At 71.8% G+C, this 111,808-nt stretch carries 105 protein-coding genes, 1 rRNA gene, 1 pseudogene and 2 riboswitches (1 of these 109 cut by a window edge); of the genes and pseudogenes, 46 read left to right on the top strand and 61 right to left on the bottom strand.

Annotation, left to right across the window (positions count from 1 at the left end; translation table 11 throughout):
- The 3 genes from pdxR to ACZ58V_RS18385 all read left to right on the top strand — a co-directional run.
- A protein-coding gene (pdxR, locus tag ACZ58V_RS18395; protein ID WP_471290826.1) for a MocR-like pyridoxine biosynthesis transcription factor PdxR crosses the window boundary here: on the top strand, positions 1-409 show its final stretch. Its footprint begins 1,031 nt before the window's first position; the window shows 409 of its 1,440 coding nt (coding positions 1,032-1,440); the start codon falls outside the window, past its left edge; its stop codon occupies positions 407-409.
- A 138-nt stretch (positions 410-547) separates the two neighbouring features.
- Positions 548-2,122 (top strand): alkaline phosphatase D family protein, encoded by a 1,575-nt coding sequence (locus ACZ58V_RS18390; protein WP_471290824.1) that lies wholly within the window; start codon positions 548-550, stop codon positions 2,120-2,122.
- A 107-nt stretch (positions 2,123-2,229) separates the two neighbouring features.
- A complete protein-coding gene (locus ACZ58V_RS18385; RefSeq protein ID WP_468188489.1) occupies positions 2,230-3,474 on the top strand; it encodes a GNAT family N-acetyltransferase in 1,245 nt (414 codons plus the stop codon).
- Here ACZ58V_RS18385 and ACZ58V_RS18380 read toward each other — a convergent pair.
- A complete protein-coding gene (locus ACZ58V_RS18380; protein WP_471290821.1) occupies positions 3,463-4,695 on the bottom strand; it encodes a trans-sulfuration enzyme family protein in 1,233 nt (410 codons plus the stop codon). The two genes, ACZ58V_RS18385 and ACZ58V_RS18380, sit on opposite strands and share 12 nt — an antisense overlap.
- 72 nt (positions 4,696-4,767) lie before the next feature.
- On the opposite strand from ACZ58V_RS18380, the gene ACZ58V_RS18375 reads away from it, so the two are divergent.
- Positions 4,768-5,259 (top strand): Lrp/AsnC family transcriptional regulator, encoded by a 492-nt coding sequence (locus tag ACZ58V_RS18375; protein ID WP_468188485.1) that lies wholly within the window; start codon positions 4,768-4,770, stop codon positions 5,257-5,259.
- A 31-nt stretch (positions 5,260-5,290) separates the two neighbouring features.
- The gene (locus ACZ58V_RS18370) at positions 5,291-6,982 is read left to right on the top strand and encodes a DUF885 domain-containing protein (RefSeq protein WP_471290819.1); all 1,692 of its coding nucleotides are present in this window, start codon (positions 5,291-5,293) and stop codon (positions 6,980-6,982) included.
- 6 nt (positions 6,983-6,988) lie between these two features.
- Here ACZ58V_RS18370 and ACZ58V_RS18365 read toward each other — a convergent pair whose 3' ends face one another.
- The 5 genes from ACZ58V_RS18365 to asnB all read right to left on the bottom strand — a co-directional run bounded on the left by ACZ58V_RS18365 (position 6,989) and on the right by asnB (position 14,734).
- Positions 6,989-7,822, bottom strand: a complete 834-nt coding sequence (locus ACZ58V_RS18365) for an SDR family oxidoreductase (RefSeq protein ID WP_471290817.1) — start codon at positions 7,820-7,822, stop codon at positions 6,989-6,991.
- Between the two features lie 139 nt (positions 7,823-7,961).
- A complete protein-coding gene (locus ACZ58V_RS18360) occupies positions 7,962-8,480 on the bottom strand; it encodes an immunity 21 family protein (RefSeq protein WP_468188479.1) in 519 nt (172 codons plus the stop codon).
- Between the two features lie 55 nt (positions 8,481-8,535).
- A complete protein-coding gene (locus tag ACZ58V_RS18355) occupies positions 8,536-11,541 on the bottom strand; it encodes an AAA family ATPase (RefSeq protein ID WP_471290815.1) in 3,006 nt (1,001 codons plus the stop codon).
- A complete protein-coding gene (locus ACZ58V_RS18350) occupies positions 11,538-12,701 on the bottom strand; it encodes an exonuclease SbcCD subunit D (protein ID WP_468188475.1) in 1,164 nt (387 codons plus the stop codon). The genes ACZ58V_RS18355 and ACZ58V_RS18350 overlap by 4 nt, the downstream gene beginning before the upstream one ends.
- Before the next feature lie 182 nt (positions 12,702-12,883).
- Positions 12,884-14,734 carry an asparagine synthase (glutamine-hydrolyzing) gene (gene asnB, locus ACZ58V_RS18345; protein ID WP_471290814.1) on the bottom strand — a complete coding sequence of 617 codons (1,851 nt, stop codon included), beginning with the start codon at positions 14,732-14,734 and terminating at the stop codon, positions 12,884-12,886.
- A 658-nt stretch (positions 14,735-15,392) separates the two neighbouring features.
- On the opposite strand from asnB, the gene ACZ58V_RS18340 reads away from it, so the two are divergent.
- From ACZ58V_RS18340 to ACZ58V_RS18295, 10 genes are all read left to right on the top strand, one after another.
- Complete coding sequence (locus ACZ58V_RS18340) at positions 15,393-16,523, top strand: phenylacetate--CoA ligase family protein (RefSeq protein ID WP_471290812.1); 1,131 nt, start codon at positions 15,393-15,395, stop codon at positions 16,521-16,523.
- On the top strand, positions 16,520-18,292 hold the full coding sequence (locus tag ACZ58V_RS18335) for a prenyltransferase/squalene oxidase repeat-containing protein (RefSeq protein WP_471290810.1): 1,773 nt from the start codon (positions 16,520-16,522) through the stop codon (positions 18,290-18,292). The genes ACZ58V_RS18340 and ACZ58V_RS18335 overlap by 4 nt, the downstream gene beginning before the upstream one ends.
- Positions 18,293-18,312: 20 nt before the next feature.
- Entirely contained in the window at positions 18,313-18,747 is a 435-nt protein-coding gene (locus ACZ58V_RS18330; RefSeq protein WP_468188466.1) for a hypothetical protein, read from the top strand.
- Between the two features lie 43 nt (positions 18,748-18,790).
- Complete coding sequence (locus ACZ58V_RS18325) at positions 18,791-19,090, top strand: acyl carrier protein (RefSeq protein ID WP_468188464.1); 300 nt, start codon at positions 18,791-18,793, stop codon at positions 19,088-19,090.
- Positions 19,091-19,092: 2 nt separating this feature from the next.
- On the top strand, positions 19,093-20,112 hold the full coding sequence (locus ACZ58V_RS18320) for an acyl-CoA synthetase family protein (protein WP_468188462.1): 1,020 nt from the start codon (positions 19,093-19,095) through the stop codon (positions 20,110-20,112).
- Positions 20,105-21,499, top strand: a complete 1,395-nt coding sequence (locus ACZ58V_RS18315) for an amidase family protein (RefSeq protein WP_471290807.1) — start codon at positions 20,105-20,107, stop codon at positions 21,497-21,499. Before ACZ58V_RS18320 ends, ACZ58V_RS18315 begins: the two co-directional genes overlap by 8 nt.
- Before the next feature lie 48 nt (positions 21,500-21,547).
- Entirely contained in the window at positions 21,548-23,131 is a 1,584-nt protein-coding gene (locus ACZ58V_RS18310; RefSeq protein WP_471290805.1) for an aromatic amino acid lyase, read from the top strand.
- Positions 23,132-23,155: 24 nt separating this feature from the next.
- Complete coding sequence (locus ACZ58V_RS18305) at positions 23,156-24,343, top strand: 3-deoxy-7-phosphoheptulonate synthase (protein ID WP_471290803.1); 1,188 nt, start codon at positions 23,156-23,158, stop codon at positions 24,341-24,343.
- 94 nt (positions 24,344-24,437) lie between these two features.
- The gene (locus ACZ58V_RS18300; RefSeq protein WP_189724484.1) at positions 24,438-25,430 is read left to right on the top strand and encodes an aldo/keto reductase family protein; all 993 of its coding nucleotides are present in this window, start codon (positions 24,438-24,440) and stop codon (positions 25,428-25,430) included.
- 70 nt (positions 25,431-25,500) lie between these two features.
- Positions 25,501-26,325, top strand: coding sequence for an SDR family NAD(P)-dependent oxidoreductase (locus tag ACZ58V_RS18295; RefSeq protein WP_471290801.1), 825 nt, complete (start codon positions 25,501-25,503; stop codon positions 26,323-26,325).
- Between the two features lie 50 nt (positions 26,326-26,375).
- Here ACZ58V_RS18295 and ACZ58V_RS18290 read toward each other — a convergent pair whose 3' ends face one another.
- Positions 26,376-26,951 (bottom strand): MarR family winged helix-turn-helix transcriptional regulator, encoded by a 576-nt coding sequence (locus ACZ58V_RS18290; protein ID WP_468188451.1) that lies wholly within the window; start codon positions 26,949-26,951, stop codon positions 26,376-26,378.
- Between the two features lie 92 nt (positions 26,952-27,043).
- Here ACZ58V_RS18290 and ACZ58V_RS18285 point away from each other — a divergent pair, with 92 nt between their 5' ends.
- Positions 27,044-28,642 (top strand): MFS transporter, encoded by a 1,599-nt coding sequence (locus ACZ58V_RS18285; RefSeq protein WP_468188449.1) that lies wholly within the window; start codon positions 27,044-27,046, stop codon positions 28,640-28,642.
- A gap of 110 nt (positions 28,643-28,752) precedes the next feature.
- Here ACZ58V_RS18285 and ACZ58V_RS18280 read toward each other — a convergent pair whose 3' ends face one another.
- The 6 genes from ACZ58V_RS18280 to ACZ58V_RS18255 all read right to left on the bottom strand — a co-directional run bounded on the left by ACZ58V_RS18280 (position 28,753) and on the right by ACZ58V_RS18255 (position 33,619).
- Entirely contained in the window at positions 28,753-29,379 is a 627-nt protein-coding gene (locus ACZ58V_RS18280) for a YigZ family protein (RefSeq protein WP_471290798.1), read from the bottom strand.
- 48 nt (positions 29,380-29,427) lie between these two features.
- Positions 29,428-29,973, bottom strand: a complete 546-nt coding sequence (locus ACZ58V_RS18275; protein WP_468188445.1) for a SixA phosphatase family protein — start codon at positions 29,971-29,973, stop codon at positions 29,428-29,430.
- A complete protein-coding gene (locus ACZ58V_RS18270) occupies positions 29,970-30,728 on the bottom strand; it encodes a hypothetical protein (protein ID WP_471290796.1) in 759 nt (252 codons plus the stop codon). The genes ACZ58V_RS18275 and ACZ58V_RS18270 overlap by 4 nt, the downstream gene beginning before the upstream one ends.
- Positions 30,729-30,840: 112 nt before the next feature.
- Positions 30,841-31,653 carry an ABC transporter ATP-binding protein gene (locus ACZ58V_RS18265; RefSeq protein ID WP_471290794.1) on the bottom strand — a complete coding sequence of 271 codons (813 nt, stop codon included), beginning with the start codon at positions 31,651-31,653 and terminating at the stop codon, positions 30,841-30,843.
- Positions 31,650-32,663, bottom strand: a complete 1,014-nt coding sequence (locus ACZ58V_RS18260; RefSeq protein ID WP_468188439.1) for a FecCD family ABC transporter permease — start codon at positions 32,661-32,663, stop codon at positions 31,650-31,652. The genes ACZ58V_RS18265 and ACZ58V_RS18260 overlap by 4 nt, the downstream gene beginning before the upstream one ends.
- Complete coding sequence (locus ACZ58V_RS18255; protein WP_471291705.1) at positions 32,660-33,619, bottom strand: ABC transporter substrate-binding protein; 960 nt, start codon at positions 33,617-33,619, stop codon at positions 32,660-32,662. Before ACZ58V_RS18255 ends, ACZ58V_RS18260 begins: the two co-directional genes overlap by 4 nt.
- Before the next feature lie 127 nt (positions 33,620-33,746).
- Positions 33,747-33,935: riboswitch (cobalamin riboswitch) on the bottom strand.
- Positions 33,936-34,016: 81 nt separating this feature from the next.
- Between ACZ58V_RS18255 and ACZ58V_RS18250 the strand changes: the two genes are divergently transcribed.
- Positions 34,017-34,424: a CoA-binding protein gene (locus tag ACZ58V_RS18250; protein WP_468188437.1), complete on the top strand. Its 408-nt coding sequence runs from the start codon at positions 34,017-34,019 to the stop codon at positions 34,422-34,424.
- A 36-nt stretch (positions 34,425-34,460) separates the two neighbouring features.
- The gene (locus ACZ58V_RS18245) at positions 34,461-35,684 is read left to right on the top strand and encodes a 4-hydroxybenzoate 3-monooxygenase (RefSeq protein ID WP_471290792.1); all 1,224 of its coding nucleotides are present in this window, start codon (positions 34,461-34,463) and stop codon (positions 35,682-35,684) included.
- 1 nt (position 35,685) lies between these two features.
- Here the strand turns inward: ACZ58V_RS18245 and ACZ58V_RS18240 are convergent, their stop codons facing one another.
- A complete protein-coding gene (locus ACZ58V_RS18240) occupies positions 35,686-36,045 on the bottom strand; it encodes an ArsR/SmtB family transcription factor (protein ID WP_468188433.1) in 360 nt (119 codons plus the stop codon).
- A gap of 62 nt (positions 36,046-36,107) precedes the next feature.
- On the opposite strand from ACZ58V_RS18240, the gene ACZ58V_RS18235 reads away from it, so the two are divergent.
- Positions 36,108-37,136 (top strand): cation diffusion facilitator family transporter, encoded by a 1,029-nt coding sequence (locus tag ACZ58V_RS18235; protein WP_468188431.1) that lies wholly within the window; start codon positions 36,108-36,110, stop codon positions 37,134-37,136.
- A gap of 1 nt (position 37,137) precedes the next feature.
- Here the strand turns inward: ACZ58V_RS18235 and ACZ58V_RS18230 are convergent, their stop codons facing one another.
- On the bottom strand, positions 37,138-37,695 hold the full coding sequence (locus tag ACZ58V_RS18230) for a YbaK/EbsC family protein (protein WP_471290790.1): 558 nt from the start codon (positions 37,693-37,695) through the stop codon (positions 37,138-37,140).
- A 42-nt stretch (positions 37,696-37,737) separates the two neighbouring features.
- A complete protein-coding gene (locus ACZ58V_RS18225) occupies positions 37,738-38,310 on the bottom strand; it encodes an XRE family transcriptional regulator (RefSeq protein WP_468188427.1) in 573 nt (190 codons plus the stop codon).
- Between the two features lie 97 nt (positions 38,311-38,407).
- Here ACZ58V_RS18225 and ACZ58V_RS18220 point away from each other — a divergent pair, with 97 nt between their 5' ends.
- Positions 38,408-39,265 (top strand): DMT family transporter, encoded by an 858-nt coding sequence (locus tag ACZ58V_RS18220; RefSeq protein WP_359894924.1) that lies wholly within the window; start codon positions 38,408-38,410, stop codon positions 39,263-39,265.
- A gap of 2 nt (positions 39,266-39,267) precedes the next feature.
- On the opposite strand, the gene ACZ58V_RS18215 is transcribed toward ACZ58V_RS18220, so the two are convergent.
- Positions 39,268-40,065, bottom strand: coding sequence for an acyltransferase (locus ACZ58V_RS18215; RefSeq protein WP_471290788.1), 798 nt, complete (start codon positions 40,063-40,065; stop codon positions 39,268-39,270).
- A gap of 112 nt (positions 40,066-40,177) precedes the next feature.
- Between ACZ58V_RS18215 and ACZ58V_RS18210 the strand changes: the two genes are divergently transcribed.
- The gene (locus tag ACZ58V_RS18210) at positions 40,178-40,705 is read left to right on the top strand and encodes a gamma carbonic anhydrase family protein (RefSeq protein ID WP_471291703.1); all 528 of its coding nucleotides are present in this window, start codon (positions 40,178-40,180) and stop codon (positions 40,703-40,705) included.
- 16 nt (positions 40,706-40,721) lie between these two features.
- Here ACZ58V_RS18210 and ACZ58V_RS18205 read toward each other — a convergent pair whose 3' ends face one another.
- From ACZ58V_RS18205 to ACZ58V_RS18190, 4 genes are all read right to left on the bottom strand, one after another.
- On the bottom strand, positions 40,722-41,348 hold the full coding sequence (locus tag ACZ58V_RS18205) for a DedA family protein (RefSeq protein ID WP_468188423.1): 627 nt from the start codon (positions 41,346-41,348) through the stop codon (positions 40,722-40,724).
- Positions 41,349-41,440: 92 nt separating this feature from the next.
- Positions 41,441-43,828 carry a phosphoketolase family protein gene (locus ACZ58V_RS18200; protein ID WP_471290786.1) on the bottom strand — a complete coding sequence of 796 codons (2,388 nt, stop codon included), beginning with the start codon at positions 43,826-43,828 and terminating at the stop codon, positions 41,441-41,443.
- A gap of 113 nt (positions 43,829-43,941) precedes the next feature.
- The gene (locus ACZ58V_RS18195) at positions 43,942-46,431 is read right to left on the bottom strand and encodes a beta-glucosidase (RefSeq protein WP_471290784.1); all 2,490 of its coding nucleotides are present in this window, start codon (positions 46,429-46,431) and stop codon (positions 43,942-43,944) included.
- Positions 46,432-46,557: 126 nt separating this feature from the next.
- Positions 46,558-48,396 (bottom strand): RICIN domain-containing protein, encoded by a 1,839-nt coding sequence (locus ACZ58V_RS18190; protein WP_471290782.1) that lies wholly within the window; start codon positions 48,394-48,396, stop codon positions 46,558-46,560.
- Positions 48,397-48,745: 349 nt separating this feature from the next.
- Here ACZ58V_RS18190 and galU point away from each other — a divergent pair, with 349 nt between their 5' ends.
- Positions 48,746-49,720, top strand: a complete 975-nt coding sequence (gene galU, locus ACZ58V_RS18185; RefSeq protein ID WP_471290780.1) for a UTP--glucose-1-phosphate uridylyltransferase GalU — start codon at positions 48,746-48,748, stop codon at positions 49,718-49,720.
- 66 nt (positions 49,721-49,786) lie between these two features.
- On the opposite strand, the gene ACZ58V_RS18180 is transcribed toward galU, so the two are convergent.
- Positions 49,787-50,239: a DUF4442 domain-containing protein gene (locus tag ACZ58V_RS18180; protein ID WP_189724504.1), complete on the bottom strand. Its 453-nt coding sequence runs from the start codon at positions 50,237-50,239 to the stop codon at positions 49,787-49,789.
- Positions 50,240-50,412: 173 nt separating this feature from the next.
- On the opposite strand from ACZ58V_RS18180, the gene ACZ58V_RS18175 reads away from it, so the two are divergent.
- Both ACZ58V_RS18175 and ACZ58V_RS18170 read left to right on the top strand, forming a co-directional pair.
- Positions 50,413-51,429 carry a DUF8017 domain-containing protein gene (locus ACZ58V_RS18175; protein WP_471290779.1) on the top strand — a complete coding sequence of 339 codons (1,017 nt, stop codon included), beginning with the start codon at positions 50,413-50,415 and terminating at the stop codon, positions 51,427-51,429.
- Positions 51,430-51,489: 60 nt separating this feature from the next.
- Positions 51,490-52,776: an MFS transporter gene (locus ACZ58V_RS18170; protein WP_468188410.1), complete on the top strand. Its 1,287-nt coding sequence runs from the start codon at positions 51,490-51,492 to the stop codon at positions 52,774-52,776.
- On the opposite strand, the gene ACZ58V_RS18165 is transcribed toward ACZ58V_RS18170, so the two are convergent.
- Both ACZ58V_RS18165 and tuf read right to left on the bottom strand, forming a co-directional pair.
- On the bottom strand, positions 52,738-53,583 hold the full coding sequence (locus ACZ58V_RS18165) for a spermidine synthase (RefSeq protein WP_468188408.1): 846 nt from the start codon (positions 53,581-53,583) through the stop codon (positions 52,738-52,740). The two genes, ACZ58V_RS18170 and ACZ58V_RS18165, sit on opposite strands and share 39 nt — an antisense overlap.
- A gap of 87 nt (positions 53,584-53,670) precedes the next feature.
- On the bottom strand, positions 53,671-54,840 hold the full coding sequence (gene tuf, locus ACZ58V_RS18160) for an elongation factor Tu (RefSeq protein WP_468188406.1): 1,170 nt from the start codon (positions 54,838-54,840) through the stop codon (positions 53,671-53,673).
- 334 nt (positions 54,841-55,174) lie between these two features.
- Here tuf and ACZ58V_RS18155 point away from each other — a divergent pair, with 334 nt between their 5' ends.
- Entirely contained in the window at positions 55,175-55,966 is a 792-nt protein-coding gene (locus tag ACZ58V_RS18155; RefSeq protein ID WP_468188404.1) for a TVP38/TMEM64 family protein, read from the top strand.
- 39 nt (positions 55,967-56,005) lie between these two features.
- On the opposite strand, the gene ACZ58V_RS18150 is transcribed toward ACZ58V_RS18155, so the two are convergent.
- Positions 56,006-57,175 carry a thiolase family protein gene (locus tag ACZ58V_RS18150; protein ID WP_471290776.1) on the bottom strand — a complete coding sequence of 390 codons (1,170 nt, stop codon included), beginning with the start codon at positions 57,173-57,175 and terminating at the stop codon, positions 56,006-56,008.
- Between the two features lie 114 nt (positions 57,176-57,289).
- On the opposite strand from ACZ58V_RS18150, the gene ACZ58V_RS18145 reads away from it, so the two are divergent.
- The 5 genes from ACZ58V_RS18145 to lnt all read left to right on the top strand — a co-directional run bounded on the left by ACZ58V_RS18145 (position 57,290) and on the right by lnt (position 61,260).
- On the top strand, positions 57,290-57,760 hold the full coding sequence (locus tag ACZ58V_RS18145) for a winged helix-turn-helix transcriptional regulator (protein WP_432958295.1): 471 nt from the start codon (positions 57,290-57,292) through the stop codon (positions 57,758-57,760).
- Between the two features lie 150 nt (positions 57,761-57,910).
- The gene (locus ACZ58V_RS18140) at positions 57,911-58,786 is read left to right on the top strand and encodes an undecaprenyl-diphosphate phosphatase (RefSeq protein ID WP_468188398.1); all 876 of its coding nucleotides are present in this window, start codon (positions 57,911-57,913) and stop codon (positions 58,784-58,786) included.
- A 97-nt stretch (positions 58,787-58,883) separates the two neighbouring features.
- A complete protein-coding gene (locus ACZ58V_RS18135; RefSeq protein WP_184599516.1) occupies positions 58,884-59,063 on the top strand; it encodes a hypothetical protein in 180 nt (59 codons plus the stop codon).
- Between the two features lie 82 nt (positions 59,064-59,145).
- On the top strand, positions 59,146-59,616 hold the full coding sequence (locus ACZ58V_RS18130; RefSeq protein ID WP_468188395.1) for a nuclear transport factor 2 family protein: 471 nt from the start codon (positions 59,146-59,148) through the stop codon (positions 59,614-59,616).
- Positions 59,617-59,685: 69 nt separating this feature from the next.
- A complete protein-coding gene (lnt, locus tag ACZ58V_RS18125) occupies positions 59,686-61,260 on the top strand; it encodes an apolipoprotein N-acyltransferase (protein ID WP_471290773.1) in 1,575 nt (524 codons plus the stop codon).
- Here the strand turns inward: lnt and ACZ58V_RS18120 are convergent.
- Complete coding sequence (locus ACZ58V_RS18120) at positions 61,184-62,089, bottom strand: Gfo/Idh/MocA family protein (RefSeq protein WP_468188391.1); 906 nt, start codon at positions 62,087-62,089, stop codon at positions 61,184-61,186. The genes lnt and ACZ58V_RS18120 overlap by 77 nt on opposite strands.
- On the bottom strand, positions 62,086-63,321 hold the full coding sequence (locus tag ACZ58V_RS18115; protein ID WP_468188389.1) for an FAD-dependent monooxygenase: 1,236 nt from the start codon (positions 63,319-63,321) through the stop codon (positions 62,086-62,088). Before ACZ58V_RS18115 ends, ACZ58V_RS18120 begins: the two co-directional genes overlap by 4 nt.
- 86 nt (positions 63,322-63,407) lie before the next feature.
- On the opposite strand from ACZ58V_RS18115, the gene ACZ58V_RS18110 reads away from it, so the two are divergent.
- The 3 genes from ACZ58V_RS18110 (at position 63,408) to ACZ58V_RS18100 (ending at position 65,169) form a co-directional block, all read left to right on the top strand.
- Positions 63,408-63,998, top strand: coding sequence for a TetR/AcrR family transcriptional regulator (locus ACZ58V_RS18110; protein ID WP_471290770.1), 591 nt, complete (start codon positions 63,408-63,410; stop codon positions 63,996-63,998).
- Between the two features lie 42 nt (positions 63,999-64,040).
- Positions 64,041-64,553 carry a DinB family protein gene (locus tag ACZ58V_RS18105; RefSeq protein WP_468188385.1) on the top strand — a complete coding sequence of 171 codons (513 nt, stop codon included), beginning with the start codon at positions 64,041-64,043 and terminating at the stop codon, positions 64,551-64,553.
- A 112-nt stretch (positions 64,554-64,665) separates the two neighbouring features.
- On the top strand, positions 64,666-65,169 hold the full coding sequence (locus ACZ58V_RS18100) for a hypothetical protein (RefSeq protein ID WP_468188383.1): 504 nt from the start codon (positions 64,666-64,668) through the stop codon (positions 65,167-65,169).
- A gap of 26 nt (positions 65,170-65,195) precedes the next feature.
- Here the strand turns inward: ACZ58V_RS18100 and ACZ58V_RS18095 are convergent, their stop codons facing one another.
- From ACZ58V_RS18095 to ACZ58V_RS18065, 7 genes are all read right to left on the bottom strand, one after another.
- Entirely contained in the window at positions 65,196-65,708 is a 513-nt protein-coding gene (locus ACZ58V_RS18095; protein ID WP_471290768.1) for a hypothetical protein, read from the bottom strand.
- Between the two features lie 127 nt (positions 65,709-65,835).
- On the bottom strand, positions 65,836-66,519 hold the full coding sequence (locus tag ACZ58V_RS18090) for a uracil-DNA glycosylase (protein ID WP_471290766.1): 684 nt from the start codon (positions 66,517-66,519) through the stop codon (positions 65,836-65,838).
- A gap of 95 nt (positions 66,520-66,614) precedes the next feature.
- Entirely contained in the window at positions 66,615-68,201 is a 1,587-nt protein-coding gene (locus ACZ58V_RS18085; protein WP_471290764.1) for an ABC transporter substrate-binding protein, read from the bottom strand.
- 190 nt (positions 68,202-68,391) lie between these two features.
- Entirely contained in the window at positions 68,392-69,150 is a 759-nt protein-coding gene (locus ACZ58V_RS18080) for an SDR family oxidoreductase (protein ID WP_189724523.1), read from the bottom strand.
- A gap of 12 nt (positions 69,151-69,162) precedes the next feature.
- The gene (gene fabG, locus ACZ58V_RS18075; RefSeq protein WP_189724524.1) at positions 69,163-69,924 is read right to left on the bottom strand and encodes a 3-oxoacyl-ACP reductase FabG; all 762 of its coding nucleotides are present in this window, start codon (positions 69,922-69,924) and stop codon (positions 69,163-69,165) included.
- Positions 69,925-70,026: 102 nt separating this feature from the next.
- Positions 70,027-70,440, bottom strand: a complete 414-nt coding sequence (locus ACZ58V_RS18070) for a DUF3037 domain-containing protein (RefSeq protein ID WP_468188375.1) — start codon at positions 70,438-70,440, stop codon at positions 70,027-70,029.
- Complete coding sequence (locus ACZ58V_RS18065; protein ID WP_471290761.1) at positions 70,437-71,192, bottom strand: HipA family kinase; 756 nt, start codon at positions 71,190-71,192, stop codon at positions 70,437-70,439. Before ACZ58V_RS18065 ends, ACZ58V_RS18070 begins: the two co-directional genes overlap by 4 nt.
- A gap of 196 nt (positions 71,193-71,388) precedes the next feature.
- Between ACZ58V_RS18065 and ACZ58V_RS18060 the strand changes: the two genes are divergently transcribed.
- Positions 71,389-71,856, top strand: a complete 468-nt coding sequence (locus ACZ58V_RS18060) for a Rieske (2Fe-2S) protein (RefSeq protein WP_468188371.1) — start codon at positions 71,389-71,391, stop codon at positions 71,854-71,856.
- Here the strand turns inward: ACZ58V_RS18060 and ACZ58V_RS18055 are convergent.
- Positions 71,843-72,493, bottom strand: coding sequence for a cysteine hydrolase family protein (locus ACZ58V_RS18055; protein WP_471290759.1), 651 nt, complete (start codon positions 72,491-72,493; stop codon positions 71,843-71,845). The two genes, ACZ58V_RS18060 and ACZ58V_RS18055, sit on opposite strands and share 14 nt — an antisense overlap.
- 137 nt (positions 72,494-72,630) lie before the next feature.
- On the opposite strand from ACZ58V_RS18055, the gene ACZ58V_RS18050 reads away from it, so the two are divergent.
- Complete coding sequence (locus ACZ58V_RS18050) at positions 72,631-73,101, top strand: pyridoxamine 5'-phosphate oxidase family protein (protein WP_215122756.1); 471 nt, start codon at positions 72,631-72,633, stop codon at positions 73,099-73,101.
- Positions 73,102-73,135: 34 nt separating this feature from the next.
- On the opposite strand, the gene ACZ58V_RS18045 is transcribed toward ACZ58V_RS18050, so the two are convergent.
- On the bottom strand, positions 73,136-74,038 hold the full coding sequence (locus ACZ58V_RS18045) for a LysR family transcriptional regulator (RefSeq protein WP_471290757.1): 903 nt from the start codon (positions 74,036-74,038) through the stop codon (positions 73,136-73,138).
- Positions 74,039-74,113: 75 nt separating this feature from the next.
- Between ACZ58V_RS18045 and ACZ58V_RS18040 the strand changes: the two genes are divergently transcribed.
- Positions 74,114-75,073 (top strand): DMT family transporter, encoded by a 960-nt coding sequence (locus ACZ58V_RS18040; RefSeq protein WP_468188365.1) that lies wholly within the window; start codon positions 74,114-74,116, stop codon positions 75,071-75,073.
- On the opposite strand, the gene ACZ58V_RS18035 is transcribed toward ACZ58V_RS18040, so the two are convergent.
- Entirely contained in the window at positions 75,064-76,425 is a 1,362-nt protein-coding gene (locus ACZ58V_RS18035; protein ID WP_468188363.1) for an aminotransferase class I/II-fold pyridoxal phosphate-dependent enzyme, read from the bottom strand. The genes ACZ58V_RS18040 and ACZ58V_RS18035 overlap by 10 nt on opposite strands.
- Positions 76,426-76,461: 36 nt before the next feature.
- Here ACZ58V_RS18035 and ACZ58V_RS18030 point away from each other — a divergent pair, with 36 nt between their 5' ends.
- Positions 76,462-77,148: a pyridoxamine 5'-phosphate oxidase family protein gene (locus tag ACZ58V_RS18030; RefSeq protein WP_471290755.1), complete on the top strand. Its 687-nt coding sequence runs from the start codon at positions 76,462-76,464 to the stop codon at positions 77,146-77,148.
- A 116-nt stretch (positions 77,149-77,264) separates the two neighbouring features.
- Here ACZ58V_RS18030 and ACZ58V_RS18025 read toward each other — a convergent pair whose 3' ends face one another.
- Positions 77,265-78,269, bottom strand: a complete 1,005-nt coding sequence (locus ACZ58V_RS18025; protein WP_471290753.1) for an EamA family transporter — start codon at positions 78,267-78,269, stop codon at positions 77,265-77,267.
- Positions 78,270-78,373: 104 nt separating this feature from the next.
- Positions 78,374-78,931, bottom strand: coding sequence for a Clp protease N-terminal domain-containing protein (locus ACZ58V_RS18020; RefSeq protein ID WP_471290751.1), 558 nt, complete (start codon positions 78,929-78,931; stop codon positions 78,374-78,376).
- Between the two features lie 217 nt (positions 78,932-79,148).
- On the opposite strand from ACZ58V_RS18020, the gene ACZ58V_RS18015 reads away from it, so the two are divergent.
- Complete coding sequence (locus ACZ58V_RS18015; RefSeq protein ID WP_468188355.1) at positions 79,149-79,577, top strand: type II toxin-antitoxin system Rv0910 family toxin; 429 nt, start codon at positions 79,149-79,151, stop codon at positions 79,575-79,577.
- A 68-nt stretch (positions 79,578-79,645) separates the two neighbouring features.
- Here ACZ58V_RS18015 and ACZ58V_RS18010 read toward each other — a convergent pair whose 3' ends face one another.
- Positions 79,646-80,281, bottom strand: coding sequence for a PadR family transcriptional regulator (locus ACZ58V_RS18010; RefSeq protein WP_471290749.1), 636 nt, complete (start codon positions 80,279-80,281; stop codon positions 79,646-79,648).
- A gap of 156 nt (positions 80,282-80,437) precedes the next feature.
- Between ACZ58V_RS18010 and ACZ58V_RS18005 the strand changes: the two are divergent.
- A pseudogene (locus ACZ58V_RS18005) lies at positions 80,438-80,596 on the top strand (aminoglycoside phosphotransferase); the annotation flags it as partial.
- Positions 80,597-80,818: 222 nt separating this feature from the next.
- Here the strand turns inward: ACZ58V_RS18005 and ACZ58V_RS18000 are convergent.
- Both ACZ58V_RS18000 and ACZ58V_RS17995 read right to left on the bottom strand, forming a co-directional pair.
- Positions 80,819-81,823: a HEAT repeat domain-containing protein gene (locus ACZ58V_RS18000; RefSeq protein ID WP_471290747.1), complete on the bottom strand. Its 1,005-nt coding sequence runs from the start codon at positions 81,821-81,823 to the stop codon at positions 80,819-80,821.
- 7 nt (positions 81,824-81,830) lie between these two features.
- Positions 81,831-82,499 (bottom strand): HEAT repeat domain-containing protein, encoded by a 669-nt coding sequence (locus tag ACZ58V_RS17995; RefSeq protein WP_471290745.1) that lies wholly within the window; start codon positions 82,497-82,499, stop codon positions 81,831-81,833.
- Between the two features lie 169 nt (positions 82,500-82,668).
- On the opposite strand from ACZ58V_RS17995, the gene ACZ58V_RS17990 reads away from it, so the two are divergent.
- A complete protein-coding gene (locus tag ACZ58V_RS17990; protein ID WP_471290743.1) occupies positions 82,669-83,487 on the top strand; it encodes a PhzF family phenazine biosynthesis protein in 819 nt (272 codons plus the stop codon).
- Positions 83,488-83,549: 62 nt separating this feature from the next.
- Here the strand turns inward: ACZ58V_RS17990 and ACZ58V_RS17985 are convergent, their stop codons facing one another.
- Together ACZ58V_RS17985 and ACZ58V_RS17980 are read right to left on the bottom strand one after the other, a co-directional pair.
- Complete coding sequence (locus ACZ58V_RS17985; protein ID WP_468189538.1) at positions 83,550-84,353, bottom strand: CPBP family intramembrane glutamic endopeptidase; 804 nt, start codon at positions 84,351-84,353, stop codon at positions 83,550-83,552.
- Between the two features lie 110 nt (positions 84,354-84,463).
- Positions 84,464-85,981 (bottom strand): glutamate-cysteine ligase family protein, encoded by a 1,518-nt coding sequence (locus ACZ58V_RS17980; protein ID WP_468188344.1) that lies wholly within the window; start codon positions 85,979-85,981, stop codon positions 84,464-84,466.
- Positions 85,982-86,543: 562 nt separating this feature from the next.
- Here ACZ58V_RS17980 and ACZ58V_RS17975 point away from each other — a divergent pair.
- From ACZ58V_RS17975 to ACZ58V_RS17965, 3 genes are all read left to right on the top strand, one after another.
- On the top strand, positions 86,544-87,128 hold the full coding sequence (locus ACZ58V_RS17975) for a hypothetical protein (protein WP_468188342.1): 585 nt from the start codon (positions 86,544-86,546) through the stop codon (positions 87,126-87,128).
- 387 nt (positions 87,129-87,515) lie between these two features.
- On the top strand, positions 87,516-87,722 hold the full coding sequence (locus tag ACZ58V_RS17970) for a DUF5999 family protein (RefSeq protein ID WP_193482070.1): 207 nt from the start codon (positions 87,516-87,518) through the stop codon (positions 87,720-87,722).
- A 211-nt stretch (positions 87,723-87,933) separates the two neighbouring features.
- The gene (locus ACZ58V_RS17965) at positions 87,934-88,965 is read left to right on the top strand and encodes a LacI family DNA-binding transcriptional regulator (protein WP_468188340.1); all 1,032 of its coding nucleotides are present in this window, start codon (positions 87,934-87,936) and stop codon (positions 88,963-88,965) included.
- Positions 88,966-89,563: 598 nt separating this feature from the next.
- On the opposite strand, the gene ACZ58V_RS17960 is transcribed toward ACZ58V_RS17965, so the two are convergent.
- From ACZ58V_RS17960 to ACZ58V_RS17945, 4 genes are read right to left on the bottom strand one after another with little or no spacing between them, the layout of a single operon-like run.
- A complete protein-coding gene (locus ACZ58V_RS17960; protein WP_468188338.1) occupies positions 89,564-90,628 on the bottom strand; it encodes an endo-1,4-beta-xylanase in 1,065 nt (354 codons plus the stop codon).
- 55 nt (positions 90,629-90,683) lie between these two features.
- The gene (locus ACZ58V_RS17955) at positions 90,684-91,517 is read right to left on the bottom strand and encodes a carbohydrate ABC transporter permease (protein WP_468188336.1); all 834 of its coding nucleotides are present in this window, start codon (positions 91,515-91,517) and stop codon (positions 90,684-90,686) included.
- On the bottom strand, positions 91,514-92,512 hold the full coding sequence (locus ACZ58V_RS17950; protein ID WP_468188334.1) for a carbohydrate ABC transporter permease: 999 nt from the start codon (positions 92,510-92,512) through the stop codon (positions 91,514-91,516). Before ACZ58V_RS17950 ends, ACZ58V_RS17955 begins: the two co-directional genes overlap by 4 nt.
- A 6-nt stretch (positions 92,513-92,518) precedes the next feature.
- Positions 92,519-93,811 carry an extracellular solute-binding protein gene (locus ACZ58V_RS17945; RefSeq protein WP_468189536.1) on the bottom strand — a complete coding sequence of 431 codons (1,293 nt, stop codon included), beginning with the start codon at positions 93,809-93,811 and terminating at the stop codon, positions 92,519-92,521.
- Positions 93,812-94,254: 443 nt separating this feature from the next.
- On the opposite strand from ACZ58V_RS17945, the gene ACZ58V_RS17940 reads away from it, so the two are divergent.
- On the top strand, positions 94,255-96,234 hold the full coding sequence (locus ACZ58V_RS17940; RefSeq protein ID WP_468188332.1) for an APC family permease: 1,980 nt from the start codon (positions 94,255-94,257) through the stop codon (positions 96,232-96,234).
- Positions 96,235-96,240: 6 nt separating this feature from the next.
- On the opposite strand, the gene ACZ58V_RS17935 is transcribed toward ACZ58V_RS17940, so the two are convergent.
- Positions 96,241-96,855 (bottom strand): DUF1707 SHOCT-like domain-containing protein, encoded by a 615-nt coding sequence (locus tag ACZ58V_RS17935; protein ID WP_471290738.1) that lies wholly within the window; start codon positions 96,853-96,855, stop codon positions 96,241-96,243.
- 203 nt (positions 96,856-97,058) lie between these two features.
- Here ACZ58V_RS17935 and ACZ58V_RS17930 point away from each other — a divergent pair, with 203 nt between their 5' ends.
- Positions 97,059-97,478, top strand: coding sequence for a TOBE domain-containing protein (locus ACZ58V_RS17930; protein ID WP_471290736.1), 420 nt, complete (start codon positions 97,059-97,061; stop codon positions 97,476-97,478).
- A 65-nt stretch (positions 97,479-97,543) separates the two neighbouring features.
- Here ACZ58V_RS17930 and gcvP read toward each other — a convergent pair whose 3' ends face one another.
- Positions 97,544-100,432 carry an aminomethyl-transferring glycine dehydrogenase gene (gene gcvP, locus ACZ58V_RS17925; protein ID WP_471290734.1) on the bottom strand — a complete coding sequence of 963 codons (2,889 nt, stop codon included), beginning with the start codon at positions 100,430-100,432 and terminating at the stop codon, positions 97,544-97,546.
- Positions 100,433-100,608: 176 nt separating this feature from the next.
- Positions 100,609-100,704: riboswitch (glycine riboswitch) on the bottom strand.
- A gap of 113 nt (positions 100,705-100,817) precedes the next feature.
- On the opposite strand from gcvP, the gene ACZ58V_RS17920 reads away from it, so the two are divergent.
- Positions 100,818-101,192 (top strand): PRC-barrel domain-containing protein, encoded by a 375-nt coding sequence (locus ACZ58V_RS17920; protein WP_468188324.1) that lies wholly within the window; start codon positions 100,818-100,820, stop codon positions 101,190-101,192.
- A gap of 15 nt (positions 101,193-101,207) precedes the next feature.
- Here the strand turns inward: ACZ58V_RS17920 and ACZ58V_RS17915 are convergent, their stop codons facing one another.
- The 11 genes from ACZ58V_RS17915 to rrf form a co-directional block, all read right to left on the bottom strand.
- The gene (locus ACZ58V_RS17915) at positions 101,208-102,611 is read right to left on the bottom strand and encodes a DNA polymerase IV (RefSeq protein WP_471290732.1); all 1,404 of its coding nucleotides are present in this window, start codon (positions 102,609-102,611) and stop codon (positions 101,208-101,210) included.
- Positions 102,612-102,745: 134 nt separating this feature from the next.
- Positions 102,746-103,429 carry a MerR family transcriptional regulator gene (locus tag ACZ58V_RS17910; protein WP_471290730.1) on the bottom strand — a complete coding sequence of 228 codons (684 nt, stop codon included), beginning with the start codon at positions 103,427-103,429 and terminating at the stop codon, positions 102,746-102,748.
- Positions 103,430-103,739: 310 nt separating this feature from the next.
- On the bottom strand, positions 103,740-104,213 hold the full coding sequence (locus ACZ58V_RS17905) for a bifunctional nuclease family protein (RefSeq protein WP_003988851.1): 474 nt from the start codon (positions 104,211-104,213) through the stop codon (positions 103,740-103,742).
- Between the two features lie 85 nt (positions 104,214-104,298).
- On the bottom strand, positions 104,299-105,039 hold the full coding sequence (ftsR, locus tag ACZ58V_RS17900) for a transcriptional regulator FtsR (protein ID WP_468188318.1): 741 nt from the start codon (positions 105,037-105,039) through the stop codon (positions 104,299-104,301).
- A 53-nt stretch (positions 105,040-105,092) separates the two neighbouring features.
- The gene (locus ACZ58V_RS17895; protein ID WP_328415869.1) at positions 105,093-106,040 is read right to left on the bottom strand and encodes an FHA domain-containing protein; all 948 of its coding nucleotides are present in this window, start codon (positions 106,038-106,040) and stop codon (positions 105,093-105,095) included.
- A gap of 61 nt (positions 106,041-106,101) precedes the next feature.
- A complete protein-coding gene (locus ACZ58V_RS17890; protein ID WP_468188315.1) occupies positions 106,102-107,040 on the bottom strand; it encodes a DUF881 domain-containing protein in 939 nt (312 codons plus the stop codon).
- A gap of 5 nt (positions 107,041-107,045) precedes the next feature.
- Positions 107,046-107,378, bottom strand: coding sequence for a small basic family protein (locus tag ACZ58V_RS17885; RefSeq protein WP_003988855.1), 333 nt, complete (start codon positions 107,376-107,378; stop codon positions 107,046-107,048).
- Entirely contained in the window at positions 107,375-108,286 is a 912-nt protein-coding gene (locus tag ACZ58V_RS17880) for a DUF881 domain-containing protein (RefSeq protein ID WP_471290727.1), read from the bottom strand. Before ACZ58V_RS17880 ends, ACZ58V_RS17885 begins: the two co-directional genes overlap by 4 nt.
- A 98-nt stretch (positions 108,287-108,384) precedes the next feature.
- On the bottom strand, positions 108,385-110,880 hold the full coding sequence (locus ACZ58V_RS17875) for a mannose-1-phosphate guanyltransferase (protein WP_359894862.1): 2,496 nt from the start codon (positions 110,878-110,880) through the stop codon (positions 108,385-108,387).
- A gap of 115 nt (positions 110,881-110,995) precedes the next feature.
- Positions 110,996-111,604, bottom strand: coding sequence for a CDP-alcohol phosphatidyltransferase family protein (locus tag ACZ58V_RS17870; RefSeq protein ID WP_184599460.1), 609 nt, complete (start codon positions 111,602-111,604; stop codon positions 110,996-110,998).
- A 109-nt stretch (positions 111,605-111,713) separates the two neighbouring features.
- Positions 111,714-111,808, bottom strand: a 5S ribosomal RNA gene (rrf, locus tag ACZ58V_RS17865); the annotation flags it as partial.

The following is a 111,808-nucleotide window of genomic DNA, read 5'->3' as shown; positions in this document are numbered from 1 at the left end:
GCGCACCATGGACCTCGGACACCCGGCCCTCGACCAGGCCCTGTTCGCCCGGTTCCTGGAACGCGGCGACTACGACCGCCAGCTGCGCCGCTGCCAGCGCGCCTACCGCGAGCGGCGTGACGCGCTGGTCGCCGCCCTGGACGAGCACGTCCCCGGCTCGGAGGTGTCGGGGATCGCCGCGGGCCTGCATGTGATCGCCACGCTGCCGGAGCGGTACGGCCCCGAGGAGCGGTTCCTCGCGCGCGTGGCGGAGGCCGGGGTGGCGGTGCGCCCGCTGTCGTCCTGCACCCACCCGGGGACCGAGAGCGCCAAGACGAAGAAGGTGCGGCTCGTCCTCGGCTACGCCCATGTGCCGCCCGCCCGGATCGCCGAGGGCGTACGCCTGATGGCGCGGGCGGCCACCGGGTGACTCCGCCGGGCTCGCTCCTGCGTGCCGGTTCCCCCGCCCCTGCGGTCAGTTGTTCACTTGGGGTTCGTGTGTGCGCTGCGGCGTGCCAGTAGTTGTGGCTCTGCACACTGGCCGGATCCCGTCCCTGGAGGCGTATCCATGTCACACCGTCCGTTCCCCGGGCGCCGTAGCGTCCTGCGAGGCTCCCTCGCCGCGTCGGCGGCCCTGTCCCTGCCCACCGCTCTCGGAGCGGCTCCGGCCTTCGCCCGGTCCGGGCGTCCGAAGGCGGGGTGGGGTGTACAGGCGGGAGACGTGACCTGCGACTCCGGGCTGGTGTGGGTGCGGTCCGACCGGCCCGCCCGGATGATCGTCGAGACGTCGGCGACCGAGTCGTTCCGCAACCCGCGCAGATGGCACGGCCCGCTGCTGGGCCCGGGCACCGACTTCACCGGCACGACCCCGCTGCGTGGACTGCCGTCCGGCGAGCAGATCCACTACCGGGTGCTGCTCGCCGACCCGGACGACCCGCACCGCACCGGCGAGCCGGTCACCGGCACCTTCCGCACCGCGTCCGCCAAGCGCCGCGACGGGGTGCGGTTCGTCTGGTCCGGTGACCTGGCCGGACAGGGCTGGGGCATCAACCCGGACCTCGGCGGCTACCGGATCTACGAGGCGATGGGCGCCCTGGACCCGGACTTCTTCCTCTGCAGCGGCGACAACATCTACGCCGACGGCCCGCTCACCGAGACCGTGGCCCTGCCCGACGGGCGGACCTGGCGGAACATCACCACGGAGGAGAAGGCCAAGGTCGCCGAGACCCTGGCGGAGTTCCGCGGCAACTTCCGCTACAACCTCCTGGACGAGAACCTGCGCGCCTTCAACGCCCGGGTCCCGTCCATCATCCAGTGGGACGACCACGAGGTCACCAACAACTGGTACCCGGGCGAGATCCTCGGCGACACCCGGTACACCGAGAAGAACGTGGACGTGCTGGCCTCCCGTGCCCGCCAGGCGTTCTCGGAGTACTTCCCCATCTCGACGCTGCGCCGCCCGGGCGGCCGGGTCCACCGCGTGCAGCGTCACGGCCCGCTGCTGGACGTCTTCGTCCTGGACATGCGCACCTACCGCAACGCCAACTCGACGGACGACCAGCCCACCGACGCTCAGGGCATCCTCGGCCGCGAGCAGCTGGAGTGGCTCAAGCGCGAACTGTCCCGCTCCCGGGCGGTGTGGAAGGTGATCGCCTCCGACATGCCGATCGGCCTGGTCGTCCCGGACACCGGCGACGGCAAGCCGAACATCGAGGCCGTCGCGCAGGGCGACCCCGGCAAGCCGCTGGGCCGCGAGCTGCAGATCGCCGAGCTGCTGCGGTTCATCAAGCACCGGCGGATCACGGGCACGGTGTGGCTGACGGCCGACGTGCACTACACCTCGGCGCAGCACTACCTGCCGTCGAAGGCCGCCTTCACCGACTTCGAGCCGTTCTGGGAGTTCGTGTCGGGCCCGCTCAACGCCGGTGCCTTCCCGGCGAACACGCTCGACGGCACCTTCGGCCCGGACCGCGTGTTCGTCAAGGCGCCGACGACCGCCAACGTCTCGCCCGCCGGTGGCTACCAGTTCTTCGGCGAGGTCGACATCGACGGCGGCAGCGGCGAGCTGACGGTCCGTCTGCGCGAGCAGGACGGCACCGTGCTGTTCACGCAGGTTCTCCAGCCGGGCCGGGTCGGCCAGTAAGTTTGAAGCGTCGACGAAAGGGGCAAACTGCGCCCTTTACCCGCCAGTCACATGACGTTCGCGATCACGCAACACCGTTCCCTCACAGTGGGTGCATGACGCGAAAAATGACGGAAGCGACGCAGCCGAACACCAACTGCCGCCCCGCCGCCACGCTGCGGCGCCTCACCGCGGCGCTGCGCACCTGGCGGCCACGACGCCACGAACACGCGCCGCCGACGGACCATACCGAGTCCCCGGCACCGGAGCCGGTGCCGGGGGCGAGCACGCTGTGGAGGATGCGGACCACGGTGCGGGACGAGCCGGGGTCGCTGGCGGCGCTGTGCACGGCCCTCGCCGGGCACCGCGTCGACATCCTGAGCCTGCAGACGCATCCGCTGGCCGACGGCACGGTGGACGAGTTCCTGCTGCGGGCCCCGGGTGAACTGCCGGCGTCCGGGATCGCCACGGCCGTCCGGACGGCCGGCGGCACCCACACCTGGATCGAGCGGGCCGACGCCCACGACCTGGTGGACGCGCCGACCAGAGTCCTGGGACTCGCCGCCCGCACCGCCCTGGACGCCGCGGAACTGCCACTGGCCCTGCGCCAGTTGCTGGGCCGCTGCACGATCCGCTCCCAGCCCGCGCCGGCCGGCGGCGGCCCCGTGCCCGGCGGCGTGCCGGTGGAGGGCGCCCTCGACGACACCGTGCTGCGCCTGCGCGCCCCGGAAGGCGGAGTGATCACCGTGGAGCGGCCGTACCTGCCGTTCACGCCGACCGAGTTCGCCCGGGCCAGGGCTCTGGTGGAACTGGACGCCCGGCTCGGCCCGCGCCTCCCGCACGGCCGGGACGTGCTCACCCTCGCCGAGGGCGCCGACATCACCGTGCGCCGGGCCGACACCCGTGATCTGGAGCCGGCCCGGGCCATGCACGAGCGGTGCTCGGACCGCACGCTGAGGCTTCGCTACCACGGTCCGCTCGGCGATGCCGACCGGTATCTCAACCACCTGCTCAGTCCCCGCTTCGGCCGTACGCTCGCCGTGCAGACCGCCTCCGGGCGGGTGGTCGGGCTCGGGCATCTGCTGTGGGACGGGGACGAGACGGAGGTCGCGCTGATCGTCGAGGACGCGTGGCAGCGGCGGGGTGTGGGTGCCGAGTTGCTGCGCAGGCTGGTGGCGATGGCGGTGGACGCCGGGTGCGCGAGTGTGTATGCCGTGACACAGGCGTCCAACACGGGCATGGTCGCGGCGATGCGGGGGCTGGGGCTGCCTCTCGACTATCAGGTCGAGGAGGGGACGCTGGTGATCACGGCGCGGCTGGGTGAGCCCGTCGCGTCGCGTGCGGGTGAATTGGGGAGTGCCTCAGCGTCGTAGGGATTCTCGTCGGTTGGCGAGTGCGGGTGCGCTGTGGCTTGTCGCGCCCACGCGGCGGAGCCGCGTATCAGCACAGCCCCGCGCCCCTGGGAGGGACCTGTCCAAATCCCCCCAGAGGTCCTCCACGTCCTCCAAGCCCACCGACATCCTCAACAGCCGGTCGCTCACCCCGGCGTCGCGTCGGTCGTCCGCGTCCACGATGCGGTGGCTGATGGACGCCGGGTGCTGGATGAGGGTGTCGACGCTGCCGAGGCTGACGGCGGGGGTGATGAGGCGGACGCCGGCGATGACCTCGTGCGGGTCGCCGTGTATCTCGAAGGAGACCATCGCGCCGCCGATGCGCGGGTAGTACACGCGGGCCACCCGCGGGTCGGCGGCCAGGCGGCGGGCGAGTTCGGCGGCGGTGGCGGAGGCGGCCCGGACCCGTACGGGGAGGGTGGACAGCCCGCGCAGCAGCAGGTAGCCGGCCAGCGGGTGCAGCACTCCGCCCGTGGCGAACCGTACCTGGCGCAGTCCGCCCGCGAACTCCTCGTCGCAGGCGATCACGCCGGCCAGCACGTCCCCGTGTCCGCCGAGGTACTTGGTGGCGCTGTGCAGCACCAGCCGCGCGCCCTGCTCGGCGGGGCGCTGGAGGACCGGGGTGGCGAAGGTGTTGTCCACGAGCAGTGGCACCGAACCGCAGGCGTGTGCGACGGCCCGCAGGTCGACCTCGGCGAGCGTGGGGTTGGCCGGGGACTCCACCAGGACCAGCCCGGTGTCCGGGCGCAGCGCGTCGGCGATTCCGGCCGGGTCGGTCCAGGTCACCTCCGACCCCAGCAGCCCGGCGGTCAGCAGATGGTCGCTGCATCCGTAGAGGGGACGTACGGCCACCACGTGGCGCAGCCCCATCGAGGCGCGTACGAGGAGGACGGCGCTCAGCGCGGCCATGCCGCTCGCGAACGCGACCGCGGCCTCGGTGCCCTCCAGGCGGGCCAGCGCGGTCTCGAAGCGGGCGACGGTCGGATTGCCCAGCCGTCCGTAGACGGGCGGGCCGTCCGGCTCCGTGCCGGTGGCGGCGAACGCGTCGATCCGGGCCGCCTCGCCGCGGCTGTCGTACGACGGGTAGGTGGTGGACAGGTCGATCGGCGGGGCGTGCAGCCCCTGCCGGGCGAGGTCGTCCCGCCCGGCGTGCACGGCCTCGGTGGCGAGTGCCCTCGGTGCGGTACCCGTGTTCATGTCCATGCCTATTTCCATGGAGGGAAGAGTGAACACTGACCGGTTCTGCGCGGAAGAATGCCGTGTTACGTTCGGCCGATGGCCGAATCTGTCGTACTGGACCCGGTGGATCTCCAGCTTCTGCGGCTGTTGCAGAACGACGCCCGGGCGACGTACCGGGATCTCGCCGCGCAGGTCGGCGTGGCGCCGTCGACCTGTCTGGACCGGGTGACCCGGCTGCGCCGCTCGGGCGTGATCCTCGGACACCGGCTGGAGCTCGATCCGGCCAAGCTCGGGCGAGGCCTTGAGGCGCTGCTGTCGGTGCAGGTCAGGCCGCACCGGCGGGAGCTGGTGGGGCCGTTTGTGGAGCGGATCCGGGCGCTGCCGGAGTCGCGGACCGTGTTCCATCTGACCGGCCCGGACGACTACCTCGTCCATGTCGCGGTCGCCGACATGGCCGACCTGCAGCGGCTCGTGCTGGACGAGTTCACCTCGCGGCGGGAGGTGGCGCGCGTGGAGACCCGGCTGATCTTCCAGCAGTGGGAGTGCGGACCGCTGCTGCCGCCTTCGCCCTCGGCTCAATCGGGATGACGTGCGCTTCTCGTCGTACGAGGATGGCCGCATGTCTGAGATCAAGAGCCCGCTGCCCCGTGAGGTCGCCGACGCCTACGTCGACGAGCTCGTCGCCCTCGACCCGATCACCGGCACGTTCCTCGGCGTGAAGGAGAGTTCGAGCAGGCTGCCCGACACCTCGCCCGCGGGCCAGGAGGCTTCCGCGGAGCTGGCGCGCCGGACGCTGGCCCGGCTGGAGGAGGCCGAGCGACTGCCCGGCGCCGACAGCGAGATCGAACGCCGCTGCGGCAGGCTGCTGCGCGAGCGGCTCAAGGCCGAACTCGCCGTGCACGACGCCGAGGAGAGCCTGCGGTCCGTCAGCAACCTGAGCTCCATCGCCCATGCGGTGCGGCAGGTGTTCACCGTGACGCCGGCGCAGACGGAGGAGGACTGGACGGCGATCGCGGAGCGGCTGCGCGCGGTCCCGGCCGCGCTGGAGGGGTACCGGGAGTCCCTGGCGCTCGGCCTGGAGCGGAAGCTGTACGGCGGGCCCCGCGCCACGGCCACGTTCGTGGAGCAGCTCGGCGAGTGGGCCGACGCGGACGGCGCGGGCCACGGCTGGTTCGAGCAGTTCGCGTCGGCGGGCCCCGAGTCCCTGCGGTCCGAGCTGGACACCGCCGCCCGTTCGGCCACCGAGGCCGTCCTGGCGCTGCGCGACTGGATGCGGGACGTGTACGCGCCGGCGATCGAGGGCGCGCCGGACGTGGTGGGCCGGGAGCGGTACGCGCGCTGGGTGCGCTACTTCAACGGCACGGACCTCGACCTGGACGAGGCGTACGCCTACGGCTGGTCCGAGTACCACCGCCTCCTCGGCGAGATGAGGACCGAGGCCGAGAAGATCCTGCCGGGCGCGGCCACGCCGTGGGTGGCGCTGGCGCACCTGGACGAGAACGGCACGCACATCGAGGGCGTCGACGAGGTCCGCGACTGGCTGCAGTCCCTGATGGACGAGGCGATGGACGCGCTCGACGGCACCCACTTCGACCTGGCCGAGCGGGTGCGCCGGGTGGAGTCGCGCATCGCCCCTCCGGGCAGCGCCGCGGCCCCGTACTACACGCCGCCGTCTGACGACTTCTCGCGGCCGGGCTGCACCTGGCTGCCGACCATGGGCGAGACGCGCTTCCCCCTCTACGACCTGGTGTCGACCTGGTACCACGAGGGCGTCCCCGGCCACCACCTCCAGCTGGCCCAGTGGAAGCACGTGGCGCAGGACCTCTCCCGCTACCAGGCGAGCGTCGGCATGGTGAGCGCCAACGCCGAGGGCTGGGCGCTGTACGCGGAGCGGCTGATGGACGAACTGGGCTTCCTTACGGACCCGGAGCGCCGGCTGGGCTATCTGGACGCGCAGATGATGCGGGCCGTGCGCGTCATCATCGACATCGGCATGCACCTGGAGCTGACCATCCCGGACGACTCCCCCTTCCACCCCGGGGAGCGCTGGACGCCCGAGCTGGCGCAGGAGTTCTTCGGCTCGCACAGCAGCCGCCCCGCGGACTTCGTGGAGAGCGAGCTGACGCGCTATCTGTCCATGCCGGGTCAGGCCATCGGTTACAAGCTCGGCGAGCGGGCCTGGCTGCTGGGCCGCGAGAACGCCCGCGCCCGGCACGGCGACGCCTTCGACCCGAAGGCGTGGCACATGGCGGCCCTCTCCCAGGGCTCGCTGGGCCTGGACGACCTGGTGGACGAGCTGTCGCAGCTCTAGGCGTCGCTAGCGGCGGAAGCCGCCCTCGGAGTCGATGACCTGCCCGGTGACCCACTCCGCCTCGTCCGTGGCGAGCCACGCGATGAGGCGGGCCGGGTCGTCGGGCATGCCCCACCGTCCGGCGGGGAAGCACGCTTCGACTGTCTCGTACGCCTCACCGGTCAGGTAATCGGTGTCGACGGGACCGGGGTTGACGGTGTTGACCGTGATCGCGTGCTCGGCGAGTGTCGTCGCCAGGGAGCGAGTGATCGAGGCGAGGGCGCCCTTCTGGAGGGCGTAGGCGATCTCGCCGGGCATACCGCTCGCGATGTCCTGGCCTGACGTCATCATCACGACGCGGCCTCCGGGGCCCGATGGCCGCAGCCGGGCGTGTGCCTGGACGAGCAGCAGGACCGAGCGGGTGTCGACCGCCCAGTGCCGGTCGAGCATCGTCGTGTCGATCTCGTCCAGAGAGCCGTCGAATCCGCTCTGCGCGTGGTTGGCGACGAGGATGTCCAGCCGCCCGCCGAGCGCCTCGGCGGCCCTGGCGACCAGTTCGCCGGGCACGGCCGGGTCGGCCAGATCACCGGGCCCGGCGACGACCCGCGCTTCGGGGTCACCGAGTGCATCGCGCACGGACGCCACCACGTCCTCGGTCCGGTCGGCGCCCCAGGGCATGGCGGCGTCGTGCGGCACATGATGGTGCAGATAGACACTCGCCCCGTAGGCGGCGAGCCGCCGGCCCACGGCATGCCCGATGCCACTCCGCCGACTGGCCCCGGTGACAAGGGCCGTACGGCCACGCAGCGGCAGCGGGTCACGGCGCAGTTCTTCGGTACCGGGGTGAGGAAGTCGAGGCATACGGATCATCGTGGCCGGGCTTCTCGATCGACGCACACGATTTTCGCCCCTGTTTCAGGGGCGCGGGGCTGTGCTGATATGCGGCTCCGGCGCGTGGGCGCGACCAGCCACGAACAACCCGCACACGCCAACGCCCTGGCTACCTCGGCGCCACCAACCGAAGCTGCACCAGACCCAGCCACGTCTCGGGCCCCGGCTGCACCCGAGCCGCCCGAACCGCATAACGCCCCGGCTCCAGAACAACCCGCACACGGTCGCTCCCCGACGGCTCGCCCCCAGGCCAGGCCGCGTCAAACAGAAGGACGGCCCCGGGCACGTCCCAGCTGACCTCCGGCTCCCACTGCGCCGACGCCACAGCCCCCGGCACACTCGCCAGCAACTCGCCCTCGGAGTTGCCCGCACACCACCGCACGAACACGCCCTGGTCGGGCAGATACGCGGTCGAGGCGGGCTCGTCGCCCAGCACCAGCGCCGTGCAGTCGCCGACCGGCAGCAGCCCGACGTGTCCGTCCACCTCACAGGCCCGGTCGTAGTCGGAAGCCGTCTCCTCGCCGTCGGCACCCGCCCAGAACGGCAGAACCGTCTCGGGCACCGCTATCAGCGGTCCGCCGCCCGACTCCACCCACTCCACCGTGCCCGGCTCCGCGTATCGCACCATGAGGCAAGAACCTACAAGGTCAACGCGTCACACCGTGCCGGGGGTTAGGGCCTTCTCACAAACCCCCCTGAATGCCGCGCTGCCGCAGCACCGAACCGGACCGGCCCTTCACGACCTCCAGCTGTGCGTGGATCCGCCGTCGCAGATCGGCCACATGGCTGACGATGCCGACGCTGCGGTCGCGTTCGCGCAGGGAGTCGAGAACGTCGAGGACCTCGTCGAGGGTCTGGTCGTCGAGGCTGCCGAAGCCCTCGTCGATGAAGAGGGTGTCCAGCCGCACGCCGCCCGCCTCGTCCGTGACGACGTCCGCGAGGCCGAGGGCGAGGGCGAGCGAGGCGAAGAACGTCTCGCCGCCCGACAGCGTCGCCGTGTCCCGCTCGCGGCCGGTCCAGGCGTCGACGACATGCAGTCCGAGTCCGCTGCGCCCGCGCCCGGTGCGGTCGTCGGAGTGGACGAGGGTGTAGCGGCCGGAGGACATGCGCCGCAGCCGTACGGTCGCGGCGGCGGCGACCTGTTCCAGCCGGGCCGCGAGGACGTACGACTCCAGGCGCATCCGGCGTTCGTTGTCGGCCGAGGTGCCGGCGGTGAGGCCTGCCATGCGGGCGACCCGGTCGTACTCCTCGCGCAGCGGCGCCAGTCGGTGCACGGAGGCGGTGGCCCGGGCGGACAGCCGGTCGAGTTCGGCGCAGCGCCGGGCGGCGGCGTCCTGTGCGGAGGCGGCGTCACGGGTCCGCCGGTCCGCGGCGGAGGCGGCCCGCTCCGCGCTCTCCAGGTCGGCGGGCCGCTGCCGGGCGGCGGCCGCGGTGTCGGCCTCGGCGAGGACGGCCCGTGCGGCGGTCTCCTCGGTCTGCCAGGCGTCCAGCCGCCGTTGCAGCTCGCGGTGGACGGCGTCGTCGAGGAGGGCGTCGGCCGCGGCCTGCGGGGTCTCGAAGCCGGCGCGGAAGGCGGCGTCGGCGAGCCGGGCGTCGGCGTCCTTGAGCCGCTGGGCGGTGTCCTCGGCGGCGCGGGCGGTGTCGGCGGCGTCCGTGAGCAGCGCGGTCCGCCGCTCCAGCTGCGCGGCCCGCGCGGCGACGCTGTCCAGGGTGCCCCTCGCCCGGTCCAGCTCCTCCTCCAGGTCGGCCCGTTCCCGGTCCAGCCGCTCCCGGTGTCCGACCCGGGCGGCGGTCCGCACGGCGGCCTCCTGCCGGGCGGCGACGCGCCGTTCCTGTTCGTGCCCGGCCTGCCGCAGCCGTTCCCTGGCGGAGTGCAGCTCGGCGGCGCCACGGCGGGCCTGCTCGTACTGCTCCTCCAACTCCTCGACCTCGTCGGAGAGTCGCCCGGTGGGTGTGTCCCCGGCCTCGGCGGTGGCCGCCGCCAGCGCCTCCCGTACGTCGCCCAGCCGCCGTTCGTCCGCGGTGCGCTGTTCGTCGGCGCGCTGGTAGGCGGCCAGGGCGTCTTCCTCGGCCTCGCGGTCGACGTGCCCGGCGACCTTGCTGGCGGGGGCGGGGTGTTCGGTGGCACCGCAGACGGCGCAGGGCTCGCCGTCGGTGAGGTGCGCGGCCAGTTCGGCGGCGATGCCGGTCAGGCGCTGTTCCTTGAGGTCGAGCCAGTGCTGCTTGGCCCGCAGCATCCGCTCCTGTGCGTCCCGGGCCCGGATGGCGGCCTCGTCGGTGTCCTGGGTGAGCCGGTCGCGCCGCCGGGCCGCCGCCAGCCGCTGCCGCGCGGGCTCCCGCCGTACGGCGAGCTGTTCGGCGAGGGAGGCGGCCTGCTGCGCGGAGTCCACCCGGGCCTGGAGACCGGCGTGGGTCTCCTCCCAGCCGTCGAGCCAGTCCTCCGCCTCCCGCAGGACGTCGGCGTCGGCACGCTCCTGGCGGTCCAGGCCGGAGCGTTCGTCGAGGAGCTCGACCAGCCGGCGCTCGGCGCGGCGGGCCGAGTCCAGCCCGCCGAGTTCCTCGGCGGCCCGGCGTGCGGCCGTCGCGAGTCCGGCCGCGCCCGCGTCGGCGAAGCTCTCGGGCAGCAGGGCTCGCGCGCGTGCCTCGGCTGCGGCCGCCCGCCGGTGTTCGCCGTCGGCGGACTCCCGCAGGTCCAGGGCGGGCGCGACCCTCTCGGCCTTGCGGGCCCGCTCCATGCGCGCCTGCGCCTCCCGGTAGGCCTCGGCGCCCTCCTCCAGGCGCGCCATCCGTTCCCGCGCCTCGGCGAACCGCCGCTGGAGCCGGGCGAGTTCGCGTACGTCGTCGAGGACGTGGCCGGCGGCGGCCCGCGCGGACTCGGCGGCGGTGAGCGTGCGGTCGGCGACGGTGAGCTGTTCCCGTGCGGTACTGCGGGCGACGGCGGCGGCGCCCAGCACGGCCTCGGCCAGCCCGGGTTCGCCGGGATCCAGGTCCGGCAGCTCCATGGCGTCGCCCGCGGCCTGCTGCATGCGGTGGGCGTCGGCCAGCAGCGCGGCGTCGCCCTCCCGCACCTGGGCCTCGGTGGCACGGCGGCGCTCGGCGAGGCGCTTCTCGACGTCGGCGAAGCGCCGGGTGTCGAACAGGCGGCCGAGCAGCTTGCCCCGGGCCTCGGCGTCGGCGCGCAGGAACCGGGCGAAGTCGCCCTGGGGCAACAGCACGACCTGGCAGAACTGCTCCCGGCTCATGCCGAGCAGCTGGGTGACCTCCTCGCCGATCTCCTGGTGGGAGCGGCTGAGATCCTTCCAGGCCGCGGCCTTCGCGTCGTACTCGCGGAGCCAGGTCTGGGCCTTGTCGAGTGTCGTGCCGGTCCCGCGCTTCTTGGGGCGCTCCCAGGGCGGCTGGCGGATGACCTCCAACCGGCGTCCGGCGACGGTGAGTTCGAGGGCGACCTCGGTGCGGGTCGCGGGTGCGGCGTGGTCGCTGCGCAGGGTCGCGCCCTGTCCGCCGCCCTGCCGGGCGCCCGGCACCGAGCCGTACAGGGCGTAGCACACGGCGTCGAGGACGGACGTCTTGCCCGCGCCGGTCGGTCCGTGCAGCAGGAACAGCCCGGCCGTCGACAGCTCGTCGAAGTCGACCGTCTGGGTGCCTCCGAAGGGGCCGAAGGCGGTGACCGTCAGCCGGTGCAGCCTCACCGGGCCACCTCCCGTACGGTCTCGTCGGCCCGGACCGCGTCGAACGCGTCCCGCAGCACGCCCTGTTCGTGGATGTCGGGTCCGGCGCCGCGCACGTGGCCGACGAAATCCTCCGCGATCTGCTGGTCGCTGCGGCCGGCGAGGCGCCGGGCGTACGACACGTCGGGGTCGTCCTCGGTGCGGTCGGGGTCGAAGACGAGGCTGAGCGTGTGCGGGAAGCGCTCGGTGAGCCGGGCCATCGGGTCGGCCGGGCGGACCGGGTCGGTGAGCGTCGCCTCGACCCACGACTCCTCGTGCCGTGCCTGCTCCGGGTCGGCGAGCAGGTCCTCCAGCGTGCCCCGGATCCGGGCGAGGGGGCGCGGCACGGGGCAGTCGACGCGCTCGGCGCCGACCGACCCGTCGGCGTCCAGGTCGACCAGCCACATGCTCTTGCGGTGCCGAGCCTCGGAGAAGGAGTAGGGCAGCGGGGAACCGGAGTAGCGGACGCGCTCGGTGAGGGTCTGGCAGCCGTGCAGATGCCCGAGTGCCACGTAGTCGACGCCGTCGAAGACACCGGCGGGTACCGCGGCGACACCACCGACGGTGATGTCCCGTTCGCTGTCGCTGGGTTCGCCGCCGGTGACGAAGGCGTGCGCGAGGACGACGGAGCGGGTGCCGGGCGCACGGGTGGCGAGGTCGGCGCGGACCCGGTCCATGGCGGCGGCCAGCACGGCCTCGTGCCCGGCCTTCTCCACGCCGAACTCGTCCTTCACCAGGGCCGGTTCGAGGTACGGCAGCCCGTAGAAGGCGACCTCCCCGTGGGCGTCGGCCAGCAGCACCGGGGTACCGGCCGCCGACGGCTCGGTCCGCAGATGGACACCGGCCCGCCCGATCAGGCCCGCGCCGACCCCCAGACGGCGGGCCGAGTCGTGGTTCCCGGAGATCATCACGGTCGGCACGCCGAGGTCGGCGAGCCGGTGCAGGGCGTCGTCGAACAGCTCGACCGCGGCGAGCGGCGGAACCGCCCGGTCGTAGACGTCCCCGGACACGACCACCGCGTCCACGGACCGCTCCCGCACGGTCGCGACGAGCCGGCCGATGAAATCGGCCTGGGCCCCGAGCATGTTCACCCGGTGGAACGACCGGCCGAGGTGCCAGTCGGATGTGTGCAGCAGTCTCACGACACCGCTCCGACCCGCATGCCTCTCCCCGATACCGCTCCACGACCAGCGCGAGCCGGGACGGCTCACTGTCAGACCCACCACGCTAACGCGTGTGGGCACCTGGTCCACCACGAACCTCGGTCTGCCCCTGCCTTCGGCGGCGATTCAGCGGACATATCCGCATCGGTGCCGTAGTGCTGTCATTCCGGTGCGATGTCGTACTCGCGCATCCACCGGTCGAGGTACAGAGCGGTCTCCAGCCCGTTGCGGTGCAGCTGTGTGTCGAAGTGGCCCTGGGGGAGGTCGAGCATGCGGCCGAGCTCGCCGGCGTCGACGATGTCGAAGGCGGGCGAGGAGCGGTCGGCGAGGAGCGCCTGGGTCCGGGCCCGCAGGTCCTTCTCGTAGAGCCGGTCGGCGGTGGTCGGGTAGGGGCTCTTCCTTCGCTCCAGGACGGACCTGGGCACGATGTCCCGGGTGGCCCGCTTGAGGAGGCCCTTGGGGTCGCCGTCGGGTGTCTTGAGGTCCCAGGGCGTGTTGTGCACGTACTCGACGAGCCGGTGGTCGCAGAAGGGCACGCGGACCTCCAGGCCGGCGGCCATGCTGAGCCGGTCCTTGCGGTCGAGCAGCGCGGGCAGCCAGCGGGTGAGGTGCAGATGGCTGATCTCACGCATGCGGCGCTCCGACGGGGAGTCGCCGGGCAGGTGCTCGACCTCCCCGAGGGCCTCCTGGTAGCGGTCCGCGCGGTACTGCTCGAAGCGGGTGGCCGCCCGGAAGGCCGGGGAGAGCAGCTCGGGTGTGATCAGCTGCATACGGCTGAGCCAGGGGAACGCCGCCGCCTCGATGACGGCCGGGTCGTGGAACCACGCGTAGCCGCCGAAGACCTCGTCGGCCGACTCGCCGGACAGGGCGACGGTGGAGTGCTCGCGTATCCCCCGGAACAGCAGGTGCAGCGAGGTGTCGACGTCGCCGAAGGTGTATGGCAGGTCATGGGCGCGCAGGACCGCGTCGCGGTGGGCGTCCCGGGTGAGCTCGTCGGCGGACAGCTCGATGAGCCGGTGGTCGGTGCCGATGTGCCGTGCGGCTTCGAGGGCATAGGGGGAGTCGCGCTCCGGCCGGAAGTCGCTGGCCTTGAAGTCGGCTTCGCTGCCGGTGAAGTCCACCGCGAAGGAGCGCACGGGCGGTTCGCCGGCGCGGGCCTGCACCCGGGCGGCCAGCGCGGTGAGCACCGTGGAGTCCAGTCCGCCGGAGAGCAGGGTGCACAGCGGCACGTCGGTGACCATCTGGCGGGACACGGTGTCCTCCAGCAGGTCCCGCACGGTGTCCGCCGCGGTGCCGAGGTCGTCCTCGTGCGGCTGCCGCCCCAGACTCCAGTACCGCTCGGTCCGCAGCCCGTCGCGGTCGTGGACGGTGACACAGCCCGGCGGCACTTCCTCGATGTCCCGGTAGGGGGTGACGCCCGGCGACTTCATCAGGCCGAGGAGGTCGGCGAGTCCCTGGCTGTCGAGCCGGGCGCGGAAGCGCGGGTGGGCGAGGATCGCCTTCGGTTCGGAGCCGAACAGCACACCGGTCCCGAGCCGTGCGACGTAGAGGGGCTTGATGCCGAGACGGTCGCGCACCAGGAGAAGACGCTCCTCGCGCTCGTCCCACAGCGCGAAGGCGAACATGCCGTTGAGGCGCCTGACGAAGTCCTGGCCCCACTGGAGGTAGGCGCGCAGGACGACTTCGGTGTCCGAGTGGGTGCGGAAGGTGTGGCCGAACCCACGGAGTTCCTCACGGAGTTCGCGGAAGTTGTACACCTCGCCGCTGTAACTGAGCACCACGGCCGGCGCGTCCCCGGCGGGCCGGTCCGGCCCGGGCGCCGCCATGGGCTGCCTGCCGCCTTCCAGATCGATGATCGCCAGCCGGCGATGTCCGAGGACCGCGTGCGTGCCGACGTGGATTCCGGCGGCGTCCGGCCCTCGGCAGGCCATGGTCCGCACCATCCGCTCGACGCCGTCCACCTCCCGTGTGAGGTCGAGTCCTACGTCGGACCAGCCTGCGATTCCGCACATGAGAAAGCTCCAACCGGATTCGGATGAGGGTTGCGGACTGCCGGGAAAACGGCCTGCGATATACGCTCCAACAGGGCACGAAACCCGCTGTTGGGGCTCGATTAACCGCAGCTTCAAAATGACGCCGGTTTCCCCTCGACGCTCGTCGAGACTAGGCCGGAAAACCAACTCGGGCAACGTACTCAGGAGTAGGCGCTTTACAGCGCCACCGAGGCCGTCGATTTTCGGTCGCACAGGGCGAGTTGAGCCCCCCGGACGCGGTTGCACGGCTCACCTTTAGTGCTATACGTTCGCTGTGGGTCGGGCTCCTGGCCCCTGCGCCACACCCTGAGCTGTGGCTTCCCGACCTTCGCAGGGCGGCCCGTCGAGACCGACGTCACGGGCGCGTACAGCCCTTCCTTCTTCCCGGCTGTGCGCAGGCGACAAGCGATAATTGAGCGAGGTTCGTGTGATCCTGCACACCGAAAAACGCCAGACAATACTTCGTGAGGCACAGGCCGAGATAAGGGAGAATCAAGGCCGCATCCCGTCCGAGTACTTCTACTCAGGAAAGCTCTCCGCGGCTTGGGAACGCGCGCGCGGAACAAGGGCTTACGGCGCAGGTGAGGGCCGCGGCGATATCGGGGAGTTCTCCCTCGACCGTTTCCGGGACCTGCCCGTGACGCCGCGTGAGTCACTCAAGGCACGGCCCCTGGACTTCGCGGCCGTATCGCCGACCGAGGCCTCGAAGTACTACGAGACCACGGGCACCACGGGGCAGCCCACGCCCACCCCGCGCCGGGCCGAGGACACCATCTGGAACACCGTCTCGGTGGCCGAGGCGTGGCGCCCGCTGCTCGGCTCCGACGAGCGCGCGGTGATCCTGCTGCCGTCCGACATCGTGCCGGTGGCGGACCTGGTGGCCGGGGTCTGCGAGTACCTCGACCACGCGCACATCCGGGCCTATCCGTTCGCCACGGGCATCTCCGACTGGGACCGGCTGGAGTCGATGTGGCGGACCTACCGCCCCACCACGGTGTTCGTCGCCCCGGGCGTGGCCCTCCAGTTCACCCGGCTGCTGGCCCAGCGCGGGCAGCTGGACGAACTCAACTCCTCGGTCGAGCGGCTGATGCTGCTCGGCGAGGTCAACACCGCTCCCTTCCGCGCCCGGCTGGGCCGGTGGTGGAACGCCGATGTCTACGACGCCAGTTACGGCAGCACGGAGACCGGCACGCTGGCCGCCGCCTGCTCGCACGGCCGCCAGCACCTGCTGCCGGCCGCCACCTACTTCGAGCTCGCCACGCCCGAGGGCGTCGTCCCGCTGCACGACCGGGGCGGGCACGAGCGGGGACGGCTCGTCGTCACCCCGCTCAACGCGCACGCCAGGCCGCTGCTGCGGCTCGACACCGGCGACGAGGTGTCCGTCGAGGCGGACTGCCCGTGCGGCAGCGCGGCGCCCGGGATCACCGTCCACGGACGCTCGAGCGACGGCCTGCGCGTGCGCGGCACGCCCCTGTCGGTACGTGCCGTCGAGGAGGTCGTCTACGGCGTCACCGACGCCACCGGCTACCTGCTGGAGGTGGACAGCGAGGGCACCTACGCCCGGCTGCTCCTGGAGCGCGGCATCGGCACGGGACGGGACGGCGAGCCCGAGGAGTGCCGGCGCGTCCAGGCCAGGTCCGAGGAGCTGCTGGGGCTGCGCTGGGACGGGGTGGTGTTCGTCAACTCCCTGCCCGCCAACACCAAGAGCGGCGCCTCGCAGAAGAGCTGGAAGCGGTCCAACATCCGGGAAGTGGAGGTCGCGCGATGACCGCCACCGTGACGACGACCGCCCCCCGCGCGCCGCGGGGCCGGGGTGTGTCCGGCGGCGAACCCGACCTGTGGTGCACCTATGCCGCCGTGCGGACGCTGGCCTGGCTGGACCGCGGCGACACCGTCACCGACCCGGACGGCACCGCCGCCTACCTGACCGGCCGGCGCAACGCCGACGGCGGTTACGCCTGGAGCCGGGGCATGCTCTCCGACGCCTGGGCCACCTTCTACTGCACCCAGGCGCTGCGCGACATGGGCCGCCCGGTGCCCGGCACCGAGGGCACCGCCCGCTGGCTGGAGCGCACCTGGTCCGGCGACGCCTACGCGATGCTCCCGGGACAGGCCCCGGACGTGTGGGCCACCCACTTCTCCGCCCGCACGGCCGTCGAACTGTGCGGCGGCCCGGTGCCCGACCGCGCCCGGCTGCTGGACTGGCTGAGCCGGCTCCAGTGCGCCGGGGGCGGACTGAGCTGGTCCCCCGAGGACGCCCGGCGCGGCAAGGCCGATGTACGGGCCTGCTACTACGGGGTGATGGCCTGGCGGGCCGCCACGGACAACGGCACCTCGGGAGAACCGCCGTGGGACGTGGATGCGCTCGCCGACTGGCTGCGCGACCGCCAGGGCGAGGAGGGCGGCTTCCGGTTCGCGCCCGCCGCCGAGGTGCCCTGCCTGTGGGCCACGTACCGGGCCGTGGGCGCGCTCGCGGCGCTCGGCCGGACGCCTCGTGATCCCGACGGCTGCCAGGAGTGGGTCATGGGCCGACGCGGGCCCTCCGGCGCCTTCGTCCGCTGGAACGGGTACGACGTCGAGGACGTGTGGGCCTCCTTCTGTGCCGTGGGCACGCTCAAGGCGCTCGGCGCGCCCCTCGCCCCCGTCGCCGACGCCGTCACCGCCCGCATCGCCGAACTGGGCTGCCCCGGGGGCGGCTACACCTACCGGGAACCCGGGGTCGCGGCGGACGCCCTGTCCACGGCCGCCGCCGTGCTCTCGGCCGGCCCCGCGGCCCCGCGCCCGGACGAGGTGCGCTGGCTGGAGGGCTGCCAACTGCCCAACGAGGGCGGCGTGATGTACATGCCGGGCCGGGGCAGCGAGGTGCGCTGCACCCTGTGGGCCCTCGCGGCCGGAGCGTTCGCCGAGGACCGGGCGGGGCGGCACCGGATCGCCGACTGGCTGGCCGAACTCCAGAACGCCGACGGCGGGTTCGGCTACTGGGAAGGGCGCGGGTCCGACCTGGTGTCCACGGCCGCCGCGGTGGAGACGGCGGCCCTGCTCGGCGGACCGGACGGGCTCGGCCTCGACCTCGCCGGCGTCCTCGCCTTCGTCGACTCCTGCCGCACCGCCGAGGGTGAGCCGTTCGCGCACGGCAACGTGCCGGGCGCCGAACCGGGCCTGCGCCCGGCCCTTCAGGCCCAGCGCGTCCGGCTGCTCCTCGGCCCCGGCCTCGCCCCGCCCGACGAGGCCCGCGAGGCCGTCGGCGTCCTGCTCGCCCGCCATCGCGTGCGCGGCGGCGGCTACGCGGGCGAGGGCAACCGGGTCCCCGACCTGCTGTCCACCTACGAGGCGGTGCTGGCGGCCGACCGGGCCGGGCTCGCTCTCGACACCGGGCACGTCTGCGCGTTCACCGACCGGGTGCGCGGCGCCGACGGCACCGCCTGGAGCCCGCTGGCCCCCGGCGGCGGAGGGCCGCTCGCCGACTGTCTCGGCACCCTGCTGGCCCGACGCCTGGCCGCGGACCCCGGCGCGCTGCCGGCCCTAGCCCTGTCCTGAACCGCCGAACGGGAGACCTCGTGCCCACGATCACCATCCGTACCCCCGAACTCCCCGTACCCCGCCGTCGCGCCGTCGCGCTGCGCCTCACCCGCTGGCTCACCGCCCAGGGCGTCCAGGCCGGCCATGTCGTCGTGCGCTTCGAACCCACCGAGGAGAGCACCGTCTTCTCCGGCGGGATGCCGGTCGAGGCCCTGCCGCTCCACGGGGACGCCGACGGCTCCGGCCCGCGCCACGCGTCGGTGACGTGCTGTGTGGGCCCTGACCGCGACGACGCCTTCCGCGACGGGCTCGCCCGGTGCGTCACCGAGGCGCTCGGCGCCGACGCCCGAACCCCCTTCTGCTACCTGGAGTTCCGGCCGACCTCGCCCTCCGACGTCTACCTCGGCGCCGGCGAGGGGCTGCGCCGGGCCGACGGCACCGCCGTGGGGCCCGCGCCGGCCGCCGCCGTCTGACCGCACCTCACCACCCCATGTACCACGAGCAAGGAGTACGACCATGACCACGACCCTCCCCTCCCCCGAAGCGATCCACGACCGGACCCGTACCGTCCTGGCCACCCGCATCGGCGACGCCTTCACCGACGTGCCCTCCGACGCCGAACTCCAGACGGCGCTCGGTGAGCGCTACGACAGCCTCACCGCCATGGAGTGCATCTCCGCCATCGAGAGCGAGTTCGGGATCGAGGTGGACTTCGTCGCCGACGACGTCCGCTTCTGGTTCTCCAGCGTGGAGCGGATGGTGCGCTTCACCCACGAGCGCCTGGAGGACACGGCGGCCCTCGGGCTCGGGAGCTGACCGTGCCGGACATCGCCTTCGCCACCTCCGGCAGCACCGGCCCGCCGGTGACCTGGCTGCGCACCGAGGCCCAGTTACACGCCGAGGCGGCACTGGTGCACGACGTGGTGCTGGATTCCGCCCCGTTCGGCCGCATCGTGTCGTACGCGCCTCCCGGCCACCTCTACGGCCGGCTGTACGGGCGGGAGCTGCCCCGGCTCGAGGACGTCCCGGTGACCGGGCTGTGGGACGAGCCGCTCACCGTGCCGCCGCTCGACGACGGCGTTCCCACCCTGCTGGTCTGCCTGCCCTCCACCTGGCAGCTGCTCGCCCGGCACACGGCGGCCCTGGCCCGGCACGGCCGGGTGACGGCCCTGCACAGCACCGGCCCGGCCACGCCTGCGGCCCACCAGGTCGCCGAACGCCTCGCGGACACCGGCTTCCGGGCGTACGAACTGCTCGGCTCCACCGAGACCGGGGCCGTCGCCCACCGCCCGGTCGCCGGGGAGCACACGGGAGGCCTGCCCTGGCGTCTGCTACCCGACGTGGAGGTGCTGCCCGGCGGCGTCGCGGACGGCGACGGAACGGTCCGGCGCCTGAGGGTCACCAGTCCTCGGCTGGCCCGCCGCACCGGCACCGAAGCGCCCCCGGACGACTGGGAGTTGCCCGATCTCGTCGCGCCGGTGACTCCGCGCACCTTCCACCATGTCGGGCGAGCGTCCCGGCTGGTCAAGGTGAACGGAGTGCGCTGCGACCTGGCCCGCGTGGAGGACCTGGCCCGCGCCGCCTGCCCCGGCCTCGACCTCGTCTGCGCGCCGGTCAGCGACCCGGTCCGGGGAGAGCACTACGAGGTGTTCTACGCCGGGCCCGAACCGGTCGACCCGGCGGACCTGCGCCGACGGCTGGGCCGGCTCCCCTCGGGGCTGCCCGCGCCGCGCGCCGTGCACCGCGTACCCCGTATCCCCCGCAGCGCCACCGGCAAGGTCCTCACCGCCGAGCTCACCGCCACCGCACACCCCGCCCAGGAGGCCGAGCATGTCTGAAGCCCCCACACCGCAGGACGCGATCACCGACTACGCGCACAAGGCGCGCTGGAACACCGCGCCGGAGGCGCCACGGCCGGGCGCACCGATGGCGCTGCCGTTGCCGGAGAGGGTGGCGGCCCGCTCCCGGGGCGCGCTGACCGCCGAGGAGTGGCGCACCGCGGAGGCCGACTGGTCGGACCAGGCGGATGCCCGCTACCGGGCGACCGTCCAGCGCGCCCCGCTCGGCACGGACGCCGCGCCGGTGCGCGTGGGGGTGAAGGACACCGTGGACGTCGCCGGTTTCCCCACCCGACTGGGCCTGCGGGGCCACCGTCACCACGCCCGCGCCTCGAACCCGGCGATCGCCGCCCTGCCGCCCGAACTCGCGGCCGTGACCGCCAAGGTCGTCACCACCGAGCTCAACATCGGGGTGGGGTCGGAGTGCGTCAACCCGTACATTCCGCGGATCGACCCGGGCGGCTCCAGCACCGGTACGGCCGTGTCGGTGGCCGCCGGCATCTGCGACCTCGGCCTCGGCACGGACGTGCTGGGCTCGGTGCGCTGGCCCGCCGGCCAGTGCGGCACGGTGGGACTGCGGATGACGCAACGCCCCTCCCTGCTGGAGGGGGTCTTCCCGCTCTCCCCGCCGATGGACGCCCTCGGCTGGGTCACCCGCGGCGCGGCGGACCTCGCGTACCTGTGGCCGCTCCTCGGACTCGACCGGCTCGGGGCGCAGCGCCCGGCCGGTGAGGGCCCGTACCGGATCGGTGTCGTCGCGAACGCCGAAGGGCCCGAGGGCACCTGCGGGCCCGTCATGCGCGGGGCGCTGGAGACGGCCTGCGGGCATCTGGAGGCCGTCGGCCAGAAGGTCGGCCCGGTGCGGGTCGACGACCTGTGGGCGCTGCGCGGACCCGCCTGGGAGCTGTGCGCGCGGCAGGCCTGGGACGCCTACCAGGTGTGGCGGCCCTGGGTGTCCGCCGACCTGCACGAGACCACCCGGGGTGCGCTGGAGGTGGGTGCCAAGGTCACGGACGAGCGCTACGCCTGGATCCTGGAGCGCCTGGCGCACACCCGCGCCACGGTCGAGGCCGACTTCGACGCCGCGGGCGTCGACGCCTGGCTGCTGCCCCTGGACCCGGCCGCCCCGCCGGACCTGGCCGCCGCCGACGCCCAGGTGTCGACCATCCCGTCCCCCGAGGACCCCGACTACGACCTGCGGGTGGCCTACACACCGCTCGCCAGCTTCGCCGGGCTGCCCGCGCTCACCCTGCCGGTCGCCCGGGACGAGCGCGGCGCGCCGCTGTGCGTACAGCTCATCGCCCGCCGGGACCACGAGCCGCTGCTGATCCGGCTGGCCGGGCTGCTGGAGGAGGCGGTCGGCCCGCTCGGCTTCCGGCCGAGCTGAGACGGCGGGCCCGCACATCCGCCCGCACCAGGACGACGGAAGGCAGTCATGCCCCTCCCCCGCCCATCCGACGACAGCCGATCGCCCGACACCCGGGTGCGTGACCTGCTGGACCGCAGCACCGCCCCACTGGAACCGACATCCGCCGAACAGACCCGTATGGCGGCGGCCCGCCGCACCCTGGCCGGCCTCGACGGCTCCCGGCACGTCTACGGCGTCACCCACGGCTTTGGACCGCTGGTGGACCATCCCGCCGACCCGGACCCGGCGCGTCAGGGGACCGGCCTCATCTCCCACCTGGCCACCGGGCAGGGGGATCCGCTGCCGCCCGAGGTGACCCGCACCATGGTCTGGCTACGGCTGCGCGGCATGGCCCTGGGGCACTCTGCCGTCGCGCCGGAGACATGGCGGCGCCTCGCCGACCTGGTGAACGCGGGCTTCGTCCCCGTGGTGCCGAGCGAGGGCAGCCTGAGTGCGAGCGGCGACCTGGTGCCCCTGGCCCACGCCGCACTGGCGTTCGCCGCGGACGGCGCGGGTCAGGCATGGTGCCAGGGCCCCGCGGACGAGTGGCGGCGTGAGGACGCGTCCGCCGTACTGGCCGCCCTGGACCTGCCGCCCGTCGAATGGGAGGCCCGGTCGGCACTCGCCTTCGTCAACGGCAGCAGCGCCTGCCTGGCCCGCGCCCTGCACACCCACCGGGAACTCGGCGCGCTCGCCCGGGCCGCCGCGGTGGTCACCGGCCGCACGGCCGCCCTGCTCGGCGCCTCGGGCGAACCCTATGAGGACGCTCTCCAGCGGGTGCGCAACCAGCCCGGGCAGCGCACGGCCGCCGCGTGGATCCGGGCCGAACGCACCGCCTCCGGCGCCGGGACCGGCACGGCACCCGGCCCGGACCGGCCGCTCCAGGAGCGCTATTCGCTGCGGTGCGCCCCGCAGGTCCTGGGGGCCGTCCTGGACCAACTGGACCTCCAGGGCTCGGTCCTGACCGACGAGGCCGAGGGGTGCAGCGACAACCCCGTGCTCGTCGACGGCACCCTGCTGCACGGCGGCAACTTCCACGCCGCGCCCGTCGCGTTCGTCTCCGAGACGCACGCCGGCGGTGTCCACCAGGTGGCCCATCTGCTGGAGCGGCAGCTCGCCCTGGTGCTGGACCCGGCCGCCAACGGCGGTCTGCCGCCGCTGCTGACGCCACGGCCCGGCGCCGGGAGCGGCTTCGCCGGAGTGCAGATCGCCGCGAGTTCCCATCTGAGCCGGCTGCGTCAATTGGGCCATCCGGCTTCCATGACGGCCGTACCGACCAATCTGCACAACCAGGACCAGGTGCCGCTCGCCCTCAACAGCGCCAACGCCGTCGCTCAGATGACCGAGAGGGCCTGGTGGATCCTCGGCTCGCTGCTCCTCGCGGTCAACCAGCTCGCCCACCTGACGGGGCAACAGGACCGGGAGGAGGGACGGCTGTGGCGGGAGCTGCGGGAGGAGTTCCCGCCCCTGGACCGGGACCGTCCGCTCGCCGAGGAGATCACCCGGGCGGCCGGGCGGGCCCGGGCCCGATTCCTGCCGCTCGCCGTCACCGACCCCGACCCGGGCCCCGACGCCACCCACGCGGACGCCCCTCGCGCCGCGGCGGTGTGACGCCCACATCCACGGAGGAGAACCATGACCGCCACGCGCCTGTTGTTGCCGGCCCGTGCCCTGCAGCAGCCCGAATGGGCCTCGCTCGACGAACTCAAGGACGTCCTGCTCTCCCTGGAGGCCAAGCCACCCTTGGTGGACGCCACCGCCTGCGCCGACCTCACCGCCGAACTCGGGCGGGCCGCCCACGGCGAGGCCTTCGTGCTGCAGGCCGGAGAGTGCGCCGAGCGGTTCGCCGACGCCAACCCCGAGACAGTCCTCGCCAAGACGGACGAACTGCACCGGCTGGCCGACGAGTTCACCGACGCCAGCGGTCTTCCCGCCGTCCGGATGGGGAGGATCGCCGGGCAGTACGCCAAGCCGCGCTCCAGCCCGACCGAGACCCTGCCCGACGGCACCGTGCTGCCCGTCTACCGCGGGGACGCCGTCAACGCCCCCGAGCCCACCCCGGCGGCGCGCACCGCGCTGCCGTCCCGGCTGCTGCTGGCCCACCGCAACGCCGGTACGACCCTGAGCACGCTGCTCGAACGGGACATGGGCCTGGCCGGGCGGACGGCGTCCCAGCGCACGTACGCGGGACACGAGGCGCTGCTCCTGGAGTACGAGCAGGCCCTGGTGCGCCCCGACGCGGACGGGAGCCGCTACGGCTCCTCCGGCCACTTCCTGTGGATCGGCGACCGGACCCGTCAGCCCGACCACCAGCACGTGCAGTTCGCGGCGTCGGTCAGCAACCCGGTCGGCGTCAAGATCGGCCCCAAGGCCTCGCTCGAGGACGTCCGCACGCTGGTGCGCATGCTCGGCGATCCGCGCCGACCCGGCAGGCTCTCCCTGATCGTGCGCATGGGCCGGGACCACATCGGCCCGAAGCTGACCGCCCTGCTGGGGGCGCTCGGTGACGAGGCCGCCGGCGTGGCCTGGATCTGCGACCCGATGCACGGCAACACCCGGGTCAACGGCGCCGGACAGAAGAGCCGTGTGGTCGGCGACGTCGTCGCGGAGATCGAGGGCTTCGTGTCGGCCCTGCACGCGCACGGCCTGCGTCCGGCCGGTCTGATGCTGGAGACGGCCCACGGCCCTGTCACCGAATGCGTCGACACGGCCGCGGAGCTGGCCTCGACCACGCCCCTGCCCCGCTACGAGTCGGCCTGCGACCCGCGGCTGAGCCCGCACCAGGCCGGCGAGGTGATGGCCCGTACGGCGGAACTGCTGTGAGGCGGCGCGCCACCGCGCCCGCACGCGCGCCGCCGGGGCGCTCGGCGGCATCCGAATCCGAGAGAAGAACCAGACCCAAGAAGGGGAACAGCAGATGGAGTTCCGCCGGCTCGGCCAGAGCGGCCTCGTGATCAGCGAGATCGCCTACGGCAACTGGATCACCCACGGTGCCCAGATCGACGAGGAGGCGGCGCACGCCTGCGTGCGCGCCGCGCTCGACGCGGGCATCACCACGTTCGACACGGCCGACGTGTATTCCGAGACCCGCGCCGAGACCGTGCTCGGCAAGGCGCTCGCCGGTCAGCGGCGCGAGGGCCTCGTGCTCGCCACCAAGGTGTGCCACCCGGTGGGGCCCGGCCCCAACGACCGCGGTCTGTCCCGCAAGCACGTCGTCGAGGGCTGCGAGGGCTCGCTGCGGCGGCTCGGCACCGACTACGTCGACCTCTACTACGCGCACCGCTACGACCCGGCGGTTCCGCTCGAGGAGACCATGCTGGCCTTCGCGGACCTGGTCCGCTCCGGCAAGGTCCTCTACATCGGCGTGAGCGAGTGGACCGCCGAGCAGATCAGCCGCGCCGCCGGCCTCGCCAGGGAGCTGCGCGTCCCGCTGGTGGCCAGCCAGCCGCAGTACTCCATGCTGTGGCGGGTCATCGAGTCGCAGGTCGTGCCCGCCTGCGAGCGGGAGGGACTCGGCCAGGTCGTCTGGTCGCCGCTGGCCCAGGGCATCCTGAGCGGCAAGTACCTGCCCGGCGCCGCGGCACCGGCGGGGTCCCGGGCGAGCGCCGAGGCCGGCAAGGGCTTCGTCGACATGCTGGTCGGCCACTGGATGAACGACGAGGGGGCGCTGCGGGCCGTGCAGGAGCTGGGGCCGGTCGCCTCGGACCTCGGACTGACGATGAGCCAGCTCGCGGTCGCCTGGGTCCTCCAGAACCCCTCCGTCTCCGCGGCCATCATCGGCGCGAGCCGTCCCGAGCAGGTCAAGGAGAACGCCGCGGCCTCCGGCGTGCGCCTGGAACCGGCTGTGCTGGACCGTATCGACGAGATCCTCTCGGCGTACATCGTGCGGGACCCGGCGAGGACGGGCTGACCTGCCGCGGGGCCGGTCGCGGGAACGAGCGGGACACACGGACGGGGGCCGACAGCGTGGGGAGAGGAGCATGAACGGCGTGGACGACACGGACGTCGCGGGCGGCGCACGGGAGGTGGACCGTCCCGGATCCTCCGGAAGAGCGGTGATCGTGACCGGCGGCAGCCGGGGGCTCGGGCGGGAGACCACGCTCCGGCTCGCCGCGCAGGGATGCGATCTCGCCGTGTGCGGCCGCGACGCCGCCTCGCTGGAGGCGGTGGCCGAGGAGGTGCGCGCCCGGCACGGTCGCACCCTCCACACGGAGTGTCTTGACGTGCTCGACGAGTCCGCCCTCGCGGCGTTCGTACGGGAGTCGGCCGCCCGGCTCGGCCGGGTGGACGGCCTCGTGACCGTCGCGGGCGGGGCGCGCGGCGCGGATCTGCGCGACACGGAGGCGTCCGACTGGGACCTGACGTGCCGGCTCAACGTCACCCATCCGGCGATCGCCCTGCGCGAGGCGGCCGACCATCTGGCCGGGACCGGGGGCAGTGCCGTGCTGGTCTCCTCCGTCTCCGGCTGGAAGCCCGCCCCGCCCGCCCAGTACGCGGCGGCGAAGGCCGCGCAGATCCACATGGCCTCCTCCCTCGCCCGTGAGCTGGGGCCGCGAGGGGTCCGGGTCAACTGCGTGTCGCCCGGCTCGATGCTGATCGAGGGCAAGGGCTGGGCCAGGCTCCGGGACGAGGACCCGCGGGCCTACCGCGCGTTCGAGAAGGAGTTCCCCGGTGGCGGGCTGGTCGATCCGCGGGATGTCGCCGAGGTGATCGCCTTCCTGCTCTCGGACCGGGCCCGGGGCGTCAACGGCGCGAACATCCCGGTGGACGGCGGCCAGAACGCGCCGAGCGCCTACGGCTACTGAGCCGGTCCCGGCCGGGAACAGGGCGATGTTCCCGGCCGGGACGCCCTGGCTCAGCCGTCCAGGCCCTCGTGCCCCACATGGGAAACACCCTGCACATTCAGCTGGTCCTGCACATCGTCGAGCAGTTCCCGCAGCAACTCGGAGAGCGCCTCGCGCCGCTCCGGGCCCAGGCGTTCCAGGAGCTGTGCCTCGCGGGCGAGCACCCGGTCCACGGTGCGCTCCACCAACTCGTGTCCCGCCGGGGTCAGTTCGACCAGGACGGCGCGGCTTCGGCCGGGGGCGGGTCGGCGGGTGACCAGGTCGTCGCGCTCGGCGCGCGCGACCCGCTGTGAGATGGCACCCGCGGTGACCAGGGAGTGCACGGCAAGATCCCGGGTGCTCATGGTGTAGGGCTTCCCGCTGCGGCGCAGCACACTGAGCAGGTCGAGGGTGGCCGGGTCGACCCCCGCCTCGGCGAGCACCCGCCGGCGGTCGTCGCCGAAGTGCTTGGCGAGCTGCCAGATCCTCGTGACCACGCCGATGGAACCCACCGGAGTCTGGGGCCGCTCACGGCTCCAGGCAGCCGCGATGGCGTCCGCCGGGTCTTCTCCCGCCGGCCGGCGATCGCTTTCCTCTGATGCCCTCATGAGCTCACCCTCCACACTGACCTGCTACATTTAGATCTGAATTTAGCACTAAACATGCGCGCTCCGGCGCACCGTCGAAACCGAGTGGTGATATGCGCACAGAGACACGGAAAGCGAGTCCGAAGGCCGGGGCAGAGGCCGGGGCCGCCACCGCGACCGGCCCTCCCCGAGCCACCGGGCGGGACTGGGCGGGACTCACCGTGGTCCTGCTCGCGATGTTCATGAGCCAGATCGACATGTTCATCGTGAACGTCGCGGCTCCGGGGATCCAGGCGGACCTGAACGCCGGGTTCGGCCAGCTCCAGTTCGTCATCGACGGTTACGTGATCGCCTACGCAGCGGGCATGGTAACCGGCGGCCGGCTCGGCGACCGGATCGGCCGCAAGCGCACCTTCCAGTACGGGGTGGCCACCTTCACCCTGACCTCCCTGCTGTGCGCGCTCGCGCCCAGCCCGGGCACGCTGATCGCGGCCCGGGTCCTCCAGGGCCTGTCGGCCGCCGTGATGACACCGCAGGTGCTCTCCCTCATCCGGGCCGTCTTCGTGCACGAGCGCGACCGGGCCCGAGCGGTCGGCGCCTACGGTGCCTCCATCGGCGCGGGCGTCATCGCCGGTCTCGTCGGCGGCGGCCTGCTGCTCGACCTCGACGTGGCCGGTCTGGGCTGGCGCATGATCTTCCTGATCAACGTGCCGATCGGGGCGGCGATCCTGTGCGCGGCCGTGCCCGCCGTCACCGAGAGCCGCAGCGCCGATCTGCCGCGCCTCGACATCATCGGCGCCGTGTTCACCGCCGTGCTGCTGCCGCTCGTGCTCATCCCGCTGATCCTCGGCGGTGAGCACGGCTGGCCCTGGTGGACGTACGGCTGCTTCGCTCTCAGCGCGGCCGGCGCGGTGGCCTTCCTGCGCTGGGAGCGCCGGACGGAGGACCGGGGCAACGACCCGCTGCTGCCGAGCCGGCTGCTGCGGGCCAAGGGCTTCCCGCTGAGCATGGGCACCGTACTGCTGTTCTTCTCCGGCAACGCCGGGCTGTTCCTGGTCCTCACGTACCACCTCCAGTCGGGCCTCCGGCTGACGCCGCTGGCCGCGAGCATGGTCTTCGTGCCGCTCGGCCTCGGCTTCATCGTCGCCTCGGCGGCCTGCCGCAGGCTCGCCGCCCGGTTCGGCATCGGGGTGTCGGTGGCGGGCGGCCTCGTCATGGCGGTCTCGCTCGCGGCCGTGCCCGCCGTCACCGGCCTGGACGGCACCAGCCAGGCGATCGGGCTCGCCGCGGTGATGGGGGTCTCCGGATTCGGGCAGGGCCTGGTCGTCGCGCCCCTGGTGGACACCGTCCTCTCCCGGGTCCACCCGGACGACGCCGGCGCCGGATCGGGTGTGCTGAACACCGTCACCCAGGCGGGCATGGCCTTCGGTGTAGCGGTCATCGGGGCCCTGTACCGCGGCTTCCTGGGGACCAATCCACAAGCGCCGGGTCCGGACACCGGCCTGGCCGACTTCGCGGAGGCATTCGACCTCACCGCGTACGTCCTCGCGGCACTCGCCGTCGGCACCGCGCTGCTCGCCGTACGGATGGGCCGCGTCCCCGCCGGCGCTCAAGCCGCGGCGGGTGACCGTGCCGAAGAAGGCGTCCAGGGCTCGGCCGGCCGATCCGCCGTACGCCCCGACGGGGACACCGGCACCGACACGGACCGCTGACCTCCGTCCGCGGCAGGCGGCCGGCGTCCACCCGTCCCGCTCTTTCGGCCGGACCGGCCGAAAGAGCGGGACGGGTGCTGGTGCGCGACGGCCCCGGTAGTGACCGCGCGTCAGGCGTCGCCGTACGCCTCCCCACCCGGTTCGAACACGGCCGTCCCGGCGGTCGTGTCGGCGAGCCAGGCCCGGAAGGCGTCCACATCGGCGTCCGGGAGGGCGAGTTCGATCGTGACCGCCTCGCCGTAGCGCACGTCCCGTACCTCGCGGCCGGTCGTGCGCAGGTCGTTCTCCAGCTTGCCCGCCCGTTGGTGGTCGACGGTGACGGTGGCCAGGCGGAACCTGCGGCGGGTGCGCGAGCCGAGGGTGTCCAGGGCCTCGCCGACCGCTCCTCCGTACGCCCGGATGAGACCGCCGGCGCCGAGCTTGACCCCGCCGAAGTAGCGGGTGACGACGGCGACGACGTACCGCATGTCGCGGCGCAGCAGCATCTGGAGCATGGGGACGCCCGCGGTGCCGCCGGGTTCGCCGTCGTCGCTCGCCTTCTGGACCGAGGCGTCGGCGCCGATGACGTAGGCCCAGCAGTTGTGGTTGGCCGCGGCGTGCTCCTTGCGGACCGCGGCGATGAACTCCTGGGCCTCCTGCTCGGTGGCCGCCGGGGCGAGGGCGCACAGGAAGCGGGAGCGGTTGACCTCGGTCTCGTGCACGCCGGCGCGGGCGACCGTGCGGTATTCGTCCTGCATCCGGCCAGCCTATGCGGGCGCCCGGGAGCGGCCCGGGCCGGTCCGCCGCTACTTCTCCTTCCGGCCCCGGGGCACGATCACGGAGGTGAGCAGCGCGGTGCCGGGGGTGAGGGACCGCCAGGTCGTGCCGCGCCAGGACAGGACGGCGATCGCCGAGGTGGGGAACTTCGTGCGGACCCGCTCCAGGGTGTCGTCGAGCCCGTCGGCGGCGAGCGCCACGACCAGTTCCTCCAGGCCGGGGTTGTGCCCGATCAGCAGCAGCGTCTCGACCTCGGCGGGCACCTCCTGAGCGACGGCCAGCAGGCCGGAGGGACCGGCGGCGTACAGCCTCCGGTCGTGGCGGACCGGCGGGGGCGTGCCCCACTGGCCTGCGGCCAGATCCCAGGTGCGGCGCGCGCGTACGGCCGTGGAGCACAGCGCGAGGTCCGGCAGGCAGTCGGCCTCGGCCAGCGCGCGTCCGGCCGCGGGGGCGTCCCGGCGGCCGCGCGGGGCGAGGGGGCGTTCGTGGTCGGCGACGTCCACGGGCCAGGCGGACTTTGCGTGCCGCAGGACGACCAGACGGCGCAGTGGGCCGGCTCCGGCGCGCTCGATCATGACGGGGATCCCAGGTCGCGGGTGAGGTCGAGGCCGAGGAGCCGGTCGGCGTACGCGTACGTCTCGAAGCGCGCGCCGTCGGGCAGCTCCGGCTCGGTCTCGACATCGTGCAGGATGTCCAGTACCCGGGGCAGGTCCAGGTCATCCTCCCAGGCGTCGCGCAACCGCCGGCGCACCTCGTCGGGGACGGGCCGCGAGGGCAGCCGGGCCCAACGGGCGACCGCGCCGCGCCACCGCGCGAGGGTGACCCGGGCCTCGTCGAGCGCGGCCGCCTCCAGCCGGGCGGGGGCGCTGTGGTGCCGGGCGAGCAGGGAGAGGCGCAGGACACCGGGGTCGGTGCCGGTGTCGGTGCCGTCCGGCGTGCCCGGGTTCTCGGGATGCGCGGGGGCACCATCGATACGCGCGGGGGCGACATCGATCCGCACTCCGTCGGTCGCCGACCCGCCCTCGACGGCCACATGGATGACCTGGGCCTCCCCCAGCCCGGCACTCACGTCGGGGCTGTCCTCGAAGGGCCGGATGCCGAGCGCCGCGGCGCTCGCGCGCAGCTCCGCCTGTTGTCGCCCCCCGGTCAGCAGTGCCCACACCGGTGTGCCGCCGAGCTCCAGGGTCCGCACGAGCAGGTCGGCGACGAGCAGTACCCGCAGGCTCGTCGTGTCGAAGCCGGGCGCGTGCACCTCGACACGGGTCAGGCCCCGGCGGGCCGGGGCGGCGTCTACCGGCTCGCCGCTACGGGCGTCGATGATGCGCAGCACGAGGCGAGCGTAGGCGGGTGGGCGGGCACACGCAGGCAGGTTCGGCGTTTTCAGGCCACCGTGGCGGGAAGCACCCCACCAATGGCGTGCCCGGCACCAGGGCCGGCAGGCCTCAGGCCAGCGTGCCCAGGAAGCGCACGTGGGGCCGCTGTTCGGGTCCTTCGCGGCTGACCGCGGCCCGCACCCCGTACACCTCCGCGATGAGCTCTTCGGTGAGGACGTCACCGGGAGCACCGCCCGCCACGACCGTCCCCCCGCGCAGGACGACGACCCGGTCGCAGTACATCGCCGCGAGGTTGAGGTCGTGCAGCGCGACGACGGTGGTGACCGGCAGGCCCGTGACCAGGGCGAGCAGGTCCAGCTGGTGGTGGATGTCGAGGTGGTTGGTGGGCTCGTCCAGGAGGAGTTCCCGGGGTTCCTGCGCGAGTGCGCGGGCGATCTGCACCCGCTGGCGTTCGCCGCCCGAGAGGGTGTGCCAGGGCTGGCCGGCACGGGCGGCCAGGCCGGTGCGCTCCAGGGCGGCGCGAATCGCCCGCTCGTCGTCCGCCGGGGCGGGTACCCAGGCGCGTCGGTGCGGGACACGACCCAGCCGTACGACGTCCAGAACCGTCAACTCGACCTGCGTGTCGGCCTGTTGCTCGACCATGGCGAGGCGGCGGGCGACGGTACGGCGGGGCAGGTCGCCCAGCGGGGTGCCGTCGAGGGTGACGACTCCGGCGGTCGGCGTGAGCAGCCCGGCCAGCAGCCGCAGCAGCGTGGACTTGCCGGAGCCGTTGGGGCCGAGGACGCCGACGGTGGAGCCGGGTTCGGGCGCGAGGACGACGCCGTCGAGGATGAGGCGCCCGTCGGTACGGCGGCTGACCCGGTCGGCCCGGAGCCCGGCCCGCACCGGCGTTTCCGTCTCACTGGCCTGTGTCCCGGTCACCGCACCCTCCGTGTCCGGTAGAGCACCGCCACGAACGCCGGCACCCCGATCAGCGATGTCACGACCCCCACCGGCACCTCCTGCGGATCCAGGACCGTACGGGCCAGGGTGTCGACCCAGACCAGGAACACCGCACCGGCGAGGGCGGTGATCGGCAGCAGCCGGGCGTGCCCGGGGCCGGCAAGCGCCCGGGCGGCGTGCGGCAGGACCAGCCCGACGAAGCCGATCGCCCCGGCGGAGCTGACCAGCGCGGCCGTGAGCAGGGCGGTCACGCACAGCAGTACCAGGCGGGTGCGGGCCACGGACACCCCGAGCGCGGCCGCCGCGTCCTGCCCGAAGGCGAAGGCATCGAGGGTACGGGCGTACGACAGGCACACCACCAGCGCCACGGCCAGGACGGCGAAGCACAGCCACACGTCGGTCCAGCCGGCCCCGCCGAGCGAGCCCAGGAGCCAGAACAGCACGCCCCGGGTCGTCTCGGCGTCGGCGGCGGTCAGCACGACGAAGGAGGTGAGCGCGGAGAAGAGCTGCATGGCGGCGACGCCCGCGAGGACGACCCGGTCGGTGGTGTCGCCGAGGGTGTGACTGAGCAGCAGGACCAGCGCGAAGGAGACCAGGGCGCCGAGGAACGCGCCCGCGGACACCGAGACGGCACCGCCGCCCACGCCCAGCACGACGATGACGACCGCGCCGGTGGAGGCGCCCGAGGACACCCCGAGCACGAACGGATCGGCGAGCGGATTGCGCAGCAGCGACTGCATCACCGCCCCGCACACGGCGAGTCCCGCCCCGCACACGGCCGCGAGCAGGGTGCGCGGCAGCCGCAGCTGCCAGACGATCCCGTCCCGGATCGGCGTCAGGTCGGAGCTGCCGAGCCCCAGGTGGGACGCGACGACGGACCACACGTCCCCGACCCTGATATCGGCCGGTCCGATGGTGATCGCCAGGGCCACGGAGACCACCAGCAGCAAGGCGCCCCCGAAGGCGAGCGCCGGTCCGCGTACGGTCACTTCACGAGCCCGAACTCACGCAGTCCGGCCGCGACCTTCTCCACGCCCTCGACGGTGCGGATGGTCGGGTTCATGGCCTGCCCGCTGAGCAGCACGTACCGCTTGTGCTTGACGGCGTCCATGTTCTTGGTGACCGGGTTGGACTCCAGGAAGGCGATCTTCCGCTTCGCCGACTCGGCGGTCTCCGAGTCGCGGGTCAGATCGCCGATGACGAGGACGTCGGGGTTGCGGTCGGCGACGGTCTCCCAGTTGACCTGCGGCCATTCCTCGTGGGTGTCGTCGAAGACGTTCTTCGCGCCGAGGGCGCGGGTCATGATGCCGGGCGCTCCGCAGCAGCCGGCCAGGTAGGGCGACTCGGAGTTGGCGAACCAGTACAGAAGGGAGACGTCGGAGGCGTCGACGCCCCGCGTGGCCTTCTTCATCCGCTGCTGGAGGGAGGCCACGAGCTTGTCGCCGCGATCCTTCACTCCGAACACGGTCGCGAGGTCCCGCACCTCGCCGTAGACGGCGTCGATGCCCAGCGCCTTGTCGCGCTTGCCGTCGCCGCCGCCCGAGTTGTCCTTGCCGGCGCAGTCGGACGGGGAGACGTACGTGGGCACGCCGAGCTTCTCGAACTGGTCGCGGGTGGCGACCCCGCCCTTGCCGAGGGTGGAGACGAAGGACGCGGCGACGAAATCGGGGTCGGAGTCCAGGACCCGTTCGAAGGAGGGGTTGTTCTCGGCGATGCGCGGCACCTTCGCGTTGGCCTTCTCCAGCCCCTTCATCACGGGGTCGGTCCAGGTGGCCGTGCCGGCTATTCGGTCGGCGAGACCGAGGGAGAGCAGGATCTCGGTGGTGCCCTGGTTGAGGGAGACGGCGTGCCGGGGCGCCTTGTCGACCCGGACCTTCCGGCCGCAGTTGTCGAGGGTGGCGGACGCCTTGACCGTGGGGGTCTTCGAGCCTCCGCAGCCGGTCATGATCAGGGAGCAGGCCGCGAGCAGGACGGCGGCACGGGCGGGTCGGGCGAGGGGCAAGGAAACCAGTCCTCAGACGTCGAGGGCCCGATCGCGGAGCCCGGTCGTACGGTGCTCCCCCACCGCCGGCCGGCCGCGGGGGCCGCCAGCAGGTCTTCGGACTCGGGTTCACCCGGTGCGGGGCGCCTTCCCGTACGGCATCCAGCCGTACAGTGGCCGCGGCCCCGCCCGTCCCCCTCACCGCTGCGCGTCAGTTCCGGATTCGCACCGGATTCCCTGACCCACGTACATGGGTTCGACTGGCCTCGGCAAGCTATCACGGTGGGCGTCGGGGAATCACCGCGCACTCTGCGTCGTTGCCCGGACAGCAGCTCTTCCGCGACTCCCGAGGAGGCCGCCGGTGTACGGCGACGACGCAACGCTCCGCAGGATCCTCACCGAGCTCGGCGACACCTGGGCCGTGGTGGGCCTGTCGTCGAACCGGCAGCGCGCGGCGTACGGCGTCGCCGCCGTGCTCCAGCGGTACGGCAAGCGCGTCGTGCCCGTGCACCCCAAGGCGGAGACCGTGCACGGCGAGCAGGGGTACGCGAGCCTGGCGGACATCCCCTTCGACGTGGACGTCGTGGACGTGTTCGTGAACAGCGACCTCGCCGGAGCGGTCGCGGACGAGGCGGTCGCCAAGGGCGCGGGGGCGGTGTGGTTCCAGCTCGGCGTCGTCGACGAGGCGGCGTACGACCGCACCCGGGCCGCGGGCCTGGAGATGGTGATGGACCGCTGCCCGGCGATCGAGATCCCGCGGGTGGGGTGACGGTCACAGCCGACGCGCCCGCTCCATAATGAGCGCATGACCCCCGCCTCCCCGCCCGCGGACTCAGGTTCCCCCCGACGTTTCCCGGTCGTCGTCGTGGGCGCGGGTCCCGCCGGGCTGACGATCGGCAACATCCTGCGGGCCGCCTCCGTGGACTGCCTGGTGCTGGAGACCGAGACCCGGGAGTTCGTCGAACAGCGGCCCAGGGCCGGGATCATCGAGGAGTGGGCCGTACGGGGCCTGGAGAAGCGGGGCCTCGCCCGGAACCTGCTGGACCGCGCCGAGCTGCACAGCGCGTGCGAGTTCCGCTTCGACGGGGAGCGGTACCGGTTCCACTACGGCGAGATGACGGGCAGTCATCACTTCGTCTACCCGCAGCCGCTGCTGGTGACGGACCTGGTGCGCGAGTACGCCGACGTGCGCGGCGGGGAGATCAGCTTCGGGGTCCGGGACGTCGAGGTGCACGACATCGACACCGACCGGCCGTCCGTGTCGTACACCTGCCCGCAGACGAGTGAACAGCGGGTCGTGCACTGCGACTTCGTGGCCGGCTGCGACGGGGCGCGCGGAGTGACGCGGGCCTCGCTGCCGCCGGAGCGGGTCCGGGTCGCGCGGCACGACTACGGCGTCGGCTGGCTGGCGCTGCTCGCCGAGGCCCCGCCGTCGGCCGACTGCGTGCTGTTCGGCTGTCACGAGAACGGCTTCGCGGGCCAGATGCCCCGCAGCCCGGAGGTGACCCGCTACTACCTCCAGTGCCCGCCGGGCGACGACCCGGAGAACTGGCCGCACGAACGGGTCTGGGCGGAGCTCCAACAGCGCCTCGGGGCGGCCGGTGTGCCGCCGCTCGTCGAGGGGCGGCTGATCGAGAAGCGCGTGCTGGACATGCACGACTACGTGGTCGAGCCGATGGTGCACGGCCGGCTCCACCTCGCGGGCGACGCGGCGCATCTGGTCGCCCCCATCGCGGCCAAGGGCATGAACCTCGCCCTGCACGACGCCTTCCTGCTCGGCGACGCCCTGGTGGCCCGCCTGACCACGGGTGACGACAGCGGTCTGGCCGGCTATGCGGAGGCGTGCCTGCGGCGCGTGTGGGACTACCAGGAGTTCTCGCAGTGGCTGTCCGAGGTGTACCACGGCACGGCGGCGGGCGACCCGTTCCGCGCGGGCACCACGCTCGCCCGGCTGCGCCGTCTGTTCACCTCGCCCGCGGCGGCCGCGGCCTTCGCCGAGCAGTACCTGGGGACGGCCGCGCGGTACTGACTCAGTCGTGCGGGGGGCGGTCGCTGAGACGGTGGTCGGCCACGTTCAGCGCCTCGTCCACGAGCCGGCGCAGATGGCCGTCGCGGAGTGAGTAGATCACGCGGCGGCCCTCTTTGCGTGTGTCCACCAGGCCCGCGAGACGCAGCCGCGCCAGGTGCTGACTGACGGCGGGCCGGGCCGCCCCGCACGCCTCCGTCAAGGTCGTGACATCGGCCTCTCCCCCGGTCAGTGCGTGCAGCAGGGCGAGCCTGGTCCGGTCCCCCAGGAGCGCGAGGAGTTCGGCGGCGAGCGCGAACTGTTCCTCGCCGGGGCTGCGCGGGTGCGCATCGTGCGCAGGTGACAGGTGCATGCGTGCGCTCATACGCACATAATGGCCCTGTGGGCGTGTGCACGTCCACTCCCGCACACCGGAAGGGGACCCACGTGAGCGACCGGCACGAGCACTCCCACCCTCACCACCACCGGCACGGCCTGCGCCACCGGCTGTCCCATCTCCTCACCCCCCACTCCCACGAGACGGCCGACAAGGTCGACTCCGCCCTGGAGTCCTCGGCCCGCGGGATGCGGGCGCTCTGGGTCTCCCTCGCGGTGCTCGGTGTGACGGCCCTGGCCCAGGCGTTCGTGGTGGCCGTCTCCGGCTCGGTGGCACTGCTCGGGGACACCGTGCACAACACCGCCGACGCGCTGACCGCCGTGCCGCTCGGGATCGCCTTCGTGCTGGGCCGGCGCGCGGCCACCCGCCGCTTCACCTACGGCTACGGGCGGGCCGAGGACCTGGCGGGCCTCGTGATCGTGCTGACGATCGCCGCGTCCGCGGCCTTCGCGGGGTGGACCGCGATCGACCGCCTCCTCGACCCGCGCCCGGTCCAGCACGTCCCGGCGGTCGCCGTGGCGGCCCTCGTCGGATTCGCGGGCAACGAGTGGGTGGCCCGCTACCGCATCCGGGTCGGCCGCGCGATCGGCTCGGCCGCGCTGGTCGCCGACGGACTGCACGCCCGCACCGACGGCTTCACCTCCCTGGCCGTGCTGCTGGGCGCCGGCGGCTCGGCCCTGGGCTGGCAACTGGCCGACCCGATCGTGGGGTTGGCGATCACGGCGGCGATCGCGCTGGTGCTGCGGGACGCGGCGCGGGAGGTGTTCCGGCGGGTGATGGACGCGGTCGACCCGGCCCTGGTGGACCAGGCCGAACGGGCCCTGACCGAGGTCCCCGGAGTGCGCGGGGTGGGCGAACTGCGGCTGCGCTGGATCGGGCACCGGCTGCGCGCCGAGGTCGCGGTCGTGGTGGACGGCACCGTGACGGTACGCGAGGCGCACCGGATCGCCGTCGACGCCGAACACGCGCTGCTGCACGCCGTGCCCCGCCTCACCGCCGCCCTGGTCCACGCCGACCCGGAACCGGCCCCCGGCGAGGCCGACCCGCATCTGGCCCTGGCCCACCACACGGTGGCGTAGGTCAGGAGACTCCCAGCCCCTCCAGCACCACGGCTCCCGGCAGTTCCGCGAACGCCTTGCCCGGGACCAGAAGCTTGCCGCGCCGCCGGCCGCTGCCGACCAGCACGTACGGCAGGTCGACGACGGCCGCGTCCACCAGCACGGGCCAGCCGTCCGGCAGTCCGAGCGGGGTGATGCCGCCGTACTCCATGCCGGTCTCGCCGGTCGCCGTGTCCATGCTGGCGAACGAGGCCTTGCGGGCGCCGAGCCGGCGGCGCACGACGCCGTTCACGTCGACCCGGGTCGTGGACAGCACGACGCACGCGGCGAGCGTGGTCTCGCCGGCGCGCTTGCCCGTCACCACCACGCAGTTCGCGGACCGCTCCAGCAGGTCCCGTCCGTAGTGCTCCACGAAGACGGCGGTGTCGGCCCGCTCCGGGTCGGTGTCGACGTAGAGGATCTGGTCGGCGGGGACGCTGCCCGGCCAGTGGCGTACGGCGTCGGCGACCGGGCCGGTGAGTTCGTCGAGGCAGGCGGGGGCGGGACGGGCGTCGTCGAAGTGTCCGATGGGTGCGCGCATGACCGCACGCTAACAACAGCGGACCGCCTCCGACCTGGCGTCTCAGGACACGGGCGGCACCGAGACGGCCATCGTCATCTGCATCGGCACCTCGCCGGTGTTGCCGTACGTGTGCGGGACGTTGGCCTCGAAGTGGACGCTCGCGCCCGCGGGGACGCGATGCTCGACACCGTCGACGGTGAGCGTCAGCTCCCCCGCCGTGATGTGCAGCAGTTCGGTCGTGCCGGCGGGGTGCGGGTCCGAGGGGCTGCTCTCGCCGGGCATGAGCCGCCAGTCCCACATCTCCAGCGGGCCGGGCGCCTCGGTGCCCGCGAGCAGCCGGTTGTAGCTGCCGGCCTCGGTGTGCCACAGCCGCACGGTCTGCTCGGCGGGGACGATGTGGACGTTCGGGCCCTTCTCGTAGTCGAGCAGGGTGGTGATGGAGATGCCGAGCGCGTCGCCGATCTTGACGACGGTGCCGAGGCTGGGGTTGGTGCGGGCCTGCTCGATCTGGATGAGCATGCCGCGACTGACGCCTGCCCGGGCGGCGAGCACGTCCAGGGTGAAGCCGCGCACCGCGCGCCAGTGCTTGACGCTGCGCGCCAGGGACTGGGTCAGCAGCTCGAGGTCCGACACGTTCCGTCCAATATTGTGTATGACACAGTGCAGCAGAGTGCACTATGGTGTGGTTGACCTGATCGTTCAATGAACTGTACTGCGAGGCCTCCATCCCATGACAGCGCTCTTCGCCCTGGCCACCAGCCTGCTGTGGGGGCTGGCCGACTTCGGCGGCGGACTGCTGACCCGGCGCACGCCCGCGCTGACGGTGGTCGTGGTCTCGCAGTCGATCGCCGTGGTCGTGCTCGGTGCGGTCGTGGTGGCGACCGGCGGCTGGAGCGAGGCGGGGCCGCAGCTGTGGTTCGCCGTGGCGGCCGGACTCGTCGGGCCGGTGGCGATGCTCGCCTTCTACAAGGCGCTCGCACTGGGCCCGATGGGCGTGGTCTCACCGCTGGGTTCGATCGGCGTGGCCGTGCCGGTCGGCGTCGGCCTGGTGCTGGGCGAGCGCCCCGGCCTGCTGCAGCTCGTCGGCATCCTGGTCGCCGTCGCCGGTGTCTGTCTCGCCGGCGGCCCCCAGTTCCGCGGCGCCCCCGTACAGCGGCAGGCCATCGCCCTGACCCTCCTCGCGGCGTTCGGCTTCGGCGCGGTGATGGCCCTGATCGCCGAGGCGTCGACCACGCTCACCGGGCTCTTCCTCGCGCTGTTCGTGCAGCGGGTGACGAACGTGACCGCCGGAGGACTCGCACTGCTGGTGTCCGTGCGGCGCGGATCGCCGGCCCTCCCGGCGGACGGCTTCCCCTGGCGCTCCCTGCCCGCGCTCGCCTTCGTCGGCCTCGCGGACGTCGCCGCGAACGGCACCTACTCGATCGCCGCACAGCACGGCCCGGTCACCGTCGCCGCCGTGCTGGCCTCCCTCTACCCGGTGGTGACCGCCGTGGCCGCGCGGGGTCTCCTGCGCGAACGCCTGCGGGCGGTCCAGGCCGCGGGCGCGGGCCTGGCTCTGGTGGGGACGGTCCTCCTGGCATCGGGCTGAGGTCAGGACCCCGGCTCCAGCTCGGCGAGACCGGCCGCCGCCTCCTCGTCCAGCTCGGCCAGCCGGGCCGCCGTCTCCTCGTCCAGGCCCGACAGCGCGCGCAACTGCTCGGGCGTGACGCCCTCCGGTATCGGCACCGGCGGCGGGGTGCGCAGCGGCGGCTGCCAGCCGTCGGCGGGGGTCCAGCGCCGTACGACACGGGCCGGCGCGCCCGCCACCACGGCGTGGTCGGGCACCGCGCCCCGGACGACCGCGCCCGCGGCCACCACCACGTTCCGCCCGATCCGGGCGCCCGGCAGGATCACCGCGCCCGTGCCGATCCAGCAGCCGGGCCCGATCTCCACCGGCTCCATCCGCGGCCACTGCTTGCCGATGGGCTCGTGCGGATCGTCGTAGGAGTGGTTCGTGGACGTGACGTAGACGTACGGACCGAAGTAGCAGTCGCTGCCGATGGTGACCGTCGTGTCCGCGATGACATGGCTGCCGCGGCCCAGGACGACACCGTCGCCGAGGCGCAGGATCGGGTCGGGGCCGAGATCGAGGTCGGGCATCAGGCCCGCCGTGAGGGTGACCTGCTCGCCGATGATGCAGTGGGCGCCGAGATGGATCCAGGGTTCGCCGAAGACCGTGCCGAGCGGGAAGGCGAGCCTGGTACCGGTTCCCATCGCGCCGAAGCGGTAGCGCCCGGGGTGCTCGGCCGTGACGGAGCCCGTGCGCTGCACCCAGGCCCAGCCCGCGTGGACGGCGCGCTGCACTAGACCCCGCCGCCAGGATGAGAACGTGTTCTTGCGCTTCGGCACGAGGTCACCGTACTCAGCGGTAGCTCACCCCGTGGCGTCGAAGGCCTGTGATCTTCGCCCCACCGGGTGTCGTACGGTTTGCGCGTTGTCTACGACGTTTCTGGAGGCGGACATGGCGCAGCGGGCGATGATCACGGGGATCGGCGGCAGGGAGCCGCGGGTCGATCCGGAGGCGTTCGTGGCGCCGACGGCTTCGGTGATCGGGGGCGTGACGCTGGGTGCGGGGGCGAGTGTCTGGTACGGGGCCGTGCTGCGGGGTGACGTCGAGTCGATCTCCGTCGGCGGCAGCAGCAACGTCCAGGACAACTGCACGCTCCACGCCGACCCGGGGTTTCCCGTGACGGTGGGTGAGCGGGTGTCCATCGGGCACAACGCCGTGGTGCACGGGGCGACCGTCGAGGACGACTGTCTGATCGGCATGGGGGCGACCGTGCTGAACGGGGCCGTGATCGGGGCCGGGTCTCTTGTCGCCGCGCAGGCCCTGGTGCCGCAGGGGATGGTCGTCCCGCCCGGGTCACTGGTGGCGGGGGTTCCCGCGAAGATCCGGCGGGAGCTGACCGAGGAAGAGCGTCAGGGGGTCACCCTCAACGGCACGATGTATGCCGAGTTGGCGAAGGCGCACCGCGAGGTGCACGCGTAGGCGAAGGAAGGGCTTGCTACTCCGCAGCGGCCGCTACGGGCTGGGCCTTCTTCGCCTTGCGCTTGATCACCAGCATGGACGTCAGGCCCACCAGGACCGCCGCCACCAGGCCCAGCCACGAGAAGCGCTTCAGCCAGGACTCGGCGACGATGCCGACGTAGTAGATGACCGCCGTCGTGCCGCCGGCCCAGACGATGCCGCCGAGGACGTTGGCGATGAGGAACTTCCAGTACGGCATCCGGAGCACACCGGCCAGAGGGCCCGCGAAGATGCGCAGGAGGGCGACGAAGCGGCCGAAGAAGACCGCCCACACGCCCCACTTCTCGAAGGAGCGCTCGGCGGTGGCGATATGGCCCTCGCTGAAGTGCTTGGGGAACTTCGCGCCCAGCCAGGCCAGCAGGGGTCGCCCGCCCTTGCGGCCGATGGCGTAGCCGATGGAGTCGCCGATGATCGCGCCGGCCGTGGCGCAGGCTCCGAGGACGACGGGGTCGATGTCGCCGTGCTGGGAGGCGAGCAGCGCGGAGGAGACCAGGATGATCTCGCCCGGGAGCGGGATGCCCAGGCTTTCCAGGCCGATGACCACTCCCACCAGTGCGTAGACGGCGACTGCGGGTACGGTTTCGAGCCACTCCTGGACGTGCAACGCGGGTTCCTTTCCCTGAGCTTCCCTGCGGGCTCCCTGAGCTTCCCTGCGGGCACGGGAAGCCTACCGGGTTGCAGGACGTGCTCCGCGGCTCAGGCGTTCCACGTCCACTCGGCGACTTCGGGCAGGTCGGTGCCGTGCTCGCGGATCCAGGCGTGGTGGCGGGTGCGGGCGTCGGCCATCCGCTGGCGTACGGCCGTGGCGCGCACCGCGAGGCCCGGAACACGGTCGATGACGTCCATCACCAGGCGGTAGCGGTCGAGGTCGTTGCGGACGACCATGTCGAAGGGCGTGGTCGTGGTGCCGGACTCCTTGTAGCCGCGTACGTGCAGGTGCTGGTGCCCGGCCCGGCGGTAGGCGAGACGGTGGATCAGCCACGGATAGCCGTGGTAGGCGAAGATCACCGGCTTGTCGGTGGTGAAGAGACCGTCGTACTCGAAGTCGTTCATGCCGTGCGGGTGTTCCTCCTGGGGCAGCAGCCGGGCCAGGTCCACGACGTTGACGACGCGGACCGCCAGGTCGGGCAGGTGCCGGCGGAGCAGGTGCGCGGCGGCCAGGACCTCCTGGGTGGGGACGTCACCCGCGCACGCCAGCACCACGTCGGGTTCCCGGAGGCCGTCCTCGGTGCCCGCCCACTTCCAGATACCGGCGCCGCGGGCGCAGTGGGCCCGGGCCTCGTCCATCGACAGCCAGTCGAAGCAGGGCTGCTTGCCCGCCACGACGACGTTGACGTAGTCGCGGCTGCGCAGGGCGTGGTCCGCCACCGACAGCAGGGTGTTGGCGTCCGGCGGGAGGTAGACCCGGACGACCTCGGGGCTCTTGTTGAGGACGTGGTCGACGAAGCCGGGGTCCTGGTGGGAGAAGCCGTTGTGGTCCTGCCGCCACACGTGCGAGGTCAGCAGGTAGTTGAGGGAGGCGATGGGGGCGCGCCACGGCAGTCGGCGGGAGGTGCGCAGCCACTTGATGTGCTGGTTGACCATCGAGTCGACGATGTGCACGAACGCCTCGTAGCAGGAGAACAGCCCGTGCCGGCCGGTGAGGAGATAGCCCTCCAGCCAGCCCTGGCAGAGGTGTTCGGAGAGGATTTCCATCACCCGGCCGTGCCGGTCCAGGTGCTCGTCGACGGGCAGCGTCCCGGCCTGCCAGGCTTTGCCGCTGGCCTCGAAGACGGCCTGGAGCCGGTTGGAGGCGGTCTCGTCCGGGCCGACCAGGCGGAAGTCGCGGCGGTCGGCGGTGTCCCGCATGACCCGGGCGAGGAGGTCGCCCAGGACCCGGGTGGGCTCGTGCGTGGTCGTGCCCGGTTTGTCGACCGGGACGGCGAAGTCGTCCAGGGGCGGGACCGGCAGGTCGCGAAGCAGCAGTCCGCCGTTTGCGTGCGGGGTGGCGCCGAGCCGCCTGGTGCCCTCGGGGACGCAGTCGAGGACGTCCGCGACCGGGCGGCCCTGGGCGTCGAACAGTTCCTCGGGCCGGTACGAGCGCAGCCAGGCCTCCAGCTGCCGCAGGTGTTCCGGGTTGTCGCGGACGCCGGACAGCGGCACCTGGTGGGAGCGCCAGGTCCCTTCGACCGGCTCGCCGTCCACCACCGCCGGTCCGGTCCAGCCCTTCGGGGTGCGCAGCACGATCACCGGCCAGTGCGGGCGTTCGGTCACGCCCTCCTCGCGGGCGGCGTGCTGTGCCTCGGCGATGCGGTCGAGGGCGGTGTCCATGGCGTGGGCCATCGCGCGGTGGACGGCGGCCGGGTCGTCGCCGCTGACATGGATGGGCTCGTGGCCGTAGCCGCGCAGGAGCGCGTCGAGTTCCGTCTCCGGGATGCGGGCCGGCACGGTCGGGTTGGCGATCTTGTAGCCGTTGAGGTGGAGGATCGGCAGGACGGCACCGTCGTGGACGGGGTCGAGGAACTTGTTGGCGTGCCAGGACCCGGCCAGCGGGCCGGTCTCCGCCTCGCCGTCGCCGATCACGCAGGCGACCAGCAGGCCCGGGTTGTCGAGGGCGGCGCCGTAGGCGTGGGCGAGGGAGTAGCCGAGTTCGCCGCCCTCGTGGATCGAGCCGGGGACCTCCGGGGCGACGTGGCTGGGCACCCCGCCGGGGAACGAGAACTGCCTCATCAGCAGCTCCATGCCCGGCGCGTCCCGCGTCGCGTCCGGGTACTTCTCGCTGTAGCTGCCCTCCAGCCAGGAGTTGGCCAGCACCGAGGGCCCGCCGTGGCCCGGGCCCCAGACGCACAGGGCGTCGAGACCGCGGTTCCTGATCACGCGGTTGAGGTGGGTGTGGACCAGGTTGAGCCCGGGTGAGGTGCCCCAGTGCCCCAGCAGCCGCGGCTTGATGTGCTCGGGCCTGAGCGGCTCGGTCAGCAGGGGATTCGCCAGCAGATAGATCTGACCTGCCGCCAGGTAGTTGGCGGCCCGCCAGTGTGCGTCCAGCCTGCGCAGTTCCTCGTCGGTCGGTGCGGTCCTGCTGTCCTGGCGCGGGGCCTCGGGCATGAGTGACTCCCTGGGGGTTCTGCGACGGCCTCAGGAGGAGTACCAGTTTGTTCCGGTTCGACGCCAGGCGCCTGTCGGCCATGCGGTGCGTGCCGCTCTCGACCCGCCGTGTTTCAGCCGCCCACCCGTACGCTCGTCCGCAGCCGCAGATCCCTTGACGACGCCCCGATCCACAGGGGGCGCGGCCCGGTGCCCAGCACCCAGTCGTGCACCTTCGGGTCCCAGGAGGACAGGGTGCGCGGCTCGACGCGTACGGTGACGCGCCGCTGCTCCCCCGCCCGCAGCACGAGCCGCCGGTACCCGGCCAGTACGCGTACCGGCTGGTCGAGCCGGAGGTCCGGGGCCGGTCCCGCGTACACCTGCGGCACGGCGACACCGTCACGCGGGCCGGTGTTGCGGACCGTGAAGGCGACGTCCAGACCGTCGGCCGTCCAGCGCGCGTCCGGGTCCTCGTAGCCGAAGGACGTGTACGACAGTCCGTGGCCGAAGGGGAACAGCGGCGGTACGTCCTCGGCGTCGTACCAGCGGTGGCCGACGTGGACGCCCTCCGTGTACTGCTCGGTGCCGTCCACGCCGGGGTAGCGGCGGGGGTCCCCGGCGACGGGGTGGTGGTCGTCGTCGGCGGGGAAGCTCTGGGTGAGGCGGCCGCCAGGATCGCGCTCCCCGAACAGGACGGCGGCGGTGGCGGCCGCGCCCTCCTGGCCCGGGTAGTACATCTGGAGCACGGCGCCGGTGCGCTCCAGCCACGGCATCGACGTGGCGGACGAGGTGTTGAGGACCACGGTGGTGCGCGGGTTGGCCGCCGTCACGGCCTCGATGAGCCGTTCCTGGTTGCCGGGGAGGGCGATGGTCGTGCGGTCCTGGCCCTCGATGGCGTCCTCGTAGGCGAACAGGACGACGTCCCGGGCGGAGCGTGCGGCCCGTACGGCCTTCGCGACGTCCTGGGCGCGGGTCGCGGAGGTGATGCGGCGCAGCCGGAACACCTGGCCGGTGTCTCCGCCCTGTGCGGTGATCGACAGCCGGTGCGGTCCCCTGGACGGCTTCAGGGTCTTGCGGCGCACGGACAGGCCGTCGGCCGCGTGGGTGAGCAGGCCGCCCATGAAGTACTCGTCCCAGCCGGGCACCAGAGGGAACAGTTCCTCGCCGTCGAAAAGGACCTTCGGGCGGAGCGGGGGCGTGCCCGAGTAGTGGAGGACGAACGTCCAGTCGTCGCCGGCCTCGGCTTCGGTCACCGTGAGGGTGCCGTCGTACGTCCAGGTCCGGCCGGCGTCGACGCGCTGGGCCTCGGTGTCGAAGGCGGGGTCGAGCGCGCTCGCCGGTAGGGGCTTGCCGAAGGCGTCCTCGCCGAGTGCGTAGGTCACCCGTACGGCGCGCGACCGGATGGCGTCGAGGGGGCTGTCGGCGTGCTCGGGCACGACGTGGGCGCTGCCGCCGCCGCTGACCAGGGGCCGGGCGCCGGTCGGCCCGATCACCGCGATGCTCCCGCCGCCGGTCAGGGGCAGGGTGTCGTGTGCGTTGCGGAGCAGGGTGGCTCCCGCTTCGGCGACCTCGCGGGCGACCACCGCTCCGGCCTTCGCGTCGCGGTCGGGGCGTTGCGGGACGGTTCCGCCGAGAAGCCCGAAGCGGTCCATGACGGTCAGGACGCGGCGCACGGCCCGGTCGACGTACCGTTCGGGAACGCCGCCGTCGCGCACGGCCGAGATGAGGGGCGTGCCGAAGTGGGTGCCGTCGGGCATCTCCATGTCGAGGCCCGCCACGAGGGCCTCGCGGGTGCTGTGCGCGGCGGACCAGTCGGTCATCACCCAGCCGGTGAAGCCCCAGCGTTCGCGCAGGACGCGGGTGAGCAGTTCCTCGTTCTCGCAGGCGAAGGTGCCGTTGACCTTGTTGTACGCGCCCATCACCGCGCCCGTGCCGGCCGCGACGGCCGCTTCGAAGCCGCGCAGCTCGGTCTCGTGCAGGGTCCGTTCGTCGGCGCGCACATCGACGGAGGTGCGGTCGCGCTCCTGGTTGTTGAGCGCGAAGTGCTTGACGGTCGCGATGAGCCCCTCGCCCTGGATGCCCTCGATCTCGGCCGCGACCAGGTGGGCGGAGAGCAGCGGGTCCTCGCTGAAGGTCTCGAAGTTGCGGCCGGCGTACGGGGTGCGGATGAGGTTGACCATCGGCGACAGCAGCACGTCCTGGCCGAGCGCGCGGCCCTCCCGTCCGATGACCTGGCCGTAGCGCCTGGCCAGGTCGGGGTCGAAGGCGGAGGCCAGCAGGACGGGGGCGGGCAGGGCGGTGGCATGCCGGGTGACGCGGACACCGGCCGGGCCGTCGGCGAGACGCAGCGGCGGGATGCCGAGCCGTGCCACTCCGGGGATGTAGCCCGCCTGGCCGAGCGGGCGCGGGTCGGTGGCGCCGTGCAGCAGGGAGATCTTCTCGTCGAGGGTGAGCCGGGCGAGCAGCCCCTCGACCCGGGCGCCGGCGCCCCGGCCGCGTCCGTCCCGCGCGTGCGCACGGGAAGCCGGGGCGAACCCGCCGGTGGCCGCCGCGACCACGGCAACCGCCCCACCGAGCAGACGAAGGGCGGACCGCCGGGGAAAACGGGAGACGGTGTCGGTCATGAACGCACTATGCGTCAGGCTCCCCTTCACCCTTCGCCGGACACCACGGTCAGGTCGGGTGAACCTCTTCCCACGAACCGGCGCCGGGGTCACCCGGGCGGGTGAGCGGGCCGACACCCTCCTGCCCTACGGCAGCGTCGCGGCGTGCAGCGTCAGCGCGGTCCTTGCCACACCGTTGGTCGCCCGCCCCAGTACGTCGGGGCCGGGCGCGGCCGTGTCGTCGGGGCCCGGGCCGGGGTCGGGTTCGTCGCAGCAGGCCACCTGGGCGATCCGCGGCTCGTACCGGTCCGGCGGGAGTCGCTGCTCGGACTTGGCCCTCGGGGACCGGGGCGGGTGAGCCGAGGGGGCATCGGCGTACGGCCCCTTCTTCTTCTCCTGGCGCTTCTCCTGCGGCACGACCGGGGAGTCCTGGGGCCGCTCCTGCCGGGACTCCCCCGCCTCCTCGCGAACGACCGCCGGTTCCAGCGCCCAGCGTTGCGCCTCGGATCCGTCGCGCCCCGTGACGATCACATGCCGGCCCTTTCCGGGCGCGACGGCCAGTCCCTTGCCGCCGCGCGGCAGGAGTTCACCGCGCACGGTCAGGTCGTAGCGCACGACTCCGGCGTGCACGAGACACCCGGCCAGGCCGACCGACCCCTCGTCGGAGCCGAGGCAGAGCGTCGGGTCGGCGGCGCTGCGCAGCAGGCCGTCGTCCTGGTACGACCACTGCGGGGACCCGTCGGAGCAGGCGGTCAGCACGATACGGACGTCGGCCCGGACCCGGCCGCCCCGGACGTCGAGGCACAGTCCGGCGTCGAGGTTGCGCAGCCGCCCGCGGGCCACTTCGGCGGGATGGCCCGCGGAGGCGGCCGACGGGACGCCGGCCGGGGACGAATCCGTGGACGAGGATCCCGCGCCGCCCGGGTCGACGGAGTGGCCGCTGACCGCTCCCCAGGTGGCCTGGGGGTCGGCGGTACCGCTTTCCTCCGACCAGCCCCGGGCCGCGAGCAGGGTCGCGAGCAGCACGAGGGAGGTCAGCCCGACCGCCGCGACCAGCGCCTTCGTGTGTTTCCTCGGAGGCCCGAGCCGGCCGCCCGCCGGCAGGGCGTGCGCGCGCATGCGGTGACGGCCACCGGCCGGGTGTGCGGGAAGGGCGTTCGGGCCCCCGTCGCGGCCCGGCCGTGATTCGAGGTAGCGGCGGGCGCCCCAGCCGAGCACGGTCTCGACGAGCAGGTCCTCCAGACCGCCCTCGAAATGGCTGAGTTGCTCGGCGGCGTGACGGCAGTAGCGGCAGGCCATGAGATGCCGTTGCACATCCGGCAGCAGAGCCCCGCCGCGGCGCATGGGAACGTCCAGCAAGCGGTTGTAGTACCGGCATTCCTGCGTCGGCGCGAGTTCCCGGTGCGCCCGTACACACCCCGTCCGGAATTGCTCGCGCGCCTGCTCCAGAGCGGCCGACGCGGTACGGGGGTCCACCCCCAGCAGACCCGCCGGTACGGATATGGGCTCGGCCTCGACCTCCGTGTGCCAGAGCAGGCATTGGGAAGCCACCGGAAGGGACCGGAATGCGCGTTCCGCGAGGCGCCGCCTTTCGGGCGTCATGGGCCGGGCGGCGCGCAGACCACGAGCACCGACCGGTTTGCGGAGTTCCGGCAGCACGATGGAAATCCCGTCGTCGGCGGCCCACTCCCTGACCGTGTCCCGTACGGCAGCGAGCAGGCGCGGGCGCAGCGCACCGCCGCCCGGCCCGGCGAGTTCCCGGCGGAATGCGGCCGCGGCCGCCATGGACGCCGAGTCCTCCGAGGACGCCAGACAGATCACGGCGTACTCGTAGACGGCCCGCCAGTGCCGCGACAGCAACAGCGCGACGGCGCGCGGACCTTCACCGGGTTCGCCGACCCGGGCCAGAAGATTGCGGTCGGATTCCGCGGGCCCCGCTCCGGGTCGCGGCGGGTACGGCGGGCGTGGGGGGTACGGGGATTGCACTGAACCATTTCCTTCCAGCCGCAGACGGCATGCGAATTGCGCGTCCGTCGGAAAGCAGGTGCGTGATTGGTGCATACCTATGCCGCGTCAGCCGCGGACTTGGGTGTGAGGCGGCTCACTTTCGCACATGCGACTCACAGGTAACAAGGAGTTCGGATGACCCAAGTTCAAAACGCCGGGAATTCAGATATGTTACCGGCGGTATCCGCACCGGCATTCGAAAACCGCACCGCGAAGCGCCTCAAGTTGTGTGCAGGCAAAGGCGGTTGGTCCACGAAATCTCCCACTCACAGCGCACTCCCATGTGACTCTCGGCGCGCTCTCATCTCCGCGGGTCAGCATGGGCCGCATGATCGCCCCCCACCCTTCCACCCCGGTCACTCCCGCCCGAATCGCCGGCACCGTCCGCAAGGCGGTCGTCCCGGCCGCCGGCCTCGGCACCCGTTTCCTGCCCGCCACGAAGGCGACCCCCAAGGAGATGCTGCCGGTCGTCGACAAGCCGGCCATCCAGTACGTCGTCGAGGAGGCGGCAGCGGCGGGACTCGACGACGTCCTCATGGTCACCGGCCGGCACAAGCGGGCCATCGAGGACCACTTCGACCACGCCTTCGAACTGGAGCAGGCCCTCGCCGCCAAGGGCGACACCGTACGGCTGGACGCGGTGCGCGACCCTGCCGGGCTGGCGAGCATCCACCACATCCGGCAGGGCGACCCGCTCGGCCTCGGCCACGCCGTACTGTGCGCCCGCCGGCACGTCGGCGACCAGCCCTTCGCCGTTCTGCTCGGCGACGACCTGATCGACCCGCGCGAGACACTGCTGCGCCGGATGCTCGACGTCCGCGACCGCCATCTCGGCAGCGTGGTCGCCCTGCTGGAGGTCCCGCCGGAGCAGATCCACCTCTACGGCTGCGCCGCCGTCGAACCGACCGGCGAGGAGGACGTCGTCCGTGTCACCGGCCTGGTCGAGAAGCCGGCCCGGCAGGACGCGCCGAGCCGCTACGCCGTCATCGGGCGCTACGTCCTCGACCCGGCCGTCTTCGGCGTCCTGGAGCGCACCCCGCCGGGCCGGGGCGGCGAGATCCAGCTGACCGACGCCCTCCAGGAGCTGGCCGCGGACGGCACGGTGCACGGAGTCGTCTTCAAGGGCCTGCGCTACGACACCGGGGACAAGGCGGACTACCTGCGCACGGTGGTCCGGCTGGCCTGCGACCGGCCCGACCTGGGGCCGGAGTTCGTGGCCTGGCTCAAGGGGTTCGTCGCGGAGCTGGACGGCGCCCACCCCGCACGCCCGGCACCCCCCGCACACCGGCACATCGCGGCCTGAGGCGACGCGAGGGCCCCGGCCCGGGGTTCACCCCTCGGCCGGGACCTCAGCCACGCGACAGCGGAATCAGCCGTTGGGACGCAGCGTCCAGACGACCGTCATCTCACCGGTGACGGCACCATCGGCCCGCTGGATGGCGATGGCCACCGGAAACTCGGGACGCCCGCCCGCGTCCAGTTCGGCGACGACCTCGGCGGCCGGGCGGCCGAGGGTCGCGGTCGCCGTGACCGCGCCCATCGCCAGCTTCTTGTAGGCGATCTCGGCGCTGACGGCGAGCGGCACGGCGCGCGAGAGCTGGTCACCGAACGCGGCCAGCACGATCGCCCCGCTCGCGGACTCGCCGAGCGTGAACATCGCGCCGGCGTGCGGCCCGCCCACGTGGTTGTGGTAATCGCTCTGGTCCGGCAGGGACACCACCGCCCGCTCCGGCGTGGTCTCGAGGAACTCGAGGTTCAGGGTCCGGGCCATGGGCACCGTGGCGGCGAGCATCTCGCCGATGGACATCTGGTCTGCGCTCATGCCCGCATGTTACTCACGAGTAGAGACGCCTGGCCAGGCCCTGACCAGGCCGTGTGACGACCGCCGCATCGGTCCGCCACGCGCCGGTTCGCGGCGATCGTCCCCGTGTTGCTACGTCTCCGTCCACGGGCAGTGACCGAATCGTGTCCGGAGCGCGGCTAGGGTGACTGCCCATGTGGCCAGGACAGCAGCCGCCCGGGGGCGAGCAGAACCCGCAAGCGAACAACCCGTACCAGCAGCCGGGGTACCAGCAACCGAATCCGTACCAGCAGCCGGGCTATCAGCAACAGCAGCCGGGCGCCTATGGGCAGCAGCCCCAGTGGGGCGCCCCGGCGCCGGCCGGCGCGCCCCAGCCGCCGCAGGGCGGTGGCGGCGGCAACCGGACGAAGCTGGTCGCGATCATCGCGGCCACGGCGGTGGTCGTGGCGGCCGGCGTCACCGGCTTCCTGGTGCTGGGCGGCGACAAGGACGACACGGCTGACGGGAAGACGGACAAGAAGCCGACCCCGGCCACCTCCAAGGAGTCCTCCACCGAGCCGAGCACCTCCGCTTCCGGGAGCAACCCGCGCGGTGGTGAGGAGGAGAAGGCGACCATCCCCGGCTGGAAGGTCGTCGTCAACACGCGCTTCGGCACCGAGTTCGACGTCCCCGCCGACTGGGAGATCGAGACTCCCGGTACCAGCGTGGGCTTCGAGTGGGAGAAGAAGGACGGTGAGATGGACCGCACCAGCGTCACCGCCCCCGCCTATCTGAAGTCCAAGTGGTGCACGAGCGACGACGACAAGGACGGCCGCGAGGACGACACCGCCCTGGCCACCGTCGGCACCCGCGGTGAGGACGGCGCGAAGACCACGGACGAGGCGGCCGAGACCCGCGTGCCGTGGTGGATCTTCGGCGGCTACACCCAGCCGGACAAGAAGAGCGTGAAGTTCACCAAGCCCAAGCCGTACACCACCAAGTCGGGCATCAAGGGCAGCGTCGCCACGGCGCACTCGGAGAACACCCCCCAGAACGGCAAGTGCGACAGCGACGGCAAGGCGATCACCTTCGCCTTCAAGAACGGCGCGGGCGACTTCGTCACCTGGAACCTGTACGGGGCCAAGGGCGTCAAGGGCGAGCTGTCCGAGGCGACCGTCCAGAAGATCCTGGGCACCGTGCGCCTCACCAAGGAGGGCCCTCAGGGGGCGTGACCGGCCGGGGCCGCGACAAATTCGTTTGGCAAGGCGGCCGGGCCCCGCGATAGTCACGGGGTGCCGACCACCACCCGTCGCCCCGCCTGGGCCGGCCGCAACTACTCCCTGCTGACCGCCGCCGCGGTCGTCACCAACCTGGGCAGCCACGGCGCCCTGGTCGCGGCGGCGTTCGCCGTTCTCGAAACGGGCGGTGACAGCGGTGACGTCGGCCTGGTCGCGGCGGCGCGGACGCTCCCGCTGGTGCTGTTCCTGCTGATCGGCGGCGCCGTCGCGGACCGGCTGCCCCGGCACCATGTGATGGTCGCGGCCAACGCCCTGAACTGCCTTTCGCAGGCCGCCTTCGCCGCCCTCGTGCTGACCGGGGAGCCCCTGCTGTGGCAGATGATGCTGCTCGCGGCCCTGGGCGGGACCGGCCAGGCCTTCTTCGGCCCGGCCGCCGAGGGCATGCTGATGTCCTCGGTCGACGGCGAGCAGGCGGGCCGCGCGTTCGCGGTGTTCCGGATGGCGATGCAGGGCGCGGCCCTGGGCGGTGCCGCGCTCGGCGGGGCCATGGTCGCCGCGATCGGGCCCGGCTGGGTGCTCGCGGCGGACGCCGCGGCCTTCGCGCTCGCCGGGGCGCTCCGCGCCTTCCTCGACGTCGGCCACATCGCGCCGCGGGCACCGGGCGGCGGGATGCTCGCCGATCTGCGGGAGGGCTGGCGGGAGTTCGCCGGCCGGCCGTGGCTGTGGGCGATCGTCCTTCAGTTCTCGATCGCCAACGCCGTGGTCGCCGCCGCCGAAGCGGTGTACGGCCCGCTCGTCGCCCGCGACCATCTCGGCGGCGCGGGCCCCTGGGGCCTCGCCCTGGCGGCGTTCGGGGCGGGCACGGTCGCCGGCGCCCTGCTGATGACCCGCTGGAAACCCCGCCGTCTGCTCCTCGCGGGCACCCTGTGCGTGTTCCCCCTGGCCCTGCCCGCGGCCGCACTCGCCGTCCCGGTCCCCATCGGCGTCCTGTTCGCGGTGATGTTCGTCGCGGGCGCGACCGTGGAGGTGTTCGGCGTCTCCTGGATGACGGCCCTGCACCAGGAGATCCCCGAGGACAAGCTCTCCCGCGTCTCGGCGTACGACTGGTTCGGCTCCGTCGCGCTGTCACCGCTCGCCACGGCCGGGGCGGGCCCGGCGGAGGAGGCGTTCGGCCGTACGACGGCACTGTGGGGCTGCGCGGGCCTGGTCGTCCTGGTCACGGCGGGCGCGCTGTGCGTACCGGACGTACGCAACCTGCGGCGCGGGACCACCCCGGTGGCCCGGGGCGGCGTCGAGCACGCGTCAGCCGATGCCGAACGCCCCGCCGGGGGGCTCGGGTGACGGCACGGCGTCCTCGTCCCGCACCGCCGGCGCTCCCCCGATGAACTGCCGCAGAGCAGCGCCGTGTTCCACCCGGGCCGGAAAGGCGTCGGCGGCCGTGAGCCGCGCGAGAGCGGCCAGGTCGACCGTGTGGTGCCCCGCCACGAGCACCGCGTTCCCGAACCGCCGTCCCCGCAGCACCCCCGGCTCGGCGATCAGCACGAGCTCCTCGAACTCCGTGGCCAGGGTGGCGAGCTGGGACCGCAGAAAGGCGAACGGCGCGGCGTCGGGGAGATTGGCGAGATAGACCCCGCCGTCCCGCAGCACCCGCGCGGCCTCACGGACATAGGGAACGGACGTGAGGTGCGCCGGGACCCGCGAACCGCCGAACACATCGGCGACGATCACATCGGCCGAGTCCGCCGCGGCCTTCTCCAGCCACTCCCGGGCGTCCGCCGCGTGCGGCACGACCCGGGCGCCCTCCTGCAACGGCAGATGCCCGGCCACCATCTCCAGCAGCCCCCTGTCCGCCTCGACGACGTCCTGCCGGGACCCCGGCCGGGTCGCGGCCACGTACCGGGGCAGCGTGAGCGCCCCACCCCCGAGGTGCACCACGTCCAGCACCCGACCCGGCTCCGCCACGACGTCCAGCACATGCCCGAGCCGCCGCGTGTACTCGAACTCCAGATGCGTCGGATCGTCCAGATCGACATACGACTGAGGCGCCCCGTCGACAGTCAGCAGCCAGGCCCGCGCCCGATCGACGTCGGGCATCAGCTTGGCGAACCCGTGATCGACGGATCGGGCAACGGGAATGGCTTCCTTCACCCCTCCATTGTGCCGTCGGGCAACGGGCCTCAGGGGCGCGGGGAACCGCGCGACCGGCCACAGCCGGCCCGCGGTCCCCCGCCGACCTCAACCCACCACGGTCACGGTCCCCGCCCCCACGGTCCGTCCACCCTCACGAATGGCGAACCCGAGCCCCGCTTCCAAAGGCACCTCCCGCCCCAACTCCACCGTCATGACAACCGTGTCACCGGGTCGCGCGACGCCCACCTCACCGAGGTCGACGTCCCCCACCACATCCGCCGTACGGATATAGAACTGCGGCCGGTACCCACTGGAAACCGCAGTCGTACGCCCACCCTCACGTGCGGACAGCACATACACCTGCGCCGTGAACCGACGACTGGGCACGACGCTCCCCGGCGCGGCGACCACATGCCCCCGCCGGACGACATCCCGCGCCACCCCCCGCAGCAGCAACGCCACGCTGTCCCCGGCCTGCGCCTCCTCCATCGGCCTGCCGAAGGTCTCCAGCCCGGTGACCACCGTCTCGACGCAAGCCCCGAGCACCTCGACCCGGTCCCCGACCCGCACCGTGCCCCGCTCCACCGCACCGGTCACCACGGTCCCCCGCCCGGTGATGGTCAGCACGTTCTCCACGGACAGCAGGAACGGCGCGTCCAGATACCGCTCCGGCATCGGCACATACGTGTCGACCGCGTCGAGCAGCGCCTCGATGGACGCCGTCCAGCGCGGGTCCCCCTCCAGCGCCTTCAGGCCCGAGACGCGTACGACGGGTACGGAGTCACCGCCGTAGCCGTGCTCGGTGAGCAGGTCGCGTACCTCCAGCTCGACCAGGTCGGTCAGCTCCTCGTCCCCGGCGTCGGCCTTGTTGAGGGCGACGACGATGTGGTCGACGCCCACCTGCCGGGCGAGCAGTACGTGTTCGGCGGTCTGCGGCATGATCCCGTCGAGCGCGGAGACGACGAGGATCGCTCCGTCCAGCTGCGCGGCGCCGGTGACCATGTTCTTGACGTAGTCGGCATGGCCCGGCATGTCGACATGCGCGTAGTGCCGTGTGTCGGTCTCGTACTCCACGTGCGCGATGTTGATGGTGATGCCGCGCGCCGCCTCCTCGGGCGCCCGGTCGATCCGGTCGAACGGCACGAACGCGCCGTTGCCGCGGTCGGCGAGGACCTTGGTGATGGCGGCGGTCAAGGTGGTCTTGCCGTGGTCGACATGACCCATCGTGCCGATGTTGAGATGCGGTTTCGTACGGACGTAGGCCGTCTTGGACATGGCTGTACCTCGAAGCGTCTAGTCATGAAGTGGGACCCCGAGGACCTGCCCGACCCTCCCCTTGCGGGGTCCGACCGGACGAACCGGAGAGGGTCAGCTTCGGGCGCCGTCTGCAACGGCTGTGGGAGCTACGACGGCAGCCTTCGGGGCATCCGCGACCACGGATGCTGCGAGGGTGAAGGCCTGCCGGAACATGACGTCGATCCTTGCCGACGCTTTACCGCACGTCGAATGGTTTTCGGGGGGCCGCACGCAAGGAAGCGTTCAACTGCCTGTGACGCTCGTGAGACGAACCATACGGCGATCACACACATATGTCGGTTAGTGTCGCCGGATGCTCGATGCCACCACCCGCTCTGGGGGCACCGCCACGGCCTCTCCCCGGGCCAGCACCGCGGAGCTCGCCGTCGCCGCTTCCCCGGCAACGACCGCCTCGCCCGTCGAACCGACCCGTTTCACCGCTCGCTGCACGAGAGTCCTGCTCTCCCCGTGGGCGCGGCTGTCCCTGCTCGTCGCCCTGCTCGCCGGGGGCGCCTGCGCGGTGCTGCTGTTCGAGCCGCAACGGCTGCTGACGGAGGGCTGGCCACCGCAGCTCGGCGGAGCCGCGGCGGCGGTGGTGTTCGCGGTGGCGTACGGCGTGTGCACCGTCGCGTTCGTGCCGAGGCCGCTGCTGAACCTCGCGGCGGGCGCGCTGTTCGGTTCCCAGCTGGGCACCGGCACGGCCCTGGCGGGCACGGTGCTCGGTGCCGGCGTCGCCTTCTGCCTGGGCCGGGCGCTCGGCCAGGACGCCCTGAGGCCGTTGCTGCGCGGGCGCTGGCTGAAGGCCGCGGACGGCCAGCTCAGCCGGCACGGCTTCCGCTCGATGCTGGCGGTGCGGCTGTTCCCCGGTGTGCCGTTCTGGGCCGCGAACTACTGCGCCTCCTTCTCCCGTATGGGCCTGCTGCCGTTCCTGCTGGCGACGGGCCTCGGCTCGATCCCGAACACCGCCGCCTACGTCGTCGCCGGCGCCCGCGCCTCCACGCCGACGTCCCCCGCCTTCCTGATCGCCCTGGCCTGCATCGCCGTGCCCGCGCTGGCGGGCGTGGTGGTGGCGTGGCGCAAGCGGCACCAGCTGCGCCGCCTCTGACGAACCGTTACACCGAACCGGGCCGGGGCGCGGCCTCGGTCACACCCGTTCGAGCACCATGGCGTTGGCGAGCCCGCCCGCCTCGCACATCGTCTGGAGCCCGTACCGGGCGCCCCGTTCCCGCATCGCGTGCACGAGCGTCGTCGTCAGCCGGGTCCCGCTCGCGCCGAGGGGATGACCGAGAGCGATGGCGCCGCCGTGCACGTTGACCCGGGCGAGGTCGGCGCCGGTCTCCTGCTGCCAGGCCAGTACGACACTGGAGAACGCCTCGTTGACCTCGAACAGGTCGATGTCGTCGAGGGTCAGCGACGCCCTGCGCAGCACCTTCTCGGTCGCCGGTACGACGCCGGTCAGCATCAGCAGCGGGTCGGAGCCGGTGACGGCGAAGCTGTGCAGCCGGGCGAGCGGGCGCAGTCCGAGCCGGGCCGCCGTCTCGCTCGACGTGATGAGCACCGCCGAGGCGCCGTCGTTGACCGGGCTGGCGTTACCGGCGGTGACGTTCCACTCGATCTGCGGGAAGCGTTCGGCGAAACCGGGGTCGTAGTAGGCGGGCTTGAGCCCGGCGAGGATCTCGGTGGTGCTGCCGGGCCGTACGCACTCGTCGCGTGTGACGCCCTCCAGCGGCGCGATCTCGGCGTCGAAGAGCCCGCCCTCCCAGGCCGCGGCGGCCTTCCGGTGCGAGGAGAGCGCGAAGGCGTCCATCCGCTCGCGGCCGATCGACCACTTGGCGGCGATCAGCTCGGCGCTGACGCCCTGCGGGACGAGCCCCTCGGGGTAGCGCTCGGCGACACCGGGGCCGAAGGGATCTTTACCCGCGGGCACGTTGGACCACATCGGCACCCGGCTCATCGACTCGACCCCGCAGGCCACGACGAGGTCGTACGCGCCCGAGAGCACGCCCTGCGCCGCGAAGTGCACGGCCTGCTGCGAGGAGCCGCACTGGCGGTCCACGGTGGTCGCGGGCACCGACTCCGGGAAGCCCGCCGAGAGGACGGCGTAGCGGGTGGTGTTCATGGCCTGCTCGCCGACCTGGTCGACGGTGCCGCCGATGACGTCGTCGATCAGCGCCGGGTCGACGCCGGACCGCTCGGCGAGGGTGCGCAGGGTGTGGGCGAGCAGCTCCACGGGGTGGACGTGCGCGAGGGCCCCGTTCTCCTTGCCCTTGCCGATCGGGGTGCGTACGGCTTCGACGATGACTGCGTCACGCATGGTGTGGGCCTCCACGACTACCCCGGACCAGCCGGGACTACCAGTGAGTAGGAAATCCGAACTCACCGTAGCCCTGTGGGTTGGAAAATCCAACCCTCTCCTAGACTGAGGTGCATGGCCGCCAGCAAAGACCCGCGCCCCTGCTCCATCGCCGACACCCTCGCGCTCGTGGGCGAGAAGTACTCCCTGCTCGTGCTGCGGGAGGTGTGCCTCGGCAACGGCCGTTTCGATCAGCTGGTGCGCAACATCGGCGCCCCGCGCGACATCCTCGCCACGCGGCTGCGCCGGCTGGTCGACGCCGGGATCCTGACCAAGCAGCCCTACAGCGAGCGCCCGCAGCGCTTCGAGTACCGGCCCTCGCAGGCGGGACTGGAACTGGAGCCCGTACTGATGACCCTCATGGCATGGGGCGACCGCCATCTGCGGACGGACGGCGATCGCCCGATGGTCCTCGAGCACTCCTGCGGCCGGGCACTCGCCCCGGCCGTCACCTGCCGGGCCTGCGGAGACGAGGTACGCCACGAGGACCTCACGGCCCGCCCCCAGGCGCCCGGCTGGACGGTGACCGGCCCGACGGCGGCCTGATCCGGCCCGCTGCGGACCGCCTTCCAACCCCTGTGTCCCAGGGGGTCATCCGGGGACGCTACGCTTCCCCCTCGGTACACCTGATCCCACGGTCATCTCATACGGTGACCCGTCGTCCGTCCCGCACCGGCACTTGGACTCCGCTACCTCATGTCTTGGTTCGAATCACTCATCCTCGGACTCGTCCAGGGGCTGACCGAGTTCCTCCCCGTCTCCTCCAGCGCGCATCTGCGGCTGACGGCGGCCTTCTCGGGCTGGGAGGACCCGGGCGCGGCCTTCACGGCGATCACCCAGATCGGCACCGAGGCCGCCGTGCTGATCTACTTCCGCAAGGACATCGGGCGGATCCTGTCCGCGTGGACGCGCTCGCTCACCAACAAGGAGCTGCGCGGCGACCCCGACGCGCGAATGGGCTGGCTCGTCATCGTCGGCTCGATCCCGATCGGCGTGCTCGGCGTGACACTGAAGGACCAGATCGAGGGCCCGTTCCGCGATCTGCGGATCACCGCGACGATGCTGATCGGCATGGGCATCGTCCTGGGCGTCGCCGACCGGCTCGCCGCCCGGGACGAGAAGAGCGGCCGCCACCGCGCGCCCAAGCAGCGCAAGGCCCTGGAGGACCTGGGCGTCCGGGACGGACTGATCTACGGCGCCTGCCAGGCCATGGCCCTGGTCCCGGGCGTCTCCCGCTCCGGCGCCACCATCAGCGGCGGCCTGTTCATGGGCTACACGCGCGAGGCCGCGGCCCGCTACTCCTTCCTGCTCGCCATCCCCGCGGTGCTCGCCTCCGGCGTGTTCGAGCTCAAGGACGCGACGGAGGGCGGCCATGTCTCGTGGGGGCCGACGATCTTCGCGACGATCATCGCCTTCGCGGTCGGATACGCGGTGATCGCGTGGTTCATGAAGTTCATCTCGACCAAGAGCTTCATGCCGTTCGTCTACTACCGCATCGCCCTCGGCATCCTCATCATCGTCCTGGTGTCGATGGGTGAGCTGAGCCCGCACGCGGCCGAGTCCGCGGGCTGACCCGCCGCCCTGTGACCCGCGTCTCGTGACCAACCGCATAGGGCTTCCGTAGCCGTCCGGTAGCGGGCTGTCAGTGGGTGCCCCTAGGCTTGCCCGCATGTCCCCCGATTTCTCGACCCCTGGTTCCGTGCGGTCCGCCGCCGAGGTCAACGAGGAGATCCGTGCGCTCTGGCGGCGCACGGGCGGCAAGCTGTCCGCCGAGGAGCGCGCCGAGTACGAGTTCCTGGTCGTCGAGTGGGCGGCCGCGATCCGCGGCGAGGTCGTCGAGGCGGCCTGATCGCCTCCGGCACCTCCCCATTCAACTGTCCTTTTTCGTCACACCCCTTGGCTCCACCCCCTCCATGCCCAACACTGAGCCGATGACGCAGCGCGTAGAGCTCGCTACCGTGAGGGACCGGCTGGCGGTCGACGAACTGATCACCGACTACGCGGTGGCGGTCGACGACGGCGACTGGAAGGCGTACCGGGGCCTGTTCGCCCCGGAGGGGCGGGCGGACTACCGCTCGGCCGGCGGCATCGAGGGAGAGGCCACGGCAGTCGCCTCTTGGCTTGCCGAGAGCATGCGGCTGTTCACCATGCGGCAGCACCTGATCGTCAACCGGCGGGTGCGCTTCGGGATCTGGGAACAGGACACCGGCGACACGGCCCAGGTCCAGGCGGACTACGTCAACCCCATGGCCACCGCGGGCCCCGCACCCGACTTCGTGTGCGGCGGCCGGTACGCCTTCACCCTGCTGCGCACGGGCGACGGCTGGCGGCTGAGCGCAGTGGTCGTCCAGGAGAAGTGGCGGCGCCTTCCCGAGCGGCGGAAGACACCTGTGATCAACTGACCCGGCGTCCTCTGTCCTAGATCGTCCGCAGGGCGCACACTGGAGGCACCCGCGGGGTAGGAGGCGCCTATGAAGACGCTCGGCCACTGGCTCGCCTCCCCGTGGCGGCGCTCGGCCGCCGCCGTGATCGCTGGCGCTCTTCCCGTACTCGCCTATCCCGCCCCGTCCCTGTGGTGGTGGGCCTGCGTCTCCCTGGTCCCCTGGCTCCTGCTGCTGCGCACCGCGCCGACCGGCAAGCGGGCGGCTTACGACGGCTGGTGCGGCGGCTTCGGCTTCATGCTGGCGATGCACCACTGGCTGCTGCCCTTCCTGCACGTCTTCACATTCGTCCTCGCCGCACTGCTCGGCGCCCTGTGGGCCCTGTGGGGTCGGCTCGCGCACCGGCTGCTGGCAGGCGCGCCCTCGCGGCGTCGGATCGCGGTCGCGCTTCTCGTCCTGCCGTCCGGCTGGCTGGCCGTCGAGCTGGTCCGCTCCTGGCAGGGCCTCGGCGGCCCCTGGGGCATGCTCGGCTCCAGCCAGTGGCAGGTGGAACCGGCACTGCGGCTCGCCTCGGTCGGCGGCGTATGGCTGCTGAGCTGCCTGGTCGTCGCCGTCAACGTCGCCGTCGCCGTCCTGGTGGCGGTCCGCCGGGCCCGTGTGCCCGCCGTGGCCGGTCTCGTCGCCACGGCCGCCGCAACCTCGGCGGCCTGGGCCTTCTCGCCCCGCCCGGACGTCGACGGCGAGGTCAGGATCGCCGTGGTCCAGCCGGGCGTCATCGACGGCGGCAGGAGCGCCGACCACCGCTTCGACCGGGAGGAACAGCTCACCCGCCGGCTCGCCGGACAGGACGTCGACCTGATCGTCTGGGGCGAGAGCAGCGTCGGCTTCGATCTCGGGGACCGGCCCGACCCCGCCCGGCGGCTCGCGGCGCTGTCCCGCGCGACGGACGCCGGCATCCTGGTCAACGTGGACGCCCGTCGCTCCGACAAGCCCGGCATCTACAAGAGCTCGATCCTGATCGGCCCGGACGGCCTGACCGGCGAGCGCTACGACAAGATGCGGCTCGTGCCGTTCGGCGAGTACGTCCCGGCCCGCTCCCTGCTCGGCTGGGCCACCTCCGTCGGCAAGGCGGCGGGCGAGGACCGCAGGCGCGGCACCCAGCCGGTCGTGATGAACGTGGGGAACGGGCTGCGCGTCGGCCCGATGGTGTGCTTCGAGACCGCCTTCCCCGACATGACCCGCCACCTCGCCCGGGAAGGCGCCGACGTGCTGATCGGCCAGTCGTCGACGTCCACGTTCCAGCAGAGCTGGGCGCCCGAGCAGCACGCCTCACTGGCCGCGCTGCGGGCCGCCGAGACCGGCCGTCCGATGGTCCACGCGACGCTGACGGGTGTCTCGGCCGTCTACGGCCCGAGCGGACAGCGGATCGGACCGTGGCTGGGGACGGACGCCTCCGCGGCGCGGGTCTACGAGGTCCCCCTCGCCCACGGCACGACGCCCTACGTCCGCCTCGGCGACTGGACGGTGCACGCGGCGATGCTGATCCTCGCGGCCTGGGCCGCCGGCGAGGGCGTACGGACCCTGCGGCTCAGGCGGTCCGCTCCTGAACCGCGCGTACGACCCGCTCGCACAGCTCATGGGTCTCCAGCGCGTCCCGGGCGCTGAGCACCTTCCCCGCGCGGACCGCGTCCAGGAACGCCAGGACCGCCTGCTCGATCCCGCGCTGCCGGGCCACCGGCACCCAGTCCCCGCGCCGCCGCACGGTCGGCTGCCCCTTGTGGTCGACGACCTCGGCGAGGTTGATCACCTGCCGCTTGGTGTCCTGTCCGGACACCTCGAGGATCTCCTCGGCCGAACCGCTGAGCCGGTTCATCACGCCCAGCGCCGTGAAGCCGTCCCCGGCGAGCTGGAGCACCAGATGGTGCAGCAGACCGTCCCGGACGCGGGCGCGCACGGTCACGTCGTCGACCGCGCCGGGCACCAGGAACCGCAGGGTGTCGACGACGTGGATGAAGTCGTCGAGGATCATCGTGCGCGGCTCCTCCGGCAGCCCGATGCGGTTCTTCTGCATCAGGATCAGCTCGCGCGGATGGTCGGCGCACTGTGTGTAGCCGGGGGCGTAGCGCCGGTTGAACCCGACGGCGAGACTCACGTCCCGCTCCTCGGCGAGCGCCACCAGCCGCGCGGAGTCGTCGAGTTCATAGGCCAGCGGCTTGTCGACGTACGTCGGTACGCCCGCTTCCAGCAGCCGCGTCACGATCTCCGGGTGCACGAGCGTGGGCGCGTGCACGAAGGCCGCGTCCAGGCCTTGGTCCAGGAGGGAGTCGAGGGTGGTGTGCCGCCGCTCGAGCGGGACGTGGAGGCCGTCGGCGACCCGGTCGAGCGTGGCGGGCGTACGGGTCTGCAGGTGCAGTTCGAGCCCGGGCTGGAACGCGAGGACCGGGAGGTAGGCCTTCTGCGCGATGTCGCCGAGTCCGATGCAGCCGACCTTCACGGGGTGCTCTCCTCTAACGGTTGCCTGCCGGGGTCTGCTCGGAGCATACGGCCTCCCCCACTCTCGACTTCGCTCGAGCGGGCGGTGCCCCCAGGAGGCCGCCAGTCGGCGATGCCGTCGAAGCCGCGCAGGAACAGGGCGGGCCCGGCCTTCGACAGCGCGGCCACGGCCGTGTCGCGTACGGCGATCCCGGCGCGGCTGGTCATGAGGTTGAGCCGGGCGACCTTGATGGCCTTCCGTGCGACGGCGGTCGTACGGGGCAGCCGGGCGGCGGTGTAGGCCGGGAGGTCGTCGCAGTGGTGGGCGAGGACGATCGCGTCCTCGATGGCCTGATTGCCGCCCTGGCCGAGGGTCGGGGGCATGGCGTGCGCGGCGTCGCCGACGAGGGCGACCCGGCCGCGGTGGTAAGAGGGCAGGGGCTCGGCGATGTGGTGGACGTCGTGGCGCAGGACGTCCTCGGGGCGTGCGGCGGCGAGCACGACGGGGATCGGGTCGTGCCAGTCTCCGAAGAGGCGCAGCAGCTCGGCCTTCTCGTCGTCGGGCGCGTGTCCGCCGGCGGGTGTCATGGCGGCGGCGTAGGCGTAGACGCGGCCGTCCTCGATCGGGTGCGTGCCCCAGATGCGGCCCCTCCCCCAGGTCTCGTGCGAGGCGAACTGGGCACCGGGGACGGGGATCACGACCCGCCAGGTGGTGAACCCCGAGTACACCGTCCCCGGGTGGCCGGGGAAGAGCGCCCGGCGTACGGCGGACCGGACTCCGTCGGCGCCCACCACCAGGTCGGCCTCCAGCTCGCCGTCCGCGGTGGTGACCCGGGCGGGCCGGTCGGTGTCGCCGCTGTCGGCGAGGGTCGCGGCGGCGTCCGTGCGGACGGCGCCAGGCGGGAGCAGTGCGGCCAGGCGCTCGACGAGGGTGGCGCGGCGCAGCAGCACGAGCGGGCCGCCGAAGCGCTCGGCGGCGGCGTCGGCGGAGGAGCGCGAGAGCCACCGGCCGGACGGTGTGCGCAGCCCGCCGTCCCCCGCCCAGGCGGCGAGGCCGCGGATCTCGTCGCCGAGGCCGATGACGTCCAGCGCGCGCAGGGAGTTGGGAGCGAGGGAGATGGCGGCGCCGACCGGCTCCAGCGAGCGGGCGCGCTCCAGCACGGTGACACGCCAGCCGCGCCGGTGCAGGGCGGCCCCCGCGGTCAGGCCTCCGATACCGCCGCCGATCACGACGGCCCGCCTCGACTGTGCCATGGCTCCTCCTCGACACCGCATCGACTACAGCTGTAGTTCGCGTTCGACATTACTACAGCCGTAGTGAGACGGGTAATGTGAGACCCATGCCCGTAAGCACCACCGGCCCTTCCCGCGCCGACCTCGTCGCCGACACCGCCCTCGCACTCCTCGCCGAGCGCGGGATGCGGGGCCTCACCCACCGGGCGGTCGACGAGACGGCCGGACTCCCCCAGGGCTCCACCTCGAACCTCGCGCGGACCCGGCAGGCCCTGCTGGAACTGGCGGTGCGGCGCCTGGCCGACCGCGAGGCCCGGGTCCTGGCCCTGCACGAGATGCCGGACCCTCGGTCCGGGACCGACTCCCTCGCGGGCGCCCTGGCCCTGGCGACCCACCGCGCCCTGACGAACAACCGCGCCCTCACGCTCGCCCGCTACGAACTGGCCCTGGAGGCGACCCGCCGCCCCGAGCTGCGGGCCTACTTCGACGCGACGGGCGCCCGCTTCCGTGACCAGCTCACCGCCCTGGTCACGGAGATGGGTTCGACGGACCCGGCCCGGCACACGCTGTCGCTGATCGCCTGGGCTGACGGGCTCATGTTCAGCTGCGTCGCCGGGTCGTTCGGTTCCGGGACGCCGAGCCTGGAGGAAGTACGGGCCGGGCTGCGGGAGCTGCTCTCGGGGATGCTCGGCGGCTGAAAACCCCTGGGCAGTCCCGGCGAGTTGGGACAGGATGCGGGCATGACCATCGAGCGCACCGAACCCGCCACCGACGCCGCCGAACGCGCCATGCTGGAAGGCTGGCTCGACTACCACCGGCAGACCCTCGCGTGGAAGTGCGAGGGCCTGAGCGACGAGCAGCTCAGGACCGCCTCCGTGGAGCCCTCCGAACTGTCCCTGATGGGGCTGGTGCGGCACATGGCGGATGTGGAGCGCGGCTGGTTCCGCAAGATACTGACGAACGAGGACGTGCCGCCGATCTACTACAGCGACGAAGACCGGGACGGCGAGTTCCACCTGACCGAGGCGGACACCTATCAGGAGGCGTATGCCACCTGGCAGGCCGAGATCGAGACCGCTCGGAACAACGCCGCCCGCTTCTCCCTGGACGACCTCTCCGAGGGCAAACACCGCCGCACCGGCGAGCAGTTCAACCTGCGGTGGCTCTACACCCACATGATCGAGGAGTACGCGCGGCACAACGGACACGCCGACCTGATCCGTGAGCGCCTCGACGGCTCGACCGGCGACTGACGTCACCCACGACCCGCCGGCGACCTCCGTACGGGGCGGGACATCACCCGTGCGGGGCATCCTCCGCCCGTCCGCTGTCCCACCGGGGGCCGGACGCACCAGAGTTGCGCGGGTGCATCGAACGACGACCACAGCGACGCTCCTGGTGACCGTGGCGGTCTCGGCCCTCTCCGGCTGTGTGACGGTCCAGGATCCCCCCGTTCCCGGGCCGCCGGCGGCACCGACCCGGCCGCCGGCACCCCGGCCGGAGGAGCAGGTCGTGCAGGCACCGGCCCGGGAGGCCCTGGAACTCATCGAGGGGTCCCGCCGCCCGGAGCCGGCCGCGTCCGCGTCCCGGCACGCCACGCCCCCGGCGGCCTCGCCGCAGGAGGAGCAGCGGCGATCCGGCACCCGCGACGCCCGCCCGCACCCCGCCCGCCCTGAACACCGGCCACCGGCCCCGCGCAGCCCACAGCGGCCACCCGCCGACCTGCCCGACGTCTCGGAATCGGTACGGCAGGACGTCCACAAGAACGTCCCGAAGAACGCGGACGTGTGCGCGCTGGGCAGGCGCTACGGCGGGTGGCGGCCGGACAGCCCCGAGGCGACGATCTGCAGCGACACGTACCGGCGTTGAACGGCGCGCCGGGCAGGATCCCGGCGCTACGGCCGCTGCCTCGGCGGTGTCCATGCCCCTCCGCCGCCTTCTCCCAGCCGGGACTCCAGCCGTTGGATGGCGGCCCACACGCCGTCGCCGTAACTGTCGTCGGCGAGGGCGGCGGCAGTTCCCCTGGCCCGTCGCAGATGGGTGCGGGCCGCGTCGCACTGGCCGAGCTTGAGGTAGTCGTCGGCGAGGTTCAGGTGCAGGGAGGGGTAGAACGCGCGCACCGCGAGAACGCCTTCGGGCGAGGCGGGCCGGCCGTCCTCGGAGATCTCCTCCGCCGCCGTCAACGCACGCAGGTCCCAGGCCAGTTCGTCCCCGGGGTCGTCCTGTGTGTCGGCCAGGTAGTGCGCGAGGGTGCAGCGGTGCAGGGGGTCGCCGTGCTCCCCGATCTCCGCCCACAGGTCCAGGAACCGGTGCCGGGCCTCCTCCCGGTCCCCCGCGTGGTGCAGCATGACGACCTGCCCGATCCGCGTCAGCACGGTATCCGGCGCCGTCTGCTCCTGTCGCTCCATCGCCACGCCTCCGCGCACTCGCCGGCTGATCCTCCGACGCTAACCGGAGAGGGAGGCGATCCGGCTCAGGCCGGTCCGTACGCACGGGGCCTTCCGGGAGGAAGACCCCGCCGTCCGCCGTCCGTCCTCAGCCCAGGTTCGGGATCGTCCAGTCGATCGGCTCGTGGCCCTGTGCCGCCACCGCCGCGTCGATCTGCGTGAACGGGCGCGAGCCGAAGAACTTCTTCGCCGACAGCGGCGACGGATGCGCGCCCTTGACCACCACATGCCGCGACTCGTCGATCAGCGGGAGCTTCTTCTGCGCGTAGTTCCCCCAGAGCACGAACACCGCCGGGTCGGGCCGTCCCGCGACCGCGCGGATCACGGCGTCGGTGAACCTCTCCCAGCCTCGGCCCTTGTGCGAGTTGGCCTCGCCGCCCCGGACCGTGAGCACCGCGTTGAGCAGCAGGACGCCCTGCTCGGCCCACGGCATCAGATAGCCGTTGTCCGGGATCGGCGCGCCCAGTTCCTCGTGCATCTCCTTGTAGATGTTCCGCAGGGACGGCGGGGTCCGCACACCGGGCCGGACCGAGAAGCACAGCCCGTGCCCCTGGCCCTCGCCGTGGTACGGGTCCTGACCGAGGATCAGGACCTTCACCTTCTCGTACGGCGTGGCCTCCAGCGCGGCGAAGACCTCCTCGCGCGGCGGATACACGGGACCCTTCGCCCGCTCCTCCTCGACGAACTCCGTCAGCTCCTTGAAATAGGGCTGCCGCAGTTCGTCGCCCAGAACCCCGCGCCAGGACTCGGGCAGCATGGCGGTGTCGGTCACGTCAACGTCCTCACGATGTGCGGTCACTTCCAGGCCTCAGAACCTACAGGCGACCACTGACAACGTGCCGGGGAACGCCCGGTGTGCCGACCCGCCTACCAGGCGGTCTTGCGGTGCAGCTCCCACAACATCATGATCGTCGACGGGTCCAGGGCCCGTTCCGCGCCCGAGACGTCCCGGCTGGCGGCCACGTACTGCCTGCCCTGCCACAGCGGCAGCAGTCGCGCGTCGTCCACCAGGATCCGCTGGGCCTCCTCGAACTCCTTCTCCACGTTCGCGCGGTCGCTCTCCCGGCGCGACCGGGGCAGCAGGTCGCCGGTGATCTCGGGGGCCGGGTAGGGCGTACCCAGGGCGTTCTGCTCGCCGACGAACGGCGCGATGAAGTTCTCGGCGTCCGGGAAGTCGGGGAACCAGCCACGCCCGAACACCGGGTACTCGCCCTTCTGGTAGCCCTCGACGTAGGTCTTCCAGGGGCGGCTCTTCAGGCTGATCGTGAAGAGGCCGGAGTCCTCGAGCTGGCGCTTCAGCTCCTTGAACTCCTCGGCGGTCTCGGAGCCGTAGCGGTCGCTCGTGTACCAGAAGGTGAGCGGGACCCGCTGGTTGATGCCGGCGCCGCTGAGGATCTCGCGGGCCTTGTCGACGTCGGGGTCGCCGTAGTCGTCGAAGAAGCCCGTGGTGTGGCCCGTGAGGCCCTTGGGGACCATGGAGTACAGCGGGTCGACGGTGTCCTTGTAGACCTTGTGGGTGATCGCCGCCCGGTCGACGACCTGCGCGATGGCCTGGCGCACGGGCTTGCGCTTGGCCCAGGAGTCCTTCGGGTTGAACACCAGGTAGTTGATGTCCGTGCCCGAGCCCTCGACGAGCTGGATCTCCTCCTCGTTGGAAGTCTTGCTCTGGAGGTCGACGACGTCGCCCGCGGCGAGACCGCGGTAGGTCACGTCGATCTGCTCGTCGCGCAGGGCCTTGACCATGGCGCCCGAGTCCTGGAAGTAGCGGATGGTCACCGCGTTGTTCCGGCGCTCCGCGTAGCCCTTGTAGCCGTCGTTGCGGACGAGGACGGCTTCCTTGCCGTCGCTGTACGAGTCGAGCGTGTAGGGCCCGGAGCCGACGGCGTCGCCGCTCTTGCGCAGGGAGCTCTCCGGATAGGCCTGCGGGGAGACGATCGACATGGCGGGGGTGGCGAGCACGAACGGGAAGGTGGCGTCGGGCTTGTTGAGGTGGAAGATCACCTCACGCTCGTTCGGCGCCTGGACCCGCTCGAGGCTGCCCAGCAGACCGGCGGGGCCGCCGTTGACGTTGATCTTGCGGATCCGGTCGAAGGAGTACTTGACCGCCTGGGCGTCCAGCGCGTCGCCGTTGGAGAACTTCAGGCCCTCGCGCAGCTCGCAGCGGTACACCTGGTTCGAGGAGTCGCTGAAGCCGCACTGCTCGGCGGCGTCCGGCTGGGGCTCGCTCGCGCCCGTCGGATAGCTCAGCAGCGTCTGGTAGATGTTGCGGAACAGCTCCCAGGAGCTGTCCCACGAGGCCGCGGGATCGAGGGTGCTGGGCGAACTGGTGGTGCCCACGACGATCGGCCCTTCGTCCTCCGGGGTGTCGGACGACAACACGCCACACCCGGCGAGAAGGGACGATATGGACGCGATGGCCGCCGCCTGCCGCAGGCGTCGGTTCCGGTTGAACACGCGCACGCTCCTCGATCTGCCATACCAAGGGTCGGCAGACCATACCGCAGTGCCCGGCCCGCTGCCCCTCCCCGGGGCATGACTCCTTGATCGATAAACCTTTGACGACGTTGTCATCGCCCTTTGCGAGGGTTTTACGTCGGCACGGGCGCCGCTCGCGTCCACGGGCGCCCGTGCCGAACCGCGTACGTCAGCCGGTGCCGGCGTTGAGGAAGATGCCGCCGTCCACGACGAGCGTCTGGCCGGTGACCCAGTCGGACTGCCCGGAGGTGAGGAACGCTGCCGCGCCGCCGATGTCGGAGGGCACGCCGAGGCGGCCGAGCGGGTAGGCCGCGGCGGCCTCCTCCTCCCGGCCCTCGTACAGGGCCTGCGCGAACTTGGTCTTCACGACGGCCGGGGCGATCGCGTTGACCCGCACCTTGGGCGCGTACTCGTGCGCGAGCTGCACCGTCAGGTTGATCATCGCCGCCTTGCTGATGCCGTACGCGCCGATGAACGGCGAGGGCGAGAGACCGGCGACCGAGGCGATGTTGACGATGGCGCCGCCGTTGTCCTTCTGCCAGGCGTGCCAGGTCTTCTGGGCGAAGCCGAGCGCGGAGACCACGTTGGTCTCGAAGACCTTGCGCGCGACGTTCAGGTCGAGGTCGGCGATCGGCCCGAACACCGGGTTCGTACCGGCGTTGTTGACCAGGAAGTCGACGCGGCCGAAGGCCTCCATCGTGCGCTCGACGGCGACGGCCTGGTGGGCCTCGTCGTGCGCCTTGCCCGCGACGTAGATCGCGCGGTCGGTGCCGAGCTGTTCGACGGCCTCCTTGAGGGAGTCCTCGTTGCGGCCGGTGACGCACACGCGGTCGCCGCGCGCGACGAGCGCCTCGGCGACGCCGTAGCCGATGCCGCGGCTGCCGCCCGTGACGAGGGCGACCTTGCCGGAGAGTTCCACGGAAGTCATGTCTGTCGTCCTCTAGTCGAGCGGTCCGCCGGCCACGTACAGCACCTGGCCGGAGACGAACCCGGCCGCCTCGCCCGTGAAGAAGGCGATGGCGTTGGCGATGTCGTCCGGCTCACCGACCCGGGCCACCGGGATCTGGGTGGCGGCGGCGGCCTTGAAGTCCTCGAAGCCCATGCCGACGCGGTCGGCGGTGGCCTTGGTCATCTCGGTGGCGATGAAGCCGGGGGCGACGGCGTTGGCGGTCACGCCGAACTTGCCGAGCTCCTTGGCGAGGGTCTTGGTGAAGCCCTGCAGACCCGCCTTGGCCGCGGAGTAGTTCACCTGGCCGCGGTTGCCCAGCGCCGAGGACGACGAGAGGTTAACGATCCGCCCGAATCCCGCGTCCACCATGTGCTTCTGACAGGCTTTGGACATCAGGAAGGCTCCGCGCAGGTGCACGTTCATGACGGTGTCCCAGTCGGAGACGCTCATCTTGAACAGCAGGTTGTCGCGCAGCACACCCGCGTTGTTGACCAGGATCGTCGGCGCCCCGAGCTCCTCGGCGACACGGGCGATCGCGGCCTCGACCTGGGCCTCGTCGGAGACGTCGGCGCCGACCGCGATGGCCTTGCCGCCCGCCGCGGTGATCTTCTCGACGGTGTCCTTGCAGGCGGCCTCGTCGAGGTCGATCACGGCGACCGCGCGGCCCTCGGCGGCCAGTCGTACGGCGGTGGCGGCACCGATACCGCGCGCGGCACCGGTGACTACGGCGACCCGCTGCTCAGTGGTGGACATGGCTGCTTCTCCTCAGGTGAGCGACCGCTTAGTACCTTCAGTGGGTGTGACGCTAGAAGCCCTGGCACGCGGTGTCAACGGCCACGGCCCGCGTGTGATCCATTACCTCACCAGCAGGTCCAGCAGGCGCTCCGTCTCCGCCGCCGGATCCGTGGTCAGCCCGGTGTGTACGGGCCCGGGCCGGACGATCGTCGAGCGGGGGGCGACGATCCAGCGGAAGCGGCGGCCGGGGTCGTCGCTCGCGGCCTGGCCGGCCGCGGGGCCGCCCGCGCAGATGTTCTCCACGGCGCGCAGCGCGGCCTGGACGCCGGCCACGTCCGCCCGGGGGTCGAGTGCCAGCAGCCGTGCCTCGTCGAGGTGGGTGCGCGCGCCGACGTAGGACTCGGCACGGCAGTAGACGAGGACCCCGGCGTTGATGCACTCGCCGCGTTCGACGCGCGGGACGACGCGCAGGACGGCGTACTCGTAGATCTGGCGGTCCCGCGTCCCGCCCCTGATGATGTGCCGGTCGCTCACTTGGTCCCCTGGATGCGGTCGTGGATGACGGCGGCCCGCGCGAGCAGCGGCCGCGCGTAGGCCTGCCTCAGGTCGTCCGGCGTGTCGAAGCCGGGCTCGTCGGCCAGCCAGGCGTCCGGGATCCGCGCGGTGACCTCGGCGAGCAGTTCCTCGGTGACCAGGGGCGCCAACTCGGCCGCGGCGGGGACGACATCGGGCGCGAAGGGCGCCAGGGCGTGGTCGGAGGCGTCGTACGGGCGGGCCGCCGAGGCCTGCGCGCCGGGCCAGTTGTGGTGCCAGATCATGGTCGCGCCGTGGTCGACGAGCCACAACTCGCCCCGCCACATCAGCAGGTTGGGGTTGCGCCAGGAGCGGTCGACGTTGTTGACGAGCGCGTCGAACCAGACGATCCGCCCGGCCTCCTCGGGGCTCACCCGGAAGGCGAGCGGGTCGAAGCCGAGCGCGCCGGAGAGGAAGTCCATGCCGAGGTTGGTGCCGCCGCTGGACCTGAGCAGGTTCTGCACCTCCTGGTCGGGCTCGCCGAGCCCCAGCTCCGGGTCGAGCTCGACCGTGACCAGTCGGGGCACCCGCAGCCCCAGCCGACGGGCGAGCTCCCCGCAGACCACCTCGGCGACGAGCGTCTTGCGGCCCTGCCCCGCGCCGCTGAACTTCAGGACGTACATCCCGTGGTCGTCGGCCTCCACGAGTCCCGGCAGCGAACCGCCCTCGCGCAGCGGCGCGATGAAACGGGTCGCGATCACTTCCTTGAGCATCGCCCCAGGTTACTGACGCAGACGGGGGCTCGGGCGACGGCCTCGCGGCGGCGGGCCGGAACCCGACAGCGAACCGACAGCTCCGCTTTACCCACGCCGTTCCGCGAACGAGTCAGGATCTCGACATTGTCTGAACAGCCGGTCCTCAAGGGCCGTACCTCTCCGCAGATCACGAATCCCCGGAAGGAACGTCAGCATGACCAGCGAATCAGTTCAGCCGATGTCCGGACCGAGCCGCCGTGCCGTCGTGGCGGCAGCTGGCGCGGCGGGACTCACCGTCGCGCTGACGGCGTGCGGGTCGGAGGACAAGGCATCCGGCTCGTCCACCGAACAGGGCGCCGGCGGCAGCGCTTCATCGCCCGAGGCGGGCGCCGGCGGCACGGCGCTCGCGAAGACCGCCGACATCCCCGAGGGAAGCGGCAAGATCTTCAAGGACGAGAAGGTCGTGGTCTCCCAGCCGACCGCGGGCGACTACAAGGCCTTCTCGACGATCTGCACCCACCGGGACTGTCCGATGGTGGACCTCAAGGACGACATCATCTCCTGCACCTGCCACGGCAGCCAGTTCTCCGTCCTCGACGGCAGTGTGAAGAAGGGTCCGGCCGTCGAACCGCTGGCGGCGAAGCAGGTGACCGTGAACGGCGACTCCATCACGCTCGCCTGACCCCACGCGGACGCCTCAGACACGCCAGCACCTCGTCCGTGGTCGCGACCGTGGCGACCAACGCGAGGGTGTGGCGGATCATCGCGGGGGTGTACTCGGACGGCACCCCCGCGATGGCGTCCGCCGGGACGACGGCGGTGTAGCCGCGGTTCACGGCGTCGAACACGGCATTGGGAACGGCCACGTTGGCCGATACGCCGGTGACGATCAGGGTGCGGCAGCCCAGGTTGCGCAGCAGCGGGTCGACATCGGTGCCCTGGAGGGGCGACAGTCCGTGCAGGCGTCGTACGACGAGGTCCTCCTCGGCGACCTCGATCGGGGCGGCGACCCGCACCGCCGGCGTGCCGGACAGCTGCTGGACGGGCAGGCGTGCGGCGGCCCGGAAGAGGCGGGCGTTGCGGTTGGCGCCGCGGCCGTCGGGGCGGCGCTCGGCGACGGCGTGCACGACCTGGACGCCACCTTCGTGGGCGGCGTCCACCAGGCGGGCGACCTTGGCGAGCACGCCGCCGGAGCGGGCCTCGGCGGCGAGTTCGGGCAGTGCGCTGTCCGCTCCGACGACGCCCTCCTGGCACTCGACGGTGAGGAGCACGGTGGTCCGCAGATCGAGGAGTTCGCTGAGCTCTTCGTACGAGGGCACGGTTCCCCCTGGGCGCCGGCGGCGGGTCGGGCGAGCGTAGCCACCGTTGCTAACGGACGGAAGAGCACTCATTCTTTTCTGACGTGATGTCAGAGGATCTCCTCTGACACGACGTGAGAAGAAGAAAGAGGGGGAGCATGACCGTCACGCAGCAGCGCAGGGGCCGGAAGATCATGATGACGCCGGGCGAGCTGGACGATTTCCTCACCACGCAGCGCACCTGCCGGGTCGCCACGATCTCGGCCGACGGCGCTCCGCACGTGAGCACGCTGTGGTTCGCCTGGGACGGCGCCTCGATGTGGCTGTACTCGGTCGTACGCAGCAAGCGGTGGACAGACCTCAGGCGCGACCCTCGGGTGGCGATCGTGGTCGACACCGGTGAGGAGTACGACGAGCTGCGCGGCGCCGAGCTGTCGGGCGCCGTCGAGTTCGTGGGCGAGATCCCGCGCACCGGCGAGCTGCGCGCCGAACTCGACGTCCCGGAGACGCTGTTCGCCCGGAAGAACTTCGGCCTTGAGGAGATGCCGCACGACGGCCGGCACGCCTGGGTGCGTCTGACACCGCAGAAGATCGTCTCCTGGGACTTCCGCAAGCTGGGGCCTGCCTGACAGATCGAGGAGCGCGGTAGCCCGCGCGGAGCGCTCAGGTGACGCTCTCCCCCGCCGCCCGCAGGGCCTCGACCGCGGCCCGGATCGACGGGCGGCGGTCGGCGTCCGCGCGCCAGACGACGTACACATGCCGCCGCACCCGCTGCCTGACCGGGACGGTCACGACGCCGTCGGGCACCGGGTGGCGGCCGAGCAGCGGGGCGATGCACACCCCGAGGCCGGCGGCGACCAGCCCGAGCTGCGTGTGGATCTCGGCGGCGCGATGGCCGACGATCGGCTCGATGCCCTTCGAGCGGAGCGTGAACATCAGCCACTCGTGGCAGAACTCGCCCTCGCCCCAGGTGATCCACTCGTCGTCGGCGAAGTCGGCGAGGTCCACCTCGTCCCGCCCGGCGAGCCGGTGGTCCACCGGCATGGCGACATCGGCGGGGTCGTCCAGGATCGGCGCCTTGACCAGGCCGTCGGGCAGCGCCATCGGCTTGTTGTACCAGTCGAGCACCACGGCGAGGTCGAGGTCGCCGCGCACGACTGAGGCGATTCCGTGCTCCGGCTCCAGCTCGCAGGAGCGCAGCCGGAGCGCGGGATGCCGCTCCCGCAGCGCGGACAGCGCGTGCGGGAACAGGCCGCGGGCGGCCGTCGGGAACGCCGACAGCCGCAGCTCGCCGACGACCTCCCCGCGCCGCGCCTCCAAGTCGGACCGGGCGAGTTCGACCTGGGACAGGATGCGCGCGGCGTGCTCGGCGAGCAGCCGGCCCGCGTCGGTGAGCCGCACGCCCCGGCCGTTCTTGGCGAGGAGTTGCTGGCCGACCTCCCGCTCCAGCTTGGCCATCTGCTGGGAGACGGCGGAGGTCGTGATGTGCAGTCCCGCGGCCGCGCCGCTGACCGAGCCGTGCCGCGCGAGGGCGTCGAGGGTGCGCAGGCGCTCCAGATTCAACACCTAAGCGATGCTACGCAATATCGGGTGCGAATTCTCGATTGTGCTACGCGGTTCCGCTCCAGCATCGTGGCGTCCATGACCACCGTCACCACCACACCCGGCCGGGCCACCGCGGCCTCGCCCGACCGGGCCCGGCGCCGCCTCGACTGGCGTCTCCGCTTCGCCGCGCTCTCCCTGATCTGGGGCTTCAGCTTCCTGCTCATCAAGGTGGGCACCGAGGGATACGCGCCGTTCCAGGTCACGCTCGGCCGGCTGGCCTTCGGTACGGCGGTGCTGGCCGCCGCGATGGCGGTGCGCCGCGAGCGGCTGCCGCGCGGGGCGCGCGCCTGGGGGCATCTGGCGGTCGCCGCGTTCCTGCTCAACGCCCTGCCGTTCTCGCTGTTCGCGTACGCCGAGCTGACCATCCCGTCCACCCTGGCGGGCATCTGCAACGCGACCTCGCCGCTGTGGGGCATGGCGCTGTCGCTGGTCGCCCTGTCGGAGGACCGCCCGACCCGGGTGCGGGTCGCGGGGCTGGGTCTCGGCTTCCTCGGGGTGCTCACGGTGCTGGGCGCCTGGCAGGGCTTCCACGGCCTGGACGCCACCGGCACGGCACTGGCCCTGCTGGCCTCCCTCAGCTACCCGATCGGCTGGATCTACGTCCGCCGCACACTGGCCGGCACGAGCCAGTCGCACCTGTCGATGACCGGCGCGCAGTTGCTGCTCGCGACGCTCCAGCTGGCCGTCGTCACCCCGATATTCACGACCCTGCCAACCCGTGCGCCGGTCGTGCCGCTGCTGGCGATCGCCGCCCTGGGCGCCCTGGGCACCGGCCTCGCCATGCTCCTCCAGTACGGCCTGGTCGCCGAGGTCGGCCCGACGACCGCGCAGATGGTCACGTACCTCGTCCCGGTCATCGCCACGGCCGCGGGCGTCGCACTCCTCGGCGAATCGCTCACCTGGTCGACACCGGTCGGCGCGGTGATCGTACTGACGGGTGCGGCCCTCACCCAGGTCCGGCCGAAGCCCCGGACCCGGCCGAGGCCTCAGACGTAACTCCGCGCCGGGGCCGGGCCGAGGGCCGAGGCGATCGCGTCGGCCAGCATCTCGATCTCGCTCTTCCTCTGGCCCCCGTCCCCGTTCCCGTTCTCGTCGAGCGTCGAGACGGTGACCCGGATGCCGGGCGGTGCGCTCATCCGGAAGCGGGCGCCCGGGGCGACCGCCCAGCCGGCGTGCTGCAGCCGGGCGACGGCTCCGGTCTCGTCCGGCACGGGCACCCACACATTCATTCCGCTGCGCCCGTGTGCCGCGACACCCCGTCGGCCGAGCGCTTCGATCAGCGCGTCCCGGCGCCGCCCGTACGCCGCCGCCACCTCGCGCGTGTCCACCGCCCCGTCGGCCCACAGCCGTACCAGGGCCTGCTGCGTCAGCCGGCTCACCCAGCCCGGCCCGAGGCGCTGCCGGCCACGGACCCGGTCGACGGTGACGGCGTCGCCGGTGAGCAGGGCGAGGCGCAGATCGGGGCCGTAGGCCTTGGCGGCCGAGCGCACGAAGGCCCAGTGCCGGGTGGCGCCGGCGAGGGGGTGGAGGGGGAGGTCGACGATGCCGTGGCCATGGTCGTCCTCGATCAGCAGGGTCTCCGGGTGTTCCCGGAGCACGGACCGCAGGGCACGCGCGCGCTTGGCGCTCACCGCGGCGCCGGTCGGGTTCTGCGCCCGGTCCGTGACGATCAGGGCCCGCGCCCCGGCCTCCAGCGCCCGGCGCACGTCCTCGGCGTACGGACCGTCGTCGTCGACGCCGACGGGGACGGTCCTGAGCCCGAGCGCCGGTACGAGGTCGAGGGTGCGTCCCCAGCCGGGGTCCTCGACGGCGACGGTGTCGCCGGGCTTGAGGTGGGCCGCCAGCACGCGTTCGACGCCGTCGAGTGCCCCGGAGACCACCGCGAGCGGCCCGTCCGGCACCCCGTCGGCGTCGAGGCCGGCCCGCGCGATCCGGGCCAGCTCCGGCTCCACGGGGGCCTCGCCGTAGAGCACGGGGGCACGGTCGGCCTCGGCGGCCGCCGCCGCGAACGCGGCCGCGAGCGGCGGGAGCAACGCCGGGTCCGGATTGCCCGCCGCCATATCACGCACGCCTTCGGGGACGTCCACCCTGATCTGGTCCCGCCCGGTCGTGGCCGGCGCCGGCCGCACCCGGCTGCCGCGCCGACCGGCGGTCTCGATGACCCCGCGCTCACGCAGGGTCCGGTACGCGGCCGCGACCGTGTTGGGATTCACTCCCAACCGCTCCGCCAACTCCCGCATGGGCGGCAGCAGTTGCTCCGGCCGCAGCTCACCGGCCCCCACCGCCCGCTCGACGCTCGCGGAGATGTCCGCTGCGCGACGCCCACTGATCGGATACTCTCCTAGCACAAAGCTGATTATGCACTATTGCAATGGAGAGCACCAATGCAGGGGACCGCACAGACGCCGTCGCAGCCCGCCACCGCCTACGCCCCGACCGACCGCACCGTCCCCACACGCTCCCCCGACCGGGCCTCGTACGACAGGGAACTGGTGCACTCGATCCTGGACGAGGCCTACGTCTGCCACCTCGGGTTCGTCCGCGACGGCGCGCCGGTCGTGCTGCCCACGCTGTTCGCCCGGGTCGGCGAGCGCCTCTACGTACACGGCTCGACGGGCTCGCGCCCGCTGCGGGCGGCCGGCCAGACCGACCCGGGCCTCCCGGTCTGCCTGACCGTCACCCACGTAGACGGCCTGGTCCTGGCCCGCTCGGCCTTCCACCACTCGCTCAACTACCGCTCCGTGGTGGTGCACGGCGTCGCCCACGACGTGACGGACCCCGAGGAGAAGCGGCAGGCCCTGGACGCGCTGGTCGACCACGTCGTAGCGGGCCGCTCCGCCGACTCCCGCCCGGCCGACAAGAAGGAACTGGCCGCCACCGCCGTGCTCCGCCTGGACCTGGCCGAGGTCTCCGCCAAGCTCCGCACGGGCGGCGTGAACGACGATCCGGAGGACCTCGCCCTCCCCCACTGGGCAGGAGTCGTCCCGGTCCGGAAGACCTACGGCACACCGATCCCCGACCCGGACCTGTCCACCGACACCGAACTGCCCGACTACCTCAAGGCTCAGTGACCCCAGTCACCCGCCCCCCGGTGCGGTGCGCGGCAGCAGACACAGACTCGTGACGGCTGAAGGCCCTGACGGTCCTCCGGGACGGCCGCACCCCCGCCGCCGAGCAGATCGGCGCCCTACGCGGCCGTTCCGGGCGTGGACAGCTCCCTGTCCGGGCCGCCGCTGGCCACCGGCCGTTCGGAGCCCTTCGCGGGCGTCGAGGACTGTGCGATGAACGCGCCCACCAGCACGATGACGCCACCGGCGATCTGTGGCGCCGACAGATGCTCGCCGAGCAGGACCCAGGCCAGGACGGTCGCGATGACCGCTTCGAGACAGGCCACGACACCGGCGACCTGCGGCGAGAGCCGGCGCACGGAGACCACGCCGGTGACGTACGCGACGACCGTGGCGACCAGGACGATCCAGGCCAGCAGGACGACGGCGGCGACGGGTGCGCCGTCCATGCGCGCGGTGCCCGTGAGCACGGACCAGTCCATGGCCCAGGGCCGGGCGACGACGGTCAGCACGGCCGTGCCGACGAGCAGGCCGTAGGAGATGACCCCGAGCGGATCGGGCGCCTCGTCGCCGGCGTCACTGCCCTGGTCGGAGAGGACGAAGTAGCCGACCTGACAGCAGGCCGCGCCGAGCGCGAGCAGCAGCCCCAGGGCGTCGAAGCCGAGACCCGACCACACCTCGACGACGCACGCGAGTCCTCCGACCGCGAGGACGACACCGACCGCGGCGGCACGTGTCACGGGCCGCCGCTGCACGAACCGCACCCAGCCGAGCACGAGCGCGGGCGCCAGGTACTCGATGAGCAGCGCCACCCCGACGGGGATACGGGAGAGCGAGGCGAAGTAGAAGGCCTGGACACCGGCGACGGCCAGCAGCCCGAATCCGGCGAGGAGTCCGGGGCGGCGGCGCAGCAGCGCGCGGTGGCGTACGGCGAGCGGCAGCATCACCAGGGCGGCCCCGGTCACACGCAGCCACACCACGTGCAGCGGGTCAAGGCCCGCCTCGATCAGCGGCTTGGCCGCGACTCCGGATCCGCCGAAGGCGACCGCGGACAGCAGCGCGAGGCCGAGCCCCATGCCCCTGCCGCGCCTGCTCGGACTGCTCTCAGACGTACGCACCGGCACATGATGACAGGCCCTGACAGGAGCTTCACCCCTTATGGCACCTGTCTCACTGCCTGGACGGGGCGAACTGCCTGGACGGGGGCGAACACTCCGGGCCGGACCGGTCAGTGCGCGGGTTCGCCGCCCCCGGCCCACTCCCCGGGCCGGCCGGACCGGCCGTCGAGCCGGGCGAGCACCTCGCGCGGGTCGATCCCGGCACGTCCGAGCACCTCGACGGCGCGCGCCTGCGCGTCGACGACGATCGCCGCGAGCAGGTCGATGCCGCGGGCCGGTCCGCCGCGGCGTGCGGCGCGCTCGCGGGCGCACTCCATCGATGCCGCGGCCAGCGGCGAGAAGCCCGCGTTCTCCGTCACCACGGGGACGGCGCCGGAGTCCTCGACGCCGCTCTGCCAGCGCAGGCCGTAGCCGATGCTGCGCTGGACGAGATAGCCCAGCAGTCGCGCGATCCGCGGTCCGTCACCGAAGGCGGCACGCGCCTCGGGGTCGGACTCCAGCAGCGAGTGGAGCAGATGGGCCGTGTCGATCTGCCGGTCCCCGTCCCTGACCGCCCGGCGACGGGCACCACCGATCACCGACGCCAGCTCGTCACTGAGCCTGGCATCGTTCTCCGCGCGGTGGATGCCGTGCTCAGGGGCTGACTGCCGGGGGATACGGGGTTGCACATCCCCTACCCCATCAGTCCCGCGAGCCCGGGTCATCCCCGGCGGGGAGCATTCTCGCGTCCCACAGGAAGTGGACTTCGCCGGCCGGAATCTCCTCCTTACGGAGGACATCAGGCTGTTTTGCCCACAGACCCAGCATGTCTGACTGTTCGTCAGTATTGAACATTGCGACCACCACGGCTACGTTCCGCGACACCCGACACGAAGAGGTGGTCGCATGGCCGAAGTCAGCGCGGAGGCACGCATCGGGGCGCCGGCCGAGAAGGTGTGGGCCAGGCTCACGGACTGGTCCGCGTACGGCGAGTGGAACGCGACCCACACCAGCTTCCCGGCGGGCGGCCCCGAGAGCCTGGAAGTGGGCGCGACCTTCCGGGAGAACATGCGGCTGATGAACTTCCCGGCCGAGGTGGAGTGGACCGTCGAGGAACTCGAACCGGCCCGTGTGCTCGCCATCCGCGGCCAGGGCCCGATGGCCGTGACCGTCGCGACGCGCTACACCCTCGCTCCCGACGGCGACGCGACGACGGTCCGCATCGACGGCGAGTTCACGGGTGCGGCCGTGTCGTTGATGGCGGGCAAGCTCAGGGACTCGGCCACGGCGGCCCTGAACGAGTCGCTGCGCAAGCTGGACGGGCTGGTGGGCTGACACCCCCGACATGAAGAAGCGCCCCCCGGATCACTCCAGGGGGCGCCCGCGCCACAAGGGGCCGGCCCTCAGTCCTCGTCGGCGAGGATCAGGTAGAGCTTCTTGCGGGCTTCGTTGATGACGCCGAGCGCCTTCTCCTTCTGCTCCTTGCTGCCGGTCTTCCAGACCTGCCCGAAGGCCTCCATCAGTCCGAAGCCGGCCTGGCGGATCTCGCCGAGGGCCTCCCAGTCGACCCCGCGGGAGGCTTCCTCCCAGGGCGCCTCGGGTCCCTCTTCAGCCGCCGTGCGGCCCGCCTCGGTGAGCGCGAACAGCTTCTTGCCGCCCTCGGACTCGCTGATGATGAGGCCCTCGTCCTCCAGCATCTGAAGGGTGGGGTACACCGAACCCGGGCTGGGCTTCCACGCCCCGCCGCTGCGCTCGGCGATCTCCTGGATCATCTCGTAGCCGTGCATGGGCCGGTCCTTCAGCAGGGCGAGGATCGAGGCCCGCACGTCACCGCGCCGCGCCCTTCCCCTCGGCCCGCCGCGTCCTCGTCCGCCCCAGGGGCCGGGACCGAAGCCCGGACCACCGGGCCCTCCCCAGCCGGGACCACCGGAACCACCGGGCCCGAAAGGACCGAAGGCCGCACGCAGCCCGTCGAAACCGCCCCGGCCGTGACGCGGTCCGCCGTGGCCGTGCCCGTGCTCGTAACCGTGGGTACGCATCGCAACCACTCTCCATTCCATCGTTGATCTGTCGCGATGCCTCAACGATATATCGGTAGTGTTCTTATGGCAAGGCCCTGCCGGACCAGCGGATTGTCCCGTTGCGGCCTTCATCGCAGCCCTGCGGGACGCCGAGACGCGGGGGCGGCTTTTCAGCGGCGGACACTGGTCTGTGACGATCTGGAGTGGGAGCGCGGCAAGGCATGGGCGTTCGAACAGGCGATGGGTCTTGTCTGGTACTACGCCGAGAGCAATCCGGCGATGAGCACAATGGGGCGCCGGACGCTCGACCGCATTCTGGAGTCGATGGAGTGATGTCGCCCCGATCGCAGGCCGTGACAGAGATGACCGCTTGCCGCCCCGACCGGCGACAGCACCAACGGGAACAGACCGGCTGAGACGGGACAGGATCGACTGAGATCACATGACACGGAGAGCTGCAGCCCGTCTCGACGAACCAAGTCCACGCGTCTCACCCGATCCAGTCCGCGCAGGTCAGCGCAGCGCAGACTCACTTCAATGAGACAGGACACGGATTCAGCGGGCGTCGCGAATCCCGAGAATGTACGTGGCAGTCAGTGCGACGACGCGGTCCTCGTCCTGGGCCAGATCCGCGAGGGCACGGGACGCCGTGGGTCCCGGGATGTCCGCGAGCGCCTGGGTCAGCCGCCGACGCGCGGACGGTCCGGCGGCGCCGTGGGCGAGGCAGCCGACGAGCCTGGTGGCGATCCGGTCCGCCGCCGCGGGGTCACTCGCCAGCGCGCTCAGCGCATCGGCCGCGTCGACGTCGTTCGCCTCCTCGACGACCATGTCGACGAGCGTCGGGACCGCGTCGGCCACTCCACGTGCCCCGAGTTCCAGAGCCGCGTACCTGCGGACCACGATGTCGGGATGCGCGAGAGCGTCCTTCAGCAGTGCGGTCGCCTCACCGTTCGGCATCTCGACAAGGGACTGGACGGCACGTTTGCGGACGTCGGCCACGGGTGAGCCGAGGCCCTCGGCGAGCAGGGCCGATCCGCCCTCGCCCGAGTGCGCCAAAGCCCATCGAAGGGCTCCGGCGACATTCGGGTCCGTCTCGCTCAACGCTGCCTCGACCAGGGCCTCCACCGGCCACGGCACCTCTTCGACCGAGGACAGGGCAGCGCGCTGGCGCGTCCCGGCGCTCTTCGACCCCAACGCGTGGAGGAGTCCGACGATCTGGAGGACGTCCTCCCAGCCGGCGGGTTCCGCGGCACCGATCCGACGGAGTCGCGTGAGCAGCTCGGTCTCAGCCGCGATACGCTCCCGCGTCCGGTGGACGAGGTCGTCGACGAGCTCCGCGGGCCGGAAACCGGGATCGTCCAGAGCGCGCCCCACCTCACGCAGCGACAGCCCCAACGACCGCAGGCTCTCGATATGGAAGATCCGCCGGATGTCCTCGCTGGAGTACGCGCGATAGCCGGCGTCGGTACGGCCCGTCGGCCGCACCAGACCGAGCGACTCGTAGTGCCTGAGCATGCGGGCGCTGACCCCGGACCGTCGTGCCACCTCACCGATCAACACTGTTCTGTCATCCCTCCTGGCCGATCGCGCCAAGGGCGACGACGCGCTTCGCCTCCTCGATCGCGCACTCGAATCCGGCGTCCGGGTCGCGCCGCAGCCGTTCCGTGGCGATCGCGTGCTGACGCACTCGGGGGTCGGGATCCGTCATCGCGGCGCGCAGGGTCGGCATGACCGCCTCTCCGAGCGCGATCAACGCCCGGCTGAGGCTCGACTGCGTCTCCCGCTCGCCGCGTCCGAGCTGCGCCGCCAGCACTCCGGCCAGCCCGGCTTCTTCACCTTCGGGCACGAGGACGACCGCCGCTCGCCAGGCGCTCCGTGCCACCTCGTCGTCGGGGTCGGTCAGCAGCGCCCGGGTGATCGCCGGCCACGCTCGCCGATCCCCGATCTTGGACAGCGTGTGCAACGCCTGGCTTCGTGCCTGCGTACGCTCCGCGCGGAGTTCATCGATGAGCTTGGGGACCGTCATGGACGCTGAGTGGCGGGTGAGCGCCCATGTCAGCATTTCGCGCACATGGAACTCGGGCTCGATCGCGCATCGTTCGACGAGCTTGTCGACGGACCGGGGATCCGGGGTCGTGCCGACCGCCAGCGCTGCCCGCAGCCGGACCGACGAGCCGCTGTCCTCCAGCCCCTGGAGAGCGCGTATCGGGGTCGTGTCCTCGTTCGGCATGGTCATCGGAACCACCTCCTCGGCCACAGTGAAGACCTTGTCACTGTGGCAAGGTCAAGCGGAGCCACCCCGAGCGAGCCGGTGCGGGCCGAGCCGGCCGACCAGGCCGTGAAACGGGCCAGGACTCGTGAATTGGCCTTGGCCCACGGCCTCGACGGGCCTCTAGCGTCGGGGCATGCGGATTCGAATCGTCGATGCCTTCACCGACCGTCCCTTCACCGGCAACCCGGCCGGGGTCATGCTCCTGAACGACGCGGACGCCTTCCCGGACGACAGCCGGCTGCAGAACATCGCCCTGGAGGTCAACCACGCCGAGACGGCCTTCGCCCATCCCCTCCCCGAGGGCGGCGAGGCCGACTGGGCGCTGCGCTGGTTCACGCCGGCCGCCGAGGTCGCGATGTGCGGCCACGCGACCCTCGCCACCGCCCATGTCCTGCACACCACCGGCGCCCACGAGGGGCCGGTGCGGTTCGCGACCCGCAGTGGCGTCCTCGTCGCCACGCCCGCCGACGACGGCTCCGTCACCATGGACTTCCCGACGGCTCCGCTCACCCGGGTCGACCCGCCCCGCGGCCTCGCCGAGGCCCTGGGAGCCGAGCCTCTGACGGTCCTCGACACCGGCCCGAACGTCGGCGATCTGCTCGTCGAGCTCGCCGACGAGAAGACGGTGCACGGCCTCGGCCCCGACCTCAAGGCCCTCGCCACCCACTCCGAGCGCGGCGTCATCGCCACGGCGCGCGCGGAAGACCCGGCCGAGGGCTACGACTTCGTCTCGCGCTGCTTCTTCCCGAACGTCGGCATCGACGAGGACCCGGTGACCGGCAGCGCCCACACCGCGCTCGCCCCGTTCTGGTCCGAGCGTCTGGGCCGCCCGGGCCTCACGGGCCTCCAGGCCTCACGCCGCTCCGGCCGCGTCCGCACGGAACTGCGCGGCGAGCGCACCCTGCTGACGGGCAGGGCGGTCACCGTCATCGAGGGCGAGCTGCTGGCCTGAGACGACAGGGTGGTATGAAACGAGGGGCGTACGACACCGTCGTACGCCCGTCCGCCGGTCCTTCACGCCGTCGGGAGCCACCCGACCTTGCCCGCCAGCAGCGCGTACCCGACGAACGCCCCTATGTCGAGCAGCGAGTGGGCCACCACGAGGGGGCCGACACGGCCCCAGCGGCGGTACAGGTAGACGAAGACGACGCCCATGGCCAGGTTTCCGATGAAGCCGCCGATGCCCTGGTAGAGGTGGTACGAGCCGCGCAGCACCGAGCTGCCGACCAGCGCGGCCGTCGGGGTCCAGCCCAGTTGCCCGAGGCGGCGCAGCAGATAGCCGACGACGATCACTTCCTCCAGCACCGCGTTCTGGATCGCGGAGAGGATCAGCACCGGGTACTTCCACCAGACGCCGGGCAGCGCCTCCGGCACCACGGTGAGGTTGAAGCCGAGGCCGCGGGCCGCGAGGTAGAAGGCGATGCCGGTGCTGCCGATGACGGCCGCGATCGCCGCGCCGCGGCCGAGGTCGGGCCAGGGGCGGGTGCGGTCGAAGCCGATGGTGCGCAGACTCGCGCCCTCGCGCAGCAGGAAGTGCGCGACGAGCGCGACGGGCACGAGCGCCGTGGTGATCCCGAAGAGCTGCCAGGCGAGGTCGAGCCAGGGACGGCCGGGAGCGGCCGAGGCGTTCATCGTGGCCGCCTGGTCCTTGAGCCCGCCGGGCTTGGTGACCGAGCCGATGAAGCTGATCAGGGCGGAGACTCCGCTCGCCCCTAGCGAGAGCGCCAGCACGAGCAGGGTCTCGTTGCGCAGCATCCGCCGCGAGAGCCGCTGCTGGGGAATGGAATCGTCCGCCACCGGGCCCGCCTCCGCCTGCACTCCTGCCTCCACCTCACCGACCTGCCGGAAACGATCCGCCGGAAAGCGATCCGCCGGAAACGATCTGTCGGATCAGTATGAAGGCAGCAGGATGTCACCCCGGCGGCGCGTCAGCCCAGCGGCACCGGCTCCGGCAGGCCCACCGGCCAGGTGTGTACCGGATCCCCCTGGTGCATCAGCTCGCGGTAGCGCCGGGTGGTGGCGGCCAGCGCGGCCTCCCGGGTGTGGCCCGCGTCCAGCGCCTTGTGGAAGGTCGCGGCCTGCCAGCTCGCCCCGTTCACCCGGCGCCGGCACCGTTCCTCGATCACGCCCAGGTACAGGTCGCGGTCGGCCGGCTCTACACCCCACGCGTCCAGCCCGGCCTCGGCGAGCGGCAGCAGTTCGTCCCGTACGAGGCTCACCGCGTCGACCTGCGTGGTGCCGCCGTACCGGCCGCGCCGGGGCCAGGTGAAGCGGGCGTCGATGCCGTCCTTGCAGGCGGCGTCGAAGTTGGCGGCGGCCGCCTCGAACGGCAGCCGGGTCCACACCGGCCGGGGCTCCTCGGCGAGGGCGCGGACGACGCCGTAGAAGAACGCCGCGTTGGCGACGACGTCGGTGACGGTGGGCCCGGCGGGCAGGACGCGGTTCTCCACGCGCAGGTGGGGGACACCGTCGGCGATGCCGTAGACCGGGCGGTTCCAGCGGTAGATCGTGCCGTTGTGCAGGACGAGCTCGGCGAGCGAGGGGATGCCGCCTCGGTCGAGCACCTCGAGCGGGTCCTCGTCGTCGCAGATCGGCAGCAGGGCCGGGTAGTAGCGGAGGTTCTCCTCGAAGAGGTCGTACGCCGAGGTGACCCAGCGCTCGCCGAACCAGGTGCGCGGCCGGACGCCCTGGGCCTGGAGTTCGGGCGGGCGGGTGTCGGTGGACTGCTGGAACAGCGGGGGCCTCGACTCGCGCCACAGCTCGCGGCCGAACAGGAAGGGCGAGTTGGCGCCGACGGCGATCTGTGCGGCGGCGACCGCCTGGGCCGCGTTCCACACATCGGCGAACCGGCCCGGCGTGACCTGGAGGTGCAGTTGCACGGAGGTGCAGGCGGCTTCCGGCGCGATGGACTTCGAGGTGCAGGTGAGGTGCTCCACGCCGGCGATGTCGAGGGTGAACTCCTCACCTCGGGCGGCCACGATCTGGTCGTTGAGGAGGGTGTAGCGGTCGACGTCGGAGAGGTTCGACGACACCAGGTCGTCCCGGTCCAGGGTCGGCAGAATGCCGATCATCACGATTCCCGCGTCGACTTCCCCTGCTTTTCGGTCGGCATATGCCAGTGACGTACGGAGTTCCTCCCCGAGCCGGTCGAATACCCGGCCACCCAGGCGGTGTGGAGGAATGTTCACTTCCAGGTTGAACATGGCGAGTTCTGTTTGGAAGTCCCGACTCGCGATACGTTCCAGGACTTGCGCATTCAACATTTTCGGCATGCCGTCGGTGCCCGCGAGATTCAATTCGATCTCCAGCCCCATGAGATTCTTCGGGCGATCGAACCGCTTCTCCGCCAGGAGCCGCTCCAAGCCCGTCAGACACCGACGGAGCTTGTCGCGGTAGCGCTGGCGATCGGACAGGTCGAACCGCCCTGCCACGACCTTCTCCCCCATCGAAGCGTCCCTCCTCGGATGATGCGGGCCTCAAGATCCGGCCGCCGGGGTCACGGTCAGGTGGAGGATGCCCAGCGAAAGCGATCGATAACGTCCCGGACGGGTCCGCCGACCGCTACGCTGGTCGCGTGTGACCAGTGGCACATTCGCTCGGCATGTCGCACCGGACGGGTTTCGGTGTCCACTCGGTGTCCGCGAACTCGTGAAAAACGCCGACGAGAATGGGCCGACCGGTTCGCGGACATTCGCCGAGGTCATCACCTCACACCCCCGCCTGGAATCGGGATAATTCTCGCGTATCGCCGACCGAATGTACCCTTGTTCTACTCACCGGAAACGGCTAGGCGAAACCCAGTCTGATCCCGTGTCGTATAAACTCCGCGACAAGGCAGAAGCTTGGCGCCCACGGTCGATGGGTCCTGCCGTCGAGTCGGTGATCGGCGGACCCCACCCCCCTCTCGCTCATGAGACCCGGCCCTGCCTCTGTCGACCCTCGTGAGCAGACAGCGCCGTCCGCCCCCGCCCTCGTGCCACCGTGCCTTTGAATGAGAGGCGACCCACCATGCCGCTGCATGTCCCCCCGGCTCCCGCGCCCGCACTCCGTTCCGTCCTGACTGCGCTCTCCTCGCCGACCGCGGTCCGGGAGGCCCGAACTCCCTCCCTGCTCCGCGCCCAGGGACCCGTCGCAGCCGAGCTTCCGCTGCCCGTCCACGTTCTCGACCGGGTCACGGCCGAGGGGGTATCGGCCACCCGGCTGGCCGGGTGGCGCTTCCTGATCCGCTGCGGCGAGCGTGCCGTGGCCGCGGCGGAGACCATGCTGACCCCCGACGGCTGGGCCTTCTCCCACTTCTTCGAAGGCCCGTACATCACCTCCACCGAGCGTGCCCTGCGCCAGGCCGAGACGATGCCGCAGCCGTACCAGCCCCGCCTGCTGTCGGTGCCCAGCCTGTACATGCTGACGCTCTGGCTGCACGAGGACTGCGCCGCGGACGGTGCCACCGGCCACCCCGCCGCCACCGACCTGCTCGTCCCACTGGCGCCCGCGCCTCCCGGCATCGCGGCACATCGCCCGCACCGCGTCGACGAACTCCTCCCGGTGCTGACCAACCGGGCGACTCCCACGCGACTGCTCGGCTCACCCGCCTGAAACGCCACGCGTGAAGCCTTCCGCACCCCGTCGCCGAATTCCCGGCGACGGGGTGCGGGCTTTTTATCGCTCGTACGAGCACCTAATAGCTCGTACGAGCCGAAAAGACTCCCGGCCCAACCTGACTAGCCCTATCCGGCCACTGCGAACCACCCGAAGTGACAGCCCAGTTGGGATGAACCGTCCGCGCGGGTGACGCGTCCTGAATCTGTGAGAAGCGGTGCCGCGAAATCCCTGCGGAATGACGCCCGTGGGGCAACACTGGGTTCCGACGACTTATCACGGGGGGCGGCCATGAACGACACTTCTAGCCGCGGAACAGACACGACGACCGACTCAGACAACTCAGTCACCTCATCCATCACGACAGAGCGAAAGATCCCACCCATGTGCCAGCACCAGACACCATGCTCGTCAGCCGAATCCGCCGACCGGGAGTCCGCCCGTCTCGTGGCGCACCACCCGGAACAGGGGTGGAGCCTGCTGTGCAACGGCGTGGTGCTCTTCGAGGACACCGGTGAGCTTCTGCCGGACGGCCGGGTCATCGCCCCGCACCGTCCACTGGCCGGCAGCCAGGTCATGACGGCTGCCTGAGGGCCGCCGGGCGGGGTGACGTCCCGCCCGCAGACATGAGGGGCCGGCCGCAGGACACCCTGCGAACCGGCCCCGACGCATGTCCGGAGGTCGTCACTCCCCGTCACCCGCGGCGACTTCCCGTTCCTGGCTCGTACGCCTTCCCACGGATGCCCGCTTTCCGGAAGACTCCTGGAAGTTTCGCGGTCACCCGTCGACGGAGGTGGGGCAAGTGGCAGCACGTGAGGCCGACGCCGAGGGCAAGGTCACGATCACGGAGATCGCCCGGCAGGCCGGCGTGTCCGTGCCGACCGTGTCCCGGGTCGTCAACGGCCGGTCCGACGTGTCGCCGCAGACCCGGGCCCGGGTCGAGGAACTGCTGCGCCGGCACGGCTACCGCAAGCGCCCCGCGGCCCCGGGGACCCGTGCGGCCCTGCTCGACCTGGTCTTCAACGACCTCGACAGTCCCTGGGCCGTGGAGATCATCCGCGGGGTCGAGGAGGTCGCGCACGCGGCCGGGGTCGGCACGGTGGTGTCGGCCATCCACGGGCGCTCGGGCGACGCCCGCGAGTGGATGCGCAACCTCCGGGCCCGTGCGTCCGACGGCGTCATCCTCGTCACGTCGGCCCTGGAGCCGATGCTCCACGAGGAACTGCGGATCCTCGGCGTCCCGCTGGTCGTCGTCGACCCGGCGGGCTCCCCCGCCCTGGACGCGCCCACGATCGGCGCCGCGAACTGGTCGGGCGGCATGGCGGCCACCGAGCATCTGCTGTCCCTCGGCCACCGCCGGATCGGCCTGATCGCCGGCCCACCGCGCCTGCTGTGCTCCCGGGCCCGGCTGGACGGCTACCGAGCGGCCCTCGACGGCGCCGGTGTCGCGATGGACACGTCCCTCGTCGTCCCCGGCGACTTCCGCCCCGAGTCCGGCTTCACCGCCTGCAACACCCTGCTCGACCTGCCCGAGCCGCCGACCGCCGTGTTCGCGGCCAGCGACCAGATGGCACTCGGCGCGATCGAGGCACTGCGGCGGCGCGGGCTGCGGGTGCCGCAGGACATGAGCGTGGTCGGTTTCGACGACCTTCCGGAAGTCCGCTGGTCGGCTCCCCCACTGACCACGATCCGCCAGCCCCTCGCCGACATGGGCAAACTGGCCGCCCGCACGGCCCTCCGCCTGACCCGCGACGAACAGCCGGACTCCCCACGGGTGGAACTCGGAACGGACCTGGTGATCCGCGCCAGCACGATGCCTCCGGGCCAGTCCTGACCCGGGCCGGGCCCGACACCGGCCGAAGGGCACCGCCGTGCCTCCGACGTGCCGGACCGGGATCCGGCCCGGCCACCCGCCGGCCAAGCCGCTCCAGTCCCTCCCGGCGGGGCGAGCCTGACCGCCCACGAGCAAGGCCTGCCGCCAACAAGACGGCACCCCCCGCCTAGCCCCTTCGAACACCCCACCCCCGCACCAACCGGACAGCGGCACCGGCCCCCCGACCGCGAGTCCCCCACAACACCGCGCCGACCGACGCGGGAGCGCGGCCGGAACCGACGGGGGCGCTGCGTCCCGCACGACTGCCGCGGGCTGCCCCGCCGAGGCGACACCGGGCCCCCTTCGGCCAGGCGCCGTTGTGCCCCGACCGCTGACGCAGCCCGCCGACCTGGCATGCCGGGCATGCCGAAGCCCGCAAAGCCGCCCCCGCCGAGTCCCTGCCCACGGCGCACGGCCGTTCCAGCCCGAGCCCCTCCACGCACGGCCGTCCCAGACCGCGAGCCCCACGCAGCGCGCGACCGAACACAGCCGCCCCACCCCGCCCCATCCCGAATGGCGCCCCGCCGATCCCCCACCAGCAGGGCGCCACCCACCCCCGCTACCTCCCCCCAAGCGCCTCACGCAGCGCGAAGTACGCCGGCTTCGGCTTGAGCTGTTCGTCCCACGGAAGGGCCGCGCCCTGGCCCGGGAAGAACGCCGGGATCCAGGAGTACTTGTCCGTGTAGTCCCAGAGGGTGACGCCGACGCACCGGCGTACCGCCAGGCACGCCTCGGTCAGGTCCCGGTACCACTCGGCCTGCTGGGCCAGCTTCTCCTCCGTCGCCGGCAGGATCATCCGTACGTCGACCTCGGTGAGCGAGGTGTCGAGGCCGAGCCGGGAGAAGCGGCGGAGGTTGTCCTCCAGGGTGGTGGGATAGCCGTACTGGAGGGCGAGGTGGGCCTGGAGGCCGATGCCGTGCAGCGGGACGCCCTTGGCCTTCAGCTCCTTGGCCAGCTTGTAGTACGCGTCGCTCTTCGGGCCGATCCCCTCGATGTTGTAGTCGTTGAGATACAGCTTCACGCGCGGATCGGCCTGATGCGCCCAGCGCAGCGCGTCAGCGATGTATCCGGGCCCGAGCGTCTTGTAGAAGACCGACTCCCGGTACGTACCGTCCTCGTTGAACGCCTCGTTGACGACGTCCCAGGCGAACACCTTGCCCCGGTAGTGCCGCACCTCCGCCTGGACATGCTTCTTCAGCACGGCCCTCAGCTCCGGCGCCGTCCACTCCCGCCCCGTGAGCCACTCGGGCAACTGGCTGTGCCAGACCAGGGTGTGGCCGCGCACCTTCTGCCGGTTGGCACGGGCGAGGTTCACGATCTCGTCGCCCTTGGAGAAGTCGAACACGCCCTGCTGCGGCTCGGTGGCGTACCACTTCATGCCGTTGCCGGGCGTGATCTGGTCGAACTCGCTGCCGAGCAGGGCCTTGTACGGCGCGTCGACGAGCTCGGGATTGTCGGTCGCGCTCCCGAAGTAGCGGCCGTGCCGCTGGGCGAGGTCCGCGAGGGTGGGTTCCTTGCCGTGCTCCTCGCCGGCCTGTGCCGCCGGGCCGGTGGCGATGGATCCGGCCACCAGCACGGCGGCCAGCGCCCCGGCGAGTCTGAGCCGTTTGGCGGTCCTGCGCATGGTGCGACTCCTCAACGTCGAAACGGATGGGTGAGCCGTACGTCCGCGGCGCGCGTCAGCCCTTCGTGGCGCCCGCGGTGAGGCCGCCGACGAGCTGCCGCTCGGCGACCGAGTAGAAGGCGAGTGCGGGGACCATGGCCAGCACCAGATAGGCGAAGACCTTGGCGTACTCCGCGGAGTACTGCCCCTGGAACTGCTGCACGCCGATCGGCAGCGTCCACCACTGCGCGTCGGTGAACACCAGCAGCGGCAAGAAGAAGTTGTTCCAGCTGGTGACGACGGCCAGCACCGAGACCGTGCCGAGCGCGGGCCGCGCCATGGGCAGCAGCACCCGCCAGAAGAAGCCGAACGAGCTGCACCCGTCGAGCGTGGCCGCCTCCTCCAGCTCACCGGGGATCTGCCGGAAGAAGCCCCGCAGGATGATGATGGTCATCGGCAGTCCGAAGGCCGCCTGCGGGAGGATCACACCGAGGGGATTGTCCAGCAGGCCCAGGGAGCGCAGCAGCAGGAACAGCGGCAGGGCCGCCACCGCGAACGGGAACATCAGCCCCATCGTGAACAGCGTGAACAGCACCTCCCGGCCGCGGAAGGCGAACCGCGCGAAGGAGAAGGCCGACAGGGCCGAGACCGCGACGACCAGGACGGTCGTTCCGACCGCGATCAGCGTGCTGTTGCCGATCAGCCGCCAGAAGTCCCCCGAGCCGAGGATCTGGGTGTAGTTGGAGGTCACCCACGACTCGGGCAGACCGACCGGATTGCGGGACAGCTCGTCGGTGGACTTGAAGCCGGAGAGGGCGGCGTAGAGCAGGGGAACGGCCATGAACGCGCCGACGGCGATCAGGACGAGGTGCAGCGGAAGGCTCCGGCCGCTCTTCTGACGAGATGTCATTTTCCGTCACCCCGCATGGTCGTGGTGGCCCCCTCCAGATCACGCCGGAGCACGAACCGCTGGTAGGCGAGGGCGAAGACGAGGCTGATGCCGAACATGGCCACGCTGATCGCGCTGGCGTAGCCGACCTGGTAGCGCTTGAAGCCGTACTGGAACATGGTCACGGCCATGGTCTCGGAGTGATGGTCGGGACCGCCCGCGGTGGTCACCCACACCAGGTCGAAGAGCTGGATGGACCCGATGACCGACAGGAAGACGCTGATGCGCAGGGTGGGCGCGAGCAGCGGCAGCGTCACGCTGCGGAAGCGCTGCCAGGGACCGGCCCCGTCGATGAGCGCCGCCTCGGTCAGCTCCCTGGGGACGGCCTGGAGTCCGGCCAGGTACAGCATCATGTGGAAGCCGAAGTACTTCCAGGTCATGACCAGGAACAGGGTCGCCATGACCGTGGACGGGTCGGCGAACCACTCCCCGCCGAGTCCCTCCAGCCCGATCCTGCCCAGAAGTTGGTCGGCGAAGCCGTCGTCCGGGGCGAAGATCATGCCGAACAGGACACCGGTGATCGCCTCGGACAGGACGTACGGGGCGAAGAACAGCATCCGGTACACCGCCCGGCCGCGCATGCGCTGGTTGAGCAGGACGGCCATGGCGAGCGCGAACGGCAGCTGCAGGACGAGCGACAGCACCACGAGGACCAGACAGCGCCACAGGTCGCCCAGGAAGACCTCGTCCTGGAAGAGCCGGGTGAAGTTCTCGCCGCCGATGTAGTCGGAGGGCATGCCGAAGCCGCCCCAGCGGAAGAACGCGGCGTACAGGGCGAACAGCATCGGCAGCAGCACGAGCCCCACGAACAGCACCAGGGCGGGCAGCTGGAAGCCGGTCGCGGTCAGCCAGTTCAGCGCGCGTCGCCGGGCCCGGCTCCGGGCCCGGTCCGCGGCCGGGGGCGGCAGGCCGATGTCGGCGCCGGTCCGTTTGTCCGGCAGGAACGTGGAGGTCATCGTCGGCTACTGCTCTTCCTTCGCGGTCCTGGTGATCGACTGGGCGACCTGCTCGGGGGACTTGGAACCGGCGATGAGCGCGGCGACGCTGTCGTTGACCTCTTGGCCGACGGCGGGCGCGTAGGCCTGGTCGAGGTAGAGCTGGAAGCCGGTGGCCTTCTTCAGCTGCTCCTGTACGGCCTTGATGTTGGGGTCGGCGATGGCGCTCTCGGCCGCCGGGACCACAGGGAGGACGCCGGTCTTCTTGACCAGTTCCAGGTCGGTGGCCTCGGACGCGAAGAACTTCAGGAAATCGAGGGCCGCCTGTGGGGCGCCCCGGCGCAGGGCGTGCCCGCCGCCTCCGCCGAACACCTCGGTGAGGGCGCCCTTGCCGCCCTCGACCGCGGGGAACGGGAAGAAGCCGAGGTCCTTGCCGAGACCCTTGCCCGAGTCGGCCTGCACCACGGGGGCCCACTGCCCCATAAGCTCCATGGCGGCCTTGCCGTTGCCGACGGTGGCGGCCTGGCCGGTGGGCGTGGAGTAGGCGGCGCCGAGGTAGCCCTTCTGGAACGGCTGGAGGCCGACGAGTTCGTCGAGGTGCGCTCCCGCCTCGACGAAGGGGGCGCCGGTGAAGTCCTTGTCGTCGTAGGCCTTCTGCAGCGCGTCGGCGCCGGCGGTGCGCATCGCGAGGTAGGCCCAGTAGTACATGCCGGGCCACTTCTCCTTGCCGGCCAGGGCAAGGGGCGTGACCTTGGCGGACTTCAGCTTCCGTACGGCGTCGAGGAAGCCGGTCCACGTGGTCGGGGGCGCGCTGATACCGGCCTTCTCGAAGAGGGCCTTGTTGTACCAGAAGCCGATCATGCCGATGTCGAACGGGATGCCGTAGACCTTGTCGTCGAGCAGGTACGGCTCTCTGGCGACCGGGAGCAGGGCGTCGCCCCACGGCTTGGTGCTGTCCGTGAGGTCCTCGACGAGTCCGGCGTCGACCTGCTGCTTCAGGACTCCGCCGCCCCAGGTGTGGAAGATGTCGGGCAGCTTCCCGGAGGAGGTCAGGGCCGTCATCTTCGACTTGAAGCCGTCGTTCTCCAACTGGACGATCTTTATCTTGACCTTGGGGTTCTGCGCCTCGAACTTGCGGGCGAGCGCAGCCCAGACACCCTTGGTCGGTTCGGTGGTGGAGATGTTCCACCACTCGATCGTGGTCGTCCCCGACGACCCTCCGTCCGAGTCCCCGCCGCAGGCGGTCAGTGCCGTCATCCCCAGACCGGCCGCGGCGGAGGCCGCCAGAAAGCCGCGGCGGGACAGTGCCGGGTCGCCCATCATGCTCCTCGAAAGTTTCGGATGAACTCCAGAAAGCTGCGTCGTTGCCGCACCCTAGAGACAGCCGCCAAAGGGTGACAACCCCTCGCGCACGGTGAATCTCACCCCGATGCAAGAGTGTTTGAGGCGACGAAACATTCGGAATACTGAACGAACCTTACGGAGCCCACCCGCCTGCGATCACACAGGGTGTTCAGACACGGGCCGGCCGCGGACACCGCACTGGCGCACGGACGGGCCGCCCGGCCGCCACCCCAACCGCCCTCAGCTCGCGTTTCACACCCCGGCATCCCGACCGCAGGCACCCGACGCCGAGTCTTAACGGAAGCTTGACGCGCTCAGCCCTCTCATCCTCGGGCCACGACATCACGCTCCGCTTACGCTGAGCGGGCCGTCCAGTGATGGCCGGAAATACCCTGCGCCGCCTCCCGGGAGCACCTTCGATGGCCACCACTGAGCACCTGCCACCGAGCCGTACGGAGCCCACCCCGCCCAGTCGCCTGCGTGCCTGGATGCTGGAGGGCCTGTCCGACATGGGCAAGGGCGGCGGCCACACCGGACCCCACGCCGAACCGGAGCCCCCGCACAAGGGCCAGCCCTGGTGGCGGGTGATGTGCCTGACCGGCGTCGACTACTTCTCCACACTCGGCTACCAGCCCGGGATCGCGGCCCTCGCCGCCGGACTGCTCTCCCCGATCGCGACGATCGTGCTGGTGATCGTCACGCTGGCGGGCGCCCTGCCGGTCTACCGCCGGGTGGCCGAGGAGAGCCCGCACGGCGAGGGCTCGATCGCGATGCTGGAGCGGCTGCTCTCCTTCTGGCAGGGCAAGCTGTTCGTCCTCACCCTGCTCGGCTTCGCCGCCACCGACTTCCTGATCACCATCACCCTGTCGGCCGCCGACGCCTCCACCCACCTGGTGGAGAACCCGCACCTGAACAGCGCCCTGCACGACAAGCAGCTGCTGATCACGCTGATCCTGGTCGCGCTGCTCGGCGCGGTGTTCCTCAAGGGCTTCCTGGAGGCCATCGGCGTCGCCGTCGCCCTGGTGGGCGCCTACCTCGCGCTGAACGCGGTCGTGGTGGCCGTCGGGCTTTACCACGTGGCCACCGCCGGTCATGTGGTCACCGACTGGTCCAGCGCCCTCACCACGCAGCACAGCAACATATTCGTCATGATCGGCGTCGCCCTGCTGGTCTTCCCGAAGCTGGCCCTCGGCCTGTCCGGATTCGAGACCGGCGTCGCCGTGATGCCTCATGTCAAGGGCGACGACGGCGACACGGAGGAGAATCCGAAGGGCCGTATCCGGGACACGAAGAAGCTGCTCACCACGGCCGCTCTCATCATGAGCGTCTTCCTGATCACCACCAGCTTCATCACCACCCTCCTCATCCCCGAGAAGGAGTTCGAGGCGGGCGGCCAGGCCAACGGACGCGCACTGGCCTATCTGGCGCACGACTACCTGGGCAACGCCTTCGGCACCGTCTACGACGTCTCCACGATCGCCATCCTGTGGTTCGCCGGCGCCTCCGCGATGGCCGGCCTGCTCAACCTGATGCCGCGCTACCTCCCCCGCTACGGCATGGCCCCGCACTGGGCCCGCGCCGTGCGCCCGATGGTCATCGTCTTCACCCTGATCGCCTTCCTGGTCACCTGGATCTTCGACGCCGACGTCAACGCGCAGGGCGGCGCCTACGCCACCGGTGTGCTGGTCCTCATCAGCTCCGCCGCGATCGCGGTGACCATCGCCGCCCGCAAGGCCCGGCAGCGGAACTGGACCATCGGCTTCGCGGTCATCTCCGCCGTGTTCCTCTACACGACCGTGCTCAACGTCATCGAGCGCCCGGACGGCGTGAAGATCGGTGCCTGTTTCATCGCCGGGATCATCCTCGTCTCCCTGCTGTCGCGGCTGGCCCGGGCGTTCGAACTGCGCGTGACCAGCGTGTCGCTGGACGGCATGGCGGAGCGCTTCGTCCGGGACATGGCCAGCCGCAGGATGCGGTTCATCGCCAACGAGCCCGACCGGCGCGACATCGCGGAGTACCGGGACAAGATCGAGCAGATCCGGCAGGACAACGACGTGCCCGGGCAGGAGGACTTCGTCTTCGTCGAGGTGACGGTCACCGACCCGTCGGAGTTCGAGGCGAGCCTGACCGTACGCGGCGAGGTGCTCCACGGCCGCTACCGCGTTCTGACCCTGGAGTCCTCCTCCGTCCCCAACGCGCTGGCCGCCCTGCTCCTGCACGCCCGCGACCTGACCGGCTGCACCCCGCACATCTACTTCGAGTGGACCGAGGGCGGACCCTTCACCAACCTCTTGCGCTTCTTCCTGTTCGGCCAGGGCGAGGTCGCCCCGGTGACCCGCGAGGTCCTGCGCGAGGCGGAACGCGACCGGAAGCGGCGGCCGCGGGTGCACGTCGGCTGACCGGCCTCAGCCGGCGGGTTTCCTCGCTGTCCGCCGGCCGAGCCCTCTCCGGGGCCGGCGCACCACGACCTGCCCGAAGCTGATCTCGCCGGTGATCCGCACCCGCAAAACGACAGGCGCCTCGGCCGCCGCTCCCGCCCGGCGCGCCTTGACCTTGGAGTAGTTCAGCACCAGGGAGCCGGTGTCCACCACGACGCCCGGCGGGGTCACCAGTTTCAGGGCGCCGCCGCCCATCTCCAGGTCGATGTGGAGCGTGTCCTGGGTGATCACCGCGTCGGTGAAGTCGAGCGTCACCTCGCCGAACGAGGAACGGATCTCCAGGCGCCGCGGCACCACCCAGGCATCGCCGCGCCGGGTCGAGGCCCCCTGCTGCTCGATCCGGACGACGTCCTCGACCTCGACGGGGGTCTCGCCCACCACCTCGGGCAGATCCGTCGTGAGCACGGCCAGCTCGCCGACCGTACGGGCGGACAGCGCGGCCTCCAGCCGCTCGTCGAGCTCCTCCATGGTCAGCCGCCCGTCGCCCGCGGCGACGCGCAGCACCTCCACCACCCGGTCCCGGCCCGCATGCGAGGCCCTCACCTCGGGCGATCCACCGGCACGCGAGAACTCTCCCGCCATCACAGCCCCCGACCTCTCCGGGCACGGCACCCGACCCACCCACTCGCCAACTAACGCTATATCGCGTCACACCGGTCGCCAACCCCACATTCGCGGTTCCCCTCCCCCGCCCCTGTCGCGCCCGGCACGCAGCCCTAGGCGATCAAGGCGAAGCAGACACACGCATACACGGCATAAGGGCCTCACCGGGCTACCGTGCACCCATGAGCCTGAGCATCCGCAACCAGCTCCCCGGCACCGTCACCGCCGTCACACCGGGCGAGGCCATGGCGACGGTCAGGGTTCGCCTCACCGGCGGCCAGGACCTCACCGCCGCGATCACCCGCGAGGCCGCCGACGACCTCGGTCTCACACCGGGCACCGCCGTGCGCGCCCTGGTGAAGTCGACAGAGGTCGCGGTGGCCACCGCCCCCGTCGAGGGCCTGTCCATCCGCAACCGGCTCCCCGGCACGGTCACGGGCATCGCGGCCGGCGACGCGATGGCCTCCGTCCGGATCACCGTCGAGGGCGGCGAACTGACCGCGGCGATCACCAAGGACGCCGCGGACGATCTCCGTCTGTCGGCCGGAACCCCCGTCGTCGCCCTGATCAAGTCGACCGAGGTGTCACTAGCCGTCGCATGACAGCAGGAGCGCAAGAGGGAGGGGCCCCGCATCAGCGGAGCCCCTCCCTCTGACCGGCCGGTAGGTCAGTCCTCGTACGCGTCCAGCGGCGGGCAGGAGCACACCAGGTTCCGGTCGCCGAAGGCCTGGTCGATGCGGCGCACCGGCGGCCAGTACTTGTCGGAGGCCGCGACTCCGGCCGGGAAGACGGCCTCCTCACGGCTGTAGGCGTGCTCCCACTCCCCGGCGAGCGCGCCGGCGGTGTGCGGGGCGCCACGCAGCGGGTTGTCGTCCGCGGGCCACGCGCCGGAGCCGACCTTCTCGATCTCCGCGCGGATGGCGATCATCGCCTCGCAGAACCGGTCCAGCTCGGCCAGGTCCTCCGACTCGGTCGGCTCGATCATCAGCGTCCCGGCCACCGGGAACGACATCGTCGGCGCGTGGAAGCCGTAGTCGATGAGCCGCTTGGCGACGTCGTCGACGCTCACGCCGGTCGCCTTGGTCAGCGGCCGCAGGTCGACGATGCACTCGTGCGCGACGAGCCCGCCGGGGCCGGTGTAGAGCACCGGGTAGTGCGGCTCCAGCCGCTTGGCGATGTAGTTGGCGCTGAGCACGGCCACCTGCGTGGCCCGCTTCAGCCCCTCGCCGCCCATCAGCCGGACGTACGCCCACGAGATCGGCAGGATTCCGGCCGAGCCCCACGGCGCCGCGGAGATGGGGCCGACCCCGGTCTCCGGGCCCGCCTCGGGCTGCAGCGGATGGTTCGGCAGATACGGCGCGAGGTGCTCACGCACCGCCACCGGACCGACGCCGGGCCCGCCGCCGCCGTGCGGGATGCAGAAGGTCTTGTGCAGGTTCAGATGCGAGACGTCCCCGCCGAAGTGCCCCGGCTTGGCGAGCCCCACGAGCGCGTTGAGGTTGGCCCCGTCGACGTAGACCTGCCCGCCCGCCTCGTGCACCTGGGCGCAGATCTCGGAGACGTGCTCCTCGAACACGCCGTGGGTGGACGGGTACGTGATCATCAGCACCGCCAGCTCGTCACGGTGCTGCTCGATCTTCGCCCGCAGGTCCTCGACGTCGATCTCGCCGTCCTCGGCGGTCCTGACGACGACGACCTTCATGCCCGCCATCACCGCGCTCGCGGCGTTGGTCCCGTGCGCGGACGAGGGGATCAGGCACACGGTGCGCTGCTCGTCCCCGTTGGCCCGGTGGTACCCGCGTACGGCGAGCAGACCGGCCAGCTCGCCCTGCGACCCGGCGTTCGGCTGGAGGGACACCTTGTCGTACCCGGTGACCTCGGCGAGACGCTCCTCCAGCTCGTGGATGAGCGTGAGGTAGCCCTCGGCCTGGCCCGCGGGAGCGAAGGGGTGCAGCTGCCCGAACTCGGGCCAGGTGACCGGCTCCATCTCCGTGGTCGCGTTGAGCTTCATGGTGCAGGAGCCCAGCGGGATCATGCCGCGGTCGAGCGCGTAGTCACGGTCGGCCAGCCGGCGCAGGTAGCGCAGCATGGCGGTCTCGGAGCGGTACTGGTGGAAGACGGGGTGGGTCATGTACTCGTCGGACCGCAGCAGGGCACCGGGAAGGCCGTCCTCCGTGGCGGCGTCCAGCGCCTCGACGACACCCTCGACCCCGAACGCGGCCCATACGGCACGCAGCTGGACCCGCGTCGTGGTCTCGTCGCAGGAGATCGAGACGTGGTCAGCGTCGACGAGACGCAGGTTGACCCCGTTCCGCTCCGCGGCGGTGGCCACGACCTCGGCGGCCCGGCCCTCGACGCGCGCGGTCAGGGTGTCGAAGTAGGCACCGTGCACGACCTCGACACCGCCGTTCGCGAGCCCGGCGGCGAGGACCGTGGCGTACCGGTGGGTGCGCCGCGCGATGCTCCTCAGACCCTCGGGCCCGTGGTAGACGGCGTACATACCGGCCATGACGGCGAGCAGCACCTGCGCGGTGCAGATGTTGCTGGTGGCCTTCTCACGACGGATGTGCTGCTCACGTGTCTGCAGCGCCAGCCGGTAGGCCTTGTTCCCGTCGGCGTCCACGGACACACCGACGAGCCGCCCGGGCAGGCTGCGCGCCATCTTCTCCCCGACGGCCATGTAACCGGCGTGCGGTCCGCCGAAGCCCATCGGCACGCCGAACCGCTGCGTCGTCCCGACCGCGATGTCCGCGCCGAGCTCACCGGGCGACTTCAGCAGGGTCAGCGCGAGCAGGTCGGCGGCGACGGTGACGAGCGCCCCGAGCGCGTGCGCCTGGTCGATGACCGGCTTGATGTCCCGTACGGCTCCGGAGGCGCCCGGGTACTGGATCAGCACGCCGTTGATCTCGCGCTCGGCGATCTCGGCGGGGATGCCGTCACTGAGATCGGCGACGACGACCTCGACACCGGTCGGCTCGGCCCGGGTCTCGATCACGGCGATGGTCTGCGGCAGCGCGTCCGCGTCGACCAGGAACAGGCCCTTCTTGTTCTTGCCCAGACGCCGCGACAGCGCCATGGCCTCGGCCGCCGCGGTGCCCTCGTCGAGCAGGGAGGCGCCGGAGGTCGGCAGTCCGGTCAGGTCGGCGACCATGGTCTGGAAGTTGAGCAGCGCCTCGAGCCGGCCCTGCGAGATCTCCGGCTGGTACGGCGTGTAGGCCGTGTACCAGGACGGGTTCTCCATGACGTTGCGCATCACGACCGGCGGCGTGAACGTGCCGTAGTAGCCGAGCCCGATCATGGAGCCGAGCACCTGGTTGCGGTCGGCGAGGGAGCGCAGCTCGGCGATCACCTCGGCCTCGCTGCGGGCGCCCGGCAGGTCAAGTGCCTCGGCGCTCTTGATCACGGCCGGGACCGCGGCGGCCGTCAGCTCGTCCAGCGAGCCGTAGCCGACGTGCGCGAGCATCTTGGCGCACGCCTCGTGGTCGGGGCCGATGTGGCGCTGCTCGAAGGGAACTGCCTCTTCGAGTTCGGAGAGCGGAATGCGATGGGCGGTCATATGCGGAGGCCTCCTGGTCTGACACGACCTTCGAGGGGCACCACGGCACGGGTACCCGGACGGCCTCCCCCTCTGTCATGTCAACCTGAGAGCTTCACCGGATCGCCCGAAGGCCTCCGGCTTTCACCGTCGGTGAGGGCGGAAGCCGTGACATCCGCCCTGCTTTCCAGAGTGACCTCGTCCGTGCGGTACGTGGGCCTGAGAGATTCCGGGGAGGATTTGCTCCTTCGGCGCCTCCGATGATGTCTGGAGGACTCTCCCGCACGGGGTCAGCAGCCGTTGTCAGCCTACCAGCGCGGTCAACGCACGAACCTTCGAGTGGCCGCCTCCTCGATTGTGCCGTTTTGTAGTGGTTACGGATGAGTTGCGACCATGTGGAGGGCCCGTGCGAACCGATATCGATCCGCGCAACCTGATCGGCCGCAAGGCGTTCGACCGCAACGGAACCAGGATCGGCACGATCGACGAGGTCTACCTCGACGACGCCACCGGCGTCCCGGAGTGGGCGGCCATACGGACCGGCCTGTTCAGCAGGGACGCCTTCGTCCCCCTCGAGCCCAGCGAACTGATCGACGGCGCCCTCCACGTGCCCTTCGACCGCGCCCTGATCAAGGACGCCCCCGACTTCGGCGTGGGCCGCCACCTCTCCCCGGAGCAGGAACTCCAGCTCTACCACCACTACGGCCTCGACGTCGCCGCCCCTCCCCCGCTCCAGGACCACGAGTTCGGCAAACTGGCAGGCAAGGACGAGACGGCCTGAAGCCCCGGCGAACCCCTAAGGGGCGGCGGAGCGCAGCCCCACACCCCCGGATTCACCATCCGGCCCATGACCCCCCTCGGGCTCGCGTAACACCAACGGCAACGGATCCGCCGGCTCCAGCTCCGGATCGTCGATCCGGAAGGTACGCACCCGTCCGGGCTGGGAGTCGGGCGTCTCGAACCGTACGGTCACCCGCCCCAGGCCGCTGCCCTGCACCCACCCGTGCCCGAACCCGGCGTGCCGCACATCGTGCCCGGCGGGCCACCGCCGCTCGGCCGGCGCGGGCCGCTCCTCGACCGGCGCCGCGGCGTGCTCCTCGACCGGGCCCTCCGCGACCGCCCGCTCCCCGGCCGCCTGCGCGAACAGGTCCTCCTGCGTGTAGTCGGCAAGCCCGCTGACCCCCACCCCGAGCAGCCGCACACCACCCGTCGTGTCGACCGAGTCCAGCAGTCTGGCCGCCGCTTCACGGATCACCCCGGGATCGTCCGTCGGCCCACGCAGCGTCTCGGACCGGGTGCGTGTCGAGAAGTCGTACCGCCGCACCTTCAGCACGATGGTCCGCCCGGACAGCCCGGCCCCGCGCAGCCGCTGTACGCAGCGGTCGGCGAGCCGCTGCACCTCCAGCCCGACCCGCAGCCGGTCGTGGATGTCCACGTCGTAGGTGTCCTCGACCGACACCGACTTCGCTTCCCGCTCCGCCACCACGGGCCGGTCGTCCCGCGCCAGGGCCATGGCGTAGAGCCCGTGTCCGTGCGCCTTCCCCAGCAGCCGGACCAGCTCGTCCTCACCCGCCTCGGCGATCTCCTCGACCGTGGTGATCCCGGCCCGCCGCAGATGGTCGCCCGTCGCCGGCCCGACCCCCGGCAAGGTCCGCACCGACATCGGCCCCAGCATCGCCCGCTCCGTCCCCGGCTCGATCATCACCAGCCCGTCGGGCTTGGCCTGCTCCGAGGCGATCTTCGCGAGCATCTTGGACGCGGCCAGCCCCACCGACCCCGTGAGCCCCGTGACAGCCCGGATGTCCGCACGCAGCTTCACCCCGGCCAGCCGCGCCGACCGCTCGTCCCAGGCCGCGCCCCCGGCCTCCAGGTCCACGAACGCCTCGTCCAGGCTCAGCGGCTCCACCAGCGGCGACAGCGCCCCCAGCAGCTCCATCACCCGCTCGCTGATCGCACGGTAGAACCCGAAGCGCGGCACGAGATACGCGGCGTTGGGCGCGAGCCGCCGGGCCTGCGCCATGGGCAACGCCGAGTGCACCCCGAACACCCGGGCCTCGTACGACGCGGTCGCGACCACGCCCCGCGGCCCGAGTCCGCCCACGACCACCGCCTTGCCGCGCAGGCTCGGCTTGGACGCCTGCTCCACCGAGGCGAAGAAGGCATCCATGTCGAGATGCAGAATCGTGGGCGAGGTTCTCACGACTCCGATGCTGCCCTACGCCACTGACAACGCCGTGCCGAACCCTCCAGGCCGCCCCGGGAGATAGCGCTTACAGCCCGGTGCGGAAACGTCCCGCCTCGTGCGGCCGCACGCGCCCCGCACCGTCCAACGGGTCAGACGGCCCGGTTCCGGCGCCGCGCCAGCTCGTCCGCCGGGTTGGGCCCGACCAGGGTCTCCCCGGTGTCGATCCGCTCCCCGTGCAGCTGGGACAGCGCGCCCTCGACATCCCGCCACACCACACCCACCGCGATCCCGAAGACACCCTGCCCCCCTTGGAGCAACGCGTGGACCTCGTCCGGCGAGGTGCACTCGTAGACCGTCGCACCGTCACTCATCAGCGTCATCCGCTCCAGGTCGCGGAAACCGCGTTCCCTGAGGTGCTGGACCGCCGTGCGGATGTTCTGCAGCGACACCCCGGTGTCGAGGAACCGCTTGACGATCTTCAGGACGACGACGTCCCGGAAGCTGTACAACCGCTGTGTCCCGGACCCGTAGGCGGGGCGCACACTCGGCTCGACGAGACCGGTGCGGGCCCAGTAGTCCAGTTGCCGGTAGGTGATACCGGCGGCCGCACAGGCCGTGGGGCCGCGATAGCCGATCTGCTCGGACGCCATGGACGTCGTCCCTCCGCTGCTCGGCACCGCCGACGGTCGCTGCGGAGCGAGATCGGCCGAACCATCGGGCTGGGGATAGCCTCCGCCCGCAAGGAGCCGAGAGCCGGGGGGAGCGTACGGACCGCTCGCCCTGAGACTGCGCTCGGGGCCGCCCCCAGCCGTACCGTCGCCGCTGCTGCTCACGCCGACCTCCGTCCTTGACCTGCCTTCTCGACGGTAGGCAGTCACCCGGGGTGCGTCAACGATCGCCACACTCGCCACGCCGAGTGATAATCACCCTAAGAGTGGTTTCCCGTGCCCCACCGCCGGGAAAGGCTAGCCGAATGCCTTCGGCGCGGGCCGTGTGACGCTCACACTGACCACCGGCACATGCGGGCAATTCACCCGTCACACATACGGCGGCGGCCCTGCCGCGGACTCATCGTCCGCCGGGCCGCCCACGTGCCTCACAACCGCTACCGCTCCCCGCCCGGCCCTCACCGGCCTCCGGAGCTCACTGGCTGCTGCTGCCGAAGTCCTCCGGGGAGATCTGGTCGAGGAACTCGCGGAACTTCTCCACCTCGTCCTCCTGCTCGTCCGGGATCGCGATGCCGGCGTCGTCGAGGACCGTGTCACTCCCGTAGATCGGCGTACCGGTGCGCAGGGCCAGCGCTATGGCGTCGGACGGGCGGGCGCTCACCTCGACGCCGCTGGCGAAGACCAGCTCCGCGTAGAAGACGCCCTCACGCAGGTCCGTGATACGCACTTCTGTGAGCTCCTGACCGACGGCTTCCAGCACGTCCTTGAACAGGTCGTGGGTCAGCGGCCGCGCGGGAGCCATGCCCTGCTGGGCGAAGGCGATCGCCGTCGCCTCCCCCGGCCCGATCCAGATGGGGAGGTAACGGTCGCCTCCCACTTCACGCAGCAGCACGATCGGTTGGTTGGAGGGCATTTCGACCCGGACACCTACGACATCGAGCTCGTTCACACAGCAACCCTAGGCCGTGCTCGGGACGTTTGGGTAGTCGGGCCGGGATCGGGCGCCTGATCCGGCCCCCACGGGTCCGGCCGCCTCACGGCAGCCGCACCCCGAGCGCCGTCTGCACCAGCGCGGCGTGCAGCTTCACCGTGAGCCCCGCCAGCTCCTTGGTGCGGGCCTCCGCATGAGCCCTGGTCTGCGGGTTCCGGTGCCGCTTCAGTGGAGCCACCACCTGGTCCACGAGCCCGGCCTCGCGGTCGGCGGCGGCCTTCATCACCCGCAGGTGCCGCGGCTCGATCCCGAACCGCCCCAGCTCCGCGACGAGCGCCGCCACGGTGACCGCCTCGGCCTCGTACGCCCCGTCCTCCAGTGGAGTGACCAGCCCGTACGACTCCCACTCCTTGAGCTCCTCCTCGTCCACCCCGGCCGCGGCGAGCAGCTCCTCACGCCCGACCCTGGCAGCCGTGGGCGGCCCCTCGAAGGGCTCGGGCGCGGAATCGCCGTCACGCTGACGGCCCACGCTCGGCAGTGGAACGGCCTCACCGCGCTCCATGGCCTCCAGGTGCTCGCGAATCACCTTCAGGGGCAGATAGTGGTCCCGCTGCATCCGCAGCACGTGACCGAGGCGCTCGACGTCGCGGGCACTGAACTTGCGATACCCCGAGGGAGTCCGCTGTGGCTCGATGAGCCCCTCCGACTCCAGGAAGCGGATCTTGGAGATGGTGACTTCGGGAAACTCGTCGCGCAGCACGTTCAGCACTGTGCCGATGCTCATCAGCCCACTGTCCGTGGCGGCGGCGCCGTGCCCGGCACCGCCGCTCGGTGTATGAAGCATGGACCTTCCCTGACGGACGGACCTACGCTGGGATTCCCCGGAGGCGGTCCGGGTCAGTAGCCCCGCTGGCTGGCGTAGAAGACCAGCCGGTACTTGCCGATCTGCACCTCGTCGCCGTTGCTGACAGCGACCTGGTCGATCCGCTCGCGGTTCACGTACGTGCCGTTCAGGCTGCCCACGTCGGCCACCGTGAACGAGCCGTCCTGACCGCGACGGAACTCCACGTGCCGTCGGGAGACCGTCACGTCGTCCAGGAAGATGTCGCTCTGCGGATGACGGCCGGCCGTGGTCAGATCGCCGTCCAGCAGAAAGCGGCTGCCCGAGTTCGGCCCACGCCGCACGACCAGGAGCGCGGAACCCAGCGGCAGCGCGTCCACGGCCGCCTGCGCCTCGGGAGACAGCGTCGGCGTAGGCGTCTGGCCGGTGGCCTCGGCGTCGTAGGCCTCGAGACCGGAGATGGAAATCGTGGAGGTCGTCTCGGACGGACGCTCCGGCGTCGCGCCCGGCCGCAGCGGCGCGCCACAGTTGGAGCAGAAGCGGCTGTTCTCCGCGTTGCGGTTGCCGCACCTCGTACACACCAGGGCCGACATCGGATCCTCCTGCCGCGGCTGCCCACCGGGAGCATTGGACGCATACGGGTCGGAAAACCCTCCACCCGCACTTGAGGGTTGCCCGAAACCTATGCCGCCGGGCTGCGCAGGGTCAACCGACGGCGCGCCCTGACCTCCGGAAACGTCGCCGCCCGGACCGCCGACCTGGTCCCGGAACAGCGGCCGCTGGCCCTCCGCGTCAGGCTGTGCGCGATGACGGGCGGTCGCATTGTCGCTGCCCTCTCGCGGGCTCTTGCCGAACAACTTCGCAAACAACTTCACGGGCGATTCCCCTTGACCGAAACAGACCCGCCCGTGGGGCAGGACGAACCCTGACTGAACACTCTGGCCGACCCGGACATCCTGACAACGTCCGTCTGCACCAGACAGTTTCCACCACGCACCACCCATTCGGTGCGCCGACCCCCCGCAACCTCATGCCCTCGCCGGAAGCCGCCCATGCACCGCCGCTTCACTGGGAGGACGACCGAGCGTAGTCAGGCCGCTTCGCTGCTCGCAAGGCGTCCACGACGATCTTGGTCGACCGCTCCACGGTGACGATGGCCTGTTCCTTCTCGAGAGTCTGCACCACACCTCCGGGGATGTTGAGCGCCGGCTCGAGGTCCTGCGACTTGCCGATGACCTTGAAACGATAGGGCGCGTTGATCTTGTTCCCGTCGACGCTCACACCCTTGCCGGAATCCGTGAGATACGTGCCGGCGACGACCCGCACGCCGTTCACCTGGATCGCCTCGGCACCCGCCGCACGCAGTTCCTGGACCGCGTCGAGCAGCATGTCCGACTCGACCGTCCCCTTCGTGTCCTCGATGGTCATGGTGATGCCGGGCCCCTGCGCGGCCACCGTGCCCGCCAGGATGCCGAGTTGCCGCTCCTTCTCGATCGTCTGCTTCCGGGCCTCCTCGGCCTGGTCGGAGCTGTTCTCCAGCTCGTCGCGCTGCTTCTCGAGCCCCTGCTTCTCGTCCTCAAGACGCTGGGTACGGTCATCCAGTTCATCAAGGATGCGAACAAGATCTTCCTGGCGCGCACCGCGCAGGGCGCTGTCACTGTCGCTGTTCGAGGCCACCTGCACGGCCAGCCCGAAGCCGAGGCCGAACAGCAGCAGCGCGACGATGAGTTGGGCCCGGCTGACCCGCGGCGGCCACAGCCCCTGCACCAGCCGCTGCCGACCGGTCAGCCGCGGCTCGGTCGCCACTTCCGGCTCCGGCTCCGGATCAGGCACCGGCTCAGGAGCCGACTCAGGCTCCGGGGTTTCCTGGGTGGCAGGCTCCGCCGCGGCTACCTCCTGGGGCAGCTCCTTGCGGAGCCGGTTCCCGGGCTCGCCACTCGCGTCGCGCTGCTCCGCGCGCGTGTGGCCGTTCTCCTCGGCGCGCTTGTCGTCGTGCTCGCTCATCCGCCTCACGCCCGGAACACGTGCCGGCGGATCGCCGCGGCGTTGGAGAAGATGCGGATACCGAGGACGACCACCACACCGGTGGACAGCTGGGCACCCACGCCCAGCTTGTCCCCCAGGAACACGATCAACGCGGCCACCACCACGTTCGACAGGAACGACACCACGAAGACCTTGTCATCGAAGATGCCGTCGAGCATGGCGCGCAGACCGCCGAAGACGGCGTCGAGCGCCGCCACGACAGCGATCGGCAGATAAGGCTCGACCACCGCCGGAACCTCAGGCCGGACCAACAGGCCGGCCACGACTCCCACGACGAGGCCCAGTACGGCGATCACGATGTGCCCTTCTCGCTCTTCTCAGTGCTCGGTTGTGCTGTACGTACGATCACACTCGGTGCGGCAGGCAGCCGGAGGTCGTCCTCCGCGGAGATGGCCGTCCTGACGCCGTAGCTCTCCTGGAGCGCGTTCAGATACAAGCCGTCCGCGCTGTTCTGGAACCGCGTGCTCAGCTGCTGCCCGTCCCCCACCGCGAGCACCGTGTACGGCGGCACCAGCGGTTTGTTGTCGACCAGTATCGCGTCCCCCGCGGCCCTGATCGCGGACAGCGCCGTCAGCCGCTGCCCGTTGATGGAGACGGCCTCGGCGCCCGACTCCCACAGCCCGTTGACCACGCGCTGCATGTCTCGGTCACGCACCCGGCCGGTGTCGGCGAACCCTGAGTTCTCGCGCGGGTCGCCGTCACCGCCCGCACCGGTGTCCTTGGCGTCGTTCACCACGAGCTTCACGCCGGGACCGTGCACCGCGGCGGCGCCGGACAGTATGCCCACCAGGTCGGACCCGGCGCTGCCGCTGTGCCTCAGCGCCTCGCGCTGCCGGGCGCTCACGTCCGCGCGCAGCTCGTCGACGGAGTCCTCCAGCTTGTCCGCCGCCTCGCTCTCCCGATCGATGCGGTCGACCAGCTCTTCCCGCTCCTTGGCGACGACCGGTGCGGCGACCCGCGCCTGGGCCGCTCCGACAGTCACGATCAGGGCCGCGAGCACCAGGCCCGCCGCGAGCCCCAGCTTCGCCCTGAGCGTCTTCGGCAAGCCGGCGTCGCCCGCGGCCTTCTTCCGCTCGGCGGCCTCGGCATATCCGTCGTCGAGGCTGTGGTCCATGACGTTGGTGAGCAATGACATGGACGCATCCGGGCGCCGGGGCCGCGTCGGTGTGCTCCGAATGGGGGGTTGCTGCGGCATGCCGCACATCGTCGCACGTCGCGGGCACTACCTCCGAACGGCCCCACCGGCGTGCCGGACAGGCCCCGTTGAGGACACTTGTCCGGCACGCACGCGTGCAGCCGGTTCTACCGGCCTGCGCTGTCCACGACCGCCGACCACTCGTCCAGCAGGGCCTGCGCGGAGGCGTCGTCCGGCCCCTCGGCCCACAGGTGGGTGACAGCCTCCGCCGGGTCGGGCAGCACCATCACCCAGCGCCCGTCGGTCTCCACCACACGCACGCCGTCCGTGGTGTCCACGAAGCGATCTCCGGCCGCCTCGACGACCCGCCGCATCACGAGCCCCTTGACAGCCCACGGGGTCGCCAGGTCCCGCTTCAGGACGTGCGCCCGAGGGATCCGGGCATCGATCTGGCTGAGCGTGAGCTGCGTCCGCGCCACGAGCCCGATGAGCCGTACGAAGGCCGCGGTGGCGTCGTACACGCTGCTGAACTCGGGGACGATGAACCCGCCCTTGCCGTCACCGCCGAAGATCGTCCCTTCCTCACCACCGACGCGTGTGAGGTCGTCGGGAGAGGTCGTCGTCCATTCGACCTGGGTCCCGTGGTACGCCGCCACCTGCTCGGCGATCCGGGTCGTGGTCACCGGAAGCGCGACCCTGCCGCTACGCCGCTCCGCGGCCACGAGGTCCAGCATCACGAGCAGCGCCCGGTCGTCCTCGATGATGCGCCCCTTCTCGTCGACGAGGGACAGCCGCTCACCGACCGGGTCGAACCGCACCCCGAAGGCGGCACCGCTGGACGCCACGATCTCCCCGAGACGCACCATCCCCGACCGCCGCATGTCGGCCGTCTCCGTCGGCCTGGACTCGTCCAGACCGGGGTTGATCGTCAGCGAGTCGACGCCGAGCTTCCCGAGCAGACTCGGCAGCACGAGTCCCGCGCTGCCGTTGGACGCGTCCACGACGACCTTCAGCCCGGACTCGGAAATGCCCGTCGTGTCGACGTTCCGCAGCAACGACCCGGTGTACGAGTCGAAGACACTGGCCGGGAAGTGCAGATCCCCGATCTCACCGGGGAACGCCCGACGGTACTCCTGCCGCGCGAACACCCGGTCCAGCTTCCGCTGACTGCCCTGCGACAGGTCGGCACCGTTCCCGTCGAAGAACATGATGTCCACGGAGTCCGGCACCCCTGGCGTGGTACGGATCATGATCCCGCCCGCACTGCCCCGCGCGGTCTGCTGCCGGGCCACGGGGAGCGGAACATTCTCCAGATCCCGAACGTCGATGGCGCTGGCCTGCAACGCGGAGATCACCGCCCGCTTCAGCGCACGGGCACCACGCGAATGGTCCCGGGCCGTGGTGACGGTCGAGCCCTTCTTCAGGGTGGTCGCATACGCACCGGCAAGCCGCACGGCCAGCTCCGGCGTGATCTCGACGTTCAGGATTCCGGACACACCACGGGCTCCGAAGAGGTGCGCCTGCCCCCGGGACTCCCAGATGACCGACGTGTTGACGAAAGCGCCGGCTTCGATGGTCTTGAACGGATAGACCCGTACATTGCCCTGGACGATCGATTCTTCACCGATCAGGCACTCATCACCGATGACCGCCCCGTCCTCGATCCGCGCCGCACGCATGATGTCGGTGTTCTTCCCGACCACGCACCCGCGCAGATTGCTGTGGGGCCCCACGTAGACGTTGTCGTGAACCACGGACTTGTGCAGAAAAGCACCGCTCTTGACCACCACGTTGGAGCCCACGACGGAGTGCTCACGGAGCTCCGCGCCGGCCTCGACCTTGGCGTAGTCCCCGATGTAAAGGGGACCGCGGAGCACGGCGTCGGGATGCACTTCCGCGCCCTCCGCAACCCAGACGCCGGCGGAGATCTCGAACCCGTCGATGTCGACGTCGACCTTGCCCTCCAGGACGTCGGCCTGCGCCTTCACATAGCTCTCGTGAGTGCCGACGTCCTCCCAGTACCCCTCGGCCACATAGCCGTAGACGGGCTTGCCTTCCTTCATCAACTGCGGGAAGACATCGCCGGACCAGTCGACGGGCACATCGGGCTCGACATAGTCGAAGACCTCGGGCTCCATCACGTAGATGCCGGTGTTCACGGTGTCGGAGAAGACCTGGCCCCAGGTGGGCTTCTCGAGGAAGCGCTCCACCTTGCCTTCCTCGTCGACAATGGTGATGCCGAATTCCAGCGGATTGGGAACACGCGTCAGACAAACCGTGACCAGCGCGCCCTTCTCCTTGTGGAAATTGATGAGCTCGGTGAGGTCGAAATCTGTCAGAGCATCGCCGGAGATGACGAGGAAGGCATCGTCCTTCAATGCCTCTTCAGCGTTCTTGACGCTTCCGGCGGTACCGAGTGGCTTCTCCTCATTGGCATAGGTCAGCTCCATACCGAGCTCTTCACCGTCACCGAAGTAGTTCTTGACGAGCGAGGCCAGGAACTGGACAGTAACGACTGTTTCATTGAGCCCATGCCTTTTGAGCAGCCGCAGAACGTGCTCCATGATCGGGCGGTTGGCCACGGGCAGGAGCGGCTTGGGCATGCTTGAGGTCATGGGGCGAAGACGCGTGCCTTCGCCTCCGGCCATCACGACGGCCTTCATGTCGGAAGCGTCCTCCTCTAAGAGACGACGGTCTAGCCGACTTCCCCCGCCAGGATTGTCCCCCACTTTTCGACCACGGGCCATCGGACAGCCACGGTGGGACCAATCCGCAAGTTCAGTCGGCCATGGCGTCCGCACGGACCAGGCGGCGGACTTGTACCACGTAGAGGACTCCTGCCCACCAGTACAGCGTTGTACCCCATCCGGCGAACGCCCATCCGAAAATAGCAGCCAGTGACGAGATCCAACCACTTCCGTCACTGAGCAGGAGCAGCGGGAAGGCATACATCAGGTTGAAGGTGGCGGCCTTGCCCAGGAAGTTCACCTGGGGCGGCGGATAGCCGTGCCGGCGGAGGATGCCCACCATCACCAGCAGAACCAGCTCTCGCGCCAGAAGTGCAGCGGTCAACCAGAGGGGCAGAATCTCGCGCCAGGTGAGACCGACCAAAGTCGAGAGAATGTAGAGCCGGTCGGCCGCGGGATCGAGAAGCCGGCCGAGGCTGCTGATCTGGTTCCAGCGCCGTGCGAGCTTGCCGTCCAGGTAGTCACTGATGCCGCTCAGGGCCAGTACCAGAAGGGCCCAGCCGTCACTCTTGGGCCCACCGAACTCAGGCCTCAGAATCAGCCACAGGAAGAGGGGTACGCCAACGAGCCGAGCCATGCTGAGGATGTTCGGGATGGTGAGCACACGGTCCGTCTGGACGCGAGTCTCCTGAACCTCCACCCGGGGGCCTCCTGTGGGAAACGTGCCAACGATGCTCACTGACCTTACCTCAACGCAAAAAAGCTCTGACTCTCGGGCTGTGTGCCCAAGAGCCAGAGCTCTAAAAGGAGTTCGGCGGCGTCCTACTCTCCCACAGGGTCCCCCCTGCAGTACCATCGGCGCTGAAAGGCTTAGCTTCCGGGTTCGGAATGTAACCGGGCGTTT

This window comes from Streptomyces sp. NPDC040589, assembly GCF_055594445.1.
The sequence above is the reverse complement of the archived record's forward strand: the minus strand, read 5'-3'. Positions and strand labels throughout refer to the sequence as shown.

Excerpts from the sequence above, each read along its gene's own strand:
- ACZ58V_RS18390 (WP_471290824.1), top strand. The coding sequence starts at position 548 with ATGTCACACCGTCCGTTCCCCGGGCGCCGTAGCGTCCTGCGAGGCTCC.
- ACZ58V_RS18385 (WP_468188489.1), top strand. The coding sequence starts at position 2,230 with ATGACGGAAGCGACGCAGCCGAACACCAACTGCCGCCCCGCCGCCACG.
- ACZ58V_RS18380 (WP_471290821.1), bottom strand. The coding sequence starts at position 4,695 with ATGGACATGAACACGGGTACCGCACCGAGGGCACTCGCCACCGAGGCC.
- ACZ58V_RS18375 (WP_468188485.1), top strand. The coding sequence starts at position 4,768 with ATGGCCGAATCTGTCGTACTGGACCCGGTGGATCTCCAGCTTCTGCGG.
- ACZ58V_RS18370 (WP_471290819.1), top strand. The coding sequence starts at position 5,291 with ATGTCTGAGATCAAGAGCCCGCTGCCCCGTGAGGTCGCCGACGCCTAC.
- ACZ58V_RS18365 (WP_471290817.1), bottom strand. The coding sequence starts at position 7,822 with ATGCCTCGACTTCCTCACCCCGGTACCGAAGAACTGCGCCGTGACCCG.
- ACZ58V_RS18360 (WP_468188479.1), bottom strand. The coding sequence starts at position 8,480 with ATGGTGCGATACGCGGAGCCGGGCACGGTGGAGTGGGTGGAGTCGGGC.
- asnB (WP_471290814.1), bottom strand. The coding sequence starts at position 14,734 with ATGTGCGGAATCGCAGGCTGGTCCGACGTAGGACTCGACCTCACACGG.
- ACZ58V_RS18335 (WP_471290810.1), top strand. The coding sequence starts at position 16,520 with ATGACCGCCACCGTGACGACGACCGCCCCCCGCGCGCCGCGGGGCCGG.
- ACZ58V_RS18325 (WP_468188464.1), top strand. The coding sequence starts at position 18,791 with ATGACCACGACCCTCCCCTCCCCCGAAGCGATCCACGACCGGACCCGT.
- ACZ58V_RS18315 (WP_471290807.1), top strand. The coding sequence starts at position 20,105 with ATGTCTGAAGCCCCCACACCGCAGGACGCGATCACCGACTACGCGCAC.
- ACZ58V_RS18310 (WP_471290805.1), top strand. The coding sequence starts at position 21,548 with ATGCCCCTCCCCCGCCCATCCGACGACAGCCGATCGCCCGACACCCGG.
- ACZ58V_RS18305 (WP_471290803.1), top strand. The coding sequence starts at position 23,156 with ATGACCGCCACGCGCCTGTTGTTGCCGGCCCGTGCCCTGCAGCAGCCC.
- ACZ58V_RS18300 (WP_189724484.1), top strand. The coding sequence starts at position 24,438 with ATGGAGTTCCGCCGGCTCGGCCAGAGCGGCCTCGTGATCAGCGAGATC.
- ACZ58V_RS18295 (WP_471290801.1), top strand. The coding sequence starts at position 25,501 with ATGAACGGCGTGGACGACACGGACGTCGCGGGCGGCGCACGGGAGGTG.
- ACZ58V_RS18290 (WP_468188451.1), bottom strand. The coding sequence starts at position 26,951 with ATGAGGGCATCAGAGGAAAGCGATCGCCGGCCGGCGGGAGAAGACCCG.
- ACZ58V_RS18285 (WP_468188449.1), top strand. The coding sequence starts at position 27,044 with ATGCGCACAGAGACACGGAAAGCGAGTCCGAAGGCCGGGGCAGAGGCC.
- ACZ58V_RS18280 (WP_471290798.1), bottom strand. The coding sequence starts at position 29,379 with ATGCAGGACGAATACCGCACGGTCGCCCGCGCCGGCGTGCACGAGACC.
- ACZ58V_RS18275 (WP_468188445.1), bottom strand. The coding sequence starts at position 29,973 with ATGATCGAGCGCGCCGGAGCCGGCCCACTGCGCCGTCTGGTCGTCCTG.
- ACZ58V_RS18255 (WP_471291705.1), bottom strand. The coding sequence starts at position 33,619 with ATGACCGGCTGCGGAGGCTCGAAGACCCCCACGGTCAAGGCGTCCGCC.
- ACZ58V_RS18245 (WP_471290792.1), top strand. The coding sequence starts at position 34,461 with ATGACCCCCGCCTCCCCGCCCGCGGACTCAGGTTCCCCCCGACGTTTC.
- ACZ58V_RS18240 (WP_468188433.1), bottom strand. The coding sequence starts at position 36,045 with ATGAGCGCACGCATGCACCTGTCACCTGCGCACGATGCGCACCCGCGC.
- ACZ58V_RS18230 (WP_471290790.1), bottom strand. The coding sequence starts at position 37,695 with ATGCGCGCACCCATCGGACACTTCGACGACGCCCGTCCCGCCCCCGCC.
- ACZ58V_RS18220 (WP_359894924.1), top strand. The coding sequence starts at position 38,408 with ATGACAGCGCTCTTCGCCCTGGCCACCAGCCTGCTGTGGGGGCTGGCC.
- ACZ58V_RS18210 (WP_471291703.1), top strand. The coding sequence starts at position 40,178 with ATGGCGCAGCGGGCGATGATCACGGGGATCGGCGGCAGGGAGCCGCGG.
- ACZ58V_RS18200 (WP_471290786.1), bottom strand. The coding sequence starts at position 43,828 with ATGCCCGAGGCCCCGCGCCAGGACAGCAGGACCGCACCGACCGACGAG.
- ACZ58V_RS18195 (WP_471290784.1), bottom strand. The coding sequence starts at position 46,431 with ATGACCGACACCGTCTCCCGTTTTCCCCGGCGGTCCGCCCTTCGTCTG.
- galU (WP_471290780.1), top strand. The coding sequence starts at position 48,746 with ATGATCGCCCCCCACCCTTCCACCCCGGTCACTCCCGCCCGAATCGCC.
- ACZ58V_RS18180 (WP_189724504.1), bottom strand. The coding sequence starts at position 50,239 with ATGAGCGCAGACCAGATGTCCATCGGCGAGATGCTCGCCGCCACGGTG.
- ACZ58V_RS18175 (WP_471290779.1), top strand. The coding sequence starts at position 50,413 with ATGTGGCCAGGACAGCAGCCGCCCGGGGGCGAGCAGAACCCGCAAGCG.
- tuf (WP_468188406.1), bottom strand. The coding sequence starts at position 54,840 with ATGTCCAAGACGGCCTACGTCCGTACGAAACCGCATCTCAACATCGGC.
- ACZ58V_RS18155 (WP_468188404.1), top strand. The coding sequence starts at position 55,175 with ATGCTCGATGCCACCACCCGCTCTGGGGGCACCGCCACGGCCTCTCCC.
- ACZ58V_RS18150 (WP_471290776.1), bottom strand. The coding sequence starts at position 57,175 with ATGCGTGACGCAGTCATCGTCGAAGCCGTACGCACCCCGATCGGCAAG.
- ACZ58V_RS18145 (WP_432958295.1), top strand. The coding sequence starts at position 57,290 with ATGGCCGCCAGCAAAGACCCGCGCCCCTGCTCCATCGCCGACACCCTC.
- ACZ58V_RS18140 (WP_468188398.1), top strand. The coding sequence starts at position 57,911 with ATGTCTTGGTTCGAATCACTCATCCTCGGACTCGTCCAGGGGCTGACC.
- ACZ58V_RS18135 (WP_184599516.1), top strand. The coding sequence starts at position 58,884 with ATGTCCCCCGATTTCTCGACCCCTGGTTCCGTGCGGTCCGCCGCCGAG.
- ACZ58V_RS18130 (WP_468188395.1), top strand. The coding sequence starts at position 59,146 with ATGACGCAGCGCGTAGAGCTCGCTACCGTGAGGGACCGGCTGGCGGTC.
- lnt (WP_471290773.1), top strand. The coding sequence starts at position 59,686 with ATGAAGACGCTCGGCCACTGGCTCGCCTCCCCGTGGCGGCGCTCGGCC.
- ACZ58V_RS18115 (WP_468188389.1), bottom strand. The coding sequence starts at position 63,321 with ATGGCACAGTCGAGGCGGGCCGTCGTGATCGGCGGCGGTATCGGAGGC.
- ACZ58V_RS18110 (WP_471290770.1), top strand. The coding sequence starts at position 63,408 with ATGCCCGTAAGCACCACCGGCCCTTCCCGCGCCGACCTCGTCGCCGAC.
- ACZ58V_RS18105 (WP_468188385.1), top strand. The coding sequence starts at position 64,041 with ATGACCATCGAGCGCACCGAACCCGCCACCGACGCCGCCGAACGCGCC.
- ACZ58V_RS18095 (WP_471290768.1), bottom strand. The coding sequence starts at position 65,708 with ATGGAGCGACAGGAGCAGACGGCGCCGGATACCGTGCTGACGCGGATC.
- ACZ58V_RS18080 (WP_189724523.1), bottom strand. The coding sequence starts at position 69,150 with ATGACTTCCGTGGAACTCTCCGGCAAGGTCGCCCTCGTCACGGGCGGC.
- fabG (WP_189724524.1), bottom strand. The coding sequence starts at position 69,924 with ATGTCCACCACTGAGCAGCGGGTCGCCGTAGTCACCGGTGCCGCGCGC.
- ACZ58V_RS18065 (WP_471290761.1), bottom strand. The coding sequence starts at position 71,192 with ATGCTCAAGGAAGTGATCGCGACCCGTTTCATCGCGCCGCTGCGCGAG.
- ACZ58V_RS18060 (WP_468188371.1), top strand. The coding sequence starts at position 71,389 with ATGACCAGCGAATCAGTTCAGCCGATGTCCGGACCGAGCCGCCGTGCC.
- ACZ58V_RS18050 (WP_215122756.1), top strand. The coding sequence starts at position 72,631 with ATGACCGTCACGCAGCAGCGCAGGGGCCGGAAGATCATGATGACGCCG.
- ACZ58V_RS18040 (WP_468188365.1), top strand. The coding sequence starts at position 74,114 with ATGACCACCGTCACCACCACACCCGGCCGGGCCACCGCGGCCTCGCCC.
- ACZ58V_RS18030 (WP_471290755.1), top strand. The coding sequence starts at position 76,462 with ATGCAGGGGACCGCACAGACGCCGTCGCAGCCCGCCACCGCCTACGCC.
- ACZ58V_RS18015 (WP_468188355.1), top strand. The coding sequence starts at position 79,149 with ATGGCCGAAGTCAGCGCGGAGGCACGCATCGGGGCGCCGGCCGAGAAG.
- ACZ58V_RS18010 (WP_471290749.1), bottom strand. The coding sequence starts at position 80,281 with ATGCGTACCCACGGTTACGAGCACGGGCACGGCCACGGCGGACCGCGT.
- ACZ58V_RS17995 (WP_471290745.1), bottom strand. The coding sequence starts at position 82,499 with ATGACCATGCCGAACGAGGACACGACCCCGATACGCGCTCTCCAGGGG.
- ACZ58V_RS17990 (WP_471290743.1), top strand. The coding sequence starts at position 82,669 with ATGCGGATTCGAATCGTCGATGCCTTCACCGACCGTCCCTTCACCGGC.
- ACZ58V_RS17980 (WP_468188344.1), bottom strand. The coding sequence starts at position 85,981 with ATGGGGGAGAAGGTCGTGGCAGGGCGGTTCGACCTGTCCGATCGCCAG.
- ACZ58V_RS17975 (WP_468188342.1), top strand. The coding sequence starts at position 86,544 with ATGCCGCTGCATGTCCCCCCGGCTCCCGCGCCCGCACTCCGTTCCGTC.
- ACZ58V_RS17970 (WP_193482070.1), top strand. The coding sequence starts at position 87,516 with ATGTGCCAGCACCAGACACCATGCTCGTCAGCCGAATCCGCCGACCGG.
- ACZ58V_RS17960 (WP_468188338.1), bottom strand. The coding sequence starts at position 90,628 with ATGCGCAGGACCGCCAAACGGCTCAGACTCGCCGGGGCGCTGGCCGCC.
- ACZ58V_RS17955 (WP_468188336.1), bottom strand. The coding sequence starts at position 91,517 with ATGACATCTCGTCAGAAGAGCGGCCGGAGCCTTCCGCTGCACCTCGTC.
- ACZ58V_RS17950 (WP_468188334.1), bottom strand. The coding sequence starts at position 92,512 with ATGACCTCCACGTTCCTGCCGGACAAACGGACCGGCGCCGACATCGGC.
- ACZ58V_RS17945 (WP_468189536.1), bottom strand. The coding sequence starts at position 93,811 with ATGGGCGACCCGGCACTGTCCCGCCGCGGCTTTCTGGCGGCCTCCGCC.
- ACZ58V_RS17940 (WP_468188332.1), top strand. The coding sequence starts at position 94,255 with ATGGCCACCACTGAGCACCTGCCACCGAGCCGTACGGAGCCCACCCCG.
- ACZ58V_RS17935 (WP_471290738.1), bottom strand. The coding sequence starts at position 96,855 with ATGGCGGGAGAGTTCTCGCGTGCCGGTGGATCGCCCGAGGTGAGGGCC.
- ACZ58V_RS17930 (WP_471290736.1), top strand. The coding sequence starts at position 97,059 with ATGAGCCTGAGCATCCGCAACCAGCTCCCCGGCACCGTCACCGCCGTC.
- gcvP (WP_471290734.1), bottom strand. The coding sequence starts at position 100,432 with ATGACCGCCCATCGCATTCCGCTCTCCGAACTCGAAGAGGCAGTTCCC.
- ftsR (WP_468188318.1), bottom strand. The coding sequence starts at position 105,039 with ATGCTTCATACACCGAGCGGCGGTGCCGGGCACGGCGCCGCCGCCACG.
- ACZ58V_RS17895 (WP_328415869.1), bottom strand. The coding sequence starts at position 106,040 with ATGGGTGGTGCGTGGTGGAAACTGTCTGGTGCAGACGGACGTTGTCAG.
- ACZ58V_RS17890 (WP_468188315.1), bottom strand. The coding sequence starts at position 107,040 with ATGAGCGAGCACGACGACAAGCGCGCCGAGGAGAACGGCCACACGCGC.
- ACZ58V_RS17880 (WP_471290727.1), bottom strand. The coding sequence starts at position 108,286 with ATGTGCGGCATGCCGCAGCAACCCCCCATTCGGAGCACACCGACGCGG.
- ACZ58V_RS17875 (WP_359894862.1), bottom strand. The coding sequence starts at position 110,880 with ATGAAGGCCGTCGTGATGGCCGGAGGCGAAGGCACGCGTCTTCGCCCC.